105 protein-coding genes, 2 pseudogenes and 1 riboswitch (2 of these 108 running past the window's edge) are annotated in these 111,594 nt (G+C 75.6%); of the genes and pseudogenes, 57 read left to right on the top strand and 50 right to left on the bottom strand.

Annotation, left to right across the window (positions count from 1 at the left end):
- The 5 genes from hflX to ACZ6PY_RS17455 all read left to right on the top strand — a co-directional run.
- Nucleotides 1-61: the 3' portion of a GTPase HflX gene (gene hflX / locus ACZ6PY_RS17475; RefSeq protein ID WP_466073314.1), read on the top strand. 1,088 nt of this gene lie to the left of the window's left edge; 61 of the gene's 1,149 nt are visible here — the last part of the coding sequence; its start codon lies off the left edge, out of view; the stop codon is at nt 59-61.
- A 49-nt stretch (nt 62-110) separates the two neighbouring features.
- Nucleotides 111-686, top strand: coding sequence for a PadR family transcriptional regulator (locus ACZ6PY_RS17470; protein WP_466073312.1), 576 nt, complete (start codon nt 111-113; stop codon nt 684-686).
- Nucleotides 683-2,404: an acyl-CoA dehydrogenase family protein gene (locus ACZ6PY_RS17465; protein WP_466073310.1), complete on the top strand. Its 1,722-nt coding sequence runs from the start codon at nt 683-685 to the stop codon at nt 2,402-2,404. Before ACZ6PY_RS17470 ends, ACZ6PY_RS17465 begins: the two co-directional genes overlap by 4 nt.
- A gap of 50 nt (nt 2,405-2,454) precedes the next feature.
- Nucleotides 2,455-3,003 carry a GNAT family N-acetyltransferase gene (locus ACZ6PY_RS17460; protein ID WP_466073308.1) on the top strand — a complete coding sequence of 183 codons (549 nt, stop codon included), beginning with the start codon at nt 2,455-2,457 and terminating at the stop codon, nt 3,001-3,003.
- An 82-nt stretch (nt 3,004-3,085) separates the two neighbouring features.
- Nucleotides 3,086-3,496, top strand: a complete 411-nt coding sequence (locus ACZ6PY_RS17455) for a type II toxin-antitoxin system Phd/YefM family antitoxin (RefSeq protein ID WP_466073306.1) — start codon at nt 3,086-3,088, stop codon at nt 3,494-3,496.
- Between the two features lie 42 nt (nt 3,497-3,538).
- Here the strand turns inward: ACZ6PY_RS17455 and pgi are convergent, their stop codons facing one another.
- On the bottom strand, nt 3,539-5,173 hold the full coding sequence (gene pgi, locus ACZ6PY_RS17450) for a glucose-6-phosphate isomerase (RefSeq protein WP_466073305.1): 1,635 nt from the start codon (nt 5,171-5,173) through the stop codon (nt 3,539-3,541).
- Nucleotides 5,174-5,422: 249 nt separating this feature from the next.
- Here pgi and ACZ6PY_RS17445 point away from each other — a divergent pair, with 249 nt between their 5' ends.
- The 4 genes from ACZ6PY_RS17445 (at nt 5,423) to ACZ6PY_RS17430 (ending at nt 10,340) form a co-directional block, all read left to right on the top strand.
- On the top strand, nt 5,423-7,360 hold the full coding sequence (locus ACZ6PY_RS17445; RefSeq protein WP_466073303.1) for an ABC transporter ATP-binding protein: 1,938 nt from the start codon (nt 5,423-5,425) through the stop codon (nt 7,358-7,360).
- Between the two features lie 88 nt (nt 7,361-7,448).
- Nucleotides 7,449-8,498, top strand: coding sequence for an aldo/keto reductase (locus ACZ6PY_RS17440; RefSeq protein WP_466073302.1), 1,050 nt, complete (start codon nt 7,449-7,451; stop codon nt 8,496-8,498).
- Between the two features lie 184 nt (nt 8,499-8,682).
- Nucleotides 8,683-9,750, top strand: a complete 1,068-nt coding sequence (locus tag ACZ6PY_RS17435) for a hypothetical protein (RefSeq protein WP_466073300.1) — start codon at nt 8,683-8,685, stop codon at nt 9,748-9,750.
- A gap of 41 nt (nt 9,751-9,791) precedes the next feature.
- Entirely contained in the window at nt 9,792-10,340 is a 549-nt protein-coding gene (locus ACZ6PY_RS17430; protein WP_466073298.1) for an RNA 2'-phosphotransferase, read from the top strand.
- 75 nt (nt 10,341-10,415) lie between these two features.
- On the opposite strand, the gene ACZ6PY_RS17425 is transcribed toward ACZ6PY_RS17430, so the two are convergent.
- The 4 genes from ACZ6PY_RS17425 to ACZ6PY_RS17410 form a co-directional block, all read right to left on the bottom strand.
- A complete protein-coding gene (locus tag ACZ6PY_RS17425) occupies nt 10,416-11,687 on the bottom strand; it encodes a sulfite oxidase (protein ID WP_466073297.1) in 1,272 nt (423 codons plus the stop codon).
- Nucleotides 11,688-11,767: 80 nt separating this feature from the next.
- The gene (locus ACZ6PY_RS17420; protein ID WP_466073296.1) at nt 11,768-12,493 is read right to left on the bottom strand and encodes an ABC transporter ATP-binding protein; all 726 of its coding nucleotides are present in this window, start codon (nt 12,491-12,493) and stop codon (nt 11,768-11,770) included.
- Entirely contained in the window at nt 12,466-13,302 is an 837-nt protein-coding gene (locus ACZ6PY_RS17415) for an ABC transporter permease (RefSeq protein ID WP_466073295.1), read from the bottom strand. Before ACZ6PY_RS17415 ends, ACZ6PY_RS17420 begins: the two co-directional genes overlap by 28 nt.
- Complete coding sequence (locus tag ACZ6PY_RS17410) at nt 13,299-14,282, bottom strand: aliphatic sulfonate ABC transporter substrate-binding protein (RefSeq protein ID WP_466073293.1); 984 nt, start codon at nt 14,280-14,282, stop codon at nt 13,299-13,301. The genes ACZ6PY_RS17415 and ACZ6PY_RS17410 overlap by 4 nt, the downstream gene beginning before the upstream one ends.
- Before the next feature lie 118 nt (nt 14,283-14,400).
- Between ACZ6PY_RS17410 and ACZ6PY_RS17405 the strand changes: the two genes are divergently transcribed.
- Entirely contained in the window at nt 14,401-15,573 is a 1,173-nt protein-coding gene (locus tag ACZ6PY_RS17405; protein ID WP_466073291.1) for an LLM class flavin-dependent oxidoreductase, read from the top strand.
- 64 nt (nt 15,574-15,637) lie between these two features.
- On the opposite strand, the gene ACZ6PY_RS17400 is transcribed toward ACZ6PY_RS17405, so the two are convergent.
- The 9 genes from ACZ6PY_RS17400 to ACZ6PY_RS17360 form a co-directional block, all read right to left on the bottom strand.
- On the bottom strand, nt 15,638-16,153 hold the full coding sequence (locus tag ACZ6PY_RS17400) for an NUDIX domain-containing protein (protein ID WP_466073289.1): 516 nt from the start codon (nt 16,151-16,153) through the stop codon (nt 15,638-15,640).
- 40 nt (nt 16,154-16,193) lie between these two features.
- Nucleotides 16,194-16,790, bottom strand: a complete 597-nt coding sequence (locus ACZ6PY_RS17395; RefSeq protein WP_466073287.1) for an NADAR family protein — start codon at nt 16,788-16,790, stop codon at nt 16,194-16,196.
- A gap of 268 nt (nt 16,791-17,058) precedes the next feature.
- Nucleotides 17,059-17,700, bottom strand: a complete 642-nt coding sequence (locus ACZ6PY_RS17390) for an SRPBCC family protein (RefSeq protein ID WP_466073285.1) — start codon at nt 17,698-17,700, stop codon at nt 17,059-17,061.
- Complete coding sequence (locus ACZ6PY_RS17385) at nt 17,697-18,059, bottom strand: ArsR/SmtB family transcription factor (protein WP_466073283.1); 363 nt, start codon at nt 18,057-18,059, stop codon at nt 17,697-17,699. Before ACZ6PY_RS17385 ends, ACZ6PY_RS17390 begins: the two co-directional genes overlap by 4 nt.
- A 210-nt stretch (nt 18,060-18,269) precedes the next feature.
- A complete protein-coding gene (locus ACZ6PY_RS17380; RefSeq protein ID WP_466073281.1) occupies nt 18,270-18,944 on the bottom strand; it encodes a peptidoglycan recognition protein family protein in 675 nt (224 codons plus the stop codon).
- Nucleotides 18,945-19,042: 98 nt separating this feature from the next.
- On the bottom strand, nt 19,043-19,789 hold the full coding sequence (locus ACZ6PY_RS17375) for a lysozyme (protein ID WP_466073280.1): 747 nt from the start codon (nt 19,787-19,789) through the stop codon (nt 19,043-19,045).
- A gap of 263 nt (nt 19,790-20,052) precedes the next feature.
- Nucleotides 20,053-21,081 (bottom strand): aldo/keto reductase, encoded by a 1,029-nt coding sequence (locus tag ACZ6PY_RS17370; RefSeq protein ID WP_466073278.1) that lies wholly within the window; start codon nt 21,079-21,081, stop codon nt 20,053-20,055.
- 137 nt (nt 21,082-21,218) lie between these two features.
- On the bottom strand, nt 21,219-21,668 hold the full coding sequence (locus tag ACZ6PY_RS17365; protein WP_466073276.1) for a nitroreductase/quinone reductase family protein: 450 nt from the start codon (nt 21,666-21,668) through the stop codon (nt 21,219-21,221).
- A gap of 260 nt (nt 21,669-21,928) precedes the next feature.
- On the bottom strand, nt 21,929-22,840 hold the full coding sequence (locus tag ACZ6PY_RS17360; protein WP_466073274.1) for an AraC family transcriptional regulator: 912 nt from the start codon (nt 22,838-22,840) through the stop codon (nt 21,929-21,931).
- Nucleotides 22,841-23,049: 209 nt separating this feature from the next.
- On the opposite strand from ACZ6PY_RS17360, the gene ACZ6PY_RS17355 reads away from it, so the two are divergent.
- The 10 genes from ACZ6PY_RS17355 to ACZ6PY_RS17310 all read left to right on the top strand — a co-directional run bounded on the left by ACZ6PY_RS17355 (nt 23,050) and on the right by ACZ6PY_RS17310 (nt 32,207).
- Entirely contained in the window at nt 23,050-23,400 is a 351-nt protein-coding gene (locus ACZ6PY_RS17355) for a YciI family protein (protein ID WP_466073272.1), read from the top strand.
- Nucleotides 23,397-24,617, top strand: a complete 1,221-nt coding sequence (locus ACZ6PY_RS17350; protein WP_466073271.1) for an RNA polymerase sigma factor — start codon at nt 23,397-23,399, stop codon at nt 24,615-24,617. The genes ACZ6PY_RS17355 and ACZ6PY_RS17350 overlap by 4 nt, the downstream gene beginning before the upstream one ends.
- Nucleotides 24,614-25,450, top strand: a complete 837-nt coding sequence (locus ACZ6PY_RS17345) for an SMP-30/gluconolactonase/LRE family protein (RefSeq protein ID WP_466073269.1) — start codon at nt 24,614-24,616, stop codon at nt 25,448-25,450. The genes ACZ6PY_RS17350 and ACZ6PY_RS17345 overlap by 4 nt, the downstream gene beginning before the upstream one ends.
- 189 nt (nt 25,451-25,639) lie before the next feature.
- Nucleotides 25,640-26,461: an ABC transporter ATP-binding protein gene (locus ACZ6PY_RS17340; protein WP_466073267.1), complete on the top strand. Its 822-nt coding sequence runs from the start codon at nt 25,640-25,642 to the stop codon at nt 26,459-26,461.
- Nucleotides 26,458-27,174 (top strand): ABC transporter ATP-binding protein, encoded by a 717-nt coding sequence (locus tag ACZ6PY_RS17335; protein WP_466073266.1) that lies wholly within the window; start codon nt 26,458-26,460, stop codon nt 27,172-27,174. The genes ACZ6PY_RS17340 and ACZ6PY_RS17335 overlap by 4 nt, the downstream gene beginning before the upstream one ends.
- A gap of 27 nt (nt 27,175-27,201) precedes the next feature.
- Entirely contained in the window at nt 27,202-28,080 is an 879-nt protein-coding gene (locus ACZ6PY_RS17330) for a branched-chain amino acid ABC transporter permease (protein ID WP_466073265.1), read from the top strand.
- A complete protein-coding gene (locus tag ACZ6PY_RS17325) occupies nt 28,077-29,213 on the top strand; it encodes a branched-chain amino acid ABC transporter permease (RefSeq protein ID WP_466073263.1) in 1,137 nt (378 codons plus the stop codon). Before ACZ6PY_RS17330 ends, ACZ6PY_RS17325 begins: the two co-directional genes overlap by 4 nt.
- A gap of 52 nt (nt 29,214-29,265) precedes the next feature.
- Entirely contained in the window at nt 29,266-30,537 is a 1,272-nt protein-coding gene (locus ACZ6PY_RS17320; RefSeq protein WP_466073262.1) for an ABC transporter substrate-binding protein, read from the top strand.
- Nucleotides 30,538-30,672: 135 nt separating this feature from the next.
- The gene (locus ACZ6PY_RS17315) at nt 30,673-31,299 is read left to right on the top strand and encodes a TetR/AcrR family transcriptional regulator (RefSeq protein WP_466073260.1); all 627 of its coding nucleotides are present in this window, start codon (nt 30,673-30,675) and stop codon (nt 31,297-31,299) included.
- 239 nt (nt 31,300-31,538) lie between these two features.
- Nucleotides 31,539-32,207 carry a VanZ family protein gene (locus tag ACZ6PY_RS17310; protein WP_466073258.1) on the top strand — a complete coding sequence of 223 codons (669 nt, stop codon included), beginning with the start codon at nt 31,539-31,541 and terminating at the stop codon, nt 32,205-32,207.
- A 225-nt stretch (nt 32,208-32,432) separates the two neighbouring features.
- On the opposite strand, the gene ACZ6PY_RS17305 is transcribed toward ACZ6PY_RS17310, so the two are convergent.
- Nucleotides 32,433-32,849, bottom strand: coding sequence for a MarR family winged helix-turn-helix transcriptional regulator (locus tag ACZ6PY_RS17305; protein ID WP_466073256.1), 417 nt, complete (start codon nt 32,847-32,849; stop codon nt 32,433-32,435).
- Between the two features lie 82 nt (nt 32,850-32,931).
- On the opposite strand from ACZ6PY_RS17305, the gene ACZ6PY_RS17300 reads away from it, so the two are divergent.
- Nucleotides 32,932-34,725, top strand: a complete 1,794-nt coding sequence (locus ACZ6PY_RS17300) for an ABC transporter ATP-binding protein (protein WP_466073255.1) — start codon at nt 32,932-32,934, stop codon at nt 34,723-34,725.
- Nucleotides 34,726-34,783: 58 nt separating this feature from the next.
- Here ACZ6PY_RS17300 and ACZ6PY_RS17295 read toward each other — a convergent pair whose 3' ends face one another.
- On the bottom strand, nt 34,784-37,558 hold the full coding sequence (locus ACZ6PY_RS17295; RefSeq protein WP_466073253.1) for an AAA domain-containing protein: 2,775 nt from the start codon (nt 37,556-37,558) through the stop codon (nt 34,784-34,786).
- A 168-nt stretch (nt 37,559-37,726) separates the two neighbouring features.
- On the opposite strand from ACZ6PY_RS17295, the gene ACZ6PY_RS17290 reads away from it, so the two are divergent.
- Nucleotides 37,727-38,284 carry a M23 family metallopeptidase gene (locus tag ACZ6PY_RS17290; protein WP_466073251.1) on the top strand — a complete coding sequence of 186 codons (558 nt, stop codon included), beginning with the start codon at nt 37,727-37,729 and terminating at the stop codon, nt 38,282-38,284.
- A gap of 4 nt (nt 38,285-38,288) precedes the next feature.
- Here the strand turns inward: ACZ6PY_RS17290 and ACZ6PY_RS17285 are convergent, their stop codons facing one another.
- Nucleotides 38,289-39,350 (bottom strand): hypothetical protein, encoded by a 1,062-nt coding sequence (locus ACZ6PY_RS17285; RefSeq protein WP_466073249.1) that lies wholly within the window; start codon nt 39,348-39,350, stop codon nt 38,289-38,291.
- A 378-nt stretch (nt 39,351-39,728) separates the two neighbouring features.
- On the opposite strand from ACZ6PY_RS17285, the gene ACZ6PY_RS17280 reads away from it, so the two are divergent.
- The 5 genes from ACZ6PY_RS17280 (at nt 39,729) to ACZ6PY_RS17260 (ending at nt 46,301) form a co-directional block, all read left to right on the top strand.
- Nucleotides 39,729-40,682 (top strand): endonuclease domain-containing protein, encoded by a 954-nt coding sequence (locus tag ACZ6PY_RS17280; RefSeq protein ID WP_466073247.1) that lies wholly within the window; start codon nt 39,729-39,731, stop codon nt 40,680-40,682.
- 122 nt (nt 40,683-40,804) lie between these two features.
- The gene (locus ACZ6PY_RS17275; protein WP_466073245.1) at nt 40,805-43,735 is read left to right on the top strand and encodes a M36 family metallopeptidase; all 2,931 of its coding nucleotides are present in this window, start codon (nt 40,805-40,807) and stop codon (nt 43,733-43,735) included.
- Nucleotides 43,736-43,950: 215 nt separating this feature from the next.
- Entirely contained in the window at nt 43,951-45,177 is a 1,227-nt protein-coding gene (locus tag ACZ6PY_RS17270) for a cellulose-binding domain-containing protein (protein ID WP_466073243.1), read from the top strand.
- A 178-nt stretch (nt 45,178-45,355) separates the two neighbouring features.
- Nucleotides 45,356-45,808, top strand: coding sequence for a ribonuclease domain-containing protein (locus ACZ6PY_RS17265; protein ID WP_466073241.1), 453 nt, complete (start codon nt 45,356-45,358; stop codon nt 45,806-45,808).
- Nucleotides 45,809-45,869: 61 nt separating this feature from the next.
- Nucleotides 45,870-46,301, top strand: coding sequence for a barstar family protein (locus ACZ6PY_RS17260; RefSeq protein ID WP_466073239.1), 432 nt, complete (start codon nt 45,870-45,872; stop codon nt 46,299-46,301).
- Nucleotides 46,302-46,524: 223 nt separating this feature from the next.
- On the opposite strand, the gene ACZ6PY_RS17255 is transcribed toward ACZ6PY_RS17260, so the two are convergent.
- Nucleotides 46,525-47,250 carry an HD domain-containing protein gene (locus ACZ6PY_RS17255; protein ID WP_466073237.1) on the bottom strand — a complete coding sequence of 242 codons (726 nt, stop codon included), beginning with the start codon at nt 47,248-47,250 and terminating at the stop codon, nt 46,525-46,527.
- Between the two features lie 64 nt (nt 47,251-47,314).
- Nucleotides 47,315-47,758, bottom strand: a complete 444-nt coding sequence (locus tag ACZ6PY_RS17250) for an ATP-binding protein (RefSeq protein ID WP_466073235.1) — start codon at nt 47,756-47,758, stop codon at nt 47,315-47,317.
- A 181-nt stretch (nt 47,759-47,939) separates the two neighbouring features.
- Between ACZ6PY_RS17250 and ACZ6PY_RS17245 the strand changes: the two genes are divergently transcribed.
- Entirely contained in the window at nt 47,940-48,569 is a 630-nt protein-coding gene (locus ACZ6PY_RS17245; protein ID WP_466073233.1) for a DedA family protein, read from the top strand.
- 61 nt (nt 48,570-48,630) lie between these two features.
- On the opposite strand, the gene ACZ6PY_RS17240 is transcribed toward ACZ6PY_RS17245, so the two are convergent.
- From ACZ6PY_RS17240 to ACZ6PY_RS17210, 7 genes are all read right to left on the bottom strand, one after another.
- Nucleotides 48,631-50,238 carry a pectate lyase family protein gene (locus tag ACZ6PY_RS17240; RefSeq protein ID WP_466073231.1) on the bottom strand — a complete coding sequence of 536 codons (1,608 nt, stop codon included), beginning with the start codon at nt 50,236-50,238 and terminating at the stop codon, nt 48,631-48,633.
- A gap of 72 nt (nt 50,239-50,310) precedes the next feature.
- On the bottom strand, nt 50,311-51,648 hold the full coding sequence (locus ACZ6PY_RS17235; RefSeq protein WP_466073229.1) for a pectate lyase family protein: 1,338 nt from the start codon (nt 51,646-51,648) through the stop codon (nt 50,311-50,313).
- A gap of 183 nt (nt 51,649-51,831) precedes the next feature.
- Nucleotides 51,832-53,052, bottom strand: coding sequence for a Gfo/Idh/MocA family oxidoreductase (locus tag ACZ6PY_RS17230; protein ID WP_466073227.1), 1,221 nt, complete (start codon nt 53,050-53,052; stop codon nt 51,832-51,834).
- Nucleotides 53,049-54,533, bottom strand: coding sequence for a mannitol dehydrogenase family protein (locus ACZ6PY_RS17225; RefSeq protein WP_466073225.1), 1,485 nt, complete (start codon nt 54,531-54,533; stop codon nt 53,049-53,051). The genes ACZ6PY_RS17230 and ACZ6PY_RS17225 overlap by 4 nt, the downstream gene beginning before the upstream one ends.
- Complete coding sequence (locus ACZ6PY_RS17220; RefSeq protein WP_466073223.1) at nt 54,524-55,825, bottom strand: enolase C-terminal domain-like protein; 1,302 nt, start codon at nt 55,823-55,825, stop codon at nt 54,524-54,526. Before ACZ6PY_RS17220 ends, ACZ6PY_RS17225 begins: the two co-directional genes overlap by 10 nt.
- Nucleotides 55,822-57,252, bottom strand: a complete 1,431-nt coding sequence (gene uxaC, locus ACZ6PY_RS17215) for a glucuronate isomerase (protein WP_466073221.1) — start codon at nt 57,250-57,252, stop codon at nt 55,822-55,824. Before uxaC ends, ACZ6PY_RS17220 begins: the two co-directional genes overlap by 4 nt.
- A gap of 15 nt (nt 57,253-57,267) precedes the next feature.
- Nucleotides 57,268-58,596 (bottom strand): Gfo/Idh/MocA family protein, encoded by a 1,329-nt coding sequence (locus tag ACZ6PY_RS17210; RefSeq protein ID WP_466073219.1) that lies wholly within the window; start codon nt 58,594-58,596, stop codon nt 57,268-57,270.
- A gap of 239 nt (nt 58,597-58,835) precedes the next feature.
- On the opposite strand from ACZ6PY_RS17210, the gene ACZ6PY_RS17205 reads away from it, so the two are divergent.
- From ACZ6PY_RS17205 to ACZ6PY_RS17170, 8 genes are all read left to right on the top strand, one after another.
- Nucleotides 58,836-59,882 carry a LacI family DNA-binding transcriptional regulator gene (locus ACZ6PY_RS17205; RefSeq protein ID WP_466073217.1) on the top strand — a complete coding sequence of 349 codons (1,047 nt, stop codon included), beginning with the start codon at nt 58,836-58,838 and terminating at the stop codon, nt 59,880-59,882.
- Between the two features lie 97 nt (nt 59,883-59,979).
- On the top strand, nt 59,980-61,320 hold the full coding sequence (locus tag ACZ6PY_RS17200) for an ABC transporter substrate-binding protein (RefSeq protein WP_466073215.1): 1,341 nt from the start codon (nt 59,980-59,982) through the stop codon (nt 61,318-61,320).
- Between the two features lie 24 nt (nt 61,321-61,344).
- On the top strand, nt 61,345-62,325 hold the full coding sequence (locus ACZ6PY_RS17195) for a carbohydrate ABC transporter permease (protein ID WP_466073213.1): 981 nt from the start codon (nt 61,345-61,347) through the stop codon (nt 62,323-62,325).
- Nucleotides 62,326-62,380: 55 nt separating this feature from the next.
- Complete coding sequence (locus ACZ6PY_RS17190; RefSeq protein ID WP_466073211.1) at nt 62,381-63,247, top strand: carbohydrate ABC transporter permease; 867 nt, start codon at nt 62,381-62,383, stop codon at nt 63,245-63,247.
- Nucleotides 63,244-63,852, top strand: coding sequence for a hypothetical protein (locus tag ACZ6PY_RS17185; RefSeq protein WP_466073209.1), 609 nt, complete (start codon nt 63,244-63,246; stop codon nt 63,850-63,852). The genes ACZ6PY_RS17190 and ACZ6PY_RS17185 overlap by 4 nt, the downstream gene beginning before the upstream one ends.
- Nucleotides 63,849-64,694: a DUF6807 domain-containing protein gene (locus ACZ6PY_RS17180; RefSeq protein ID WP_466073207.1), complete on the top strand. Its 846-nt coding sequence runs from the start codon at nt 63,849-63,851 to the stop codon at nt 64,692-64,694. Before ACZ6PY_RS17185 ends, ACZ6PY_RS17180 begins: the two co-directional genes overlap by 4 nt.
- A complete protein-coding gene (locus ACZ6PY_RS17175; RefSeq protein WP_466073205.1) occupies nt 64,691-65,737 on the top strand; it encodes a sugar kinase in 1,047 nt (348 codons plus the stop codon). Before ACZ6PY_RS17180 ends, ACZ6PY_RS17175 begins: the two co-directional genes overlap by 4 nt.
- Nucleotides 65,734-66,342: a bifunctional 4-hydroxy-2-oxoglutarate aldolase/2-dehydro-3-deoxy-phosphogluconate aldolase gene (locus ACZ6PY_RS17170; protein ID WP_466073203.1), complete on the top strand. Its 609-nt coding sequence runs from the start codon at nt 65,734-65,736 to the stop codon at nt 66,340-66,342. Before ACZ6PY_RS17175 ends, ACZ6PY_RS17170 begins: the two co-directional genes overlap by 4 nt.
- A 63-nt stretch (nt 66,343-66,405) precedes the next feature.
- Here the strand turns inward: ACZ6PY_RS17170 and ACZ6PY_RS17165 are convergent, their stop codons facing one another.
- The 18 genes from ACZ6PY_RS17165 to ACZ6PY_RS17080 form a co-directional block, all read right to left on the bottom strand.
- Complete coding sequence (locus tag ACZ6PY_RS17165) at nt 66,406-67,413, bottom strand: LacI family DNA-binding transcriptional regulator (protein WP_466073201.1); 1,008 nt, start codon at nt 67,411-67,413, stop codon at nt 66,406-66,408.
- Nucleotides 67,414-67,496: 83 nt separating this feature from the next.
- On the bottom strand, nt 67,497-68,267 hold the full coding sequence (locus ACZ6PY_RS17160) for a hypothetical protein (protein WP_466073199.1): 771 nt from the start codon (nt 68,265-68,267) through the stop codon (nt 67,497-67,499).
- Nucleotides 68,268-68,315: 48 nt separating this feature from the next.
- Nucleotides 68,316-68,792: a hypothetical protein gene (locus ACZ6PY_RS17155; RefSeq protein WP_466073197.1), complete on the bottom strand. Its 477-nt coding sequence runs from the start codon at nt 68,790-68,792 to the stop codon at nt 68,316-68,318.
- Nucleotides 68,789-69,709 (bottom strand): carbohydrate-binding protein, encoded by a 921-nt coding sequence (locus ACZ6PY_RS17150; RefSeq protein WP_466073195.1) that lies wholly within the window; start codon nt 69,707-69,709, stop codon nt 68,789-68,791. Before ACZ6PY_RS17150 ends, ACZ6PY_RS17155 begins: the two co-directional genes overlap by 4 nt.
- Complete coding sequence (locus ACZ6PY_RS17145) at nt 69,706-70,407, bottom strand: phage tail protein (protein ID WP_466073193.1); 702 nt, start codon at nt 70,405-70,407, stop codon at nt 69,706-69,708. The genes ACZ6PY_RS17150 and ACZ6PY_RS17145 overlap by 4 nt, the downstream gene beginning before the upstream one ends.
- Complete coding sequence (locus tag ACZ6PY_RS17140) at nt 70,388-73,006, bottom strand: putative baseplate assembly protein (protein WP_466073191.1); 2,619 nt, start codon at nt 73,004-73,006, stop codon at nt 70,388-70,390. The genes ACZ6PY_RS17145 and ACZ6PY_RS17140 overlap by 20 nt, the downstream gene beginning before the upstream one ends.
- Complete coding sequence (locus ACZ6PY_RS17135; RefSeq protein ID WP_466073189.1) at nt 73,003-73,440, bottom strand: GPW/gp25 family protein; 438 nt, start codon at nt 73,438-73,440, stop codon at nt 73,003-73,005. Before ACZ6PY_RS17135 ends, ACZ6PY_RS17140 begins: the two co-directional genes overlap by 4 nt.
- Entirely contained in the window at nt 73,437-73,775 is a 339-nt protein-coding gene (locus ACZ6PY_RS17130; protein WP_466073187.1) for a hypothetical protein, read from the bottom strand. Before ACZ6PY_RS17130 ends, ACZ6PY_RS17135 begins: the two co-directional genes overlap by 4 nt.
- Entirely contained in the window at nt 73,775-75,343 is a 1,569-nt protein-coding gene (locus ACZ6PY_RS17125) for a phage baseplate assembly protein V (RefSeq protein ID WP_466073185.1), read from the bottom strand. Before ACZ6PY_RS17125 ends, ACZ6PY_RS17130 begins: the two co-directional genes overlap by 1 nt.
- A complete protein-coding gene (locus ACZ6PY_RS17120) occupies nt 75,340-76,095 on the bottom strand; it encodes a CIS tube protein (RefSeq protein ID WP_466073183.1) in 756 nt (251 codons plus the stop codon). The genes ACZ6PY_RS17125 and ACZ6PY_RS17120 overlap by 4 nt, the downstream gene beginning before the upstream one ends.
- Nucleotides 76,095-76,718 (bottom strand): hypothetical protein, encoded by a 624-nt coding sequence (locus ACZ6PY_RS17115; protein ID WP_466073181.1) that lies wholly within the window; start codon nt 76,716-76,718, stop codon nt 76,095-76,097. The genes ACZ6PY_RS17120 and ACZ6PY_RS17115 overlap by 1 nt, the downstream gene beginning before the upstream one ends.
- A 1,090-nt stretch (nt 76,719-77,808) precedes the next feature.
- Nucleotides 77,809-78,291, bottom strand: a complete 483-nt coding sequence (locus ACZ6PY_RS17110; protein ID WP_262285647.1) for a phage tail protein — start codon at nt 78,289-78,291, stop codon at nt 77,809-77,811.
- 1 nt (nt 78,292) lies between these two features.
- On the bottom strand, nt 78,293-79,510 hold the full coding sequence (locus tag ACZ6PY_RS17105) for a phage tail sheath family protein (RefSeq protein WP_466073179.1): 1,218 nt from the start codon (nt 79,508-79,510) through the stop codon (nt 78,293-78,295).
- Nucleotides 79,511-79,527: 17 nt separating this feature from the next.
- Entirely contained in the window at nt 79,528-80,208 is a 681-nt protein-coding gene (locus ACZ6PY_RS17100; protein ID WP_466073177.1) for a carboxypeptidase-like regulatory domain-containing protein, read from the bottom strand.
- The gene (locus ACZ6PY_RS17095) at nt 80,205-80,813 is read right to left on the bottom strand and encodes a glycine zipper family protein (protein WP_466073175.1); all 609 of its coding nucleotides are present in this window, start codon (nt 80,811-80,813) and stop codon (nt 80,205-80,207) included. The genes ACZ6PY_RS17100 and ACZ6PY_RS17095 overlap by 4 nt, the downstream gene beginning before the upstream one ends.
- Before the next feature lie 14 nt (nt 80,814-80,827).
- A complete protein-coding gene (locus ACZ6PY_RS17090) occupies nt 80,828-81,172 on the bottom strand; it encodes a hypothetical protein (RefSeq protein ID WP_091258907.1) in 345 nt (114 codons plus the stop codon).
- A 111-nt stretch (nt 81,173-81,283) separates the two neighbouring features.
- On the bottom strand, nt 81,284-82,093 hold the full coding sequence (locus ACZ6PY_RS17085; protein ID WP_466073173.1) for an LppM family (lipo)protein: 810 nt from the start codon (nt 82,091-82,093) through the stop codon (nt 81,284-81,286).
- Between the two features lie 123 nt (nt 82,094-82,216).
- Nucleotides 82,217-83,371 carry an FAD-dependent oxidoreductase gene (locus ACZ6PY_RS17080; protein WP_466073171.1) on the bottom strand — a complete coding sequence of 385 codons (1,155 nt, stop codon included), beginning with the start codon at nt 83,369-83,371 and terminating at the stop codon, nt 82,217-82,219.
- 72 nt (nt 83,372-83,443) lie between these two features.
- Here ACZ6PY_RS17080 and ACZ6PY_RS17075 point away from each other — a divergent pair, with 72 nt between their 5' ends.
- The gene (locus ACZ6PY_RS17075; protein ID WP_466073169.1) at nt 83,444-84,067 is read left to right on the top strand and encodes a TetR/AcrR family transcriptional regulator; all 624 of its coding nucleotides are present in this window, start codon (nt 83,444-83,446) and stop codon (nt 84,065-84,067) included.
- Between the two features lie 118 nt (nt 84,068-84,185).
- Nucleotides 84,186-85,361, top strand: coding sequence for an FUSC family protein (locus ACZ6PY_RS17070; protein ID WP_466073167.1), 1,176 nt, complete (start codon nt 84,186-84,188; stop codon nt 85,359-85,361).
- A gap of 7 nt (nt 85,362-85,368) precedes the next feature.
- Here the strand turns inward: ACZ6PY_RS17070 and ACZ6PY_RS17065 are convergent, their stop codons facing one another.
- Complete coding sequence (locus ACZ6PY_RS17065; RefSeq protein ID WP_466073165.1) at nt 85,369-86,064, bottom strand: alpha/beta hydrolase; 696 nt, start codon at nt 86,062-86,064, stop codon at nt 85,369-85,371.
- Nucleotides 86,065-86,132: 68 nt separating this feature from the next.
- On the bottom strand, nt 86,133-87,122 hold the full coding sequence (locus ACZ6PY_RS17060) for a LacI family DNA-binding transcriptional regulator (RefSeq protein ID WP_466073163.1): 990 nt from the start codon (nt 87,120-87,122) through the stop codon (nt 86,133-86,135).
- Between the two features lie 145 nt (nt 87,123-87,267).
- Here ACZ6PY_RS17060 and ACZ6PY_RS17055 point away from each other — a divergent pair, with 145 nt between their 5' ends.
- Together ACZ6PY_RS17055 and ACZ6PY_RS17050 are read left to right on the top strand one after the other, a co-directional pair.
- Nucleotides 87,268-88,485 (top strand): MFS transporter, encoded by a 1,218-nt coding sequence (locus ACZ6PY_RS17055; RefSeq protein WP_466073161.1) that lies wholly within the window; start codon nt 87,268-87,270, stop codon nt 88,483-88,485.
- Nucleotides 88,486-88,592: 107 nt separating this feature from the next.
- A complete protein-coding gene (locus tag ACZ6PY_RS17050; protein WP_262285659.1) occupies nt 88,593-88,925 on the top strand; it encodes a hypothetical protein in 333 nt (110 codons plus the stop codon).
- A gap of 12 nt (nt 88,926-88,937) precedes the next feature.
- Here ACZ6PY_RS17050 and ACZ6PY_RS17045 read toward each other — a convergent pair whose 3' ends face one another.
- Nucleotides 88,938-89,648 (bottom strand): MBL fold metallo-hydrolase, encoded by a 711-nt coding sequence (locus ACZ6PY_RS17045; protein WP_466073159.1) that lies wholly within the window; start codon nt 89,646-89,648, stop codon nt 88,938-88,940.
- A 297-nt stretch (nt 89,649-89,945) separates the two neighbouring features.
- Nucleotides 89,946-90,075: riboswitch (cobalamin riboswitch) on the top strand.
- 45 nt (nt 90,076-90,120) lie between these two features.
- Here ACZ6PY_RS17045 and ACZ6PY_RS17040 point away from each other — a divergent pair.
- The 14 genes and pseudogenes from ACZ6PY_RS17040 (at nt 90,121) to cobA (ending at nt 107,814) form a co-directional block, all read left to right on the top strand.
- On the top strand, nt 90,121-90,255 hold the full coding sequence (locus ACZ6PY_RS17040) for a hypothetical protein (protein ID WP_466073157.1): 135 nt from the start codon (nt 90,121-90,123) through the stop codon (nt 90,253-90,255).
- Between the two features lie 152 nt (nt 90,256-90,407).
- Nucleotides 90,408-94,076 (top strand): cobaltochelatase subunit CobN, encoded by a 3,669-nt coding sequence (cobN, locus tag ACZ6PY_RS17035; RefSeq protein ID WP_466073155.1) that lies wholly within the window; start codon nt 90,408-90,410, stop codon nt 94,074-94,076.
- Nucleotides 94,077-94,131: 55 nt separating this feature from the next.
- Nucleotides 94,132-96,545 (top strand): annotated as a pseudogene (locus ACZ6PY_RS17030) (VWA domain-containing protein).
- Nucleotides 96,545-97,156, top strand: coding sequence for a cob(I)yrinic acid a,c-diamide adenosyltransferase (gene cobO / locus ACZ6PY_RS17025; RefSeq protein WP_466073153.1), 612 nt, complete (start codon nt 96,545-96,547; stop codon nt 97,154-97,156). The pseudogene ACZ6PY_RS17030 and the gene cobO overlap by 1 nt, the downstream one beginning before the upstream one ends.
- Nucleotides 97,150-98,505, top strand: a complete 1,356-nt coding sequence (locus tag ACZ6PY_RS17020) for a cobyrinate a,c-diamide synthase (protein ID WP_466073151.1) — start codon at nt 97,150-97,152, stop codon at nt 98,503-98,505. The genes cobO and ACZ6PY_RS17020 overlap by 7 nt, the downstream gene beginning before the upstream one ends.
- A complete protein-coding gene (gene cobI / locus ACZ6PY_RS17015) occupies nt 98,502-99,260 on the top strand; it encodes a precorrin-2 C(20)-methyltransferase (RefSeq protein ID WP_466073149.1) in 759 nt (252 codons plus the stop codon). Before ACZ6PY_RS17020 ends, cobI begins: the two co-directional genes overlap by 4 nt.
- Complete coding sequence (gene cobM, locus ACZ6PY_RS17010) at nt 99,257-100,096, top strand: precorrin-4 C(11)-methyltransferase (protein WP_466073147.1); 840 nt, start codon at nt 99,257-99,259, stop codon at nt 100,094-100,096. Before cobI ends, cobM begins: the two co-directional genes overlap by 4 nt.
- On the top strand, nt 100,093-101,238 hold the full coding sequence (locus ACZ6PY_RS17005; RefSeq protein ID WP_466073145.1) for a cobalt-precorrin-5B (C(1))-methyltransferase: 1,146 nt from the start codon (nt 100,093-100,095) through the stop codon (nt 101,236-101,238). The genes cobM and ACZ6PY_RS17005 overlap by 4 nt, the downstream gene beginning before the upstream one ends.
- Nucleotides 101,226-102,440: a precorrin-6y C5,15-methyltransferase (decarboxylating) subunit CbiE gene (gene cbiE, locus ACZ6PY_RS17000; protein ID WP_466073143.1), complete on the top strand. Its 1,215-nt coding sequence runs from the start codon at nt 101,226-101,228 to the stop codon at nt 102,438-102,440. Before ACZ6PY_RS17005 ends, cbiE begins: the two co-directional genes overlap by 13 nt.
- A gap of 38 nt (nt 102,441-102,478) precedes the next feature.
- Nucleotides 102,479-104,287 (top strand): precorrin-3B C(17)-methyltransferase, encoded by a 1,809-nt coding sequence (gene cobJ / locus ACZ6PY_RS16995; protein WP_466073569.1) that lies wholly within the window; start codon nt 102,479-102,481, stop codon nt 104,285-104,287.
- Nucleotides 104,275-104,433, top strand: a pseudogene (locus ACZ6PY_RS16990) (4Fe-4S binding protein); the annotation flags it as partial. The gene cobJ and the pseudogene ACZ6PY_RS16990, both read left to right, overlap by 13 nt.
- Before the next feature lie 26 nt (nt 104,434-104,459).
- Nucleotides 104,460-105,536, top strand: a complete 1,077-nt coding sequence (locus ACZ6PY_RS16985) for a HoxN/HupN/NixA family nickel/cobalt transporter (protein ID WP_466073141.1) — start codon at nt 104,460-104,462, stop codon at nt 105,534-105,536.
- Nucleotides 105,533-106,126 carry a precorrin-8X methylmutase gene (locus tag ACZ6PY_RS16980; RefSeq protein ID WP_466073139.1) on the top strand — a complete coding sequence of 198 codons (594 nt, stop codon included), beginning with the start codon at nt 105,533-105,535 and terminating at the stop codon, nt 106,124-106,126. The genes ACZ6PY_RS16985 and ACZ6PY_RS16980 overlap by 4 nt, the downstream gene beginning before the upstream one ends.
- The gene (gene cobA / locus ACZ6PY_RS16975; RefSeq protein ID WP_466073137.1) at nt 106,123-107,814 is read left to right on the top strand and encodes a uroporphyrinogen-III C-methyltransferase; all 1,692 of its coding nucleotides are present in this window, start codon (nt 106,123-106,125) and stop codon (nt 107,812-107,814) included. Before ACZ6PY_RS16980 ends, cobA begins: the two co-directional genes overlap by 4 nt.
- Nucleotides 107,815-107,911: 97 nt before the next feature.
- On the opposite strand, the gene crcB is transcribed toward cobA, so the two are convergent.
- From crcB to ACZ6PY_RS16960, 3 genes are all read right to left on the bottom strand, one after another.
- The gene (crcB, locus tag ACZ6PY_RS16970) at nt 107,912-108,274 is read right to left on the bottom strand and encodes a fluoride efflux transporter CrcB (RefSeq protein WP_466073135.1); all 363 of its coding nucleotides are present in this window, start codon (nt 108,272-108,274) and stop codon (nt 107,912-107,914) included.
- Complete coding sequence (locus ACZ6PY_RS16965; RefSeq protein ID WP_466073567.1) at nt 108,271-108,765, bottom strand: FluC/FEX family fluoride channel; 495 nt, start codon at nt 108,763-108,765, stop codon at nt 108,271-108,273. Before ACZ6PY_RS16965 ends, crcB begins: the two co-directional genes overlap by 4 nt.
- A 288-nt stretch (nt 108,766-109,053) precedes the next feature.
- Entirely contained in the window at nt 109,054-110,280 is a 1,227-nt protein-coding gene (locus ACZ6PY_RS16960) for an MFS transporter (RefSeq protein WP_466073133.1), read from the bottom strand.
- 138 nt (nt 110,281-110,418) lie between these two features.
- Here ACZ6PY_RS16960 and ACZ6PY_RS16955 point away from each other — a divergent pair, with 138 nt between their 5' ends.
- From ACZ6PY_RS16955 to paaK, 3 genes are all read left to right on the top strand, one after another.
- On the top strand, nt 110,419-110,868 hold the full coding sequence (locus tag ACZ6PY_RS16955; RefSeq protein ID WP_466073131.1) for a MarR family winged helix-turn-helix transcriptional regulator: 450 nt from the start codon (nt 110,419-110,421) through the stop codon (nt 110,866-110,868).
- Between the two features lie 128 nt (nt 110,869-110,996).
- A complete protein-coding gene (locus ACZ6PY_RS16950) occupies nt 110,997-111,434 on the top strand; it encodes a DUF6766 family protein (RefSeq protein WP_466073129.1) in 438 nt (145 codons plus the stop codon).
- Between the two features lie 108 nt (nt 111,435-111,542).
- Nucleotides 111,543-111,594, top strand: the 5' end (the start) of a protein-coding gene (gene paaK / locus ACZ6PY_RS16945) for a phenylacetate--CoA ligase PaaK (protein WP_466073127.1). The gene runs 1,256 nt beyond the window's last position; 52 of the gene's 1,308 nt are visible here — the first part of the coding sequence; the start codon lies at nt 111,543-111,545; the stop codon falls past the right edge of the window.

Here is a 111,594-nt window from a genome sequence, read left to right as displayed (position 1 = left end):
GACCGGCGAGGGCGTGGACCGGCTGCGCGCCGCGCTGGCCGCGCGACTGGGCCGCCACTGAGCGGAGCCGGGGCTTGCTATGCAACTCGTTGCATAGCAAGATGGCCGGCATGTCGCTGGAGCACGCCATCCTCGTCTCGCTCCTGGAGCACCCCGCCTCCGGTTACGAGCTGGCCCGGCGCTTCGACCGCTCGATCGGCCGCTTCTGGACCGCCACCCACCAGCAGATCTACCGGGTCCTCAGGCGGATGGAACACGACGACTGGCTCACCGCCGAGGAGGTCGGCCAGGAGGGGCTGCCGGACAAGAAGGTCTGGTCGGTCACCCCCGCCGGACGGTCCGCCCTGGTCACCTGGCTGCGCGCCCCGGTGCAGCCGGAGGCCGTCCGGCACGAGCTGGCCGTCAAGATCCGCGGCGCCGCGTTCGACGACGCGGCCGGCCGCGCCGCCCTGGTCGCCGAGGTCGAGCGCTACCGCGCCGACCACGAGGCCACGCTCGCGGGCTACCTGGCCGGCGAGCGCCGCGACTTCCCCGACCCCGCCGCCCCGGACGCCCGCGCGGCCCTCCAGCACGTCGTGCTGCGCGGCGGCATCGCGTACGAGCGGATGGTGCTGGCCTGGCTCGACGACGTCCTCGACACCCTGCGCCACCTCGACCCCGCCACCCCCAGGAAGGCGACCCCGTGACCGACCCGCTGCTGTTCCACCCGCACCGCTACGACCCCACCCACCTCGACGAGACCTCCCGGCGGCTGCTGCGCGCCACCGTCGACTGGTTCGAGTCCCGCGGCAAGCGGGCCCTGGTGGACAGCTACAACCACCACGAGTGGTACGCCGACTTCCTCGACTTCGCCGCCAAGGAGGGGCTCTTCGCCACCTTCCTCACCCCGGCCGCCGACGCCGGCGGCGACCCGGACAAGCGCTGGGACACCGCCCGCAACGCGGCGCTCAGCGAGATCCTCGGCTTCTACGGGCTCGGCTACTGGTACACCTGGCAGGTCACCGTGCTCGGCCTCGGGCCGGTCTGGCAGAGCGGCAACGCCGCCGCACGGGCCCGCGCCGCCGCGCTGCTCGACGAGGGGCACGTCATGGCGTTCGGCCTCTCCGAGCGGCCGCACGGCGCCGACATCTACTCCACCGACCTGCTGCTCACCCCGGACGGCGACGGCGGCTTCCGGGCCACCGGCGGCAAGTACTACATCGGCAACGGCAACGTCGCCGGGCTGGTCTCCGTCTTCGGCCGCCGCGCCGACGTCGAGGGCCCCCAGGGGTACGTCTTCTTCGCCGCCGACAGCCGGCACCCCGCGTACCGGCTGGTCCGCAACGTGGTCAACGCGCAGATGTACGTCAGCGAGTTCCGCCTGGAGGACTACCCGGTGCGCGCCGAGGACGTGCTGCACACCGGCCCGGCCGCCTTCGACGCCGCGCTCAACACCGTCAACGTCGGCAAGTTCAACCTCTGCACCGCCTCCATCGGCATCTGCGAACACGCCATGTACGAGGCGGTCACCCACGCCCACCAGCGGATCCTCTACGGGCGGCGGGTCACCGACTTCCCGCACGTGCGCCGCGAGCTGACCGACGCGTACGCCCGCCTGGTGGCCATGAAGCTGTTCAGCGATCGCGCGGTCGACTACTTCCGCTCGGCCGGCCCGGACGACCGGCGGTACCTGCTGTTCAACCCGATGACCAAGATGAAGGTCACCACCGAGGGAGAGAAGGTCGTCGACCTGCTCTGGGACGTGATCGCCGCCAAGGGCTTCGAGGCCGACACCTACTTCGACAAGGCCGCCAAGGACATCCGCGGCCTGCCGAAGCTGGAGGGCACGGTGCACGTCAACCTGGCGCTGATCCTCAAGTTCATGCCGAACTACCTGTTCCGGCCCGCCGAGCACCCGCCCGTGCCGACCCGGCAGGACCCGGCCGACGACGAGTTCCTCTTCCGGCAGGGCCCGGCCCGCGGCCTCGGCGCGATCCGCTTCCACGACTGGCGCGCCGCCTACGACGCGCACGCCCACGTGCCCAACGTGGCCCGCTTCCGCGAGCAGGCCGACGGGCTGACCGCCCTGCTCGCCGCACACGCCCCGGACGAGGCCCAGCAACGGGACCTGGACTTCCTGCTCACCGTCGGCCAGCTCTTCGCGCTCGTCGTCTACGGCCAGCTGATTCTGGAGCAGGCCGAGCTGACCGCCCTCGACGCCGACCTGCTGGACGAGATCTTCGACCTGCTGGTCCGGGACTTCTCCGGCTACGCCACCGAGCTGCACGGCAAGGCGGCCACCACCGAGGCGCAGGCCGCCTGGGCGCTCGCCCACCTGCGCCGCCCGGTCACCGACGCCGACCGCACGGCCCGGGTGTGGCAGCGGGTGGTCGCGCTGGCCGGCGCGTACGAGATGCACCCCTGACCGGCGGAAAGGGGGCGCGCCCCGGCGCCCCCGGCCGGTAGGTTGCTCGGATGTTCGCCCTCGCCCTGACCGACGACGCCGAGCTGCGGCCGCTCATGCCGTGGCACGCCGACGAGTTCCTCGCCAACCTCGACCGCTGCCGGGAGCACATCACCCCCTGGGTCGGCGCGTCCTTCGTGGCCACCGACGCCGAGTCGGCCCGCCGGGTCCTGCAGAACTACGCCGACCGGTGGGCCCGCGACGACGGCGGGATCTGGGGCATCTGGCGGCACGGCACGCTGGTCGGCGGGGTGATGTTCGTGTCGCTCAGCACCACCACGGGCGTCGCCGAGGCCGGCTGCTGGCTGGAGCCCGGCGCCGAGGGGCAGGGCCTGGTCACCCGCGCCGCCCGGGTGATCATCGGCTGGGCGATCCGGGACCGCGGCATCCACCGGGTGGAGTGGGTCACCAAGGCCGGCAACGCGCGCAGCATCGCCGTTGCCCGGCGGCTGGGGATGAGCCGTGACGGTGTGCTCCGGGAAGCCGCACCGGGGCCGGACGGCCGGGCCGACCTGGAGGTCTGGTCCGTGCTGGCCCCGGAATGGAAGCCGGAGGGCTAGCCGGGCGGGCCCTGGCGCCGGAGCGACCCCGGCGATCGGCACGCGGCGGAGTTCTGTCGTACCCGGACGTCAACATGTGTCCATGGCTGTCCCCGCACTGGCCGACCGGTCCCCCCAGCCGCGCGCCCTGCCGCTGCGCGAGGTCCGCACCCGGCTCACCCAGCTCGTCTCCCTCGCCGAGCTGACCGACACCGTCACCGTCGTCACCCGCGACGGCGACCCGCGCCCGGTCGCCGCGATCGTGCCCGCCGCGGCGGCGCGCACGGCGGCGCAGGCCCGCGCCGACGCCGACCGGATCGCCGCGATCAGCGCCGGCTGGTCCCGGCGGCTGGAGGAGCTGCACGGGCAGAGCAGCCGGCGCCACGCCGCCGAGCTGCGCACGCTCACCGACGCCCTCGCCGAGGTCTGGGCCGAGCTGGACCGGCGCGCCCCGGCCGGCGACCCGGCGCTCGCCCGGCTCCGCGCCGCCCACGCCGACCTGCTGCGCGGCTGACCGCGGCCTCCGGCCACCCGGGCCGGAGGCCGCCGGCGTCCGTCAGTCCCGGCCGCGCTGGGCGCGGTAGCGCCGGATCAGCGCGGCGGTGGACGAGTCCACGTCGCCGAGGTCCGCTCCGGCCCCGGTGAGCTTCGGGGCGAGCTGGTTGGCCATCACCTTGCCCAGTTCCACGCCCCACTGGTCGAAGGCGTTGATGTCCCAGACCGCGGCCTCGGTGAAGACGATGTGCTCGTAGAGGGCGATGAGCTGGCCCAGCGTCGCCGGGGTCAGCTTCGGCGCGATGATCGACGTGGTCGGGTGGTTGCCCGGCATCACCCGGTGCGGCACCACCTCGGGCGCGGTGCCCTCGGCCTCGACCTGCTCCTTCGTGCGGCCGAACGCCAGCGCGGCGGTCTGCGCGAAGAAGTTCGACATGAACAGGTCGTGCATGTCGCCCAGGTCGTGGTTGGGCTGGCTGAACGCGATGAAGTCGGCCGGGATCAGCCGGGTGCCCTGGTGGATGAGCTGGTAGAAGGCGTGCTGACCGTTGGTGCCCGGCTCGCCCCAGAAGATCTCCCCGGTCGGGCAGGTGACCGGCCGGCCGTCCCGGGTCACCGACTTGCCGTTGCTCTCCATGGTGAGCTGCTGCAGGTAGGCCGGGAACCGGTGCAGGTACTGGGCGTACGGCAGCACCGCGTGGGTCTCCGCGCCGAGGAAGTCGGTGTACCAGACGTTGAGCAGGCCGAGCAGCGCCGGCACGTTCCGCGCCACCGGCGTGGTCCGGAAGTGCTCGTCCACGGCGTGGTAGCCGGCCAGCAACTCCCGGAACCGCTGCGGCCCGACCGACAGCATCACCGACAGCCCGACCGCGGAGGGCAGCGAGTAGCGCCCGCCCACCCAGTCCCAGAAGCCGAACATGTTCTCCGGGTCGATGCCGAAGTCGCGGACCCGCTGCTCGTTGGTGCTGACCGCGACGAAGTGCCGGGCCACCGCGCTGTCGTCGGCGTCCAGCCCGGCCAGCAGCCAGCGCCGGGCCTGGTCGGCGTTGGCCAGGGTCTCCTGCGTGGAGAAGGTCTTCGACACCACCACGAACAGCGTGCTGGCCGGGTCCAGGTCGGTGGTCTTGTCGTGGATGTCGGTCGGGTCGATGTTGGACACGAACCGGCAGCTGATCCCCGCGTCCCGGTACGCCTTCAGCGCCTCGTACGCCATCACCGGCCCGAGGTCCGAGCCGCCGATGCCGATGTTGACCACGGTGCTGATCCGCTCGCCGGTGTGGCCCCGCCAGGCGCCGGAGCGGACCCGCTCGGCGAACGCCGACATCCGGTCCAGCACGGCGTGCACGTCGGCGACGACGTCCTGACCGTCCACGGTGAGCGACGCGTCGCGGGGCAGGCGCAGGGCGGTGTGCAGTACGGCCCGGTCCTCGGTGGAGTTGATGTGCTGCCCGGCGAACATGGCGGCGATCCGGTCGGCCAGCCCGACCCGCTCGGCGAGCGCGGTCAGCAGGCCCAGCGTCTCGTCGGTGATCAGGTTCTTGCTGTAGTCGACGTGCAGGTCGGCGACCTCGCCGGTGAGCCGCTCACCCCGTTGCCCGTCCGCGTCGAACAGCTCCCGCAGGTGCGTGCCGCGCATCGCCTCGGCGTGCTTGCGCAGGGCCTGCCATTCGTCCGTGGTGGTGACGTCCACAGCCATCGGGTCGATCTTCTCCTTCACGACGGGTCTGCCGGGCGGGCCGGCGTCGCCCCGCTGTCGGCGACCCCACCAGCCTGCCACCCGGAGCGGGCACGCGCGACGCGACCCGACATCGCCCACCCCTCGGAAGCCGGGATCCGGGGGCGCGACACGCCTTTGGGACGGGTGTTCGACACGCCGGTCACGAGCAGACAGCAGTTGACTGCGGAAAGTAAGCTCCGGTGCTGCCCGTCCCGGCGAGGAGGTGCCATGACCACGGTGATCGGCCCGCGTCCCCCGTCCGAGCAGGACGAGCCGGCGGAGGAACCGTCGCTGCCGGAGCTGGAGGACCCGCACTGGATGCACCGGGCCACGGAGCTGGCCCACACCAGCTTCTGGTCGGTGGCCCGCCGGCTGCCCGCCCTGGTCCGGGAGGCCATCACCCTGGCCTGGGCGACCAGCCGGCGGGACACGCTCGCCTCGATCGGGCTCAACGTCGCTGCCGGCGTGCTCACCACGTTGGGCCTGCTCGCCACGACGGGGGTGCTGCACCAGCTCTTCGCCGCCGGTCCCACGCCGGACCGGATCCGCGCGGCGCTGCCCGCCCTGACGCTGGCGGCCGCGGCGGTCACCGTCCGAGGCGCCCTGACCGTCGCGGCGGGGTGGGCGCAGGCGCGGCTCATCCCGCAGATCAACTACGCGGTGGAGCTGCGGCTCTTCGAGACCACCTCGGCGGTCGAACTGGCCGCCTTCGACGACGCCGGGTTCGCCGAGGAGATGGTGCGGGCCCGCGACCGGGGCCTGGCCGAGGCCGGGTCCATCGTGAACGACACCGTCAATCTGGTCACCGGCGTGGTCGGCGTGGCGGCCACCGCCGCCGCGGTGACGGTGATCCATCCGTTGCTGCTGCCCTGTCTGTTGGTGGCCGCCGCGCCGGAGGCCGTGACCGCCGTCCGGATGGCCCGCCGCCAGCACTTCGACTGGCTGGCCCGGATCACCCGCCGGCGTCGTAAGTTCATGCTCGGCGATCTGATGGCCGACCGGCACACCGCCGCGGAGATCCGCGCGTACCAGATGCGGGAGTTCCTGCTGGCGGAGTACCACCGCATGGTGAGCCTGGAGACCCGCGCGGAGCTGCGCCTGGCCCGCTCGCAGACGGCGACGCGCGCGGTCGGCCTGTCGGCCACCGGCGTCGCCGCCTTCGGGCTCTACGCGGTCCTCGGCGGTCTGCTGCTGAACGGCGTGGTCGCCCTCGCCGCCGCGGCCACCGCCCTGCTGGCGTTGCAGTCCGCCCGGGCCGGCCTGCGGACCGCCGTCTTCGCCACCAACTCGCTCTACGAGGACGCGCTCTACTACCAGGACTACCGCGACTTCCTGGACCGCGCCCGGCACCGCGTGCCCGCCGGCGGCACCCGGCCGGTGGACGGCTTCGACCGGATCGACCTCGACCGGGTCAGCCTCCGCTACCCGGACACCGAGACCGCCGCCGTCGACGAGGTCACCCTGACCGTCCGGCGCGGCGAGGTGATCGCGCTGGTGGGGGAGAACGGCTCCGGCAAGACCACCCTGGCCAAGCTCGTCGCCGGCCTCTACCGGCCCACCGCCGGCGTGATCCGCTGGGACGGGGTGGACACCGCCGAACTGGACCCGCGGCAGACCGCCGCGCAGGTGGCGGTGATGAGCCAGGACTGGTGGAGGTTCCCGTTCACCGCCCGGCAGAACATCCGGATCGGCCGGCACGACCGGCCCGGCGACCGGCCTGGCCCGGACGTCGAGGCCGCGGCCCGGGACGCCGCCGCGCACGACATGATCACCGAGCTGCCGTTCGGGTACGACACGCTGCTGGACCGGCAGTTCAAGGACGGCCAGGACCTCTCCGGCGGGCAGTGGCAGCGGCTCGTGGCCGCCCGCGGCCTCTACCGCGACGCCCGCCTGCTGATCTGCGACGAGCCCTCGGCGGCCCTCGACGCGCGGGCCGAGCACGCGCTCTTCCAGCACCTGCGGCGGCACCCCGACCGGGCCGTCGTGCTCATCACCCACCGGCTGGCCAACGTCCGGCACGCCGACCGGATCTTCGTGATGGACCACGGCCGGCTCGTCCAGCAGGGCAACCACGACGAGCTGATGGCCCAGGAGGGCATCTACCGGGAGCTGTTCGAGCTGCAGGCGGCCGGCTACCTGGCGCAGGCCGGGGAGGCCGGCGGCTGAGGGTTTGACCTCGAGCGCGCTCGAACTCCTACGGTGACCGCACCGGCCGCCGCCCGGTCAGCGCGGCGTCACTCCCAGGGAGCCCCCAATGCGTCACCGCGTCCTCGGCGGCACCGGCATCCAGGTCAGCGTCCACTGCCTCGGCACCATGATGTTCGGCGCGGTCGGCAACCCCGACCACGACGACTGTGCCCGGATCATCCACACCGCCCTCGACCGGGGGATCAACGTCGTGGACACCGCCGACATGTACTCGGCGGGCGAGTCGGAGGTGATCGTCGGCAAGGCGCTACGGGGCCGGCGCGACGACGTGGTCCTGGCCACCAAGGTGCACTTCCCGATGGGGGAGGGGCCCAACCGGGGCGGGAACTCGCGGCGCTGGATCGTCCGCGCGGTCGAGGACAGCCTGCGCCGCCTCGGCACCGACTGGATCGACCTCTACCAGGTGCACCGGCCCGACCACACCACGGACGTCGAGGAGACCCTCGGGGTGCTCACCGACCTGGTCCGGGCCGGCAAGATCCGGGCGTTCGGCTGCTCGACCTTCCCGGCCGAGGAGATCGTCGAGGCGCAGCACGTGGCGGAGCGGCGGGCGCTCGGCCGGTTCCGCACCGAGCAGCCGCCGTACTCGATCCTGGCCCGCGGGATCGAGAGCGCGGTCCTGCCGGTCTGCCGGCGGTACGGCATGGGCGTGCTGGTGTGGAGCCCGCTGGCCTCCGGTTTCCTCACCGGCCGGTACCGGCAGGGGGCGGCCGTCGACCTCACCGCCGGCCGGCCGGCGCGCACCCCGGCCCGGTTCGACCCGGCACTGCCCGGCAACGCCGCCAAGTACGCCGCCGTCGAGGAACTGGTCGCCCTGGCCGAGGAGGTCGGCTGCTCGCTGCCCGAGCTGGCCGTCGCGTTCACCGCGGCGCACCCGGCCGTCACCTCGACGATCATCGGGCCGCGGACCCTGGAGCAGTTGGAAGGGCTGCTCAAGGGGGCGGCGCTCACGCTGGACGACGCGGTGCTGGACCGGATCGACGAGATCGTCCCGCCCGGCACGAACCTCTACCAGCCGGACGGCGTCTGGTCCCCGCCCGCGCTCACCGACCCGGCACTGCGGCGGCGTCCGCTGGCCGAGCGCGCCGCCGCCTGACCCGACCGGGACAGGCGGCGTCCCCGGCCCGGCGCGCCGCCGCCCGGAACGGGTGCCGACACGCGCGGCCGAGCGCGCCGCCGCCTGACCGGACCGGGACCGCCGGACCGACGGGCGCGCCGGCGGTGGCCGGTGGGCCGGTGCGGCGTTGCCGCCGCCGCCGTCCTCGGGCAGGATGCGCGGAATGGCCCGCCCGTCCGTCCGCCACGCCACCGCCGTCGCGGCCGTGCTCGCCCTGCTCGCCGCCGGCTGCGCCGAACCGGCAGACCCGCCGGCCGCCGCGCCGACGCCCGCCGGCGGGGGCGCCGCGACGCCGGCCCCGCCGGCCGCCCCGTCACCCGTCCCGGCGGCCCGCGCCGGGCTCGGCGGCCGGCCGAGCCCGAGCGTCCGGCCGTGCGGGGTCTTCCCGGCGGACAACGTCTGGCACGCGGACGTCTCCCGGCTGCCCGTGCACCCGCGCTCGGCCGCGATGGTCGGCGCGATCGGCGGCGGCGCCACGGTGCACGCCGACTTCGGCTCCGGCCGCTGGGAGGGCGCGCCGATCGGCATCCCGGTCACCGTCGTCCCCGCCGGCCAGCGGCGTGTTCCGGTCAGCTTCGCGTACGCCGGTGAGAGCGACCCGGGGCCGTACCCGGTCCCGCCGGACGCGGCGGTCGAGGGTGGACCTTCAGGCACCGGCGACCGGCACGTGATCGTCTGGGACCGGGCGGCGTGCCGGGCGTACGAGCTGTTCGACGCGCACCGGTCCGGCGCCGGCTGGCGGGCCGGCTCGGGAGCCGTCTTCGACCTGCGGTCGAACAGGCTGCGCCGGGCCGGCTGGACCTCCGCCGACGCGGCCGGACTGTCCATCCTGGCCGGGCTGGTCCGCTACGACGAGGTGGCCGCCGGCCGCATCGACCACGCGCTGCGGGTGACCGTGCCGCGCACCCGCACCGGCTGGACCTGGCCGGCCACCCACTCCGCCTCGTCGGCGACCGACCCGGCGCTGCCGCAGCTCGGCCAGCGGCTGCGCCTCAAGCGTTCGGTGGACCTGTCCGGGCTGCCCCGGCAGGCCCGGATCGTCGCCGAGGCGATGCAGCGTCACGGGCTGATCGTCGCCGACCACGGCTCGGCCTGGTTCGTCTCCGGCGCCCCCGACCCGCGCTGGGACAACGACGCCCTGCACGCCCTCGGCGGCCTGCGCGGCAGCGACTTCGAGGTGGTGGACGCCGCGGGGCTGATGGTGAGCTCGGGGTCGGGCGCCACCCGCTGATATCCCTCGCCGGTCCCGGCCGGTTGGGTCACACTGTCCGCGTGGATCATCGTGACCTGGTGCGGGTCAGCAAGCGGATGTCGCTGGCGCTGCGCCACCGCCCCGACCGGTTCCACCTGACGCTCGACGGGGCCGGCTGGGTGCCGGTCGCCGACCTGCTCGCCGCGCTGCGGATCACCCGGGCCGACCTGGACGCGGTGGTGGCCGGCAACGACAAGCAGCGCTTCGCCGTCGAGCGCGGCCCGGACGGGGTCGACCGGATCCGGGCCAGTCAGGGCCACTCCGTCCCGGTCGACCTGGGCCTGGCGCCGGCGACCCCGCCGGACCGGCTGTTCCACGGCACCAGCGAGGCGGTCCTGCCCGCGATCCGCGCCGAGGGGCTGCGCCGGGGCCGCCGCCATCACGTGCACCTGTCTCCCGACGAGGAGACCGCCCGCCGGGTCGGTGCCCGCCGTAGCGACGCCGTGGTGATCCTGACGATCGACGCCGCCGCCATGTCCGCCAACGGCTACCCCTTCTACCGCAGCGCCAACGGCGTCTGGCTGACGGACACCGTCCCACCCGCCTACCTCACGTCCCCGGCCAGTTGATCATGAAGTTATGACCACCGACAGCAGCGCGTCGGGGCGACAACTTCATGATCAACGCGCTGAGGGCGGGGTGGGTCAGTGCGCCGTGACCGGGTGGTGGACGACGGCGTCGAAAAGGTAGGCGAGGGTGTTCGGGGCGGCCCGGTCGGGTTGGGTCGCGCCCGTGGTGTCGGTGGCGCGGGCGCGGAGGGTGAACCGGCCCGGCGCCGGGGGGCGCCAGCGGACCGTCCAGCGCTGCCAGGCCCCGCCCCGGTCGGCCGGCACCAGGTCGGCCGGGCGCCAGCCGTCGCCGGTGTCCACCTCGACCCGCTCGATCGGGCCGTTGCCGGACCAGGACCGGCCGTGCAGCAGCACCTCGGCGCCGACCGGTACGCGGGCGTCCCAGGCCAGCTCGAACGCGCTCTTCACCGGCTGCGCGCCCAGCACCGTGCCCCCGGCCGGGTGCCCCGGGCCGAACATCCGGTAGAACCGGGTGTTCCACGGGGAGAACAGGGGAGTGGTGGAGACCTCGACGGGACCCACCCACTTGATCGAGGCGATGCCGATCCAGCCGGGCACGACGAGGCGGACCGGGAAACCGTGGTCGGGCGGGAGCGGCTCGCCGTTCATCTCGTACGCCAGCAGCACGTCGTCGAGGGCCTTGGCGATCGGCAGCGGGCGGCGTACGCGGCCCAGGTTGATCCCGCCGGTCACGTAGTCCGGGTCCAGCCCCTCGGGCATCACGTCGACCGCGTCGTCCCGCAGGCCGGCCAGGCGCAGCACGGTGCCGAGCCGGACGCCGCGCCAGCGGGCCACCCCGACCCCGCCCAGCCCCCAGGCCACCCCGGGGGCCGGCTCGCCCTGCTGCTCGGCGAAGTAGCGCCGCCCGTTGCCGGCGCACTCCAGGAGCGCGTCGCTCTCCTCGGCGGGCAGCCGGCGCAGCTCGTCGAGGCTGAACTCGACCGGGGCGTCCCGGGTGGGCGCGTCCCGCAGCCCGGTGCCGAACAGGCGCAGCCGCCAGGTGTCGGCGTCCAGCCGGGGCGTCTCGGTGTGGTTGCGGACGAAGAACCGGTCGTTCGACACCACATACCCCTGCCCGGCGAGCGCCGTCCAGCGCATCTCGGCGTTGGTGTCCAGCGGGCGCAGCAGCTCCGGCGGCAGCGGCTTGGCGATCGGCGTACCGGGGTCGACGCCGACCGGCGCGGACGCCATGGCGACCGGCTCCCGCTCGGCCGCGGCGGCGGTCAGGGCGGCCATGGCCGCCCCCAGCTCCAGCAGCCGGTCGCGGTCGACGCCCGCGCCGCGGGCCTCCCCGGCGAGCCACTGCCGGCTCCGGCGGGTGTCGTGGTCGGCTTCGGCGTGGGACACGGGTGACCTCCGGAGGCTCGGCGACGCTGCCATTCCTATTCAATCAGTGGGACTTTTCGTCGATACCTCGCAGGTCGGGGTCAGGTGGCGGGCACGCCGAGGCGGTCGAGCAGCCGCCGCCGCAGCGCACCGAGGGCGGGGTCGTCGGGGCGGGGCGCGGGGCCGAGGCCGACGCGGATCTCCTCGGCGATGACGCCCCCGTCGAGGAGCAGGACGCGGTCGGCGAGCAGCAGGGCCTCCTCCACGTCGTGGGTGACCAGCAGCGCGGCGAAGCCGTGCTCGGCGCGCAGCCGGCGCAGCAGGCCCTGCATGCGCAGCCGGGTCAGCGCGTCCAGCGCGCCGAACGGCTCGTCGAGCAGGAGCAGGTCGGGTTCGCGGACCAGGGCCCGGGCGACCGCGACCCGCTGTGCCTGCCCGCCGGAGAGCTCGGCCGGCCAGGCCCGGCCCCGGTCGGCCAGGCCGACCTCGGCCAGCGCGCGGCCGACCCGGGCCGCGGCGTCCGGCCCGGTGAGCCCGAGGGCGACGTTGTCGGCCACCCGCTTCCAGGGCAGCAGCCGGTGCTCCTGGAACACCACGGCCGCGGTGCCGTGCAGGACGTGCCGGCCGGTCGCCTCGTCGTCCAGGCCGGCGAGGATGCGCAGCAGGGTGCTCTTGCCGGAGCCGCTGCTCCCGAGCAGCGCCACCGTCTCCCCGGCGGCGACGGCCAGGTCGACGCCGGCCAGCACCACCGTGGGACCGAACGCGCGGCCCACCGCGTGGGCGGTGAGCACCGGCCGGGTCAGGTCGCCCGCAGGCCGCGCCGCCATGTGAGCGTCCTCCTCTCCGCGTACCGGAGGGCGAGGTCGGAGAGCAGGCCCAGCAGGGCGTAGATGACCAGGCCGAGCACCACCACGTCGGTCTGGCTGAACTCGCGGGCCTCCATCATGAGGAAGCCGACGCCGGTCTGGGCGTTGACCTGCTCGCCGACGACCAGGCTGAGCCAGGCCGCCCCGATGGCCAGCCGCAGCCCGAGGAACAGAGCGGGCAGCGCGCCGGGGAGGACCACGTGCCGCAGCCGGGCCGCCGGGCCGAGCCCGCAGGTGCGCGCCGCCTCCACGAGCCGTTCGTCGATGTCCCGGATGCCGGCGTACGTGTTGAAGTAGATCGGGAAGAACGCGCCGAGCGCGACCAGGGTGATCTTCAGCGACTCGCCGATACCCACCCAGATGATCAGCAGGGGAACGAGGCCCAGGTGGGGCAGCATGCGGGCCATCTGCACGGGCGGGTCGACCAGGTCGTCGCCGAGGCGGAGCAGCCCGGCGGCCGCCCCGAGGACCAGGGCCAGGCCGCCGCCGATGAGCAGGCCGAGCGCGGCGCGGGTGAGCGAGTCGACCAGGTGGACGGCCAGGGTGCCGTCCCGGGCCAGGCGCCAGCCGGTGGCGAGGACGGCGCTCGGGGCGGGGAGCTTCTCCGGGGCGAGCACGCCGGCCCGGGCGGCGGCCTCCCAGCCGAGCACCAGCACGAGCGGGCTGAGGACGCGGCGCCACCGCCGGGCCGTGCCGCCCCGCGGCCGGGTCGGCGCCGGCCCGGCCGGTACGACGGGGGCCGGCGCCTCGGCGAGCGCCGGGCTGGTCATCCGAGCGCCTCGTTGAACCGCCCGTCCACCCGTCCGGCGATGTCCACCGGGCCGGGCACCAGCTCCAGCTCGACGAAGCTGTCCGCGATGGCCTGGAGTTCGGCGCCGATCTCGGGGGTGACCGGGGCGAGCGGCCGGGCGCTGCGGGCCAGCGCGCGGCTGGTCACGTCGAGCGGGATCTTCAGCTCGGGAGCGAGGGTCGCGGCGCGCTCCGTCGGGTGGGCGATGCCCCAGTCGGTCACCTGCCGGTACGTGCTCAGGAAGGCGCGGACGTCGTCGGTCCGGTTCTTCACCGCCTCCGGCGCGGCCAGCACGTACTCCCGGTTGCCGGCCAGGCCGGTGGCGTCGGCGAGCACCCGCACGCCGGGCTGCTCGGCCAGCGCGAAGTACGGGTCCCAGATGATCCAGGCGTCGACCTGTCCGTTGTCGAACGCGGGCCGTCCCTCGGCGGGCTTCAGATACCTGACGTTGACGTCCTTGAGCGTCATCCTGTTCGCCTCCAGCAGCTTCACCAGCAGCCAGTGCACGTTGGAGCCCTTGTTCAGCGCCACGGTCTTCCCCCGCAGGTCGGCGAAGCTGTGGTAAGGGCTTCCGGCCTTGACCAGCACCGCCTCGCCCTGCGGGATCGGGGCCGACGTGCCGATGACGGCGAACGGGATCTTCCCGGCGGCGGCGAACACCGGCGGCGCCTCGCCGACCTGGCCAATGTCGATCGAGCCGGCCTTGAGCGCCTCGGTCAACGCGGGGCCGCTCTCGAACAGCGACCAGGTCACGTTCGGCGCGGCGGCCCGGGCCTTGACCAGGCTGAGGCCGCCGAACCGCTGGTAGCCGATCCGTAGCTTGCCGGTGCCGCCGTCGTCGGCGTCGGCCGCGTCGCCGCCGCAGGCCGCCAGGGCCGTGGTGGCCAGCAGCGCCAGGGTGGTGAGCAGCGCGGTCACGGTGCGGCGCCGCCGGGGGCGGGTTCTCGACGGGGTACGCATGGCAGCTCCTCGGGGAAGGGGATGTCCCGGCCGTCGGCGGACGCGAGCAACCTACCAACCCGATAGGATTTATGGGTAGGGTGTGGACGCCGTCGTCCCACCCCTCAGGAGGTTTCCCATGCCGCTCACCTTCCACTGGTTCCTGCCGACCTACGGCGACAGCCGGGACATCGTGGGCGGCGGGCACGGCGTACCGGTCGGCACCGCCGGCGGCGCGCGGCCCGCGAGCGTCGCCTACCTCGGGCAGATCGCCCGCAGCGCCGAGCAGCTCGGCTTCGCCGGCGCGCTCACCCCGACCGGCGCGTGGTGCGAGGACGCCTGGCTGAGCACCGCCATGCTGACCGAGGTGACCGAGCGGCTGAAGTTCCTCGTCGCGTTCCGCCCCGGGCTGCTCTCGCCCACCCTGGCCGCCCAGATGGCCTCGACGTTCCAGCGGCTCTCCGGCGGCCGGCTGCTGCTCAACGTGGTCACCGGCGGCGAGTCCACCGAGCAGCGGGCGTACGGCGACTTCCTCGACAAGGACGCCCGCTACGCGCGCACCGACGAGTTCCTGCACGTGGTCCGCGCGCTGTGGCGCGGCGAGACGGTGGACCACGCGGGGGAGCACCTGCGGGTCGAGGGCGCCCGGCTGAGCCGGCTGCCCGACCCGCTGCCGCAGGTCTACTTCGGCGGGTCGTCCGCCGCCGCCGGCCCGGTGGCCGTCCGGCACAGCGACGTCTACCTGACCTGGGGCGAGCCGCCGGCGCAGGTGGCCGGCAAGCTCGACTGGATCCGGGGGCTGGCCGCCGAGGCGGGCCGGGAGCTGCGGTTCGGCATCCGGCTGCACGTCATCACCCGGGACACCGCCGACGAGGCGTGGGCGCAGGCGCGCCGGCTGCTCGACGGCATCGCCGAGGCCGACATCCGGGCCGTCCAGGAGGGGCTGCGGCGCAGCGAGTCGGAGGGGCAGCGGCGGATGCTGGACCTGCACGGCGGCTCGCGCGACGGCCTGGAGGTCGCACCGAACCTGTGGGCCGGGGTGGGCCTCGTCCGCGGCGGCGCCGGCACCGCGCTGGTCGGCAGCCACACCGAGGTCGCCGACCGGATCGCCGAGTACCACGCGCTCGGCATCGACGAGTTCATCCTCTCCGGTCACCCGCACCTGGAGGAGGCGTACTGGTTCGGCGAGGGCGTGCTGCCGATCCTCCGCGGGCGCGGCCTGTGGCGGCACCCGGCCGGCGCGCCGGCCGCCGACGTGCCGGCGAGCGTGCCGTTCACGCCGCAACCCGTGCCGGCCGCCGCCCGGGGCTGAGCGGGGCCGCCTCAGCGGGCGTGCCGGCCAGGGCCAGCGGGCGTGCTGGCCGGTTCAGCCGGGGTCAGCCGGCGTGCTGGCCGGCGAGGAAATCGGCAAGCACCCGGGTGTGCGTGGAGAACGCCAGCTCGACCGGCTCGGTGAGGACCAGCCACTCGGTGGCCTCCTCGGTCGGCGCCGACGGGGGCAGGTCACCGACCGGCCGCTCGGGCAGCACGCCGAAGACCATCATGGTGCCGCCGGCCGGCGCCCCGTGCACCGCGAACAGCCGCGCCTCCTCGGCCTCGGCGAGCAGGCCGGTCTCCTCCCGCAGCTCGCGGACCAGCGCCTCGGACCACTCCTCGCCGTACTCGATGAAGCCGCCCGGCAGGGCGAGCTGGCCGCGGGCCGGCTCGATGTCCCGGCGGACCACCACCACGCCGAGGCCGTCCGGGGTGCGGACCGGCAGCACGGCGACCGCGACGGGCAGCGGGTTGCGCCACACCGTCTCCCCGCAGGCCGGGCAGACGCGCGGCCACCCGGCCTCCGCCGGGTAGGCCGCGCCGCAGAACGAGCAGTGCGAGTACGCGGCGGAGGTCACGCCGCTGCACGTTACCCGCCCGGCCGCCCGGGTGCGCCCGTCACCCGCTCGCGGGCCCGCCCCGGGCCTGGCCGAGCGCTTCGGCGTCGGCGCGGAGGGCGGCGCGGGCCTCCATGAGGGCGAAGCCGAGCAGGTTGTCGCCCCGCCACCGCGCCGGGTCCGCGGCGCGCGGGTCGTCGGCCGCCAGCCCGATGCCCCAGACGCGGTCCACCGGGCTCGCCTCGACCAGCACCCGCTCGCCGGTGCCGAGCAGGAACCGGCCCAGCTGCTCGTGCTGGCCGAACTTGGCCACGCTGCCGGCCACCACGACGTCGTAGCGGCGGGCCGCCCAGACCGCCTCGTCGAAGCCGCGGACCTGCCGGCCGAGCGCCTTGGCCCGCTGCGAGTGCGTGGCGGTCAGCACCCGCTCGGCCATCCCGTCGTCGCCGAACAGGGTGGCCTTGTGCCACATCATCCAGTGCTCGGCGGTGGCGTACGTGCGGCCGTCGACCGTGAACGGCGCGGGCCACCACTGGCTCAGGCAGCCGGCGCCGACGCTGCCGTCGCGCTGCGGGCGGTGCCCCCAGAAGTGCAGGTATCTCACCCGGGCTCCGGAGTGGACGGCGGCGGTCAGCTCGGCGACGGATCGGATCGGCACGACCGCCAGTCTGCCCGAGGGCACCGACAGATCGCCGCCGCATTTTCCCGGCGCCTGAATCCGTTCGCGGCGCGACGTCGCCGACCGCTACCCGGTCCGCCAGGTCGGTGGCCGGGAGATCCGGGAACTCTGGATCCCCGCCGAGGACGTGCCGCTGCTCAACGCGAACCTCGTCGGGCGCATCGAGGTCGTGCACGAGTTCCATCCCGCCTGATCCCCTGATCGTGCCCGTGCCGGATCGGCCGGCACGGGCACGATCGATGCACGATCAGGCGGCCGGGGTGCCCGTGTAGGCGGCGGTGGTCCGGTCGCCGGCGGCGCGGGCCTCGTCGGCCGGGGTGCCGGCGGCGATGCTCGCCTCGGTCCAGCGGGCGCTGGCCTCGGTCGTGAAACGGCGGCCCTCGTCCGAGCCCATCCAGGCGACGGCCTCCTCCGGGGTGATCCCCGAGCCGTCGGCCGCGAGGTGGGAGGCCAGCCCGAGCAGCGCCCCGTCCCAGCCGACGCCGACCGCGCCGGGCCCGAACTGGGCCCACCGCTCGTCGTCCACGTGCGCCACGTGCTCCAGCTCGAACCGGGTACGCCCGGCGCCGGCCTCGGTGAGCCGCACCTCGATCCAGCTCACCTCCCCGCCGAACTCCCAGGTCGCGGCGAAGCTGTGCGGCGGGTCGCAGCGCTCGACCGTGCCCCCGGCGTTGCCCTCCAGCTGGTAGCGCCCGCCGAGCTTCAGCTCGCCGGAGACCGGCAGGAACCAGCGGGGGATCCGCTCGGCGCTGGTGCAGGCGTCCCAGACGTCCTCCACCGGCGCGTCGTACGTCTGGCTGATGGTCAGCACCCGGGCCTCGCCGGCGGGGAGCGTGCGGCTGCCCAGCCGGCGCTCCACGTCGCTGATCTGCCCCATTACGTCGATCATGATGTGGTCCTCTCGTCGGAGTCGCTTGCGCGCAGCCGCCGTTCGCGCCGGCCCCGGGCCAGTTCGGTGGCGAGCGCCGCCAGCGGCGGCGTCCAGAACCGGCGGAAGCCCGCCAGCCACTCGTCCATCTCGCGCAGCGGGCGTGGGTCCACCGCGTAGAGGCGGCGGGTGCCCTGGGCGCGCACGGTCGCGAAGCCGTGCTCCCGCAGCACCTTGAGGTGCTGCGACACGGCCGGCTGGCTGATGCCGAACTCCCGCTGGACGGTGGCGCCGAGCGCGCCGGCCGGCTGCTCGCCCTCGGCGAGCAGCTCCAGGATCCGGCGTCGGACCGGATCCCCGAGGACGTCGAAGGCGTGCACGACCCCTTTCTATCAGACCGGGCTTATATAAGCGAGCGCTGTAACAGCGACGTCGCCCGATCGGCGACGGCCGACGGGCGAGGGGAGCGCCGTGATCTTGGACAGTTTCCGTCCGAGAGGAACGCCACGTGTCCAAGATCCGAGGCGAGCGTCGAGCGGCGAGCGGCGAGCGGAGGGGCGGGACGCCGCTCGGGCGTCCCGCCCCTCCGGTCAGGCGCCGAGGCGGGCGGCGACGGTGCTGCGCAGCTCCGGGAGCCGGTCGTGCAGCAGGCCGGGGCACTGGGTGCTGTTGAAGTCCTTGTGCCCGTAGATCTCGGTCGGCGGGATGCCGTACTGCTGGCAGGTGAAGGCGCAGAACCACACCAGGCTGTTCCAGAGCGCCTGCGGGGGCTGCACATCGAGGTAGATGCCGTCGTTCTCGATGCCGATGGCCTGGCTGTTCTGGCCGACGCAGTGCGCGCCCTGCACCATGGTCTGCCCGTGCAGCAGCCCGTACAGGCTGCCGTGCCGGCCCTCGGTGAGGTAGCCGCCGCGGCTGTTGGTGAAGTGCTGGCCGGAGTCGAGCCAGCCGTTGCTGTCCATGTGCAGGTTCTGAATGTCGCGCGAGTTCCGGTAGGCCTGCGCGAGGCTGTAGTCGGTGGTGTTCGGGAACGCCGTGTGGTGAATGATGATCTTGTTGGGTCGGCTCTGCACCACGCTCACCGCGGAGGACGGCGGGCGGGCGCCCCAGGTCGCACAGTTGGCGATGGTCGGCTGGTCGATCCGGGCGGCGACGGCCCGGGCCTCGTGGTCGGCGCCGAACTGGGTCAGCGCGGTGGCGCCGGCGGCGGCGCCGAGCAGGACCGCGCCGCGCAGCACGGCCCGCCGGGGAACGGGAACGGACATCGGGGCCTCCTCGTCGGGGACGGACGCCAGGTGGCGGGCGGTTCCGGTGCCGGCGCGCAGGCGCCGGCGGGACGGGACCGCCCGCCACCCCGGGCGGATCAGCAGGGTCCGTTGCAGGCCAGCACCTTGAGCCGGTCCAGGGTGCCGTTCCAGACGTTCTGGTCACCCGGGAAGACGCCCGAGGAGGACCACTGCCAGAAGGAGTACGTCCCCCAGCCGGCCGGCAGCGTGCCGACGCTGCTGGAGTACCGGGCGATCCACAGCGGGTTGTTCGCCGCGAACTGCGAGGTGTTGCCGGTGCAGGTGCTCCACCAGTCGGTGGTGGTGTAGATGGTGGCCCACCGGCCGGTGCGCGCGTAGTACTGGTTGACGAACGAGGCGATCCAGCTGCGCATCGAGGCCTGGCTCAACCCGTAGCAGGTGGCGCCGTACGGGTTGTACTCGATGTCGAGCGCGCCGGGCAGCGTCTTGCCGTCCTTGGACCAGCCGCCGCCGTGGTCGACGAAGTAGTTGGCCTGGGTGGCGCCGCTCGAGTTGCCGGGCAGCGCGAAGTGGTACGAGCCACGGATCATCCCGACGTTGTAGGAGCCGTTGTACTGCTGGGCGAAGTACGGGTTGATGTAGCCGGTGCCCTCGGTCGCCTTCACGTACGCGAACCGGGCGCCGTTGTTCCAGGCACCGGACCAGTTCACGTTGCCCTGGTGGCTGGAGACGTCCATGCCGGGCAGGCCGGCCGGTGCGGCGCTGGCGGGTGTCGCGCCGACGAGGGCCGAGGCGGCCAGGGTGACGGTGGCGAGCAGGGCCGTGGCGGCCGTACGCAGCGCCGATCGGAGGGGACGGTTCATCTTTCCTCCCTGGGGGTTGGGGGAGTGTGACGAAAGGAACTGTCAACATTAGGTCACAGGGTGGAGAAACTTTTCAATAGAGACATGGAAGATTTTCTTTGTCCTCTGAGAGGCCGGCGGAGGTCGGCCAGCACCGTGTCGCTGCTGTCGTACGAGGGCGGTGAGTGCGGGTCGAAGACGGACGCGGAGACCGCCGACGTGCGGACCGGGATGGTCGAGGGCCGCCCAACGTTCTTCGGGCGGCTGTCGCCGGAGCCGTCGTCTCAGGCCGCGGAACGCTCGTCGATCGGCCGGCGGCGCAGGCTCACGTCCGAGACGGCCGGCGGGGTGTAGGCCACGTCGTTGGGAGCGACGTCCGTACCGGGCGGAGCGATCTCGTCGATCCGGTCGAGGATCTCGTCGTCCAGGGTGACACCGGCGCCGGCGAGCAGGCCGTCGAGCTGTTCCATGGTGCGTGGCCCGAGGATCGCCGAGGTCACGCCCGGGTGGGCGATCGCGAACGCCATCGCGAGGTGGGTCAGCGGCAGGCCGGCCCCTTCGGCGAGCGGGATGAGCCGTTCGACCACGTCGAGCTTGCGCTCGTCCCTGAAGTGCTGCGGCATGGCGCCGGACCGATGGGTGTCGGCCTGCTGGCCCTTGCGGTACCGCCCGGTCAGCAGGCCCTGGCCCAGCGGGCTCCAGACCAGCGCGCCCATCCCGTAGCGCAGACAGATCGGCAGGACCTCGCGTTCGATGCTCCGGTTGACGATCGAGTACGGCGGCTGCTCGGTGCGGAAGCGCTCCAGGCCACGCCGCTCGGCGACCCACTGCGCCTCGACGATCTCCGAGGCCGGAAAACCCGACGCACCGACCGCTCGGACCTTGCCGCTGTGGATCAGGTCGGACAGCGCCGACAGCGTCTCCTCCACGTCGACCGCCGGGTCGGGGCGGTGGATCTGGTAGAGGTCGAGGTGGTCGGTCTGCAGTCGGCGCAGGGAGTTCTCGACCGCGGTCATGATCCAGCGTCGTGAGTTGCCCCGGTGGTTCGGGTCGTCGCCCATCGGGTAGTGCACCTTGCTGGCGAGCACGACGCCGTCGCGGCGGCCCTTGAGTGCCTTGCCGACGATCTCCTCGGATTCGCCCTGGGAGTACACATCGGCGGTGTCGATGATGTTGATCCCCGCGTCCAGCGCCCGGTGGATGATCCGGATCGAGTCGTCGTGGTCGGGGTTTCCCATGGCGCCGAACATCATGGTGCCGAGAGCGTAGGGGCTGACCTGGATTCCGGTCCGGCCCAGCGAGCGGTATTTCATGGTGTGATCTCCTGTGGAGGCGTGCGTTTGAGCGGCCGGCGCCAACGAACGGCGCGCGGCGCGAAAGAAACCGCCGCGGCGAGGCCGGGAACCCGACCAGGCGGCGGACGAGAGAATGACCGTCCCTGAGCCTCCGACTACGCGGATCGTGCCGAGGACGCCGTCCGCAGTTCCTCGTCGTCGAACACGATCTCGACCAGCGGGCTGCGCGCGAACCAGTCGTCGAACTCCTGGCGCCGGGCGACCCGCGCGGCGATCTCGGGCCGGTTCTGGAGGTCGAGGATTGCGGTGATCACTCGCCGTCGGGTCGGCTCGTCGACCGGCACCGCGGTCGCGGGCAGGTCGGCTTCGACCCCGTGCTTGAGATGCACCATGAACCGCGGGTTGGCGCGCAGGTTCGCGTACCAACTGCGGGGTCCGGGCATGCCGCTGAGGTACCAGCGGCCGTCGACGCGGTGGAACCAGATCTCGATGCGGCGCGGGATTCCGGTGCGGGCGCCCAGCGTGGTGATGTCGATGGTGCGCTCAGCCGGGGAGGAGTCCGGTCCGATGGCGAGTGCTCGCGCGACGGCGTCATCCACGGTCACGGTCTCACCGGCCGTTCGTCGTCGACGGACATTATCGCCCCGTCGTTTCCGGTCCGGCCCAGGGTGTGGTAATCCATGCTTCTCCCCCTGGAGGCGGTAATGGAGTGTCCACCGACCTTCATTCCTTGCCTCCTGTTCTGCCAGCACTAGTCCGGAATCCCGTGTCCGTTCCGGTGGTACTTCCAGCAAAACAAAGCCGCAATCCCCGTGCTAGCAGAATCGTCTTGGGTAATTGCACGATCCTCTTCGCTCCGGCGATCTCAGGGCAACGCCGGCGAGCCGGCGGCGGGGCCGGCTCCGCCACGGATGCGTGCCGCGTCGATGCTGGGCGGAACGCCGAACAGGCGCCGGTACTCCCGGCTGAACTGGGACGGATTGTCGTATCCGACGCGACTGCCCACGCCGGTGATGTCGTGGGGGTTGTTCGCCAGCAGCAGTCTCGCCGCCTGCAGGCGGAGGTGTTTCTGGTACTGGATCGGGCCCATCGCCGTCACCGCCTGGAAGTTCCGGTGGAAAGCGGACACACTCATCCCCGAGAGCTGCGCCAGCTCCTCGACGCGGAACGGCCGGGCATAGTTCTCCCGGATCCACCGCACCGCCCGGGTGATGTGGCTGAGGCTGCTGTCCACGAGGCCGAGCTGGCGGACGAGGTCACCCTGTTCGCCGGTCATCAACCGCCAGAGGATCTCGCGCTTGTACAACGGGGCCAGTGCCTTCCGGTCCCCGGGCCGGTCGAGCAGGCGCAGCAGCCGCACGACAGCGTCGAGCAACTCGTCCGGGGCGTCACTGACCGCGATCCCCGGCCGTGCGGTACCGGGGGAACCCGGCAGATCCCCCGGCCCGGCCTCCAGCAGCAGTTCGGCGACGGCGGCCGGTTCCAGGGTCATTCCGAAACCGAGTGCGGGCTCGCCCGGGCCCGCGTCGACGACGTGCCCCGTCACCGGGAGATCGACCGAGGCGACGAGGTACTGACCGACGCCGTACTCATACACCCGGTCCGCCAGCGCGAGGCGCTTGCCGCCCCGGGCGATGATCGCCAGAACGGTGCCCGACATCGAGGTCACCGGCGGAGCGCCGGGGTCGATCTTGCAGATCCGGACGCCGTCGACCGCAGTCGTCAGATCGGGACGTGCGTGCCGTTCCAGCAGGTCGCGTAGCTCGGGCAGGGACATGTCAGGAGTGGAACACAGAACTCGCGGTGGTCGCCCGGCAGGGAGAGGATCGTGCCTGCGCGACCGCGACCGCCCGGTTGCCGTGCACGGCGCGGGATACCCGGAGACGGTGGAATTCTCTCCGCCGGTGTGTCGATACCGGGGTCCGCCGTTCGTGTGGAGGGTGGAGGGGCGGCACCGGGCCGCCGCCGCGGGGTGAGGAGACGCGCGTGAAGCAGTACCTGATCAGCGTGTACCAGCCGGCCGGCGCCGGCCGGCCGGACCCGGAGTTCCTGGCCGGGGTGATGCGCGAGGTCGACGCCGTCGGCCGGGAGCTGAGGGAGGCCGGCTGCTGGGTGTTCGGCAACGGCCTGCACGCCCCGGAGACGGCCACCGTGCTGCGCGCGCAGGGCGACGAGGTGCTCGTCACCGACGGCCCGTACGTCGAGGGCAAGGAGTACCTGGGCGGGTTCACCATCATCACCGCCCCCGACCTCGACGCCGCGCTCGACTGGGGCCGCCGGTACGCCCTGGCCACCACCCTGCCGATCGAGGTGCGCCCGTTCCAGGGCGAGGGATGAGCGGCCCCAGCGACGTCGAACGGGTCTTCCGCGCCGAGTACGGCCGCGCGGTCGCCGTCCTGGTCCGCCTGCTCGGCGACATCGACCTCGCCGAGGAGGCGGTCCAGGAGGCGTTCGCCGCCGCGGTCGACAGGTGGGCCGTCGACGGCCCGCCGCCGAGCCCGGCCGGCTGGATCATCACCACCGCCCGGAACCGGGCGATCGACCGGCGGCGCCGCGAGGCGTCCCGCGCCGACCGGCACGCCGAGGCGGCCCTCCTGCACGCCCCCGAGCCGCCCGCCGAGGAGGGTCCCGTGCGCGACGACCGGCTGCGACTGATCTTCACGTGCTGCCACCCTGCGCTCGGCCCGGCGGCACGCGTGGCGCTGACCCTGCGCCTGCTCGGCGGGCTCGGCACCGCCGAGATCGCGAGGGCGTTCCTCGTGCCGGAGCCCACCATGGCGCAGCGCCTGGTCCGGGCCAAGGCGAAGATCCGGGACGCCGGCATCCCGTACCGGGTGCCCCGGGACGCCGACCTGCCCGACCGGCTGCGGGCCGTGCTGGCCGTGGTCTACCTGATCTTCACGGAGGGGCACACCGCCAGCGCGGGGGAGCGGCTGGTCCGCGGCGAGCTGTGCGACGAGGCGATCCGGCTGGGGCGGCTGCTCGCCGCGCTCATGCCGGACGAGCCGGAGGTGCTCGGGCTGCTCGCCCTCATGCTGCTCACCGACGCCCGGCGGGGCGCGCGGACCGGGCCGGACGGCACGCTCGTGCCGCTGGGCGCGCAGGACCGGAGCCGGTGGGACGGGGCGCTGATCGCCGAGGGGCAGGCCCTCGTGCGGCGCTGCCTGCGGCGGGACCGCCCCGGCCCGTACCAGATCCAGGCCGCGATCAACGCGGTGCACAGCGACGCGCCGACCGCCGCGGACACCGACTGGCGGCAGGTCCTCGCCCTCTACGACCAGCTCCGGGCGCACGCCCCCGGGCCGGTGGTGGCGCTGCACCGGGCCGTCGCGCTGGCCGAGGTGGCCGGCCCGGCCGCCGCGCTGGCCGAGGTCGACCGGCTGGACCTGGCCGGCTACCACGTGCTGCACGCCGTCCGCGCCGACCTGCTGCGCCGCCTCGACCGGCCCGCCGAGGCGGCGGCCGCGTACGACGCGGCGATCGCGCGCACCGGCAACGCCGCCGAACGGGAGTTCCTCGGCCGCTCCCGCGACCTGCTGAGGAGTCACCCGTGAGCGCACCGCAGATCCTGGTCGACGGGCTCGCCTTCGGCGAGTCGCCCCGCTGGCACGACGGGCGGCTCTGGCTGGCCGACTGGGGCGCCGGGGAGGTGCTGACCGTCGACGCGGCGGGCCGGACCGAGGTGGTCGCCCGGGTCGACGGGCTGCCGATCTGTTTCGACTGGCTGCCGGACGGCCGGCTGCTGGTGGTCGCCGGCGGCGCCGGGCGGCTGCTGCGCCGGGAGCCCGACGGCGTGCTGCGGACCCACGCCGACCTGGCCGCGCTCGTCCCGCACCCGTGGAACGAGGTGGTCACCGACGCCCGGGGCAACGCCTACGTGAACACCATCGGCTTCGACTTCCCCGCCGGGGACTACCGGCCCGGGGCGGTGGCCGTGGTCGCGCCGGACGGCGGCACCCGGCTGGTCGCCGGCGACCTGGCCTTCCCCAACGGGATGGTGCTCACCCCCGACGGGCGCACCCTGATCGTCGCCGAGTCGTACGCCGGCCGGCTCACCGCGTACGACGTGGGAGCCGACGGGACGCTCGGTGGACGGCGGGTCTGGGCGGCGGTGCCGGACTCCGCGCCGGACGGCATCTGCCTCGACGCCGCCGGTGCCGTCTGGTACGGCGACGTGCCGAACCGGTGTGCCGTGCGGGTCGCCGAGGGCGGCCGGGTGCTCGACCGGGTCGACCTGGACCGGGGCTGCTTCGCCTGCGCGCTCGGCGGCCCGGACGGGCGCACCCTCCACCTCGTCACCACACAGTGGAGCCCCGAGGCGCTCGCCGGCGGCGCGCGGACCGGCCAGGTCCGGACCCTGCGGGTGCCCGCCCCGGCCGCCGGCTGACCCGGCGCACCCCGCACGGCGGGTGCACCTCCGGTACCCGCCGGAATCGTGATCGCGTCGATATCCCCGCCGCCGCCGGGAGGCATTGACGAACCCTCGCCGAAAAGTACACTCCCGGTGTAATAAGTTTCCCGCTTCGCCCGAGCCGCACCGCGCACCCCCGACGCCGCGTCCTCTCCCGAGGTGAAGATGCCCCCACCCCCCACTCCCGCGGACGGAACCGACCTGGCGCTGCACGGTGTCGGCGTCCGGTTCGGCGGGCTCGTCGCCCTCGACGACGTCTCGCTGCGGGTCCCGCCCGGCCGGATCGTCGGCGTGATCGGCCCCAACGGCGCCGGCAAGACCACCCTGTTCAACGTGGTCTGCGGCTTCGTCCCGCCGACCAGCGGATCGCTCACCCTGGACGGTCGCCCGTTCCGGCCCCGCCCGCACCGGCTGACCCGGCTCGGCATCGCCCGCACGCTCCAGGGCGTCGGCCTGTTCCCCGGGCTCACCGTGCTGGAGAACGTGGTGGCCGGCGCCAGCCACGCGGCCCGCGCCGGCTTCGCCACCGCCCTGTTCGGCCTGCCCCGCAGCGACCGCGACGAGCGGCGGCTGCGCCAGGAGGCCCTCGACCTGCTCGCCGAGCTGGGCGTCGCCGCGCACGCCGGCGCGGCCCCGGCCACCCTGCCCTACGCGGTGCGCAAGCGGGTCGCCCTGGCCCGCGCCCTGATCGCCCGGCCCCGCCTGCTCCTGCTCGACGAGCCGGCGGGCGGGCTGGGCGCCGACGACGTCAACGAGCTGGCCGAGCTGATCCGCACCCTGCCCGAACGGGCCGGCGGCGCCTGCTCCGTGATGCTCGTCGAGCACCACATGGACCTGGTCATGGCCGTCTGCCAGGAGCTGGTGGTGCTCGACTTCGGCCGGGTCATCGCCGCCGGCACCCCCGACGAGGTCCGCGACGACCCGCTGGTCACCGAGGCCTACCTCGGCGCCGACGTGCCGGCCGGGGCCGCGGGGGCCGGGTCGTGACCGCGGTGCTGGAGGTCGAGGCGGTCAGCGCCGGCTACGGGCCGGTGCCGGTGCTGCGGGACGTGACCTTCGCGGTGCCCGCCGGGACCATCGCCGCCGTGCTAGGCGCCAACGGCGCCGGCAAGACGACCCTGCTGCGTACCCTGTCGGGTCTGCTCCGGCCCACCGGCGGCCGGGTCCGCTTCGACGGCGCCGACCTGCGCGGCGTCCGCGTCGAACGGCTGGTCCGGCGCGGCCTGGCGCACGTCCCCGAGGGGCGGGGCGTGGTGGCCGAGCTGACCGTGGAGGAGAACCTGCGCCTCGGCGGCCTCTGGTGCAGCGACCGGGCCGACGCCCGCCGGGCCCAGGACGAGGTGTACGAGCTGTTCCCGGCCCTGGCCCGTCGGCGCCGGCACGCCGGGCACCAGCTCTCCGGCGGGGAACGGCAGATGCTCGCCCTCGGCCGGGCGCTGATCGCCCGCCCCCGGCTGCTGCTGCTCGACGAGCCGTCGCTCGGCCTGGCCCCCAAGGTGACCGCGCAGATCATGGCGCTGCTGCGCCGGCTCTGCGACGAGCGGGGGCTGACGGTGCTGCTGGTCGAGCAGAACGTGCGCAGCGCCCTCTCGGTCGCCGACCAGGGCGTGGTGATGTCGCTCGGCCGGGTGGTGACCGCCGCGCCGGCGGGTCGGCTGCGCGACGACGACCAGCTCCGGCACGCGTACCTCGGGTTCTGACGGCCCGGCGAGCAGGAAGGATCCGCATTGGACCGGTTCTTGTTCCTCACCTTCGGGGGGCTCTCCACCGGCGCGGTCTACGCCGCGTTCGCCCTGGCCCTGGTGCTCATCTGGCGGGCCGCCCGGCTGGTCAACTTCGCCCAGGGCGCGATGGCCGTGGCCACCGCGTACGTCGGCTACGCGGTGGCGTCCGCGACCGGCTCCTACTGGCTGGGCCTGGGCGCGGCCGTGGTCGCCGGACTGCTGCTGGGCGCGCTTGTCGAGCGGGTGCTCATGCGCTTCGTCGGGCACGTCAACCCGCTCAACGAGGTGATCGTCGCGCTCGGCCTGGTGCTGGTCATCCAGGCGGTGCTCGGCATGGTCTTCGGCAACGGCTACCGGCCGGCCCCCGCCCCGTTCGACACCGACGCGCTCACCCTCGGCGGGGTCGCCGCGCTGTCCCCGTACGACCTGTGGGTGCTCGGCGCCGTGCTGGTGGTCGTGGTGCTGCTCGCGCTGCTGTTCACCCGCACGCCGATCGGCCTGCGGATGCGGGCCGCCGCGTTCGCCCCCGAGGTGTCCCGGCTGCTCGGCGTCGACGTCACCCGGATGCTCACCCTCGGCTGGGCCCTCGCCGCCGCGGTCGGCGCGCTCGCCGGCATGCTGGTCGTCCCCACCGGGCTGGGCCTGCACCCGCACGCCATGGACCTGGTCTTCGTCGTCGCGTTCACCGCCGCCGTGGTCGGCGGCCTGGACAGCCCGGCCGGTGCGGTGGTCGGCGGCCTGCTGGTCGGCCTGATCCTGTCGTACGTCACCGGCTACCTGGGCCCGGACACCACCCCGCTGGCCGTCCTGGTCCTGCTGCTGGCCGTCCTCCTGGTCCGCCCCGGCGGGCTCTTCTCCAGCGCGAAGGCGAGGCACGTGTGACCGCCACCCGCCCCTCCACCCGGTCCGACGTGGACCGGTCCGCCCGGCCGTCCCCGCTGCGGCGGCTGCTGCCCGGCGCGCCCGCCACGACCGGCCCGCGCGGGTCCACCCTGCTGCGCCACCTGGCCGGGGCGGTGCTCGCCGGCGCCCTGGTCGTGCTGCTCACCAACCAGCTCCCGCCGTACCAGAACCTTCAGGTGGCCCGGGTCTGCGCGTTCCTCTGCGTCACCGCCGGCTACACGGTGCTGGTCGGGCTCAACGGCCAGCTCTCCCTCGGGCACGGGGCGCTCATGGCCACCGGCGCCTACACGGTGGCGCTCGTGCAGCGGGGGTTCGACGAGCGAGGCGTGCAGGGGCGGTGGATCCTGCCGCTGTCGCTGCTGGCCGCCGTGGCGGCCACCGCGCTGGCCGGCCTGGTCATCGGTCTGGCGGCCGCCCGGCTGCGCGGGCCGTACCTGGCCGGCGTGACCCTCGCGGTGGCGACGCTCGTGCCGGCCGTCAGCACGATCTTCACCGGGGTCTTCAACGGCGAGCAGGGCCTGCGCTTCCCGGCGGAGACCCCGCCGGCGTTCCTGGGCGCCTACTTCCAGCCGGAACGCTGGCTGGCCTGGGTCGCGCTGCTCGCCGCGCTGCTCACCGTCCTGCTCCTGGCCAACCTGGTGCGCAGCCGCTTCGGCCGGTCGCTGCGCGCCGTGCGCGACGACGAGGTGGCCGCCCGGCTCGCGGGCATCCACGTCGCCCGGACCCAGGTGCTCGCCTTCGTGGTCAGCGCCGGCTGCGCCGGCCTCGGCGGCGGCGTGTACGCGGTGCTCACCGCCACCGTCGCGCCGGGCAAGTTCCCCCTGGAGCTGTCGCTGTTCCTGCTCATGGCCATCGTGATCGGCGGCCTGGGCAGCCTCGCCGGCGCGGTCTGGGGCGCGGTGCTGCTGGTCGCGCTCCAGGACCTGCCGAGCCTGCTCACCGAGACGTTCAGCCTGTCGGGCGGCCTGGCCCAGCGGCTGGAGGGCAACCTCGCGCTGGCCGTGTTCGGCCTGATCCTCATCGTCGTCATGCTCGCCGCGCCGGGCGGCCTGCACGGCGCCGTCCGCACCGTCGCCGCCCGGCTGCGCGCCCGCCGCGCGCCGGACCGCTGAGCCACCCCGGTTCCACCCACCCGTTCGCACCGCCGCACCGGAATGGAGAACCATGCGTCCCACCACCCGCCGCATACTCGCGGCCGCCACCGGCCTCGCTCTGCTGGCCGCCGTGCCGGCCTGCGCCGACGACGAGAAGCAGGCCGCCGAGAACGTCCCCGGCGTCACCGACACCGAGGTCGTCATCGGCACCCACCAACCGCTCACCGGCCCGGCCGCGCCCGGCTACTCGAAGATCTCCGCCGCCACGAAGGCGTACTTCGAGCACATCAACAGCAAGGGCGGGGTGAACGGCCGGAAGATCGTCTACAAGGTCATGGACGACGGCTACAACCCCGCCAACACCGAGAACGTGGTCCGCAAGCTGGTGCTCGACGACAAGGTCTTCGCGCTCCTCGGCGGGCTGGGCACCCCGACCCACACCAACGTGCTGGAGTTCGTCAAGACCCAGAAGGTGCCCGACCTGTTCGTCTCCTCCGGCAGCCGGAACTGGAACCAGCCCGACAAGTACCCGACCACCTTCGGCTGGCAGCCCGACTACACCGTCGAGGGCAAGATCCTGGCCACCTGGGTGAAGCAGCAGTTCCCCGGCGCCAAGGTCTGCCACTTCGGGCAGAACGACGACTTCGGGCGGGACTCGCTGGCCGGCGTCGAGAAGGTCCTCGGCCCGGTGGCGGCCAAGCAGACCTACACCACGACCAACCAGCAGGTCGGCCCGGCCATCGGGGCGCTCAAGGCGGCCGGCTGCCAGGTGGTGATCTCGGCGAGCATCCCGGGCTTCACGGCGCTGGCCATGGGGCAGGCCGCCGGGCAGGGTTTCCGCGCGCAGTGGGTGGTGTCCAACGTGGGCGCCGACTACACGACGCTGTCGAACCAGCTCGGCGACAAGAAGGTGATCCTGGAGGGCATGGTCGCCGACAACTACCTGCCGATGGTGGGTGACACGGCGAACCCGTGGATCCAGGAGTTCACCAAGATCCACCAGAAGTACAACTCGGCCAACCCGATCGACGGCAACGCGATCTACGGCTACTCGATGGCGTACACCTTCGTGCAGGCGCTGCTCGCCGCCGGCAAGGACCCGACCCGGGAGAAGCTGGTGGAGGCCGTGCAGAAGGGCGGCTTCCGGGGTCCCGGGCTCACCCCGTTCCGGTACAGCGGCGACGTGCACGCCGGGTACAGCGGCGTGCGGCTGAGCAAGGTCCAGAACGGCGCGCAGACGTACTTCGGCCCGACGTACACCACCGACGACGGCGACGCCGCGGTCACCGAGTTCACCGAGCCGCCGACCACCCCGCCGGCGGACGCCATCCCGACGACCTGACCACCGCCGCGGGCCGGGCGGCCGTCACCGCGGTGACGGCCGCCCGGCGACGCGCACGTAGAGTGCACCATTCCGGCGTGACGCCACCGGGGCGGCGGCGACGCCGGCCAGGAGCTACGCACAGGGGGCGCACGCATGATCGAGGTGGACGCCGACGCGCCGGCGCGGGTGGACGGCCGGTCGGCGCGGGCCGAGCGGACCCGGGCCGCCATCGTCGAGGCGCACCTGGCGCTCATCGACGAGGGCGACCTGCGGCCCACCGGGGAGCGGATCGCCGAGCGCGCCGGGGTGTCCCTGCGCACCCTGTGGACCAACTTCAAGGACATGGAGACCCTGTTCGCCGCGACCGGGCGGCTGGTCGAGGAGCGGCTGGACGCGCTCTGGCGGCCGATCCCGCCCGAGCTGCCGCTCACCCGGCGGATCGCCGAGTTCTGCGACCAGCGGGCCGAGATGCTGGAGGTGCTGGCGCCCTCGGCGCGCGCCTCGGCGCTGCGGGAGCCGTTCTCCCCGCAGCTGCGGCGCAACCGCGAGGCGGCCATCGCCCGGGTCCGCCACGAGGTCGAGCTGGTCTTCGACCCGGAGCTGGCGCACGCGGGGGAGGGGCGCGAGCAGTTGCTGGACGCGCTGACGGTGGCCTGCACCTGGGCGGCCTGGGCCATGATGCGCGACGCCATGGGCCTGGACGTGGCGGCGGCCCGCGCCACGCTGGCCCGCACCATCGGCGCGCTGCTGGTCGACGCCATCGCCGCCGGCCTGCGCTGACCTCACACTTCGGGCAGGCTGACGTAGGTCGCCGCGAGGCCGGTCGCGTACGCGCGGGATCTGGCCCCGAGGCTGCGGGCCCAGGTCGGAACCGAGGTGCTCGGCTACGACACCGGGCATTCGGAATATCGAGGACGTCTCCACAGGCGCTTACGCCGGCCCTACAGTCCTCCCTCTTGGATGAGGGCATGAATCAGAGTGCACTCCGCTCACGTCCGGCCCGCCGTACGCGCCGGACCGTGATCGTCGGCCTGGCGATCCTTGGCCTGGCGATCGTGGCGTTCGCCGTACGGCGGCCGCTCCTGATGGCCGCTCCGCGGTGCATGGCCGGCCGTTGGCATGGCTGCTACGACACGGTGAACGGTGTGCTGCTCATGATGCTGGTGGGGCTGCCGTTGGCCACGATGGTGGCGTTGGCTCTGGCGCACCGTCGGCGCGCCGCCGGCGTCACACCGGCGTGGCGGATGTCGCTGGCCGAGGTGGGCATGGTCTATGGAACGGTGCCGTTCGTATGGATGACCATGATGCCGGGACCGGGGGCCGGCTTCGTTCCCGGTCGGGTGAGCCTGGTTCCGCTGAGGGATCTCGTCACGATGGGGCCCGTCGGGATCGGCGGCAACCTGCTGATCTTCGCAGCGCTGGGTTTCTTCGCCCCGATACGGTTCGCGACGCTGGCGTCCGTGCCGCGGATCCTGGCGCTCGCGGCAGGCTGCTCGGTCCTGGTCGAAACCGCACAGTACGTGCTGTGGCTGGATCGGGTGTCCTCCGTCGATGACGTGCTGGTCAACGCCGCCGGAGCCATGCTGGCCGGGCTGGCGTCGCGCCGATGGTGGCGCACACCGGCGCAGGTGCCGTCGGACCAGCCTCTCCCCGCGCCGGCACGGCGGACTGAGCCGCCTGTCCGGTAGGCACGCTCGCTGGCCGCCCCGATCCACGGTGCCAAGGTCTCGGTCATTGCCGCGGTGAACGTGTCGGCGCATGCCAGCTCGACCAGCCGGCCGACCAGCTCGCCGTGCCGCCGCTGGCCAGCTCCAGCCGCGGCCCGTCCGACGTGATCCGCCGGGAGCCGCCGCGCTGCTCGAGACGGCCACGCGGATCGAGGAAGATCCCCGCGGCGGCCAGACCGCCCGTGATCAGTCGCGCAGCGTCCGCAGGATGCGGGCCAGGTCGGCCCGGTCGCTGTCGCTGAGGTCCCCGAAAAAGCGTTCTGCCTCGGCGGTCCGGGCGGCGCGGATCGCCGCGCTGATCCGAGTGCCCTCGTCGGTGAGCCCGACCAGCGTGGCCCGCCGGTCGGCGGGATCGGGCTGACGCGCCACGAGCCCGCGCTCCTCGAGGTCGTCAACCACCTCAGTGGCGGAGCGGGGCGCGATGCGCAGGTGCTCGGCGAGCGCGCTGAGCCGGACCGCGCCGTGGCGCATGAGCACGGCGAGCGCCCGGGCGTGCCCCGGGTTGATCTCCCAGGGTTCGAGGGTGCGCTTGGACTGGTGGCGCAGCCGCCGGGCCACCGCCCAGAACGTCTCGGCCAGGCTCTCCTCGTCGCTGCCGGTCACCGGAATACGGTAGCAGCACATACTGTTGTTACCTCATGATGAGGTAACCTCAGCATATCGCCCGACGAAAGAGAGCACCCCCTTGGACGGATTCCGAGACGGCCGCGGCGGCGGCCGGACCACCGTGACAGCCGCCGAGAAGACGCAGGCCCGCCAGGTGTCGCTGCGCCGGATCGGCGGCCTCTTCACCGCTCACCGCGGCCCCCTCGCCGCCGTGGTCGCGATCATCGTGGCGTCGTCCGTGATCGCGATGGCGTCGCCCTTCCTGCTGCGTACCGTGATCGACCGCGCCCTCCCGGAGCGCGACCTGACCCTGCTGGCCTGGCTCGTCGCGGGCATGGTCGGCGTCGCCGCGGTGACCGCCGTGCTCGGCGTCGCGCAGACCTGGATCTCCACCCGCGTCGGGCAGGAGGTCATGCACCGGCTGCGCACCGACGTCTTCACGCACCTCCAGCGCCAGTCCATCGGCTTCTTCGTCCGCACCCGCACCGGCGAGGTGCAGTCGCGGATCACCAACGACATCGGCGGCATGCAGGCGGTGGTCACCTCCACCGCCACCTCGATCGCCGCCAACCTCACCACCGTCATCGCCACCGTGATCGCCATGGTCGCGCTGAGCTGGCGGCTCACCCTCGTCTCGGTGGTCGTGCTGCCGCCCGCCATCTGGCTGACCCGGCGGGTCGCCCGGCTGCGCCGGGAGATCACCGCCCACCGCCAGCGCGAACTGGCCGACCTCAACGTCACCATCGAGGAGGGGCTGTCGATCAGCGGCGTGCAGCTCGCCAAGACCCTCGGGGCCGGCGCGACCCTGGTCGACCGGTTCACCGCCTCCTCCGCCCGCCTCGTCGACCTGGAACTCCGCTCGGAGCTGGCCGGCCGCTGGCGGATGGCCACCATGACGGTGATCTTCGCGGCCATCCCGGCCGTCATCTACCTCGGCGCCGGCCTGCCCGGCACCGCCGGCACGCTGACCATCGGCACCCTGGTCGCCTTCACCGCCCTCCAGGGCAACCTGTTCCGGCCGCTCATGGGTCTGCTCAACGTCGGCGTCTCGCTGACCGCCTCGATGGCGCTGTTCGCCCGGATCTTCGAATACCTCGACCTGCCCGTCGAGGTGGCCGACCCGGCGCGGCCGGTGGCCCTCGACCCGGCCCGGGTGCGCGGGCACCTGCGCTTTCACGACGTCACCTTCAGCTACCCGGGCAGCGACACCGCCGCCGTGGCCGGCGTGAGCCTCGACGTCCCGGCCGGCACCAGCCTGGCCCTCGTGGGCGAGACCGGCTCCGGCAAGAGCACCCTCGCCGGGCTGATCAGCCGGCTGCACGACCCCGACGCCGGGCGGATCACCGTCGACGGCGTCGACCTCCGCGACCTGCGCCTGGCCGACCTGGCCGCCGTCGTGGGCGTGGTCAGCCAGGAGACCTACCTGCTGCACGCCACCGTGCGGGAGAACCTCCGGTACGCCCGCCCCGACGCCACCGACGCCGACATCGAGGCCGCCGCCCGCGCCGCGCAGATCCACGACCTGATCGCCGCGCTGCCCGACGGGTACGACACGGTGGTCGGCTCCCGCGGCCACCGGTTCTCCGGCGGCGAGAAGCAGCGCCTGGCCATCGCCCGGACCCTGCTGCGCGACCCGCGGATCCTCGTGCTGGACGAGGCGACCAGCGCGCTGGACACCGAGACCGAGCGCGCCGTGCAGCGGGCCTTCGACCAGCTGGCCCGCGGTCGCACCGTGATCACCATCGCGCACCGACTCTCCACCGTCCGCGACGCCGACCAGATCGCCGTGCTCGACCACGGCCGGATCGTCGAGTCCGGCACCCACGACACCCTGCTCGACCGCGCCGGCCGGTACGCGGCGCTCGCCGCCTGAGCGCCGCCCGTGCCGGCCGGTGGGCCGTCACCCGCCGCCCGTGCCGGCCGGTGGGGTGTCACCTCCTGAGGCGGGACGCCAGATCCAGGGCGGCCCGGATCGGGTCGTCCGCCCAGCGGCTGGCGAACACGTCGTGCAGCCGCCAACCGGCCCGGGCCAGTGTGCGCTGCCGCTCCAGGTGCGCCGCGACCCCCTCCGGGTGCACCGCGCAGACCACGCCGACCGCGTCCGCGTCCGTGCCCACGCAGAGGTCGACCCGCCAGCGGCCCACCGGATACCCGGGCCGCACCGGCAGCCCGAGCCGGCGCAGCTCCTCCGCCAGGTCGGCGGTCCAGCCCGTCACCGGTTCCGCGTCGGGCGCGACCGGCGGGCGGCCCGCGTAGGCCAGGTAGTCAGCCACCAGGCCCTCGGGCGACCGCAGGGAGGTGACCACGGCCAGCCGCGCGCGGGCCCGGGTGACCAGCACGTTGAACAGGTTGGGCTCGGCCACGAACCGGTGCCGCGACGGCGGGTCACCGTCGACCAGCCCCAGCGACGCGACCACCACGTCCGCCTCGCTGCCCTGGAACGCGTGCACGGTGCCCGACCGCAGGCCGAGACGCTCGATCTCGTCGACGTCGAACGCGGCCAGCAGCGCCGCCTCCAGCGCGTCCGCCTGGGCGCGGAACGGGCTGACCACCGCGATCCCGCCCGCCGGTGGGTCGCCGGCGAGCCGCCGTACGAGGTCGAGGGCGGCGGTGACCTCGGCCCGGTTGACACCGTCGACCACGCTCGCCCCGGCGACGGTCAGCACGTCGATGACATCGGCACGCTCGTTGCGCGGATGCCGGGTGACCAGCTCCAGCCGGTCACCGTAGAACCGGCGCGCGGAGAACTGGATCAGGTGCGGGACGGACCGGTGGTGCTCGCCCAGCCAGGTGACCGGGGCGGCGCCGGCCGCCACGTCGAAGGCGCTCGACCGGCGCACGTCGAGCCGGTCGCCGAACCGGTCCAGACCGTGCCGGCGCAGGGTGGCGGCCACGTCCACGTCGGCCACGAACGACACGAACCGGAGCTGCCGGGGATCGCCGGCCACCAGCGCGCGCCGCGCCCGGGCCAGCGCCGGCGCGGCCCGCAGCTGGTCGATGTGCGCGGCCTCGTCGAGCACCACCAGGTCGAACATCCCGGGCACCGGTGGCAGCAGGTCCTCGACGTCGGTGACCGTACCCACCCAGAGCGGCAGGGCCCGCACCAGCGCCTCCGCGTTCAGCCCGGCGAGCAGCTCGCGGCGGCGGTTCCGGCCGGCCCGCAGCGCGGCGCCGAGCCCGCTGGTGGCGCGGCGCGCCGCGCCGGTCCACCGCCGGGCGCTGGCCGCCCGGTGGCGCATCGCCGTGCCGACGGCGTCGGCCAGCGCGGCGTCCGCCTCCGTCAGGCTGTGCCACGCGGCCGCCAGGTCGGTGCCACCGGTGGCGGCCAGCCGCGCCGCCGCCCGTACCGCGCTCGCCGCCTCCACGGCGGCCCGCACCCGCTCCGCCGGCACGTCGCCGCCCGCGAGCCGGCGCAGCCGCCGCCCGGCGCGGGCCCGCCGCCAGCGCCGCCACCAGCCGTCGCCGGCCGACGTGGCGTCGGCCAGCGCCGACCGGACCGCGACCAGGTCGGTGTCCGGCTCGAACAGGCCCGGGGCGTCCCGGCTCAGGGCGGGCAGCAGCGGCTGCCAGCCCGGCAGCGCGGCGGCCCGGCGTTCCTCGTCGAGGGCGGCGGCGATGCCGGCCGACACGGCCGCCACCCGGTCCCGGGCGGACGCCACGGCCGCTTCGTCGGCCCGCAGCGTGGCGTCGTCCACCCCCGCCGCCGCGCCGCCGGCCAGGTCCGCGGCGATGGTCTCGCGGCGCTCCGCGTCGCCGAACAGCACCGGCGTCGGACCGGGGTGCCGGCGCAGCAGCTCGCCCAGCACCTCCGCGGCGTGCACCGACTGGGTGGCCACCAGCACCGATCCGCCCCGGTCGACCGTGTCCAGCGCGGCGGCGACCAGGGCGTGGCTCTTGCCGTTGCCGGGCGCGCCCGTCACGACCACCACCGGCTCGGTCCTGGTCCGCCGCACCACGTCGCGCTGGGCGTCGTTCAACGGCAGCGGCGACAGCACCTCGGTGTCGTCAGCCGGGACGTTCCCGGTCCGGTCGCCGGTGTCACCGGCCTGGACGTTCCCGGTCCGGTCGGCGTAGAGGCGGCTCAGCGCCGTGTCCGCCAGCCCGGGGCGGCCCGCCCAGCCGAGCAGGGTGTCGCGCAGCCGGCCGGCGAGCACGTCGCGGGTGGTGAAGAGCGCGGCGGCGGCGACCCCGGTCAGCGTCTCCTCGTCGATGCGACGGGGCGGCCGGGCCAGCACCGCCTCCAGCTTCAGCCCGGCGGCCTCGGCCGCGGCGGTGATCCACGCCGTGGTGCCGGGCGCGCCGAGCCAGCCCGGCCCGGCGAGGCCCGGCGCGGCCTCCAGCCGGGCGGCCAGGTCCCGGTCCTCGATCAGCGAGGTCAGCTCCAGGTCCCCGGCGGGCACGATCCGGTAGCCGCGGCGGGTGCGGTCCAGGCGTACCGGCTGGGCCAGCAACGGCACGCGGACCCGCCGCCGGCCCCCGTCGAGGTCGGCCCCGCCGACGACGAAGGCCAGGCCCCGGCGCAGGATCCGCTCGTCGCGGTGCAGCGCGTCCAGGGCCGCCAGCCGGTCCAGCCTGGTGCCGCGCGGCCCCCGGTCGGGCTCGGGCAGCCAGATCAGCGGGCGGCCGGCGCCGGACACGTCGAAGGTCCGCTCGGCGCCGGCCGGGGCCAGCTCGGCGAGCGCGGTGAGGATCCTCGCCGCCTCCATCGCCCGCCGATTCTGCCGTACGCGGGCACGGCCGACCTGCCGCCCGTCACGCCGCCCGCGGCGGGCTGGCGGAAAGTTTTGGTCAGGCATTCATTCCTGTAGGTATGTACCTCGCCGGTGGCCGCCCATAGCATCGATCCACATCGCTGATCGTGGGAGAGGGGACCGATGTCCTTGACGTTCACCGCCGCCCGGTGGCGCGCCCTCGCGCTGCTCACCGTTGCCGCCGTCGCCGGGGCGCTGACCGGGGTGCAGCCCGCGCAGGCCGCCCGGCCGGGCTTCCGGATGCCGTTCCTGTGCGGCCAGACCTGGCAGGGCAACAACTGGAACGGGCACAGCCCGGCACACGCCATCGACTGGAACCACTACGACGCCAACGGCAGCCCCGACGACCTGGGCCGTCGGGTGGTCGCCAGTGCCGGCGGCACCGTGCTGGAGTCGTACTACTCGACCACGACCGGCTACGGGAACACCATCGTCATCGGGCACGGTGACGGCTGGCGCACCCGGTACGCCCACCTCAGCGAGCGGCTGGTCGCCGCAGGCGACACCGTGAACCAGGGCACCGTCATCGGCAAGGTCGGCGCCACGTCGGCGAAGTACGACCTCAGCCCGCACCTGCACTACGAGCAGATCCACGACGGCAGCGTCGTCGTCTCGGTGGTGCAGGGCGTCACCTGGTCCGACTACCTGAAGCGCAACCAGACCAGCACCAACAACTGCTGAGCGCTCAGGCGTCGGGCGGCCCGGAGCTGTCCGGGTCGCCCGACGGGGCCTCGCCCGGCTGCGGGGGCGCCGGTCGCGGCGCTGGAGCGGGATGCGCGGTCGGCGGCAGGAGAGGTTCCAGCGGGCTGAACTGCTCCACCGGGGAGTCCGGCGGCCGGGGCCCCCGCGGCGCGCCCTTCGGGCGGGCCTCCCGCCGGCCCTGGTCGGCCGGTCGCCGCCCCGTGCCGCCCACCCCGGCCTCCCGCTGGCGCGGCGGGTGCTCCTCCCGGAGCGCCTCCGGCATGCCGGCCGCCGGCGCGGAGCCGTCCCCCGGTGTCTCCGCGGGACGGCGCGCGCGCTGTTCTTCGGCGTACTCCGCCCGGCGGCGTTCGAGGTCGCGCTTCCACTCCAGGGCGATGCGCTTGTCCCAGTACGGCCGGAGCAGTTCGCGGACCGGTTCGTCCAGGTGGACCGACACGTCCGGCTCGCAGGTGAACGTGACGTCGCCGCGCTCGTAACTCCAGGGGAGGGCGTCGTCGTTGGTCATCGCGTCGTCCAGCGCGAGTGCGAACGCCCGGGAGCGGTCCGGCGGGATCTCCGCGGCGCACCGGACCGCGAGGCGCCGCAGCCGCTGCATGGCCTGCGGCTGGAACTGGTCGACGTACCAGCCGAACAGCTCCGGCCGCGCGGTGTCCGAGGTCCAGGTGAAGGTGGTCCGGACCACGAAGTGGTAGACCTGACCCTGCGCCGGCACCAGCAGGGTCGGTGCCGCCCGCCGGTCGACGAGCGTCACGGATGAGGCCTCCGCCTCGGCCCACCGCAACTGGTCCAGCACGGGCCGCGCCGCCGCCCACACCCGCTTCGCGACGCGCCACGTGGCCGCCCCGAGTTCCCGGGCACGGGCGAGCCACGGCTCCCACCGGTCCCGTGCGGGCACCGGGCCGCCCTCGACGCTCCGGCCGTAGCCGGACCCGGGACTGCCGCCGTCCGTCCCGCCGTCGCGGGAGCCGGCGTCCGTCTCGCCGTCGCGGGAGCCGCCGTTCTTGCCGTCGTGGGAGCCGCCGTCGTCGCCGGGCGTTCCGGTCATCGCACCCCTCTCCGTCGAGCAGCCGTGCGTCGCCCGGCCGCGCCGGTGCGGGGTCGGTGCGGCCGTTGGAGGGGTGTGCGGAGGCGTCAGGCCGGCCCTCCGCCGTCCCACGCTAACAACCCGGCGCGGCGGCGCACGGCAGCCGCGCGGGCCGGGACGGGTGTGCGCCGTCGCGGCGCTGGTGGACGTCACGATCGCTGACGGACAGGTGACCGGACACGCCGACGAACCGGCACAGCAGCCGTCAACGATCGGGGGCCTCTAGCAGGCGACGCGGGGATGGTGGGGGCTGTCCACAGCGTGGTGGTTCTGCACAGGTGAGGGTTCGGGTTGTTGGGGGAGGCGGGGTGGGGGCGTCAGGGTCGGGGTGTGGATGCGGTGCTTCGGGAAATGGTGGAGCGGGGCGGCGGCCTGGTGACCCGCGTGCTGGCCGAGCAGGTGGTGCCGGAGTGGACGCTGCGGCGGGCGTGCGGACGCGCCGACCTGGTGCGGGTGCTGCCCGAGGTGTTCGCGGCGGCGCACCTGCTGACCGATCGACCGGAACAGCGCGACGACGGTGCGACCATCGGCCGACTCGACACCGCCGTGGGCTTTCGCGCGGCCCACCTGTGGGCCGACGGCCGCGGTGCGCTCAGCCACCTCAGCGCCCTCGCGATCTGGGGGATGCGCCGGCCGCGGGCGGGTGATCTGGTGCACCTGAGCGCCCCGGCCGACGCGGGCCTCCGCAGCCGGCCCGGGGTGGCCGTGCACCGGCGCCGGGGCCTCCTCCTCGAGCCGCCGCACGTGGTGGTCCGGCGGGGCCTCACCGTGACCCGACTCGAACAGGCCCTCGTCGACTCGTGGCCGATGCTGCCGTCCGGCGAGCGGCGGGCGCCGGTGATCCGGGCGGTCAACGACCGGCTCACCACACCCGATCGGCTGGTGGAGACCCTGCGGATCGCGCCCAAGCTGCCGGATCGGGCAGCGCTCCGCACGCTGCTGGCGCGGCTCGGCGAGGGCTGCCGCAGCCCGCTGGAGATCTGGGGACACGAGCAGGTGTTCACCGGCCCGGGGATGCCGGCCTTCCGCCGCCAGGCGCGGGTACGCGTCGGGCGCCGCACCATGTACCTGGACCTGTTCGCCGAGCGGGAGCGCGTCGACATCGAACTCGACGGCGCCACCACGCACGGCGACCCGCGGCAGCGGGAGGTCGACCTGCGCCGGGACGCGCTGCTGGCGACCGTGGGCATCCTGGTGGTCCGTTTCGCCCATCGTCGCCTGGTGCACGAGCCCGACGAGGTACGCCGGGAGACCCGGGCCATCCTCGCCCGCCGGGGCGGCCCGACCGGCTGAGACGGGAGCCGGGACGCCGCATCGACACATCATGATTTGTGGATGTTCGGCTGGTGTTGACGGTCCACTCGGGCTGGTCGGATGGCAGGACGGACATTGCCGTTCGACACACAGGAGGGACCGTGCGCACACCATCGCGTGCGACGACGGGGGCCACCGCGCTGCTACTCGCGGCCGGAATGGTCCTGACCGCGGGAGCCGGCGGTCAGGCCGCACCCCGGGACGAGACCCCGACCCAGGCGCAGCCCGGCCACCTGCCGGGCGACCGCCACGACAGCAAGACCAGGGACAACCGGAAGGGGCGGACCGCTCCCGACGCGCGGCAGCGGGACCGGGCCGCCGCGCTCGGGGCGCGTGCCCGCTGGACCGCCTTCGGCACCCCCGCCACCCTGACCTCGACCGATCGGCCGCTCGCCGCCGGCCTGCCCACCGACCCGGCCGCCGCCGCTCGCGCGTACGTGGCCGCGAACCGGGACGTGCTCGGGCTGACCGAGGCAGGCGCCGCCGCGCTGGAGCAGTTGACCGTCGCGCCGATGGGGGACGGCGCCACCGTGCTGTTCCGGCAGCGCTTCGGGGACCTGCCCGCCGCGGTCGACGGCATGCTGGCGGTCGGCGTCCGGGACGGGCAGGTGTGGCACGTCAGCTCGTCCCTGGCCCGGGACGGCGGGGCGCCGGCTCCGGCCACGATCAGCGCCGACGAGGCGCGGCGGGCCGCGGCGGCCGACGCCGGCCTGACCGGGCCGACGGTGCTGCGTACCTCGCTGGTCGCGGTGCCGACGGCGGACCGGGGGCCGCGGGCGGCGTACGAGGTGGTTCTCGGCGCGGACGTCACCGGCGCGGACCCGGCGGCCTTCGCCACCTACGTGGACGCCCGCGACGGCAGCGTGCTGGTCCGCGAGGACCTGGTGGACCACGACGTGGACAACCCGTCGTGGGAGGTCTTCCCGAACTCCCCGTCGGTCGACAAGTCCTCCACCGACACCCGCGTGCGCTGGTGCGCCGAGCCGGCCGCGGGCTGCGCCGAGGTGGTCGGCGTGCCCGGGCACCCGGCGTGGGACGTGGACCCGGCCACCGGGGCGTCCACCGCCACGACAAACGGCAACAACGCGATCGCCGTGCAGAACTGGTTCAGCAACGACCCGTTCAGCGTGGGCACCGAGACGGCCACCCCGCGCCCCGACCGGAACTACAAGTACCCGTGGACCAACCAGTGGTACGAGCAGAAGTGCAGCCCGGACACCTTCACCTCACCGCAGGCCAACGACATCGACGCGGCCCGGGCGAACCTGTTCGCGATGCACAACCGGATGCACGACTGGTCGTACCATCTGGGCTTCACCGAGGCGACCTGGAACATGCAGCGGGACAACCTCGGCCGTGGCGGGCTGGGCAGCGACCCGGAGCAGGGCAACGCCCAGGCCGGCGGCGTCAGCGGCGGCCCGCCGACCTTCGCCGCCCGCAACAACGCCAACCAGATCACCCCGCCGGACGGCATCGCGCCGACCACCAACATGTACCTGTGGCAGCCGAGCGCCGGCTCGTTCTACCCGCCCTGCGTGGACGGCGACTTCGACATGTCGGTCATCGCCCACGAGTACGGCCACGCGATCAGCGGCCGCATGATCGCCGGACCGAGCGCCGGGGTCAGCTCACCGCAGGGGATGAGCGAGAGCTGGTCGGACCAGCTCGCCATGGAGTACCTCTACGAGCACGGGTACGCGGCGCCGGGCCAGCGCGGCTTCACCATCGGTGAATACACCACCGGCGACCCGCGGGCCGGCATCCGCAACTACAACATGAGCGCCAGCCCGCTCAACTACAGCGCGATCGACTACGACTTCGTCGGTCTCCAGGTGCACGCGTCCGGCGAGGTGTGGAGCGCCACCAACGTGGACATCCGCGCCGCCATGATGCGCCGCTACGGCGCCGGGAACGCGGCCCTGCAGAAGTCCTGCGCCACGGGCGCGACGCCGGTGACGGCGTGCCCGGGCAACCGGCGGTGGATCCAGCTCGTCTTCGACTCGTTCCTGCTCATGGCGGTCAGCCAGGTCAGCATGGTCGACGCCCGGGACGCCATGCTCGCGGCCGACCGGATCCGCTTCGGCGGGGCCAACCAGGACCTGCTCTGGAACGCCTTCGCCGGCCGGGGTCTCGGTGAGGCGGCGGCCAGCGTGGGCAACGCCGACGCCGACCCGACGCCCGGCTTCACCTCCCCGTACGCCAGGGAGGGGACCCTGCGGTTCACGCCGGTGGGCGACCACGGGGTCGTGCCGGGAGCCCAGCTGTTCGTCGGCCGCTACCAGGCCCGGGCCGTGCCGGTCGCGGACACCGACGCGGCCACCCCGCTGACCGACCGGGTGAGCCTGGTTCCCGGCACGTACGAGTTCGTCGTGCGGGCGCCGGGTTACGGGCACCGCCGGATCGGTCCGGTCACCGTCCGGGCCGGGCAGGTCCGGGGGCTGCCGGTGCAGCTGCGCCGGAACCTGGCCTCCACCAGCGCCGGCGCGGCGGTCAGCGGTGACGGGATCAACCTCGCCAGGATCGCCGACGACGACGAGGCCACCAACTGGGCCTCGCTCGGCGCGCCGGTGGCCGGGCGGCAGGTCACCGTCGACCTGGCCGGCGGCACCCAGCAGGTGCGCCGGGTGCAGGTCAGCGCCATGCTGCGGCCGCCGGTCGCCGACGACCCGGACGCCGGCACGCAGAGCCGGTTCTCCGCGGTGCGGCAGTTCCGGGTGCTGGCGTGCGAGGCGAAGAAGGCGGTGACCTGTGCCGACGCCGCCGACTTCCGGGTGGTGTACACGAGCCCGGCGGACGCCTTCCCGTCGGTGGCGCCCCGGCCCCGGGCGCCCGAGCTGATCATGCGGTCGTTCGACATCCCGCGGACGAAGGCGACGCACCTGCGCGTCGAGGTGCTGACCAACCAGTGCACCGGCGCGCCGGCGTACGCCGGTGAGCAGGACGCCGACCCCCGGGCGGCGACCGACTGCGCCACCGCCAGCCCGCAGGCGCAGAACGTGCGGATCGCCGAGTTCCAGGCGTTCGCCCAGTAGGCGAGGTGGGTGCGGGCGGGTCGTGCCCGCCCGCACCCCTTGCCATCCATCGTCAGGCATCACTACATTGACCGGCGGGCGCCGCCGTACGGCGGCTGAACGTCCCGCCCGAGCCGGGCAGGTCCGGTACGCGCCGTCGCGCGCGTCGGCACGCGAGGTCCCCGCAACTCCCGCACCGCCGGTCGATCGGCCGGCGGTCCGCCGAGAGGACCCCGATGAGGATCTCCCGCACCCGTCTCGCCCCGGTCGTGGCGGCCGTCACCACCCTGGTCGCCGCCGCCGTCGTCACCCCGCTGGTGGCCGGCCCGGCCGCCGCCGCGCAGGGCTGCCAGGTCGACTACCGCCCCACCGTGTGGCCGGGCGGGTTCACCGCCACCGTCCGGGTCAGCCCCGGCGACACCGCCCTCAACGGCTGGACGGTCAGCTGGACCTACCCCGGCGATCAACGGATCACCGGCGCCTGGAACGCCGTGGTCAGCCAGTCCGGTGCCACCGTCACCGCCCGCAACGCCACCTGGAACGGCAGCGTGCCGGCCGGTGGCGCGACCGAGTTCGGTGTCCAGGGCACCGTCGGTCCGGCCGCTCCGGCGCCGACCGGCTTCGCGCTCAACGGCGTGCCCTGCAACGGCGCGCCGCCCGGCCCGACCACCGCGCCGCCCTCGCCGACCAGCTCACCGACGATCTCGCCGAGTCCGACACCGACCACCTCCCCGAGTCCGACGGTCTCGCCGAGTCCGACCGGGCCCCCGCCGGCCGGCTGCGCCGGCGCGGCGGTCTGCGACGGCTTCGAGAACCAGACCGGGTCCACGCCTTCGGGCGACTGGACCGTGGTGCATCCGGACTGCGCCGGCAGCGGCGCCGCCGCCGTGGACACCGCCGCCGCCCACGGGGGGAGCCGGTCCGTCCGGATCGACGGCGGGGGCGGCTACTGCAACCACGTCTTCGTCCGGGCCAACCGCGACCTGTCCGGGGTGGGGCCGGTCCGCTACGGCCGGCTCTGGGTCCGGCACACCACCGCGCTCCCCGCCGACCACGTCACGTTCGTGGCCATGGCCGACGCCGCCGACGGCAACCGTGACCTGCGGATGGGCGGGCAGAACGGGGCGCTGCAGTGGAACCGGGCCTCCGACGACGCGACCCTGCCCGAGCAGAGCCCGGCCGGGGTGGCGCTGAGCGTGCCGCTGCCCACCGGCCGCTGGTCCTGCGTGGAGTTCCTCGTGGACGGGAGCGCCGGGGTGTTGCGCACCTGGCTCGACGGCGTGGCGGTCGCCGGGCTGACCGCCGACGGCGTGCCGACTCACGACGTCGACGGGCAGTGGTACGGCCGTACCTGGCGTCCGCAGCTCACCGACCTCAAGCTCGGCTGGGAGAGCTACGGCGGCGCGGCCGACACCCTCTGGTTCGACGACGTGGCGCTGGGCGCCACCCGGATCGGCTGCTGACCGGCCGGGCCGGGCGGTCCCGAGGGGCCGCCCGGCCACGGTCGATCATCGAGCGTTCACCCGGCATTCGCGGCACGGTCGCCGCGCGGGACTGTACGCCGGAGAGGATCACCGCCAGACTGGGCGCGATCGGACAACGACGCCGATCGATATCGTCGCCCAGTTCAGGGAGGATCCCTTGACCACGCTCGCGACCCCGCTCCGCGCCACCCGCGCCCGCGTACGCCGGGCTCTCGGCGCGGGCGCCCTGCTCACCGCCCTGGTCGCCGCCGCGCTCGTCGGCCCGCCGGCCGCCTCCACCCGGCTCGCCGAGCCGGCGCAGGCCGCCGTCTACAGCTCGTGCACGATGACCCGCTGCGCGGACGCCCGCACGGCGCGCTCCGGCTGGTCCGCGAAGAGCTTCCCGACGAGCCGCGGCTGGTATTCCTGGAGCGGCGGCCTGTGCAACTTCGCCGGCGGCCGGTTCTACAACTACGAGGGTCAGCTGCCCACCAACGCCACCTACTACGAGTACGACGTCTACCCGCGCGCCTGCAATGCCGCGCGGGACGCGTACCGGATCGTGGTCAACAAGAGCACCGGGGCGACCTGGTTCTCACCCGACCACTACGCCAACTTCTACCGGGTCTGAGCGATGTCGGGGCGGGTCGGGCCGGCGGGCCCGGCCCGGCCCGACCGGGAAGGATGGATCGATGGGCGCAGCGTCCCCGCAGCCGCCGGCGTGGCTCGCGTTCGACGCCGGGGCGGAGGCCGAGCCGGCCGGGGTGGCCCTGGCCGGAGCGGACGCCCGGACCCGGGCCGGCCTGCACGAGGCGCTGGCCGCGGCCCTGCCCCTGCCCGCCTGGTTCGGGCGCAACTGGGACGCGCTCGCCGACGCGCTGGCCGACCGGCTCGACGCCGGCCCGCTGACCCTCGTCGTGCGGGACGCGGCGGGCCTGCTCGCCGACGAGCCACCCGCCCAGCTCGGCACCCTCCTCGACGTGCTCGGTGGGGTGGCGGCCGGCGGCCACCACTCGCTGTGCGTCGTGCTGCGCGACCACCCCGACCGGCTGGCCGCCCTGCGGACCCGCATCGCCGCCGCCCTCGGCGGCCGGGTCGGCGCCCCACCAGCGGACGCCGGCTGACCGGGCGCCGCGCGGACCGGGCGCCGCGCGGACCGGACGCCAGCTGACCGGGCGCCGCGCGGACCGGGCGCCGAGCGGACCGGACGCCAGCTGACCGGGCGCCGCGCGAACCCGGCGCCGAGCGGACCGGGCGCCGCGCGGACCGGGCGCCGAGCGGACCGGGCGCCGCGCGGACCGGGCGCCGGCCGAACCCGGCGCCGGCTGAACCGGGCCGGACCGTCGGTCAGTTCGGCTGGTCGAGAATCGCGCTGAACCGTTCCTCGGCCAGGTCGAGCTGGGCGAAGATGTGCCGCTTCACCGGCGCCGACAGCGGCGTGTCGGGCCGGGCGATGAGGTCACGGAAGACCGGCACGAGCGGCCGGTACTTGGCCGCCGAGCGGGCCACCTTCGGGCCGACCGTGTGGATCACGCCGACCCCGTTGTCGGTGAAGTCCGACACCTTGATCACCCGGGCCCAGGGCTCCCGGTCGAGGCTCGCCGCCACGTGCTCCCGGTACTGGACGTGGGGGTCGCGCCCCGGGTCGTACACCGGGTTGGTGACCGCACCGACCAGCCGGGCGACGCGCGGGCCGAACCGCGCGGCCAGGGCGGCCAGCGCGGCCGGCGTGGGGTCGGCGATCGAGGTCGCGCCGGGGCCGGCCAGCTCCGCCGGGTGGTCCTCCACGGCGTCGTGCAGCAGGCCCGCCACGATCACGTCCACGTCGCGCACCTGGTAGTGGTGCATCATCCGGATCGCCACCCGGAGCAGGTGGTTCAGGTACGGCTCGCGCACCCGCCGGTCCTCCCGGTGCAGTTCGGCGGCGAGGTCGAGGGCGGCGGTGAGCCGCTCCCGGGCGGGCTCGTCGAACGCCTCGACCTCCAGCCGGAAGCGGGCCAGCAGGCCCGGCTCGCCGTGGATCTCGGTGATCGCGTGCATCGGCATGGTCGCCAGGTACGCCGGGAACTCCATGCGTCCCTTATAGCTGATCTTCGCCAGGTAGGGTCGCCCCGGTCGGCCTCCCGACCGTGACCGGTCAGCTGCCGGTGAGGCGCTTGACCAGGCGGACCGTGGTGCCCTCCGGGGTGCCGACGATGCTCGCCTCGTCCATCACCCGGTTCATGATCAACTGTCCCCGGCCCCGGTCGGCGCCGTTCCCGCCGGCGTCCGCCCGCCAGCCGCCGCGATCGCGGACCTCGATGACCAGGTGGTCGTCGCGCAGCTCGGCGCGGAGCGTGGTGATCCCCTCCGGGGCGAAGCGGTAGCCGTGCTCGATGGCGTTGGCGCACGCCTCGCCGGTGGCCATGAGCACCGTCTCGACGTCGAGTTCGCCGGCCCCGTGGGCGCGCAACCAGCCGCGCAGCCGTTCCCGGGTGGGGGCGAGCCGCCCCGGGTCGGCGGGCAGGTCGGCGGTGAACACCGGCGCCGTCCCGGCCGGGTCGTCGCCCGGCACCAGCCCGGCGGCAGTCCCACCCTCCACGTCCGGCCCCCCGTCCCGCGCACCTCCCGGGCCTGGGCGCCCGTCGTCACCGTCCCGTCCTGTCCGTCATTGTCCCCGGTACGGGCCGGCGGTATTCCTCGACCCGGCCGTTGGTTCCGCCCGGATGTCCGATCCCCCCGCGCGGGCACCCCGGCGGTGGGCCGCGGGTCACAATCGGCGGGTGGACCGGGTGCTGGACCTGCTGGTGGCGCTGCCGCCCGTGGTCGTGCTGGCCCTGGTGTTCCTGCTGCCGGCGCTGGAGGCGTCGACCTTCCTCGGGCTGGTCGTGCCGGGGGAGATCGCCGTACTGGTCGGCGGGGTGCTCGCCCACGAGGGACGCCTGCCGCTCTGGGCGGTGATCCTCGCGGCGGTCGCCGGCGCGGCGGTCGGCGACCAGGTGGGCTACCTCGTGGGCCGCCGCTACGGGCGGCGGCTGCTGGCCCGGGTGCCGCGGCGGTTCGTCCGCTCGGGGGAGCTGTCGCGGGCGTTGGCGCTGGTCCGCCGCCGGGGCGCCGCCGCGGTGGTGCTCGGCCGGTGGGCGGCGGCGCTGCGCGCCCTGGTGCCCGGGCTGGCCGGGATGAGCGGCATCCCGCACCGCGCGTTCACCGTGGCGAACCTGGCCGGCGGCGCGCTGTGGGCGGTGACCGTGGCACTGCTCGGCTACCTGGCCGGTGCGTCGTTCCGGCTGCTGGAGCGGCGGCTCGGCTGGGGCGGCGAGGCGCTGCTCGCCCTCGTGGTGCTGGTGGTGGCGGTGCGGCTGGTCCGGGCCCGGCGGGCCGCCCGGCACGAACGGGACGCCGCGCCCCGCTGACCGCCGGCCGGGCCGGCGCCCCGGGAGTGGGAGGCGCCGGCCCGGTGCGGGTGGTGGGCGGTCAGCCGCTGATCTTTCCGGTGCCGGCCCCCGCGGTGACCGTCCCCTTCACCGTGCTCGCCGCGTCGAGCGTGTACGCGTACGGGATGGCGGCCACGCTGCCGGCGGTCTGCGGCGTGCCCGAGTTGACGTAGAGGTTGTTCCGCTCGACCAGGTTGCCGGCCGGCGAGGAGCCCTCGCCGACGTGCGTCGGGTCGGTCATGTTCTCGAAGGAGTTGCCCTCGACCAGCACCCCGGCCCCGCAGGTCGTGGCGATGCCGTAGCTGTAGGACGGGTTGGCGGTGTTCACGTAGTAGTTGTTGAACACGTGCACGGGGTTGCCGAAGCGGACCCGCGGGTTGCGCTGGAAGCAGTTGCTGAACACGTTGTGGTGGTAGGTCACCTTCAACTTGCCGCTGTCCTCGCCGGAGTTGTTGTCGCTGTGCCCGACCAGCGAGCACTTCACGTGGTCGTGCAGCCGGTTCCAGGAGACGGTGACGAAGTTCGACCCGTGGGTGACGTCGAGCAACCCGTCGTAGTAGTCGGTGCCGCTCGTGGTGTCGCTGGACAGGTCGTTGTGGTCGATCCAGACGTTCGTGGAGTTGTCCAGGTGGATGGCGTCGCCGTTGCCGACGCCGGCCCGTACCTTGGCGATCCGCAGGTTGCGGACGACGATGTTGCGGGCGTCGCGCAGGTTGAGGCCGCAGCCGGTCAGCCCGGAGTTCGCGCCGACCCCGATGACGGTCTTGTTCGAGCCGACCCGGATCTCGGTCGAGCAGGTGAAGGTCCCGTTCACCCGGACGGTGGTCGCCGCGTCGCCCTCGACCGCGTCGGCCAGGGCCGCCGCGTCGCTCACGGTCACCGTGCCGCCGCCGGCCCCGCCGGTGGTGCCGCCGTTCTGCGTGGCCCAGCCGACCAGCCCGGTGGTGGGCGGCGGGTCGGTGGGCGGCGGCGGGGTGGTCGGCGACGCCGTGGGGGAGGAGGAGGTCGGCGGCGTGGTCGGGGTGCCGCCGGCGCCGTCCACCGCGACGTCGTCGAAGACCGCGCTCGCGTACGCGGTAACCAGCGCGATCCGGCCGGCCGCGTACGCGGTGTCGGTGCCGGCGGCGATCTGGGCGCCGTTGACGAAGCCCCGGATGGTGCTGCCGGTGGCCTCGATCCGCAGGGTGTACCAGGTGCCGGTGGCGACGGTCAGCGCGGCGGAGCCGAGCACGGCGACCTGGCTGCCGTTGACCACCTGGAGTTCGGCCCGGTTCGCATTGGTCAGTGCCAGCCGGTACATCTTCGTCGAGCTGGTGGAGCGGGACGCCAGGCCGACCAGCCGGTTGGCGCCGGTGAACGACAGCGGCTTGACCCGGGCCTGCACCCGGTAGTCGGTCCAGCCGGTCTGGCCGGCGAAGGCGCGGGCCAGCTCGCTGGCGGTGTTGCCCTGCCGGTACGCCGGTGAGCCGTCGGTGACCACGGACCAGTCGCCGCCGGACTTGGACCAGCCGTCGGCGGTGCCGTCGTCGAAGGTGTCGCCGAACAGGGTGGCCGCCGCGGCGTTGCCGGTCAGGCCGACGGCGAGCAGCAGGGCGGTGAGGCCGGCGCCGGCCGCGGCCGCCGCTCCTCGGTGGTGTCGGAGTCGCACGGTGCTTCCTCCAAGGTGGTGGGGTGGGGGTGGTGGTCCGGGCGCCGCGCGGGGGACGACGCGGCCCGGGGCTCAGAGGGGCAGCCGGCCGGCGCCCGCGAACGCGCCCACGACCAGCGGCACGAGCGGCGTGGGCAGCACGGGTGCGGCGCGCAGGGTCGGTGTCCAGCCGGCGTCGCCGCCGAGGTCGGGGTCGTGCGCCGCGTTGTACGCGCCGAGCAGGTCGACCGGGCGCGCCGGGCCGCCGCCCTGGCGCAGCCAGCTGCCCCGCTCGGTGAGCGCGGTGCCGCCCCAGTCGTGGATGAGGTCGGCCGGGTCGACGTCGTCGGCCAGGGTGAAGAAGTTGTTCTCGGCGTGGATGGCGGACTGCACGCCGACGCCGAGGGCGTACTCGAAGCGGGGGCCGCCGAGCCGGTAGTGGTTGTCGTAGACGTCGACCTGGCCGAACCGGACCCGGGGCAGCCGCTGGAGGTCGCCGTCGAAGAGGTTGTGGTGCACGGTGACCTTGAGCCGGCCGACGTCCGGGCCGACGGTGTTGGACGAGCCGATCAGCATGAGCTTGTCCCGCCCGACGAACCGGTTCCAGGAGGCGGTGACCAGGCTGGCCGTGTGCGTGACGTCCAGCGACCCGTCGTGCACCTGGTAGGGGCGGCCGAAGTAGGTCGGCTGGCCGCTGTCCGGGTTGTCGCCGTCGGTGAACGTGTTGTGGTCGACCCAGACGTGCTCGCTGCGCCGGACGGAGATCTGGTCGTACTGGGAGTTCCAGTTGCCGGCGTCGCCGTCGGTGGGGGACCAGGCCGGGAAGCAGTCCCGCGCGTCGGCGAGGGTGAGGTTGCGGACGATCACGTTGCTGACCCGGTCGATCATCAGGGTCAGCCCGGTGAGGCGGGCGCCGCGCAGCCCGATGATCGTGGTGTTGGCGCCCACGTTGATCTGGGTCTGCCGGGTCTGGTTGGCCACCGAGCGCACCCGGGCCGCCTCCAGCGGCCCGCTCGGGTCGACCCGCCCCCAGACCGCCGGGTCGTACGCGGCCAGGTAGCCGTCGAGCGAGTATTCCGGGTCGGCCAGGTCGGGGCAGCCGAGCAGGCTGCCGTCGGGGCCCTCGAAGCCGTCGACGGCGCCCGCCACGTACACGATCTTCGGGGTGGCGTCGGCGGCGTTGGTGGCGTTGTCCCCGCCGAGCGCGTCGACCAGCTCGGCCCGGGTGCGCACGACCCGGACGCGGTCGGGGGCGGCGGCCGCGCCGCCGGTGGTGCCGGCGCCCTCGGCGGCCCAGCCGTCGTTCGCGGGCAGCGCCTGGCGGCCGATCTCCTGGGCGAGCCGGGACAGCGCCGGGGCGGCCGGCGCGGGGGCGCCGGTGACGGCGAGCGCGGCGGCGACGAGCGCCGCGCCGACTGCTGTTCTACGCATGACTCCTACCGTCCTGTCAGCTTCTGGTGGCCGATATCTGTGACGGTAGAGTCATTGTTTTATATGGGTCAATGCGTACTGTGTGCAGCTTTGTTGCAATGGTGAGAGCCGTGCGGTATTGCCCCGATGGGGTGCGACGGGATAGGCGGGCATGTGTCCGGATCGTCCGGACCGGGGTTTGCACTACCGTTGCGGCGCCTCCCCGTCGGGCAGCTCGATCCGGTACGGCGGGACCGCCCACGGCACGCCCGACTCCGACGGCAGCGCGCCGGACCCGGCGGCCCGGCGCAGCACCGCGTCGACGCCGCGGATCACCCGCACCCGCCGCGGTCCGTCACCCTCGGAGCGCACCAGCGCGCCGTCGAGCAGGGTCGGCTCCGGCGCGTCCCGCAGCGCCGCCACGATCGCCGTGAACGGCGCGGTACGCGCCAGCGGCGCGATCAGCGGGGTGCCGGCGGCCCGGTGGTCGAGCAGGTTCTCCAGCAGCCCGCGCCGGCCGGGCACCTCGCGCGGCGCCGGGTCGCCGGGCAGCCGGAGCCGGTCGGTCGGGTACTCCAGGACGGCCCGGTCCCGGTCGCCGGTGACGTGCACCTCGCCGGCGAGGTACTCCTCGCCGGCCAGGGTGACCGCGGCCAGCACCGGCGGTCCGGTCCGCGGCGTCACCCGCAGCACGGCGGTGTCGTCCACCTCGATGGGCCGCACCCGGTAGCGCTCCACCTCGATCCGGGCCGGCCGGACCGGCGCGCCGGTCACCGCCTCGGCGACGGCGAGGCACTGCATCACCGCGTGCGCCAGGGGGTTGGCCAGCGCACCGTCGAGCGCGGGCCGCCCGTCGAGGCTCCGCCGGCCGGCCCAGGGGGAGCGGGCGTAGTAGGCGTCGGGCCGCTGCCAGGTGGCCACGGTGGCGACGGCGGTGACCGTGCCGAGCCGCCCGGCCGCGAGGGCGGCGGTCAGTTCGGCCAGGGCCGCCGAGCCGAGCGCCTGGAAGCCGACCTGTACGGCCCGGCCGGCGTCCCGCGCCGCCGCGGCGAGCCGCCGGTGTTCGGCCAGGTCGAGCACCGGCGGCTTCTCCAGCAGCAGGTCCGCCCCGGCGGCGAGGGCGTCCAGGGCGATCGGCAGGTGGGTGTGCGGCGGGGTGCAGACCACCACCACGTCGGGCCGGACGGCGGCCAGCATGGCCCGGTGGTCGGTGAAGATTCCCGCCTCCGGCGGGACGGGGGCCGCCGGCTCGTCCTCCAGCGGGTGGATGTCGACCAGGCCGACCAGGCGCACCCGGCCGGCGGCGTGCAGCGGGGCGATGGCCCGCCGGTGCCAGCGGCCGTGCCCGTTCGCCCCGACGAGCGCGACCGTCGGCGGCGCAGCCGCCCCGGCCGCGCCGCGCCGCGCGGCGCCCGGGCCCGTCATGCCGCACCGGCCAGCGTGGCTCGGACGCCGTGCCGTTCGAGCGCGGTCAGCCAGCCGGTCACGTCGGCCCGGACCTCCTCGTCCGCGGCCAGGTCGGCGGGGAAGACCTCGCGCAGCGCGAACAGCGCGTCGACCGTGCCGGCGGGGGTTCCCGGCGCGGCGGCGAGGGCGGCCCGGATCCGGTCGGCGAGCGGGTCGTCCAGCGGCAGCGGCCGGCCGTCGTCGGCGTACCCGAGCACGAAGCGCAGCCACGCCGCGACCACCAGGGCGCCCCAGCGGGCCGGGCGGCCGGCGGCGCGCAGGTCGGCGATGGTGTGCAGCACCCGCTGCGGCAGCTTCTGCGAGCCGTCCATGGCGATCTGCAGCGTGCGGTGCCGGATCGCCGGGTTGGCGAACCGGGCCAGCACCTCCTCCCCGTACGCCGGCACGGAGACGCCGGGCGGCGGGGCGAAGCTGGCTGCCACGTCCTCGGCGACAAGCCGGCGCAGCACGGTGTCCAGCCGCGGCAGTGTCAGGGTCTCGGCGACGGTCTCCGCGCCGGCCAGGGCACCCAGGTACGCCGTCGCCGAGTGCACCCCGTTGAGGGTGCGCAGCTTCAGCCGCTCCCAGGGGCCGGCGTCGCCGGTGAGCACCGCCCCGGCCCGCTCCCAGGCCGGCCGCCCGCCGGGGAAGTCGTCCTCGACCACCCACCGGGAGTACGGCTCGGCGGCCACCGCCGCCAGGTCGGTCACCCCGAGCGCCCGCCGGGCCGTGTCCAGGGTGTCCGGGGTGGGCGCCGGCACGATCCGGTCGACCATGGTGCCGGGGAAGGTGACCTGCCGCCCGATCCAGCCGGCCGGCCCGTCGGGCACCCGGGCCAGCGCGAGCGCCTGGGTGACCAGGCCGCGCAGCCGGCGGCCGTTCGCCGGCAGGTTGTCGCAGCTGACCAGCGCGACCGGGCCGGCGTCGGCGGCGGCCCGGGCGAGCAGCCCGCGGACCAGCAGCCCCGGCACGGTACGCGGGGGCCGGTCGGTGGTGAGGTCGGCGAGGAGGTCCGGGTCGGCGCGCAGCGCGCCGGTGGCCGGGTCGAGCTGGTACGCCTTCTCGGTCACGGTCAGCGTCACCACCCGGATCGCCGGGTCCGCGAGCAGGCGCACCACGGCATCCGGGTCGGCGGGCGCGTGGCGTACGGCGGCCAGCGCGCCGACCACCCGGGTGGCCGAGCCCTCCGGGGCGAGGGTGGTGACGCTGAACAGGGCGTCCTGCTCGGCGAGCGCGTCGACCACGGCGGTGCTGCGCGGGGCGACCCCGACGATGCCCCAGTCCCCGCCGGCGGCGCCGACCGCCGCCTCGGTGTGCACGGCCTGGTGCGCGCGGTGGAACGCGCCCAGCCCGAGGTGGACGATCCCCGCCGGGACGGCGCCGGGGCGCAGCAGCGGCCGGCACTCGACGGGCAACCGGCGCAGGGTGGCCAGGCCGAGGCGGTCGGTGGTCACCGCCACGCCGGGCCGTCCGGGAAGCGGAACTCGGCGATCGACCCGGGTCTCATGGTGCTGCTGTAGCCGGGGGCGGTGGGCAGCAGGTAGCGGCCGCCGCGGGTGCGCACCGGGTCGACGAAGTGCTCGTGCAGGTGGTCCACGTACTCCACCATCCGCCCGTCCAGGCTGGCGCCGACCCGGAGGTAGTCGAAGATCGCCAGGTGCTGGACGTACTCGCAGAGGCCGACACCGCCGGCGTGCGGGCAGACCGGCACGCCGAACTTCGCCGCCATGAGCAGCTCAGCCAGGACCTCGTCGACCCCGCCGACCCGGCAGGCGTCGACCTGCATGACGCCGATCGCCTCGGCCTGGAGCAGCTGCTTGAAGATCACCCGGTTGGCGGCCACCTCGCCGGTGGCGACCCGGCACCGTCCGCCGGTCAGCTCGGTGACGGCACGGGCGATCCGGGCGTGGCCGAGCACGTCGTCGGCGTGCGTCGGCTCCTCGATCCAGTACGGGTCGACCTCGGCCAGCGCGGTCATCGCGGTGATCGCCTGGTCGACGTCCCAGACCTGGTTGGCGTCCATCATGAGCAGCGCGTCCGGGCCGATCTCGGCGCGGATGACGCGGGCCCGGCGGACGTCGTCGTCGAGCGGGCCGCCGACCTTCATCTTCATGGCCCGCCAGCCGTCGGCGTACGCGGCGCGGGTCAGCGCCCGCACCTTGTCGTCGGGGTAGCCGAGCCAGCCGACCGAGGTGGTGTACGAGGGGAAACCGTCCCGCTCCAGCACGGCGAGCCGGTCGGCCAGCCCGTCGCGCCCCTTGTCCAGGATGGCCGCGGCCTCGTCGGGGGTGAGCGCGTCGGTGATGTGGTGGAAGTCGACGGTGGCCACCAGGGCGTCGGTGGGCAGCTCGGCGAGGTACCGCCACAGCGGCTTGCCGGCCAGCTTGGCGCGCAGGTCCCAGACGGCGTTGACCAGCGCGCCGGTCGCCATGTGGATGACGCCCTTCTCCGGGCCGAGCCAGCGCAGCTGCGCGTCGGCGGTGAGCGAGCGCCAGAACGCCACCGGCTCGGCGGCGATCTCCGCGACGGTCCGGCCGCGCACGTGGTGGGCCAGGGCCCGCACGGCCGCGCAGGTGATCTCGTTGCCCCGGCCGTTGGTGAAGGTGAACCCGGCGCCGGTGGGGCCACCGTCGGTGGCCAGCTCGACGTAGGTGGCCGAGTAGTCGCCCCGGTTGATCGCGTCCGAGCCGTCACCGCTGGCGGCCGTGGGGAACCGGACGTCGTGCACGGTGACATCGGTGATGGTGGTCATGAGTCCTCCCCGAACTTGAACACCCGCTTGGGCAGCCGGTACGCCAGGTCCACGATGGTCTCGGCGGCCTCGTCGGCGGGCAGCCGCTGCTCGGCGACGAGGCGGGCCAGGAAGCCGGCGTCGACCCGGCGGGCCACGTCGTGGCGGACCGGGATGGAACAGAACGCGCGGGTGTCGTCGACGAACCCGGCGGTGTTGTAGAAGCCGGCGGTCTCGGTGACCGCCTCCCGGAACCGGCGCAACACCTCCGGCGAGTCGAGGAACCACCAGGGCGCGCCCAGGTACAGGGCCGCGTAACCGCCGGCCAGCGGGGCCAGCTCCCGGGTGAAGGTGTCCTCGTCCAGGGTGTAGAGCACCACCCGCAGCCGCGGGTCGTTGCCGTGCGCGTCGAGCAGCGGGGCGAGGCCGTGCACGTAGTCGGTGGCCTGCGGCACGTCACCGCCGACGTCCCGGCCGTGGCGGGCGTACAGCCAGCGGTTGTGGTTGCGCACGGCGCCCGGGTGCAGCTGCAGCACCAGACCGTCGTCCAGCGACATCCGGGCGAACTCCAGCAGCATGTGCGCCCGGAAGGCCTCGACGTCGGCGGCGTCGGCCCGCCCGCGCCGGCCCCGGTCGTAGAGCGCCGCCGCCTCGGCCGGGTCGAGGGCGAGGGTACGGGCGGTGGGGTGCCCGTGGTCCGACGAGGTGGCGCCGGCCGCGACGAACGCCTCCCGCCGCCGCCGCAGCGCGGCCAGGTAACCGGCGTAGGTGCCGGTGTCCTCGCCGGACACCTCGGCGAGCCGGTCCACGTTGGCCGACCAGTTGTCGAACTCCATGTCCACCACGTCGTCCGGGCGGAACGTGGTGACCACCCGCCCGCCCGGCCCGCCCCAGCCGTCGGCGGCGAGTTTGGCGTGCCGGCCGAGGTCGTCCAGCGGCGACTCGGTGGTGGCGAGCACCTCGATGCCGAAGCGCTCGAACAGCGCCCGGGGCCGGAACTCCGGCTCGGCGAGGCGCGCGGCCAGCTCGTCGTACACCGCGTCGGCGGTCGCCGGGGAGAGCGCGGTGGTCACCCCGAACACGTCGCGGAAGGTCTGCTCCAGCCAGAGCCGGGACGGGGTGCCACGGAACAGGTGCCAGTGCGCGGCGAAGCGCCGCCAGATGGTCCGCCCGTCGGTCTCCACCGGGCTGCCGTCGACGCTGGGCACGCCGAGGTCGGCGGGCGGCACCCCCTGGCTGAGCAGCATCCGGGTGAGGTAGTGGTCGGGCACGATGAGCAGCCGGGCCGGGTCGGGGAACGGGCGGTCCTCGGCCAGCAGGCCCGGGTCGACGTGGCCGTGGGGAGAGATGATCGGCTGCTCGGCGGCCAGGGCGTACAGCTCGCGGGCCAGGGCCCGCTGGCCGGGTTCGGCGGGCAGCAGCAGGTCGCTGCGGGGGACGGTCGGCACGGCGTGACTCCTCGGTCAGGGGAGGGTGAGCAGGTCGGCGACGCGGACGGGGGCGCCGGTGTCCAGCGAGCGGTTGGCGGCCAGCCCGGTGAGCAGGGCGAGCGCCCCGTCGTACGCGGTGGCCGCCCGGCCGAGCGGGTCGGGCTCGCCGCCGAGCAGCACCCGGGTCATCCGGGCGTCCGCGCCGCCGTGGCCCTGCCGGGTCCAGCCGTCGACGGGGACGTCCACCGGCGGCGCCCAGAACGGCCGCAGGGTGAGCCGGGCCGCGCCACGCTCGGCCGCCGCCTCGTCGCCGTGCAGGGCGGCGCCCTTGAGCGCGCCGGCCACGGCGGGGGACACGTGGTCGCTCTCGGTGACCTCCAGTTCGAGCCGGCCCCGGCTGCCGTTGACCATGACCCGGTAGCCCTCCCAGGGGGCGTACGCGGTCAGGTGGTAGGTCATCGTGGCCCCGGTGGAGTAGCGGGCCAGCACGGCGAGGTCGTCCTCGATGGTGACGCCGGGGCCGAAGACGTTGCGGTCGCGCTGGTAGCCGTCCTCGGCCTCCGCGTCGAGGTACAGCTCCCGCAGCCGGGGATGCTCGGCCAGCCGCAGCGCGAACGGGTCGTCGGCGGCGGCCGGGGAGCCGTGCGCCCGGTCGTAGTCGCGGGCGTAGCCGTGCCGGCGGCCGGACTCGCCGTAGAAGAACAGCCGGCCGGCCGCGTGCACCTCGACCGGGCGGGCGTCCAGCCACCAGTTGACCAGGTCGAAGTGGTGGCTGGCCTTGTGCACGAGCAGGCCGCCGGAGACGGCCTTGTCCCGGTGCCAGCGGCGGAAGTAGTCGGCGCCGTGGCGGACGTCGAGCAGCCACTCGAAGTGCACCGAGCCGATCTCGCCGACCGCACCGTCGGCGAGCAGCCGGCGGACCTGCTCGTGCAGCGGGTTGTAGCGGTAGTTGAAGGCGACGGTGACCGATCGGCCGGTCTCGGCCACGGCGTCGAGGATCCGGCGGCAGCGGGGGGCGTCGACGGTCATCGGCTTCTCGGTGACCACGTCGCAGCCGGCACGCAGGGCGGCGGTCACGTACTCGTCGTGGGTGACGTCCACACTGGTCACCAGCACCACGTCGACCCGCTCCTTGGCCAGCATGGCCGTGAAGTCGGCGGCCCGGTAGGTGGGCACCGGCGGGTGGCCCAGCTCGGCCAGCCAGCGGTTGTGCGCGTCCATCCGCGCCTGGTTGACGTCGGCGAGGGCGACCAGCTCGGCGGTGTCGGCGTGGTCGAGGGCGAGCGCGCGGACGAACATCTCGGCCCGCGCCCCGGCGCCGACAAGGGCGTGCCGGACCCGTTCCCGGGCGGGTGGTGACATGGCGTCGGCCTCTCCGGAGAGTGCAAAGGTTTGCAGCCGAAGAAACCACGCCGGCGAAGACCGCGTCAACGATCGATGCCAAACCCGCCACTTAGATCCGCTTTGGTGGTGAAAAGGGTGCGTGCTGGGAGCGGTACCGCAATCGATCCGTGACGAAGTTCCGTTGACACGGGAGCAACCGTTTGCATTAATTGGCGGCACCCGAGTGACCGCCACCACACTGGACGAGGGAGCCCGCCGTGCCAGCCACCATCCGGGACGTCGCGCGGGCCTCGGGCGTGCACATCTCCACCGTGTCCCGCACGTTCTCGGCCCCGCACCTGGTCAACCCGGAGACCCGGGTCCGGGTGCTGGCCTGCGCGGAGGACCTCGGCTACCGGCCGAACCGGGCCGCCCGCGCCCTCATCACCGGCCGTACGCACAACATCGGCCTGATCGTCGCCGACATCGCCAACCCGTTCTTCCCGCCCCTGATCAAGGCGGCCGAGGGGCAGGCGCGGCACCGCGACTACCACGTCTTCGTGGCCGACACCAACGAGGACCAGGCCGCCGAGGAGGAACTGGTCCACGCCCTGGCCAAGCAGGTCGACGGGGTGCTGCTGTGCAGCCCCCGGATGAGCAACAGCCTCATCGAACAGGTCAGCCGGGAGGTCCCGGTGGTGGTGATAAACCGCCAGGTCGCCGGCCTGCCCTGCGTGATGATGGACGTCGGCCAGGGAGCGCGGCTGGCCGTCGAGCACCTGCTCGGCCTGGGCCACCGGCGGATCGCGCTGCTCGGCGGCCCGCGCGGCTCGTGGACCAACCGGGAGATCCGCCGGGCGGCCGGGACCGCCGCCCGGACCGGGGGCGCCGAGCTGACCGTGCTGGGCCCCAACCACCCCACCGAGACCGGCGGCGGCGCCGTGGCCGACCAGGTACGCCGCAGCGGCGTCACCGCCGTGCTCGCCTACAACGACCTCATGGCGATCGGCCTGATCGAAGGGCTCGACGCGCTCGGCCTGCGGGTCCCGGCCGACGTCAGCGTCGTCGGTGTCGACGACATCGCGCTGAGCCGGCTGACCCGGCCCAAGTTGACGACGGTGGCCACGCCGACCGCGGCCGCCGGCCGGACGGCCGTCGACATGCTGCTGCAACTCGACTCCGACGCGCCGCGCGGCGCCCGGGGCCGGGGCGCGGCGGCCGGCGACCGTCGCACCACCGCACAGGTAATGCTCCAGACCGAACTGGTCGTCCGCGACTCGACCGGGCCCGTCCCACCGCCCGGCCGGGACAACACCGGGGCCTGACGTGGTGGCCCGGGCCCGCATCGCCGTGCGGACCCGGGCGACCCGTGGACGGCCGCCGGTGACGTCGTCGCCTCCCACAGCCGAGGAGTGAGCGCAGATGCACCCCGCAACGTCCCCCACCGCCGGCATACCCGCCGGGCGGGATCACCGTACCCCCCGGACCCGACCTCGATTCCTGCGCGGCCTGGCCGCCGTCGCGCTGGCCGTGCCGCTCGCCCTGGGCGCGGCGGCCTGCGGCGGCGACGAGGCCGCCGACGACGGCCCGGTGAAGCTGTCCGTCTTCTGGTGGGGCGGCGACGCCCGCGCCAAGCTCACCGAGGACGCCCTGGCCCTCTACACGAAGAAGCACCCCGAGGTCACCTTCGAGAAGACCTGGCAGGCCAACCAGGGCTACTTCGACAAGCTGGCCACCCTGACCGCGGGTGGCAACCCGCCCGACCTGTTCCAGATCGACGACAACTACCTCGCCGAGTACGCCGGCCGCAGCACCACGCTGGACCTGACCAGCTACAAGGACTCCGGCAAGCTCGACGTGTCGAAGTTCCCCAAGAGCCTCCTGCAGTACGGCGTGGTCGACGGCAAGCTCGCCGGCGTGGCCGCCGGGGAGAACACCCAGGGCCTCGTCTACAACAAGACGCTCCTGCAGAAGCACGGCCTGCCCGAGCCGACCACCGGGATGACCTGGGAGCAGCACATCGCCTGGGCCGAGCAGGTGGCGAAAAAGACCAAGGTGCCCGGCACCCAGGATCCGAGCGCCGACTACAAGGCGTTCTGGGTCTGGCTGCGCCAGCAGGGCAAGGACCTCTACGACGGCAAGGAACTCGGCTTCACGGCCGACGACGTGACGACGTGGTTCGACCTGTGGAAGGGTGCCCGCGACCGGGGCGCCACCCCCACGCCGGACGTGATCCACGAGGGCAACGCCACCGACATCACCAAGCAGCTCGTGGTCACCGGCAAGGCGGCGACCTCCTGGGTCTGGGCCAACCAGATGCCGGACCTGAAGAAGAACACCAAGGACGAGCTGGGCGTGGTGGCGTACCCGGGTGACCCGAGCGCCCAGTGGGCCCGGGCCTCCATGTACTGGTCGGTGTTCAAGGGCAGCAAGCATCGGGACGTCGCCGTCGACGTGATCAACTTTCTGAACAACGACCCGGAGGCGGTCACCCTGCTCGGCACCGACCGCGGTCTGCCGTCCAACCTCGACCTGCGCGCCAAGGTCAGCGAGACCGCCACCGACCCGGCCATGAAGCAGTCCATCCAGGTCGAGTCCGAGCTGGCGCAGAAGTTCGGCGAGTCGCCGCAGGTGCCGATCAAGGGGCACAGCAAGGTGAAGTCCGAGCTGACCAAGGCCGCCGAGAACGCCCAGTACGGCCGGGCCACCCCGGCCCAGGCGGCCGAGCAGTTCCTGGCCGCCTGCAAGTCCGCGATCGGCTGACCGCGCCGACGGAAAGGAGCGTCCGTGGCCCTCACCACGGCGCCCGGCCGGACCGCACGCACCGGCCCGGCCGGCCCCCGCCGCACGCGGCGCGGGGCCGGCCGGGCCCGGCTCGGCGAAGGTCTGGCGGGGTACGTCTTCCTCTCGCCCTGGCTCATCGGACTGATGGGCGTCACGGCGATCCCCATGCTGCTCTCGCTCTGGCTGAGCTTCACCGACTACGACATCCTCACCCCGCTGACCGAGGTGCGCTGGGTGGGGCTGGCCAACTACGAGCGGATGTTCACCGGCGACCCGTCGTACTGGCACGCCGTGCGGGTGACCCTGACCTTCGCGCTGGTGGCCGTGCCGCTCAAGCTGGCCGCCGCGCTCGGCGTGGCGCTGCTGCTCAACCGCGCCTGGCGGGGCGTCGGGCTGTTCCGCGGCCTGTTCTACCTGCCGTCGCTGCTCGGCGGCAGCGTGGCCCTGGCCATTGTCTGGGTGAACATGTTCAACCGGGACGGAGCGTTCAACTCCTTCCTCGCCCTGTTCGGCATCGAGGGGCTGCCCTGGGTCAGCGACCCCGACTGGGCCCTCGAAACGCTCATGGTGCTGGCGATCTGGCAGTTCGGCGCGCCCATGGTGATCTTCCTGGCCGGGCTCAAGCAGGTCCCCACCGAGCTGTACGAGGCGGCGGCCGTCGACGGCGCCGGCGCCTGGCGGCGGTTCCGGGCGGTCACCCTGCCGATGCTCTCCCCGGTGATCTTCTTCAACCTGGTGCTGGAGACCATCCACGGCTTCCAGGGCTTCACCGCGGCCTTCGTGCTCAGCAACGGCACCGGCGGCCCGGTCGACTCCACCCTCATGTACACGCTCAAGCTCTACATCTCCGGCTTCACCGACCTGGAGATGGGCTACGCCTCGGCGATGGCCTGGGTGTTCCTGGTCGCCATCGCGCTCATCACGGCCGTCTTCTTCGGCACCGGCCGGTTCTGGGTGCACTACTCCGACGGAGACGACTCGTGAGCGCGAGGAGTGTGCCGGGTTTGCGAGCCCCGCAGTCGCGAACGGAGGAGGCACAGTGACCGCCCTCGCCCCCACCCGCCGTCCCGGCGGCGGCCGGCAGGCCGTGCGCCTGCTGGTGCTCGTCGTGATCGTCGCGGTGGTGCTCTACCCGCTCGTCTGGATGGTCGGCACCTCGGTGAAGAGCCAGGCGGAGATCGTCAACAACGTCGGGCTGCTGCCCGAGCGGTTCACCCCCGGCAACTACGCCGACGGGTGGACCAACTTCGACGTCGGGTTCGGCCGATTCTTCCTCAACAGCGCGATGGTCAGCCTGCTCACCGTGGTGGGCAACGCGCTGTCCTGCCTGCTCGCCGCGTACGCCCTGGGGCGGCTGCGGTTCCGGCTGCGCAGGGTCTGGTTCACCGTCATGGTCGGCACCCTGCTGCTGCCCGGGCACGTGCTGATCGTGCCGCAGTACATCCTGTTCCGCAGCCTCGGCCTGGTCGGCGGGGACTGGCCGTACCTGCCGCTGCTCATCCCGCACTTCCTGGCCACCGAGGCGTTCTTCGTCTTCCTCATGGTGCAGTTCATGCGGGGCATCCCGCGCGAGCTGGACGAGGCCGCCAAGATCGACGGTGCCTCCCCGTACGGCGTCTTCCGGCACGTCATCCTGCCGCTGAGCCGCCCCGCGCTGGTCACCACCGCGATCTTCTCGTTCATCTGGACGTGGAACGACTTCTTCCGGCAACTGGTGTTCCTGTCCAACCTGGACGACTACACGGTGCCGGTGGCGCTGACCCTGTTCATCGACTCCACCAGCCAGAGCGCGGTCGGTCCGATGTTCGCCATGTCGGTGCTGTCCCTGCTGCCGGTGTTCCTGTTCTTCCTCGCCTTCCAGCGGATGCTGGTCGAGGGCATCAACACCAGCGGGCTGAAGGGATGAGCGCCGAGCCGGCCCGCCGCGACTGGCGGGACACCGCGCGCGAGGCGAGCGACCTGGCGCTGCTCGGCTTCGCCGTGGCCCTGGCCGCGCTGCCGCTGCTCACCCTGGCCCCGGCGGTCGCCACGGCCAGCGCCGCGCTGCACGACCGGGGCGTCACCGGCAGTTGGCCACCGGTGCGGACCACGCTCGCCCGGTTCGGCCGGGCGCTCCCCGCCGGGCTGGCGGCCAGCGCCGTCGGGCTCGCCGTGGCCGGCGCGCTCGGCGCCGACCTGCTCGCCCTGGCCGGCGGTCGGGTCCCCGGCGGCGGGCCCGCCACGGCACTCACCGCGGGGGTCGCCGCCGCCCTGCTCGGGTACGCCGGCCTGGTCGCCGTCGCCGTCGGGCGCACCGGCGGCCGGGGCTGGCGGGCCGCGGCCCGGGCGGCGGCCGGCACCTGCGCGCGGCGGCCCGGCACGTGGGCCGCCGCCACCGGGGTGTGCTGCCTGGCCGGGCTGCTCGCCGTGCTGGTCACCCCGGTCGCCGTGCCGATCCTCGCGGGCTACGCCCTGGCCGCCCTGCACGCCGTCGCCGCCCGCCACCCGGTCACCCGCCCGGAGACGCCGTGACCGGGGAACCGTGCCTGGTCGTGGCCGGCGCCGAGGTCGCCCGGTACGTGGTCCACCCGGAACTGGACGCGCGGCACGGCCCTCGGCCGTACCTGCACCCGGTGCGCACCCGGGCCGGCACCCCGGTCACCGACGCGCTGCCCGCCGACCACGTCTGGCACCTCGGCGCGTCCCTCGCCGTGCAGGACGTCGACGGCGCCAACCTCTGGGGCGGGCGCACCTACATCCGGGACGCCGGCTACACCTGGCGGAACGACCACGGGGTGATCGCCCACACCGGCTGGCGCGCCCGTGCCGCCGACCGGCTCGACCACGACCTGGAGTGGCGGGACCGGGCCGGCCGGCCGCTGCTGCGCGAGCGGCGACGGCTCACCGCGACCCCGGCCGGTCCCGACGCCTGGTGGCTCGACGTCGACGCGACCCTCACGGCCGCCACCGGGCGGGACGTGCACCTGGGCAGCCCGGCCACCAACGGCCGGCCCGGCGGCGCCGGCTACGGCGGCTTCTTCTGGCGGGCCGTCGCCGACGGCGAGCCCGAGGTGTTCACCGGGGACGCCGAGGGGGAGGAGGCGGTCAACGGCTCGACCGCGCCGTGGCTGGCGTTCACCGGGACCGGGCCGGGCGGTGGGGCGTACACGCTGGTCTTCACCGGGCTGGGGCCGGGCGACCGGTGGTTCGTGCGGACCGGGATGTATCCGGGCGTCTGCGTGGCGTACGCCTTCGAGCGGCCGGCCGTGGTCGCGGCCGGGCGGCCCCGGCGCAACCGGCACCGGGTGCTGGTGGCCGACGGCCGGCTCGACCGCGCCGCGGTGGCCGACCGGCTCGCGAAGGACGCGGCGTGACCGGCCCCGAGGTGGCCTGCGTGGGCGAGACCATGGTGGTGCTCGCCCCGGCCGAGCCCACCCCGCTGGAGGACGCCGACCGGCTCGCCGTCGGGGTGGGCGGCGCGGAGTCCAACGTGGCCATGGCGCTGGCCCGGCTCGGCCACCGGGCCGCCTGGGTGAGCCGGGTCGGCGACGACCCGTTCGGCCGCCGGGTGCTCCGCGAGGTCACCGCCGCCGGGGTGGACACCAGCCTGGTCGCCGTCGACCCGACCGCGCCGACCGGCGTCTACCTCAAGGATCCCGGCCCGGACGGCACCCGGGTGCACTACCACCGGGCCGGCTCGGCCGCGTCCCGGCTGACCGCCCGCGCCCTCGACGACCCCCGGCTGGCCGGGGTGCGGCTGGTGCACCTCACCGGGATCACCCCGGCGCTCTCCCGGAGCTGCCGCGACCTGGTGGCGCACGCGCTCACCGCCCGCCCGCTGCCCGGCGCGCGGATCAGCTTCGACGTCAACCACCGGCCGCGGCTCTGGCCGGCGCGTCGGGCCGCCCCGGTGCTGCGCGACCTGGCCGACCGCGCCGACGTGGTGCTGGTCGGGCTGGACGAGGCGGCCACCCTCTGGGGCGTCACCGCGCCGGCCGCCGTCCGCGCGCTGCTGCCCGGCCCGGACCTCGTGGTGGTCAAGGACGGCGGGGTCGGCGCGACGGCGCTCCCGCGTACCGGGGCGGCGGTGTTCGTGCCGGCGCTGCCGGCGCCGGTGCGCGAACCGGTCGGCGCGGGGGACGCCTTCGCCGCCGGTTTCCTGGCCGGCCTGCTGCGCGGCCTCGACCCGGTGGCCTGCCTGCGGCTCGGGCACCTCACCGCGGTCCCGGCGCTGGCCGCCGCCGGGGACACCGCGCCGCCGCCCGATCCGGACTGGACGGCCCGGGCGCTGGCGCTGCCCGACGCGCGGTGGGCCACCCTCGTGCCACCGGAGCCCGCCGGTCCGCCGGGGTGGGCGCCGGATCCGGCCGGCAGGGTGCAGAATGCGGGCGGCCACGGTGGAGGGAGCGGGCGATGAGCGGACACGACTTCGAGCCGATCTTCGGGCCCGCGCGGGTCATGGTGATCCTGCGCGACCTGCCGCCCGACGAGACCGTCCGGCTCGCGGAACAGGCCTGGGACCTCGACATCGACGTGGTGGAGGTGCCGATCCGCACCGCCGACGCGGTCCCGGCGCTGCGCGCCGCGGTGGCGGCGGGCCGGCGGCGGGACCGCCTGGTCGGCGCCGGCACGGTCCGGACCCCCGCCCAGGTCCGGCAGGCCGCCGGGGCGGGGGCCGCGTTCACCGTGGCCCCCGGGCTGGACCTCGCCATCGCCGACGCGGCGGTCAGCTACGGCATCCCGCACCTGCCCGGGGTGGCCACCCCCACCGAGGCCCAGCGGGCGCTCGACCACGGCCTGGTCTGGTTGAAGGCGTTCCCCGCGGCCAGCCTCGGGCCGGCCTGGTTCCGGGCCGTCGCCGGGCCGCTGCCCGAGGTGAGGTTCGTGGCCACCGGCGGGATCGACGCCGGCAACGCGGGCGACTTCCTGGCCGCCGGGGCGCGGCTGGTGGCCGTCGGGTCGGCGCTGTCCGACCCGCGGCAGATCCCCCGGCTCGCCGCCCTGGCGGCCGGTACGGGCTGAGCCCGCCGGGCGCGTACCGGCCGTCGAGCCGGCGTGAGCTTGGTCGGGCCGGGTCGGGGCCGGTCAGTCCGGAGCCGGGCCGAGGCTGTCCCGCTGGATCAGTTCGGCGGGAAGGGTCTCCACCCGGTCGCGGCCGTCGGGGGCGTCCAGGGCCAGGGTCATGGCGCGGGCGCCCAGCTCGGCCAGCGGCAGCCGGACCGTGGTCAGCGCCGGGGTCACGTCGGCGGCGATCGGCATGTCGTCGAAGCCGACCACGGAGACCTCCGCGGGCACCCGCACCCCGCGGGCGCGCAGCAGGTTCAGCGCGCCGACGGCCATCGAGTCGTTCATCGCCACGATCGCGGTCAGCCCCGGCGCGGCGTCCAGCAGGTCGGCCGCGACCCGGGACCCGCCGTCGCGGGTGAAGTCCGCGTACCGGATCCGCGCCTCCGGCAGCGGCCCGCCCAGGCCGGCGGCGAGCCCCGCGAGCCGGTCGCTCGTGGTGGTCAGCGAGCGGGGGCCGGCGAGCACGCCCACCGCCCGGTGACCGAGCCGGCGCAGCTCCGCGCCGAGCAGGCGGCCGCCCTCCTCGTTGGCCGGCAGCACGGCGTCGCCCCGGTGCCGGTGCCGGCCGATCACCGCGACCCGCCCGCCGGTGGCCGCGTACGCGGCGAGCCGCTCGTCGAGCAGGGCGTTGACCGTGGCGTCGTGGTAGCCGGAGCCGGCCAGCACGATGGCGGCGACCTGCTGGGCGCGGAGCAGGTCGACGTACTCCACCTCCCGCTCCGGGTCGCGGTAGCTGTTGCAGATGATGACCAGCCGCCCCCGCTCGGTGGCGACCCGCTGCAGCCCCCGGGTCACCTCGGCGAAGTACGGGTCGGACACGTCGTGCACCAGCACACCGACCACGCTGCGCTGCGGCCGGGCGAGGAGCTGGGCGTGCGCGTTCGGCACGTACCGCAGCTCGGCGACGGCCTTGAGCACCCGCTCGCGCAGCTCGTCGGCGACCGGCTTGCTGCTGCCGTTGATGACCCGCGACGCGGTCGCGGGGGAGACGCCCGCCCGGCGGGCGACATCGGCCAGCGTCGCCATGCGCACCCCCTCGCACACCCCGGTGGCGGAGAGGCTACCGCAGCACCGCCGGGAAAGCCCTGCCCGAACGGCGGAGGCGGCGCTCACCGGGCGCGCGCGGTCGGGCGGGAGGTGGTGGCGGTGCTGCGGACGGCCTTGACGATGGCGGGGATCGAGCCGATCAGCAGGACCAGCGCCCAGATGAGCGCCACCAGGGCGAACACCACCGCGCCCAGGTCGTCGGTGATGCTGACCAGGATCCCCGGCACGAACTGGTGCAGGAACTCCAGCACCACCGTGCACAGCAGGGTGGTCAGCGCCAGCAGCACGAGGCCCTTGTTCTGCAGGAAGCGCGGCTGGGCGAGCAGCAGCAGCGCCGCCCAGACCAGCTTGAGCAGCAGCACCAGGCCGAGCAGCACGGCCGCGTCGCCCACCGGGAAGAACCCCCACACCGCCAGGTACGCGAGCGTGCCGAACGGGGCGGCCAGGAACAGCGAGACCATCACGGTCAGCTCGACGAAGGCGACGATCAGCAGGACCAGCGACGCGAGCAGCAGCAGGATCGAGAAGACCAGGGTGGCCACCCCCTGCACCCGGCCCTGGATCCGGTCCGGCACCACCAGGCTCAGGGCGAACAGCCCGGTGGTCCACAGCGCCACCACGTCGACGAGCGCCAGGTGGCCGGTGCCACGACCGGACGGCTCGGTCACCGAACCCACGTCGCCCAGCTCGACCCCGAGCCGCCCGGCGCTGTCCCGCAGCGCGCCGCCGGCGTCCCCGCCGCCGGTGAGCGCCGCCGCCCCCAGCTCCAGCCCCACGACCAGCGCGATGGCGAGCAGCGCCAGCAGCAGGAACGGTTTCCGCAGCTCACCCACGGCACGCCTCCCCACCGGCCGGCGCCGGCCGGCCCGGCCCGCGTCCGGTCAGGACCGGGCGACGGTGACCACGCATCCGCCACCTCCCGGGCATCGCAGGGCGACCTCGGTCGCCCCGTCCACCGCCACCTTCGCCACCGCCGTGCCGTCGTCGCCGGGCGCCACCTCGTCGGTGACCGTGACGTCGGCGTCGCCCGGCGCCGGGGCGCTCACCACGAACGGCGCCCCGCTGCGCAGCACCAGGCTGCGCAGGCCGCCCGGGTCGGCCACCCGCAGCCGGCAGGCGGTGCCGAAGCCGACCACCAGACCGTCGGCGGACGGGCTCGGCTCGCCGGCCGGCGGCACGCAGGCCACGGTCACCGTCGCCGGGTCCACCGTGCCGGCGGTCCCGCCGAAGCGGGCCAGCCAGCCGGGCCCGGCGGCCGGGTCGCCCCGGTCGTGCCGGCCGCCGCCCACCGCGACCAGGTAGAGCACCACGAGCAGCCCGGCGAGGGCCGCCAGCAGCACCTTCTGCCGCCCGCTCACGGCGCGAGGAGCTGGGTGAACCGGATCTGGTCGACCCCGGCGAAGTACCTGTCGGTGCCCTGCGTCCGGCTCACCGCCACCAGGGTCAGCTTGTGCGGGCCCCGGGCCAGCTCCACGGTGCCCACGTCCACGAAGTCGGTGCGGACCACGGTCGGGGTGAAGCCGAAGAAGGTGTCGCCGACCTGCCGGCCGTCCACCAGCCAGATGGTGTTCGCGTAGTCGAACGAGGTGGTGCGCACGGTGGCGAGGCGCCAGGTGCCGTCGGCGGGCAGGTCCACCGAGACGGTCACCCGGTCACCCACGGCCCGACCCTGGAAGAACAGTTGGGCGTCGCCGGACCAGACCACCTCGCAGCAGTTCGGCTGGGACACCACCTGCGCGGCCGCCGCGGTGGTCGACTGCACCGTCGCGCCGGGGACCAGGCTCTCCGCCTCCACGGTCACCACCTGGGCCCGGGGCGGGGGCGGCGGATCACCGCCGCGGGTCACCAGCCAGGCGACCACCCCGCCCACCACCAGCAGCAGCGCCGCCGCGGCCGCGAGCCACGGCCACGGCGCGCGCTTCGGGGGTACGACGGCCCGTACGTCGTACGTCACCCGGCCGCTGGACCGGGAACTCTCCTCGGGCGCGGTGTTCGCCGAGTACGCGAAGCCGGTCATGTCGTAGCGCCGGGGCGGGGTGCCGGGCGGCACGGCGAGCCGGACCAGGAACGACACCGAGCCCTGCCCGGGCACCACCCGCTGCGGCTCGGCCACGGTGAACCAGCCGCGCTGGCTGCCCTCGCCGGGCGCGACGTCGAAGACCACGGTGTCCGGCGCCTCGCCCGGGTTGGAGACGGTGAAGGTCAGCTCGCCGCAGTTGCGGGCGTCCAGGGTGAACTGCTCGGCGGCGGCGACGACGGCCCATTCGGTGGTCATGACGGCTCCTCTGACGGCTGCTCGTGGGGTGCGGGGGACGGCACGCGGGCCCGGCCGACCGCGGGGACGGACGCCACACCGGTGGCCGTACCGTCGCCGTCGCCGTCGCCGTCGCCGTCGCCGTCGCCGTCGCCGTCGGCGTCGGCGGCTTCGGCGTCCGCGGCGGGCGGTTCCGGGTCGGCGGGGTCGGGGGCCGGGTCGGTGGTGACCTCGACGGTGACCGCGGCGGGCTTCTCCGCCTCGACGATGCGGGTGACCAGGGCGAGCCGGTCGGCGGCGGCCGGCGGCACCCGGACCACCACGTGGAACGGCCGCTCGGCCGGCTCCTCCAGCACGAACCCGGTCACCCCGGTGGCCAGCTCCAGCGCGGTGCGCATCCCGTACGGGGTGCCCCGCCACCGGGCCAGCAGCGCGCCGTGCGCCACCAGGTCCCGCAGCCGGCCCACCGGCAGCGGCAGCGGCGCGTCCGCCCGGGGCGCGGCGACCACGTGGTCCATGGCCACCCACCGGGTCAGGTACGCCACGAACCCGTCCGGCGTGCGGTACGCCGCGAACAGCGCGTCGACGTCGGCGAGCACCGCCTCGTCCGGGGCGTGCAGCGCCTCCATGACGTCCAGCAGCGCGCCCAGCACGCTGCCCGGGCCGGCGGCCCGCTGGTACGCGGCCGGCAGCAGCCGCTCAATCGCCGCTCGGCGCATCCTGCCGCACCACCTCGATGTCGTGCTCGCCGGAGCAGAGCAGCCAGGTGCCGGGGACGGTGACCACGTCGGCGGTGGCCTGGTTGGCGCTGGCCGTCCAGTCCTCCGCGTCGCCGCTGCGGTACACACCGCGCTCGCCGCCGGCCAGGACCAGCCGGGTTGCCCCGCCCGGGCCGGAGGGCGCGGTGGCGGCGATCGCGTCGACCGGGACGAACCGGGTGCGGTCGCGCAGCGGCAGCCCGCAGTTGACCATCACGGGCTGCCACTGCGGCTGCGCGGCCAGGGTGTCCAGCCGGACCACCCCGCCGCTCTGGGTGGCGGCCAGCGCCAGGGTGCCGCTGAACGCCAGGTCCCGGCAGGTGCCGCCGATCCAGCCGGCCGCCACCGACTGCCACTTCACGTCGGACTCGAACAGCCGGGTGCGGTGGCAGCCCTGCCCGGGCTTCTTCGGGTCCGGCTCGCCGGCGCCGCTCCACAGCAGGGTGGCCGGGCCGTCGTACTGCACGGCGAGCACCCGGTTGTCCACGTTGGCCAGGCCGACGTGCGCGAACGTGCCGGGGCGGCCGGCCGCGGTGGACAGGTAGACACCGAAGCCGGCCTGGGCGGCCACCGCCACCCCGGGCGCGCCGCGCTCGGAGACGAACGACCGGACCGCGTAGAAGCCGCGGTCGGCGTCGGCCGGGTCGACCAGGATCTGCAACGGCACCGCGCCCGGCAGCAGGGACACCTCGTAGAGGCCGGCGTCGGTGGCCAGCAGCAGCGCCCCGGCGCCGTCCCGGTCGATCCAGGCCAGGTCCCGCACGCCGGAGTCCAGGTCGGTGAGCAGCGTCCAGGTCTCGCCCAGGTCGGTGCTCAACCGGACCCGGGAGCCGCCCGCGTCACGCGCCGTCACCACGGCCACCGACCCGGCCCGCGGCACCACGCCGGGGCGGACCGGGGCGGGGGCGGGCACCACCCGGACGACGCTCTCGCCGTCGAACCGGCCGGCCGGCTCCCACCCCGCGCCCGCGTCGGTGGAGCGGAACAGCACCGGGCCTCGCCCGGCGTACCAGGTGCCCGGCTGGTACTGGTCGACGGCCACGGTCCGCACCTGCGCGTCCGGCGCCTCGTCGACCACGAACCGGACCGACTCGACGTAGCGCACGCCCGGCTCGGCGTGCTCCAGCATCCGGTACACGTTGGAGGCCCGCAGCGGCTCGCCGAACGCCCAGCCGGCCGGGTTGAGCGGGGTGGGCAGCGGGCTGAGCGTCTGGTGCAGCCGGTCGTGGACGCGCCGCCGGACCGCGTCGACGTCCTCCTCGCGGCGGACCACCACCCGGGCCCGGATGGAGACCGCCTTGTAGCGCGCCCAGCCGGCCCGCACCGCCGTGCCGAGCGCCCGCCGCCGCTCCAGGTCGGCCTCCACCCGGCGGCGCGCCTCCTCGACCTCGTGCTCCCGCAGCACCGCCACCGGCAGCCGGCCGCCCGGGCGGGCCTGCTCCGGCACGTACGGCACCAGGACCACCTCGACCTCGCCGGGGCGGGCGAAGCTGTAGACCGAGGCCCGGGTGAACGCCCGGGCCCGGGCCACCGCGCCGGAACCGGCCGCCAGGATCTCGTAGTCCCGGGCGGTCACCGCGCGCTGCTGGGCGAAGAACTCGTACGGGCCGCGCGCCAGGGCCGACTCCATCGACTCCAGGTCCCGGCCGCCGGCGGCCGGCGCCGGGTTGTCCACCCGCAGCCCGGGCAGCGGGTCGCGCAGGCTGGTCAGCGTCCCGGCCGCCACGTTCCCGGCCGGCCCGCCGCCGCACCGGTACCACAGCCGGACCTGCCGCCCGGCCGGCGGCACCGCCGCCACCGGGCCGGGCGCCCCCTCGACACCCGGCCCGGCCCCGTCCGCCGGCCGCAGGTCCAGCGCGGGGGCGAAGGTGACCACGCCGGAGGCGCGGTCGACCAGGTAGACCTTGGCCTGCGGGCCGACACCGGCGAAGCTGTCCACCGGCCGCCAGACCTCGTACGTGCGGCCCTCGTGCTCCCGGGCGGCCGCGCCCAGCTCCACCGACCCGGCGGGCACCTCCACCCCGAGCAGCAGGTCCAGCGCCTCGGTGGTCCGGGTCAGCGGCGCCCGGGCCGCCCGGAACACCTGCCCGGCCTGCCCGGTGCCGGTGCCCAGCAGCTCCGCCTCGACCGGCTCGCAGTGGTGCACGCGTACCGTCACCTCGGTCTCGCCCGCGGGCAGCACGGCCGGCTCGGTGGTCACGAAGACGACCGGCCGGGGGTCCGCGCCCCGGGCGGCGGCGACCCGGGTGCCGGCCGGGACGCGGACCGCGCCCCGGTCCGCGCCGGTCCGGGTGAAGCGGACGTCCGCCCAGGCAGCGGCCGGCGGGTGCCGGGTCACCCCGAGCAGGTTGAGGAACGAGACGTACGCCTTCTCCGGCAACTGGTTCAGCCGGTAGATCATCACCTCGGTGAGGTAGGCGAACGCCTCCAGCAGCGCCATCCCCGGGTCGTGCGCGGAGAGGTCCGTCCAGTCCGGACAGGACCGGCGGATCCGTTCCCGGGCCTCGGTGACCAGGTCGAGGAAGGCGCGGTCGTCCAGGTGCGGCACCGGCAGCGTCATGCGGGACCCTCCTCGCCGGGTTCGTCGTCGACGGGCAGCAGGTCGACGGAGAAGACCAGCTGGCCGGGGGAGAGGCTGGCCCGGACCCGGTAGTCCAGCCGGATCACCAGCCGCCACGGGTCGTCCGGGTCCGGCCCGGCGTCCACGTCGAGCACCTCGACCCGCGGCTCCCAGCGCCGGATCGCCTGCCGCACGTAGTGGATGGCCAGCCCGGCCGTGGTGTCGTCGTTGGGCGCGAAGACCAGCCGGTGCAGCCGGGAGCCGTACCCGGGACGCATCAGCCGCTCGCCCGGCGTGGTGGACAGCAGCAGGAACAGCGCCTGGCGTACGGTCTCGTCGCCGTCGGTCATGGCCAGGCCGCCGGCGGCGGTCAGCGCGAGACCGCCGGTGCGCCCCGCGTCGAAGCCGGCGCCGACGAACCGGAAGGCCCTCATGCGTCCGCCCCCAGGAACGTCTGCCGCGGGTCGCGGACGGTGTGGTGGACCAGCCCGGGTGGGGTGCCGTCGGTCAGCCCGTCCAGGTGCGACAGCACCACCCGGTGACCGTCCACCCGCAGCCAGGCGCTGTAGCCGACGGTCACCCTCAGCGTCTTCGCGCAGGGCTTGATGGTGGGGCCGTAGTTGGGGCAGGCGGTGATGTCGCGCCCCTCCGGGTCGGCCTCGACAAGCACCGGCACGCCCCGCACCGTCACCCACCCCTGGGAGGGGCGGTTGGCCACCCGCCCGTCGTGGTCGCAGGTGATCAGCGAGTCGCGGTGGATCCAGCGCATCAGCCACCTCCGTGGGCGCGGGCGAGGGTACGGGCCTGGGCGGCGGCGGTCTCCGCGTCCTCGGCCGCCTCCGCCTGCAGGAAGTCGACGGTGCGGGCGCGCACCACCATGGCCCGGCCCGGCGCGGAGAGCACCAGGTCGCCGGCCGCGTGCACGGTGGTCAGCTCGGGACGCAGCTCGACGAAGCTGCCGCCGTCGGTGGCCAGGCGCAGGGTGCGCCCGTCGTCGTCGATGACGATCGACTGCCCGGTGCCGGTCCGCATCGACCAGCGCCGGGACCGGCCGGACACGATCCCCGCGTCGTACGGCTCGACCGCGCCGAACAGCGAGCCGAGCACGACGCCCGAGGCGGGCTCGCCGCCGGGCAGCGCCACGAGCACGGTGTCCTCGGGGTCGGGCAGCGCCACGATGCCCTTGCCCCGGCCCGCGCCCGGGCAGACCACGGCGAGCCAGCCGGCGTCCAGGTCCCCGTACGTGGGCAGGGTGACCCGGGCCCGGCCCAGCCCGTCCGGGTCGTCCACGTCGGTGACCGTGCCGAGGGTGACCGTGGCCGCGGCGGGCGCGGCCGGCGGTGGCCCGGGCGGGACGGTGGAGAAGCGGGTCAGGTGCCCGTTCGCGTCGAGGGTGTGCACCACCTCGGTGAGCACGTACACGCCCGCGACCGGCTCGGGGACGCCGGCCAGGGCGACCCGCCGGCCGGGGCGCAACGCCGGATCCCCCTCGGCCGTGCCCTCGGCCGTCACCAGCGCCGCCATCCGGGCGTCCAGCCCGGCCTGGGCCAGGGCGGCCAGCTCGTCGTCGCTGCGGCCCGGCTGGTCGACGGCCGTGCGGACCCCGTCCGCGCCCACCCCGCCCGGGTCCGGACGCAGCGGGATGCGCCGCCCGGAGCGGGCCTCGCCGGCCTCCTGGCGCAGCGGCTCGGCGCGCTGCGGGTGCCAGCCCAGCGCGGCGCACCCGCCGCCGGCCCGGTCCAGGTTCTCCGCGATCCGCAGCGTGTGCACGGTGCCGCCGAGGGTGAGCGGGACCGGGTCGCCGTGACCGTCGAGGGTCAGCAGGCGCAGCCGGTCGCCGTCGACGGTCAGGTGCAGGCCGGCCCGGCCGGCCACCTCGCACAGCAGCTCCAGGTCGGTGTGCCGGTGCTGGAGCAGCCGGTCCAGGCGCGGCCCGTCGGTGTCGGCGTCGACGGTGAGCCTCACGTCGGCGCACAGCTCCCCGGCCAGCTCCGCCGCGGTCACCGACTCGAACACCCGCAGCTCCTGCCGCTTGCGCAGCCGGTGCAGCGGGTCGTACGCCCGCACCCGCAGCAGCGCCGCGCCGTCGCCGGCGTACTCCACCTCGACGCCGGTCACCTCGCCGGTGAACAGGGCGTCGGGCTGGCCGTCCAGCCGCAGGTCGAGGGCGGCGCCGGGGCGTACCGGGGGGTCGAGGGCGGCGGCGCCCGGCGCGGTGGCCAGGGTGAGCTCGCACTGGGCCGGCTGGTCCAGGCGGGCGGCGACCCGGACGCCGCGCAGCCGCCCGGGGTCGGCCAGCGGGATGCCGTCGATCGTGACGGCGGCGGCCCGGATCACGGCGCACCTCCAGTGGCGGCGTCGGCGGGGAGCGGCGCGGTGGCGGCGGCCGGCACGGCCAGGGCGGTGCCGGCCGGCACGGTCAGCGGGTCGGTGATCCGGTTGTGCTCGGCGAGCAGCCGCCAGCGCAGCGGCGAACCGAGCGCGTCGTGGGCGAGCAGGTCGAAGCGGACCCCCGACCAGCCCGGCTCGGCCGCCCCGTCGGCCGCGGCGACCACCGCCGACCCGGGCGGCACCGTCGGCGTGCTCGCCGCGGCCAACTCCTCCTCGAAGCCCGCCCGGGCCGCCTCGGCGGTCTCGGCCACCCGGACCAGCTTGAGCCGCAGCCAGGAGCGGCGCGGGGTGCCGGTGAGGGTGAACGCGTCGAAGCGCTCCGCGATGGCCACGATGACACCGGGCACGTTCCAGGTCTTGCCCCAGACCAGCCGGACCAGCGGGGGCCGCAGCCAGCCGTGCTCGGTCGCGGAGTTCTCGGCCAGCATCCACAGCGGACGGGTGAGCGCGCGGACGTCCTCGGGGCGTACCGGGGACTCCACGAAGTCGGTGTCGAAGAGCAGGTCCAGCACCAGCTCGGTCCGCCCGCCGCCGGTGAAGACCAGAGGGTCGTCGGCGCGGCCGGCCCCGGTGAGCGGCCCGTCCGGCGCGCCCCGGGGCCGTACGCCGGCCAGCCGGGTCACCTGCACGGTCTCCGGGTTGAGCAGGCAGTCCACCCGGGTGCCGGACTCGTCCACGAGGAAGGCGACGCGCTCCATCAGTCACCCGCCTGTTCCCGGTCGAGCCGGGCCAGCCGGTCGCCGTCGGGTGCCGGGACCGCCGGCGCCCACAGCTCCCGGTCGTCGGGCAGCGCCGGCCACGGATCCTGCCGGGCCGGTCCCGGCGCGCCCGGGGCACGGTCGCCGGCCGCGTGCGGCGGCGCCGGCCACCGACCGGCGTCACCGGCCTCGGGCGGCAGCGCGGGCCACGGCCCGGTGGCCGCGGCCGTCCAGTCCGGACGGCCCGGCGCCGGCCGTCCGGCGGTGCCGTCTCCGTTCGGGTTCGGGTGCGTCTGTTGTCGTCCCAGCGACAACAGGTGCACCCGACGGTCGTGGGCCCGGGACGCCGCCCCGGCGGTGCCGATCCCGGATGTCGCCGGCCCGGCGCCGCCGTCGAACGGTGACGCGTCGGCCGACCGGCCGGGTCGGCGAGGGCCCGGGGCCGGGCCGGGGAACGGGACGGTCGGCACGGGCGGGCCGGCGTCGGGTGCCGGGAACACCCGGGCGGTGTGGCCGACCGGGCCCCGGTCGGGGCGGCCGCCGGCGACGCTGCCCGTCCCCGACCGGGCGCGCCCCAGCGGCGCACCGGTCGCACCGGCCGCCGGCCCCGATGGCGTGGTCATTCCGGGAAACGCCGATCCCGGTGGGGTACCGGTCCGGCCGGGCGACGACGCCGACGGGTGGCCGAGTGAGGATCCCGGCGGGCCGCCGGTCTCGCGGGATGACGATCCCGGTGGGCCGCCCGGCTTGCCGGGCGACGATCCCGTCCAGGCGGCCCGGTGGGACGACCACCCGGCCGAGACGGCGGCGTCGCCGGAAGACGAGGCATCCGGCAGGCCGGCGTGGGGTGCGTGCGCCCCGGCGCCGGGTGCGACCGGTCCCCGTCGGAGGCCGAGCGGCCGGGCGTCCCCGCCGCCGGGCGTGGATCCGCCTCCGGCGGCGACGCCGCTCCGCGACGGTGCGTGCCCCGCGTTCCCGTCACCCGAGGTCAACGAGTACCGGTACGGGTCGCCGCCCGTCGTGTCGGCATCCGCAGGCCAGCCCGGCTCGGCAGGCCAGCCCGGCTCGGCAGGCCAGCCCGGCTCGGCAGGCCAGCCCGGCCCGGCAGGTCCACTCCGCCCGGCACGCCCGCCCGGACGTCCGGCCCGGCCGGCGAGCCCGTTCGGACGCCCGCCCGGGCCGGCGAGCCCTCCCGCACGCCCGTCCGGTCCGGCGAGCCTGCCGAGGTCGGCATGCCCGGCCCGGCCGGCTGCCCCGGCCCGGCCGGAGCCGCCCCCGAGGCGGAAGCGTCCCGGCAACCAGGCGAAGCCCTCCGCTTGCGCGCCGGAGGCCCTGGTCGCCTCATCGCCCGCCCCCCACGCGAACGGCCTCGGAACCGCGGGCCGCAGCGGCAGCGCCGGAACGCCCCGCTCCCCACCCCGTGCCTCCGCCCCGCCGGCGCCCGGTCCGGCCTCGTCGATCACGAAGTTCGGGTCGGATCCGACGAGAACATCCCGGTCGACGGGAGCGGGCCGGTCGGCGGCGGTGGGTGCGGAGCGGGGGAGGTCGTGGAGGAGGCCGGGGGCGTGGGTGGCGACCAGGCGGAGCCAGTGCTCGGGGGGTTCGCCGGGGCGGCGCGGTGCGCGCGTCTCGGCGGACGCGGTGGTGAGGCGGTTGGCGCTGGGCCCGGTGGTGAGGCGGTCGGCGGTGGCCCGGAGCAGGCGGGCCAGCCGGTCACGCGGGCGCCGGGGCGGCGGCACCGCCGGACTCCAGTTCCAGCCCCTCGTACGCGAGGGTCAGCGCCTCGATGGCGATCTCCTGGGACAGGGTGTTCAAGTGGGCGCCCCGCCACCGGGTGGGCCACGCGTTGATCATGTTCCAGCGCAGCACCTCGGCGGTGCCGGCCGGATCGAGCAGCACCACCGAGACGTTGCGCCGGTTCACCGTGCCCTTCGCGGCCGCGTTCACCCAGTCCCACAGCTCGCGCGACGCGGTCAGGCCGAAGTGGAGGGTGACCGGGGCGTACTCGACCTGGCCGGGGACCGCGCGGATCCGCTCGTTGCCGGCCTCCCGGTACGCGAGCGACGGTATGGCCACCTCGAAGCCGCTGACCTCGGTGAAGTGTCCGTTGGTGATGCCGTTGATGAGCAGCTTGAAGTGGTAGGCACGGTAGGGGTCGACGGGCGCGCCCGGCTGCGGGGTGGCCGTGGTGGGCATGTCAGCCTCCGATCGTCTCGGTCTCGGTGCCGCCGGCCCACTGGCTCAGCTTGAACACCACGAACTCCGCGGGCTTGACCACCGCGATGCCGATGTGCGCCACCACCATCCCGGCGTCGCGCACGTCGGCCGGGTTGGTCTCCTCGTCGCACTTGACGAAGAACGCCTCCTCGGGCGTGCGGCCGAGCAGCGCGCCGTCGCGCCACACCCGGGTGAGGAACGCGCCGATGTCCCGCCGGATCGAGCGCCACAGGGTGTAGTCGTTCGGCTCGAACACCATCCACCGCGTGCCGCCCGCGATGGCCAGCTCGATGGCGATGGAGAGCCGACGCACGTTCAGGTAGCGCCACTCGCTGGCCTCGGCGGCGAGCGTCCGGGCGCCCCAAAGGCGGATGCCCTCGCCGGAGAAGAAGCGGATCACGTTGACGCCCTTGGGGTTGAGCACGTCGTGCTCCGGGCGGGTGACCCGGTACGCCAGGTCGACCGCGCCGCGGACCGGCTCGTTGGCCGGCGCCTTGTGCACGCCGCGCAGCGCGTCGGTGCGGGCCCAGATGCCGGCCACGTGCCCGCTCGGCGGGGTGAGGACCAGGTCGCCGCTGAGCGGGTCGCGGACCCGGATCCAGGGGAAGTAGTAGGTGGCGAAGTCCGACTGCCGGGGTCGGTCGCCGTCGGGCGGGTCGTCGTCGGGCTTCGGCGTGCCCTCGGCGGGCTTGCCGGACGACGGCTTGCCGGGCGTGGCGACCCGGGTGAGCCGGGAGATGTCGGCCACCTCGGGCGGCGGGTCGCAGATGGCGACCATGGTGCGCAGCCGCTCGGCCATGCTGATGAGCGCCTCGTGCGAGACCGGGTCGTGGTAGCCGGGCGCGGCCAGGATGGAGATCTCGTCGATGGCCTCCAGCAGTTGCAGGCCGCTGCGCCGCCCGCCGGTGCCGGTGAGCTGGCCGCCCTCGCCGACGTTGACCACCCAGCAGCGGGTGCCGCCGTTGTCGAGGAAGCCGAAGACCGCGCGCGCCAGGGGCGTGCTCTCCAGGTGCTCGCCGTCGGCGTAGAGCCGGAGGAACTCCGACCAGCTGTTCACGGCGAGGGCCTCGTCGACGTGGGCGGCGCGGTTCGGCGCGACGCCGACGAAGGCGGCGGTGCTCGTGCCGACCGGGCCGATCGGGCGGGCCCCGCTGGGCACCTCCTCGACATAGATGCCGGGGGAGAAGTAGGTGGGCATCGGTCCTCCTCGAGGAGTCAGTCGGGGGTGCAGACGACGACGTGGTCTCCGTCGGCGGGGTCCAGCTCGGCGGTGTGGGTGCGGCCCCGGCCGATCAGCCGGATCCGCACCGGCCGGTCCGGGGCGTCGGGGTCGTGCGGGACGCCGACCAGCCGGAACCGGCCGGCCGCGTCGGTCTCGGTGGCCTGGGCGGTGCCGACCAGCTCGACCCGCATGGCGGCCAGCGGCTGGTGCTCCGGCCCGACCACCCGGCCGTCGAGGGTGCGCATGTCGAGCTGCCGCAGCCGCAGCGGCTGCCGCACGAGCGGCGCGGACGGCGCCGGCCGGTCGATCCGCGCCGGCACGTCGAGCAGCAGCGCGGGCCGGGGCGGCACACCGAGGGCCCGCCAGAGCGCCGGGTCCCCGGCGGCCAGCACTACCTCGGGCTGGCCGGCCGCGGTGGCGGCGGCCAGCACCCGGTCCAGCGCCGGCAGCGCCGCCGGCCCGCCGCCGCTGACCAGCAGCCGGACCACGAACCGGTACGGCTCGCGGGCCCCGCCGCTGGCCGCGGTCTGCCGGGCGGGCCGCAGCTCCAGCGGCCAGACGGTGAGACCGCCGTCGGGGGCGTCGCGGGGCGGGCCGACCGGGACGGGGTCACCCGCCGCCCCGGTCAGCCAGGCCGCGAGGTCCGCCACGGCCGCCTCGATGGCTCCGGTCATCGCGGCGGCGTCCCCTGGATCCGGTACGCGATGGCCTCGTTCCAGACGTGCGGGTAGACGCCGATCTCGAAGTAGCGGGTGAACCGGTTGATCGGCGCGTTGCTGTGGTCGTGCCAGAGCAGCCACACCGGGGCGATGGTGAACAGCACGTAGTTGAGCGCGACCAGCGGCAGGTAGAGCGGGCCGAGCAGGCGCGCCTGGAGGACGTGGACGTCCTCGTGCCGCTGGATGCCGGGGCTGGAGCCGGCGCAGACGGTGCCGATGGTGGTGGCGTAGCGGGGCGAGACGCCCTCGACCACGTTGACCCGCCCGCTGCCCTGCGAGATTACCCGGTCGAGCTGGTGCCCGAAGACCAGGTGCAGGGTCAGGTAGAGCGCGCCGGCGACGGTGTTGAGCAGGCTCCAGGTGTGGTCGACCACGAAGAGGAAGATGCCCTTCGGGTCGGCGCCGTAGGTGCCGGCGGAGGCGACCGCCCAGCCGAACGGCGCGCCGACGAGCAGCCCGACGACCGCGCCGACCAGCAGGCCGATGGTGCCGCCCGCCGCCCCGCCGAGCACGGCGCCCAGGACGATGTGGACGGCGGCGCTGATGATGCCGAGGACCATGGGGGTCACCTCTCTCAGACCCAGGAGCGGATGTAGCGGGGCTCGCGACCCTGCGCGAGCTGGGTCGGCGACGCGTTCGTCGCCTGCCGGTTGCCGGGCGGCAGCTGGTTGATGCCGAGGGCGGCGGAGAAGATGACCAGCCCGTTGAAGAACGCGATGATCCACTTTTCCGGTCCCGCGTCGTCGGCGAAGGCGGCCGTCAGGTACGACAGGACGAGCGCGAAGCCCAGGGCGATCCACTTGCGCGCCTTGTCGCCGCTCGGCCCGATGAGGCCGCCGATGACGTTGGTGGCGAGCAGGGTGGCGGCGCTGGCGCCGGTGAGGCTGCCCAGGGCGGCCCAGGTGAAGAGATCGTTCACGGCGATCCCCCTCTTCGGTTGGTGCGGTGGTGCGGTCGGGGTGGGTGGTGCGGCGGCCCCCGGCTGGTGCGGATCCGGGTGCCGCCCGGGTGGTGGCGGCGCCGCGCCCGCTCAGGCCGGCCGGTCGGCCGGGGGAGTGGGCGCGGGGGTGGGTGCGGCCGGCGCGGCGGCGACCGGGCCGCGCGGGCGGCGGAGCAGGAGGACGACGACCACGGCGACCAGCAGCAGCACGACCACCCCGCCGACGACCAGCAGCCAGGGGAACCCGCCGCCGGCGGCCGCGGCGGCGGCCGAGGTGACCGGGGCGGAGGGTCGTGCCGGGGCCTCGGCCACGGCACGCAGTTCGGCCGGCTTGGTTTGGTTGGCGACCACCTTCCAGCTCACCGACCGGCCGTTGATCGTGCCGTTGGTGTCCAGCACCCGGCCGGGGAAGGTCACCGAGATCTCGAAGGACATCAAGGTCATGAAAGCCTGCTGGTTCCGCGGATCCTGTTCGGCGACCTTTCCGCCGTATTTCTTGGGATCGAGCGGGAGCGAGAAGCGATAGAGATCGCCGTCCCGGGCGAGATTCAGACTCTCGCTGGTGAATTGCGACAACGGCGTTTTCCGGTATGCGATCTGAATGCCGTAGTAGTTGGCGTCCTCATATCGCGTCTCGGCGCCGGCGGGGAGGGTGGGAATGTTCTGCCGCAGCTCGGCGAAGGCCGCCGCGACGTCGGGGTTCCGCCGCTTGAGCACGGACTTCTCGGCGGTGAGCAGGAGTTGGCCGGTGACCGTGTCGTCGGGGTCGACGGTCAGCCCCAGATTGAGCTGCATGCAGCCGCTCAGTGCCGCCACGAGGGCGAGACACACCGCGAGGCGGAATGCCCTGCTGCGGCCGAGTCCCGTATTCATGGGCACAGTGTGTGTGACCGCCGTCACGTCTCGCAGTCAGCGATCAGTCACCGGTTTGTCGCCGATCTTACCGGTCCGCTCTCCCATTCGGACGACCCGGAAAACGCGCCCGATCGATATTCTGGAGGATTGCGCTGCGCGCAATTTCGTTCATCCCGGCGGCCGCCAGTCGGCGTACCGGGCCGCGGCGCGCAGTGCCGCCCTCGCCGGGGTCAGCCGGAGCACGCCGTCGCGCAGGGCGACGGCCGCGGGGTGGCGCAACTGCTGGCCGTACCGCGCGGCGCGGGCGGAGGCCCGGGCGATCGCCTGGCTGCGGGGCCGCCGCTGCCGGTCGTACGCGGCCAGCGCGCCGGCCAGGTCGTCCGTTCTGCCGGCGCAGGCCGCGCCGAGCACCACGGCGTCCTCGATCGCCTGCCCCGCGCCCTGCCCCAGGTGCGGCGTCATGGCGTGCGCCGCGTCACCGAGCAGCGCCACCCGGCCCCGGACGTACGACGGCAGCGGGGTCGCCAGGTGGAACAGGTCGGTCCGGAGCACCGCCTCGGGCGGCGTGGCCGCCAGCAGCTCCGGGATCGGCTCGTGCCAGCCGCCGAAGCGGTCCCGGACGGCCGCCAGCTCGTCCGGCTCGTGACCGCCCCGCGGGGCCGTCTCCGCCGCGTACCAGTAGAGCCCTCCGTCGCCGAGCGGGACGGTGCCGAACTCCCGGCCCGGCCCCCAGGTGACGGCCGTCGCCACCGGCGCGGTCCAGCGGATCGCCGCCCGCCAGGCCGTCGAACCGGAGTACGCCGGGGCCGGCAGGTCCGGCCAGAGCCGCTGGCGCAGCACGCTGTGCAGCCCGTCGGCCCCGACCACGAGGTCTGCCCGCAGCGTGGTCGGCGTGCCGTTCCGCCGGTACGTCACGGCGGGCAGGTCGGCGTCGACGTCGACCACCTCGGCCCCGGTGACCAGTGTGGAGGCCGGCAGGGCCGCGCGGAGCAGCCGATGCAGCGCGGTCCGGTGGATCCCGAGCGCCGCGGTGCCGAGCGTCCGTTCCAGCGCGGCCCCGTCGATCCGGGACAGCCACCGGCCGTCGCTGGTCCGCAGGCCGCCCGGCGAGTCCGGCACGCCCTGCCGGCGGATCGTGTCGCCCACGCCGAGCGCGTCCAGCCCGCGCAGCGCGTTGGCCATGAGGGTCAGGCCGGTGCCCAGTTCGCGTGGCGCGGCGGCGCGTTCCAGCACCGTCACCCGCCAGCCCCGGCGGTGCAGGGCCAGCGCCGCGGCGAGCCCGCCGATGCCGGCGCCGACGACTGTCGCGTGCGGCTCGCCCATGGCCGACCACCCCTTCTACGCCTGTAGAAGGTCATACTACATCCGTAGAACGTCGGTGTGGAGGGGGCGACAGTGAGTGGACGGGCGGCCCGGGTGGCCCGGCTGGCCGACGCGGCGGTGGAACTGCTGGCCGAGGGCGGCATGCGGGGCCTGACCCACCGGGCCGTCGACGCGCGCGCCGGGATGCCGCCGGGCACCACCTCGGCGTACCTGCGGACCCGGCAGGCGCTGATCGAGGCCGTGGTCCAGCGCCTGGCCGACCTCGACCGGGCCGACCTGGCGGCCCGCGAGCTGCCCACCGCACCACCACCCGCCGCCGCGCCGCTCGGGCCGGACGCGCTCGACCAGCTCGCCGCCGGGGTGGCCGACGTGCTCGACCGCTGGCTGACCACCGGGCGCAGCCGGACCCTCGCCCGGTACGCCTGCCTCCTGGAGGCGGTGCACCGGCCCGAGCTGCGCCGGATCCTGGAGCACGGCACAGCGCTCCGCGTCCAGGCCCGGGACCTGCTGGCCCGCGCCGGCGCGCCGGATCCGCGCCGGCAGGGCGACCAGCTCGTCGCGTTCATCGACGGGCTGCTCTTCGACCGCCTGGTCGGCGCCGGGGCGCTCAGCGCGCCGCCGCCCGGCACCCCGGCCAGCCGGGAGGACCTCCGGGCCGGCGTGCGGACCCTGCTGCGGGCGTTCACCGGGGCCTGACCGGCCGGGTCGGGCCCCGGCCGTGACCGCGGCCACCGGTTCGGGGTGGCGCCCACCGCTGCCGACCGGGGCGACCAGGCCGCAGGATGGGTGGGCGGGCGCGACAGGAAGGCAGGCCATGGCGGGGTGGAGCGCGGTCCGGCTACGACGGCGCGGCGGGCCGGACGCCCCGCCGCGGCCCGCAGCGGCCGTCCGGGAGGCGGCCGGGCGGCTGCGGCGCGGCTGGCTGCCGGTGGTCGAGGCCACCCTGGCGGCCACCGTGGCGTGGATCCTCGCCACCCGGCTGGTCGGCCACACGCAGCCGTTCTTCGCCCCGGCCGCCGCGCTGATCGTGCTCGGCCAGGCGCGCGGCCAGCGGATGCGCCGGGCCGTCGAGGTGGTGCTCGGCGTCGCGGCCGGCGTGCTCGTCGCCGACCTGGTGGTGCAGGCCCTCGGCCCCCGGAGCACCTGGACGGTGCTCACCGTCATCCTGCTCACCGTGGCCCTGGCGGTGGCCGTCGGGGCCAGCTCGGTCACCGTGGTCCAGGCGGCCGTCTCGGCGCTCTACCTGGTGGTGGTCTCCCCGCCGACCGAGTCGCTCGTGCCGTTCCGGTTCGTCGACGCGCTGATCGGCGGCGCGGTGGCCGTGGTGGCCAGCCAGCTCGTCGACGCCCGCCGGCCGCTCGCCCCGCTGGTCAGCGAGTTCCGGCACACGTTCGCCGAGCTGGCCGGGGTGCTCGACGAGATCGCCGACGCGCTCGACCGGGGTGACGACGCGGCGGCGCTTGCCGCGCTGGAGCGGGCCCGGCACGCCGACGCCGGGGTGGAGCGGCTGCGCGGCGCCGTGCGGGCCGCCGGCGAGGCGCTGCGGCTCAACGTGCGCCGCCGCCGGCACCTGGGCCGGCTGCGCTCGGTGGAGGGCTCCATCCGGCAGATCGACTACGCGGTCCGCAACGTCCGGGTGCTCGCCCGCGCCGCGGTCACCCTGACCCGGGGGTCGGCGCCGGTCCCGGCGGAGCTGGGCGGCGCCGTGCGGACCCTCGCCGAGGCGGTGCGCTCGGCCGGTGACGCGCTCGCCGCCGACCTGACCGGGCAGGACGGCGTCGCCGACGCCCACGCCGAGCGGGTCGAGGTCGCCGCGCTGGAGGCGGTCCGGGCCGCCGGCCGGCTCTTCACCCCCGGCGAGACGCTGCCGCTCGCCATGATCATCGGGCAGGTCCGGGCCACCGCGATCGACCTGCTGCGGGGCGTGGGCGACGACGACGCGACGGTGCTCGCCCGGGTCGACGCGGCGGTCACCGGGCCGGGGCACTGACGCCGGCTCACCCCACCAGCCAGTCCACCGCCCGCCGCCGGATCTCCGCCGGCACCTCGTGCCCGCCCGCGAACTCGGCGTACTCGGCCGGGTAGCCGAGGCTGTGCAGGCGGGGCACCAGCCGCCGGCTGCACACGTCGACCGGCAGGACCCGGTCGTCGGTGCCGTGCGAGACGAACAACCGGGGCCGGCCGTGGGTGACCAGCGGCGCGGCGAAGCCGGGGGAGAAGGCCACCACGGCGTCGACCAGGTCGCCGTTGGTCAGGCCCAGGGAGAGGGCGTACGAGGCGCCGTCGGAGAAGCCGCCCGCGGTCACCCCGGCCACCGGATACGCGCGGAACGTCGCGGCCAGCAGCGCGTCGATCCGGGCCACGTCCGGGCCGTACCCGGCGGCGATCAAATCCCAGGTGCTGGCGAGCGCCTGCGGGGCGAGCAGCAGCAGCCGGTGCGCGTCGGCCAGCGGCAGCAGCAGGTCGAGGCCCTGCCGGGCCGAACCGCCCGCGCCGTGCAGCAGCAGCACCAGCCGGTACGGCCCCTCGCCGCCGGCCGGCACGTGGCGCAGCGCGGGCGGCCCGCCGGCCGGATCGGTGACCTCGGCCGGACCCGTCGGGCCGGGCGCGGCCACGGTGGTGGGGCGGGCGGTCAGCCGGCCGTGCCGGTACCCCTCCTCGGGCTGCCGGTGCGGCGGCGCTGGTTCGGTCACCTCGCCCCCCTGTCGTCGGTCGGGTCGCGCGGCGGATACCCGGCTGCCGGCGGCTCAACCACCGACGCTCAGGCGCTCTCGCGCGCCACCAGCGTCGAGGGGAACGCGGTCACCGGCGGCACCGGACGGCCGTCCAGGACCGCGGTCGCGGCCGCGGTGGCGATCCGCGCCACCGGGTGGGTGGCGGTGGTCAGCGCCGGGCTGCTCACCGCCGCGTACGGGATGTCGTCGAACCCGGCCACCGCCACGTCGTGCGGCACCCCGATCCCGCGCCCGCGCAGCGCGGCGATCGCGCCCAGCGCGGTGGCGTCGCTGGCCGCGTAGATCGCGTCGGTGTCCGGCCAGCGGGTCAGCGCCTCCAGCGCCGCCCGGCCGCCCCGCGCCGCGGTGAAGTCGCCGGTGACCAGGCGCACCGGAAGCCCGGCCGCCCGCATGAGCCGCTGGTACGCGGTCACCGAGCGCTCGGCGCAGCTCAGCCAGCGCGGGCCGGTGATCATGGCGATCCGGCGGCGCCCCCCGGCGTGCAGGTGGCGCAGCACGGCGTCGGCGCCGCCCGCGTTGTCCACGTCGAAGGAGGGGACCGCCGGGGAGCCCGTGCCGATCGAGACGACCCGCCCGCGCAGGCCGGCGGGCACCGCGTCGAGCACCGGCGCGGTGGTGTTGACCAGCAGCACCCCGCAGACGCTCCGGTCGTCGCCGAGCCGGCGCAGCCCGGCCGGAGCGTCCAGCGGCAGCCACTCCAGGGCGACGCCCACCCCGTGCGGGGCGCACACCCGGGCGGCCGCGCCCACCAGCCGGTCCACGTACGGGTCGTCCAGCACGGTGGCGTCGGTGCCGGAGACCGCCACGACGAGACGCACGCCGGCGCCCCGGACCAGGGCCCGGGCCGTGGTGTTGGGCACGTAGCCGAGCCGGTCGGCGGCGGCGCGGACCCGCTCCCGGGCGTCCACCGAGGCGAACCCGTAGCCGCCGAGCACCCGGGACGCGGTGGCCCGGGAGACCCCGGCCGCACGGGCCACGTCGTCGAGGGTCGCCGGGCGGGTGGTCGGCGTCTGCATGTCTGGTCCTCCCCGTGCTGGCCGTTCTGTCGGCATCATGCCCCGCCGGGGCCGGCCGGGGTAAGGGGTGGGAGCGTTTGTGGTGGTAGCGCTCTCAGGTGTGCGATGGTCGTCGGACCAACCTGGGGGAGAGGACGACACCACGGTGAGCAGCACCATCGACGCGCCGGCCGACGCCGGCGCCACGACACCGCGGGCGGTCCTGGCCGCCCGCAACGGCGTGGCGGTCGTGTTCGCCCTCAACGGGCTGGCGGTGGCGACCTGGTTCGCCCGGGTGCCCGCGATCCGCGAGTCGCTCGGCCTCAGCGCCGGGCGGCTCGGCCTGCTGCTGCTGGCCATGTCGGCCGGCGCGCTGGTCGCCATGTCCACCGCCGGCCTGGTCACCCTGCGGCTCGGCCCGGCCCGCACTGTGGCGGGCTCGACCGTGCTGGTCGCGCTCGGCCTGACGGCCGCCGGCCTCTCCGCCAGCCTCGCCGGCTCGCTGGTCGGCGTGGTGGTCGGGCTCTTCGCCGTGGGGTACGGCTCCGGCGCCTGCGACGTGGCCATGAACGTCGAGGGCGCGGCCGTGGAGAAGCGGCTCGGCCGGACGATCATGCCCCGGTTCCACGCCGCCTGGAGTCTCGGCTCGGTCGCCGGGGCCGGGCTGGGCGCCGGGGCGGCCCGGCTGGGCGTACCGGTCGGCTGGCACCTGCCCGTGATCGCGGTGGTGGTCCTGGCCGGCACGCTGCTCGCCGCCCGGGCCTTCCTGCCGGCGCCGGCCGAGACGACCGGCCCGGCCGAGCCGGCCGCGCACCGGCGCGCGCTGCTCGCCACCTGGCGGGAGCCGCGCACCCTGCTCATCGGCCTGTTCGTGCTGGTGATGGCGTTCACCGAGGGCAGCGCGAACGACTGGCTGGCGGTGGCCTTCGTCGACGGGTACGGGGTGAGCGAGGCGGCCGGCGCCGCCGTCTTCGGGGTCTTCGTGGTCGGCATGACCCTCGGCCGGACCGCTGGCACCGTGGCGATCGACCGGTGGGGTCGGGTGCCGGTGCTGTTCGGCACCATCGCGCTGGCCGCCGCCGGGGCCACCTGCGCCGTGCTGGCCGGCTCCGGGCCGCTCGCCGTGGCCGGTGTGGCGCTGTGGGGCGTGGGGGCGTCGCTGGGCTTCCCGGTCGGGATGAGCGCCGCCGCCGACGACGAGGACCGGGCGCCGACCCGGGTCAGCGTGGTCGCCATGATCGGCTACACCGCGTTCCTCGCCGGCCCGCCGCTGCTCGGCTTCCTCGGCGACCATCTGGGCATCCTCGACGCCCTCGGCCTGGTCCCGCTGCTCCTGCTGCCCACCCTCGCCCTGGTCCCGGTCCTGCGCCCGCCGGCCCGCTGACCGGCGGCCCGGCACGCCCACCGGCTCAGCGGACTTCCACCCGGCTTCCAGCCCGTTGCCAGGTACGGGTGCTGCACTGGGTGGGACGCCGAGGAGAGGAGGCGGGCATGGGCTGGTTCACCCGACGGGCCGCCGACCCGACGACCCCGACGAAGCTCGACCGCGAGGCGAACCGGGACGACCTGGCCGCGCTGGAGGCGTTCGTGACCAGCCGGCGCGGGGTGGAGTTCTACCTGGAGCCGGAGACCACCGCCACGGACACGACGGTGGTGGCCGTCGCCCACGACGGTGAGTGGATCCGGCGTCGCACCGGCACGCCCCGGGCCGCCGGGAAGATCGCCCAGAAGCACGCGGTGCCGCTCTACGAGGCCGCCCGCACCGGCTACCCGGAACGGATGCGCGCCTGGAACCGGGCCCACCCGGAGCGGCGCGCCCGCTGACCCCGGCGTGGCTCAGCCGGCGCCGGCCAGCGCGGCCCGCGCCTCGGCCGGCCGCAGCGGTTCCTCGTGGGCCGAGACGTACCAGGCGAGGTCGTCGTCGAGCAGGCTTGCCGCGAGGGCCAGGTCCGGCCCGTCCTCGGGCGTCCGCAGGTGCGCGGGCGGCGGGTACCAGCAGTCGCCCACCAGCAGCACCCTGGAGTCCGGCACCCGCACCACCGCGGAGTCCGGGGCGTGCCGGCCCCCGACGTGCCGGACCCGGACCCCGGTGGGCAGCGTCACCTCGTCGGTGAAGGTGCGGGTCGGTGGCAGGATGGCGAAGCCGTCCCAGGACTCGACCGCCCGGGCCCGGGCCTGGAAGCTGGGGCCGAGCCGGGGGTTCGCCCGGACCTGCTCGTCCAGGTAGTCGTGGCTCCACGGCCGGGCCGCCTCGGCGCGCAGCAGGGCCACCGCCGACTCGTGCCCGACGATCTCCACCTCCGGCCAGGCGCAGGCGCCCCAGACGTGGTCCCAGTGGTGGTGGGTGTAGACCAGCCAGCGCGCCTCCGGCAGCCCGGCCGCCGCCAGCGCGGCCCGGATCTCCCGGGCGTGGGCGGGGCTCTGCCCCGCGTCGACGATCACACTTCCGCGGTCGTCGGCGACCACCGCCACGGTCGGCCGGACCGCGCGCGGGTCGGGATCGCCGGGGAACAACCAGACCCGACCGTCGAGGTGTCGCAGGTCCACCGGCAATTCCTCCCCGCTCATCCACTGTCGACCGGGATGCTATCCGCCGGTTGCGGCCCCGGGCCGCCCCGGCTGCGGCGACGCGACCGGACGGGGGTGGACGACGACCGCCCGGGAATGCCGGCCACGGGCCGGGGAAATGGCGCCGCCGCCATTGATGCACGTCATTTAACTCGGGCCGCAGGATGCCGCCGCGTGATCGACCGTCCCGGATGCCGGGGGCCGGGTGGAGGCCGGGAGACCCGGCGTTGACCCGCGTCGGGAGGCTGTGGCAGCATTCGCGGCCTGACGGCAGTGAAGGAAGCCGGTGCGATTCCGGCGCGGTCCCGCCACTGTCACCGGGGAGCGATCCCCCCTCGCGAGTCACGGCCGTGCGTGCACGGTTGGAAGGCCGGGGGTGAGCGTCGATCCGGAAGCCAGGATACTTCGGCCGTCGGAGAGCCCCAGGGCGTGGACACCCGAGGAGGACCCGATGCACGGCATTTCCGCCATCGACGACGATCGTCGTTTCCGGCCGGCGCGCACCGACGCGCCGCTGACCGCTCACCCCGCCGCCCCGCAGGCCGCCGTGCCGCGCGCCGGGCGGGCCCGCGCCGTCCGCCGCTGACCGTCCCGCCGGGTACCGCACCCGGCCGGGCGCCCCTGCCGACCCGTCGTCGGTGAGCCGTCCGCCGGACCCGCGTACCCGCCGAACCCGCACCCACCCCCGCCCGCCGCCGGCCCCGCCGTGCCGCCGGGCGTCACGCTCCGGAGCTGTCCGTGCGCATCCTGCTGCTCTCCACCGCCGACACCGACCTGCTCGCCGCCCGCGCGAGCCGCGCCGACTACCGGCTGGCCAACCCCGCCCGGGTCGCCGCCGACGCCGTGCCCGCGCTGCTCGACGGCGTCGACCTGGCCGTCGTACGCCTGCTCGGTGGCCGGCAGGCGTGGCCGGACGGCCTCGCCGCGGTGCTCGGCTCCGGCGTGCCCACGGTCGTGCTGGGCGGCGAGGCGGTGCCCGACGCGGAGCTCATGGCGGCGTCCACCGTGGCCGCCGGGGTGGCCGCCGAGGCGCTCGCCTACCTGGTCGAGGGCGGCCCCGAGAACCTCGCCGAGCTGGCCCGGTTCCTCTCCGACACGGTGCTGCTGACCGGTGAGGGTTTCGCCCCGCCCGCGCCCACCCCGCCACACGGGATCCTCGGCGCCGACCCGGCGCCCGACGGCCGGCCGGTCGTCGGCATCGTCTTCTACCGGGCGCACGCCCTCGCCGGGAACACCGCCTTTGTCGAGACCCTCGCCGACGCGGTCACCGCGGCCGGCGGGCAGCCGCTGCCGGTGTTCTGCGGCTCGCTGCGCGGGCTCGCGCCGGGCGCGGGTCCGCTCGACCTCTTCGCGCGGTGCGACGCCCTGGTGGTGACGGTGCTCGCGGCCGGCGGGACGGTCGCCGCGGACGCCTCCGGGGGCGGTGACGAGGACGCCTGGGACGTCGGCGCGCTCGCCGCCCTGGACGTGCCGATCGTCCAGGCGCTCTGCCTGACCAGCGACCGCGACCGGTGGGCGGCCAGCGACGCCGGACTGTCCCCGCTGGACGCCGCCATGCAGGTGGCCATCCCCGAGTTCGACGGCCGGATCGTCACGGTGCCGTTCTCGTTCAAGCGGATCGACGCCGACGGCCTCTCGGTCTACGAACCCGACCCGGAGCGGGCCGCCCGGGTCGCGGGCATCGCCGTCCGGCAGGCGCGGCTGCGGCACGTGCCCCACGCCGACAAGCGCCTGGCCGTCGTGCTCAGCTCGTACCCGACGAAGCACTCCCGGGTCGGCAACGCCGTCGGCCTGGACACCCCGGCCTCCGCGGTCCGGCTGCTCGCCGCCCTGGCCGAGGCCGGCTACCACCTGGGCGACGCTCCCGTGCCGGACGACGGGGACGCGCTGATCCACGCCCTCATCGCCGCCGGCGGGCACGACGTCGAGTGGCTCACCCCCGAACAGCTCGCCGCCGCGCAGGCGCGGGTGCCGGGGGAGACCTACCGGCGCTGGTTCGCCGCGGTCCCCGCCCCGCTGCGCGAGCGGATGCGCGAGCACTGGGGCGAGCCGCCCGGCCGGCTCTACACCGATAGCGGCGACCTCGTCCTCGCCGGGCTGCGCTTCGGCAACGTGGCGCTGCTCATCCAGCCGCCCCGCGGCTTCGGCGAGAACCCCGTGGCCATCTACCACGACCCGGACCTGCCGCCCAGCCACCACTACCTGGCCGCGTACCGGTGGCTGGCCGCGCCGGTCGCCGACGGCGGCTTCGGCGCGGACGCCGTGGTCCACCTCGGCAAGCACGGCACCCTGGAATGGCTGCCCGGCAAGGGCCTCGGGCTGGCCGCCGACTGCGCCCCCGACGCGGTCCTCGGTGACCTGCCGCTGGTCTACCCGTTCATCGTCAACGACCCCGGCGAGGGCACCCAGGCCAAGCGCCGCGCGCACGCCGTGGTGGTCGACCACCTGGTGCCGCCGATGGCCCGCGCCGAGACGTACGGCGACCTGGCGAAACTCGAACAGCTCCTCGACGAGTACGCCACCGTGCAGGCCCTCGACCCGGCCAAGGCGCCCACCGTGCAGCGGCAGATCTGGGACCTCGTCCGCGCCGCCGAGCTGCACCACGACCTGCACCAGGCGGAGATGCCCGGCGCGGACGACTTCGACGACTTCGTGCTGCACCTCGACGGCTACCTCTGCGAGGTCAAGGACGTGCAGATCCGCGACGGCCTGCACATCCTCGCCGAGGCGCCCGCCGGGGAGGCCCGGGTCAACCTGGTCCTCGCCGTGCTGCGCGCCCCGCAGGTCTGGGGCGGCGCCCGCGTGCTGCCCGGGCTGCGCCAGGCCCTCGCCGCGCACGCCGGCCTGGACGAGGCGGAGCTGCTCGCCGCGCCCGGCGCGCGGATCGCCGTGCCGGCGGCGCTCACCGAGGCCGTCGACGGGCCGGCCGCCACCGCCGCCGACGCGGTCGACCTCATCGAGGCCCTGGCCCGCCGGCTCGTGCTCGGCATGGAGACCCTCGGCTGGGACGCCACCAAGGCCGGCGCGGTGGTCGAGGAGGTGGTCGGCGGGCCGGTGCCCGAGGCCGCCGAGGTGCTCGACTTCGCCGCCCGCGAGGTGGTGCCCCGGCTGGACCGGACCACCGACGAGATCGGCCGGGTGCTCGGCGCGCTCGACGGCCGGTTCGTGCCGCCCGGCCCCTCCGGCTCGCCCACCCGGGGGCTGGTCAACGTGCTCCCCACCGGCCGCAACTTCTACTCCGTCGACCCGAAGGCCATCCCCAGCCGCAACGCCTGGGACGTCGGGGTCGCCCTCGCCGACTCGCTCCTGGCCCGGCACCTCGCCGACACCGGGGCGTACCCGCGCTCGGTCGGGCTCACCGTCTGGGGCACCAGCGCCATGCGCACGCAGGGCGACGACATCGCCGAGGTGCTGGCGCTGCTCGGCGTCCGTCCGGTGTGGGACGACCGGTCCCGCCGCGTCACCGGCGTCGAGGTGGTGCCGCTGCCCGAACTGGGCCGCCCCCGGGTCGACGTCACGGTCCGCATCTCCGGCTTCTTCCGCGACGCCTTCCCGCACGTGGTGACCCTCATCGACGACGCCGTCCGGCAGGTCGCCGCGCTCGACGAGCCGGCCGCCGGGAACTACGTGAAGGCGCACGTCGACGCGGACGTCGCCGAGCACGGCGACGCGCGCCGGGCCACCGCCCGCATCTTCGGCTCCAAGCCGGGGGCGTACGGGGCGGGCCTGCTGCCCCTCATCGACGCCCGGAACTGGCGCACCGACGCCGACCTGGCCGAGGTGTACGCCGTCTGGGGCGGCTACGCGTACGGGCCGGGGCTGGACGGGAGGGAGGCGCGCGCCGACATGGAACGCTCCTTCGCCCGGATCGCCGTCGCCGTGAAGAACCAGGACACCCGCGAGCACGACATCGTCGACTCCGACGACTACTTCCAGTACCACGGCGGGATGGTGGCCATGGTCCGCCACCTCACCGGCGGCTCCCCGGCCGCGTACGTGGGCGACTCGGCCATGCCGCACGACGTCCGCACCCGCACCCTCGGCGAGGAGACCCGCCGGGTGTTCCGGGCGCGGGTGGTCAACCCGCGGTGGATCGCCGCCATGCGCCGGCACGGCTACAAGGGCGCCTTCGAGCTGGCCGCCACCGTGGACTACCTGTTCGGCTACGACGCCACCGCCGGGGTCGTCGACGACTGGATGTACGAGCGGCTCGCCGAGGCGTACCTGTTCGACCCGGAGACCCGGGAGTTCCTGGAGCGGTCCAACCCGTGGGCGCTGCGCGGCATCGCCGAACGGCTGCTGGAGGCCGCCGACCGCGGACTGTGGGCCGCCCCCGAGCCGGTCACCCTCGACCGGCTGCACGAGACGTACCTGGCCAGCGAGGGCGACCTGGAGGACCGGCAGTGAGCGCGAGGAGTGAGCCGGGTCTGCGAGCCCCGCAGTCGCGAACGAAGGAGTCGCAGTGAGCGCGAGGAGTGAGCCGGGTCTGCGAGCCCCGCAGTCGCGAACGAAGGAGTCGCAATGACGAGTTATCCGTTCAGTGCGGTGCTCGGGATGGACGAGATGCGGCTCGCGCTGCTGCTGAACGCGGTCAGCCCGGCCATCGGCGGGGTGTTGGTCCGGGGCGAGAAGGGCACCGCCAAGTCCACGGCCGTGCGCGCGCTCGCCGGGCTGCTGCCCCCGGTCGACCGGGTCGCCGCCTGCCGTTTCGCCTGCGACCCGGCCGCCCCCGATCCGGGCTGCCCGGACGGGCCGCATCCGGCCGGGTCGGCCGCCGAGCGCCGCCCCGCCCGCCTGGTCGAGCTGCCGGTGGGCGCCGCCGAGGACCGGGTGGTCGGCTCGCTCGACCTGGAGAAGGCCCTCGCCGAGGGGGTACGCGCCTACGAGCCCGGCCTGCTCGCCGCCGCCCACCGCGGGGTGCTCTACGTCGACGAGGTCAACCTGCTCCACGACCACCTGGTCGACCTGCTCCTGGACGCCGCGGCGATGGGCCGCTGCCACGTCGAGCGGGAGGGCGTGTCGGTCAGCCACGCCGCCCGGTTCCTGCTGGTCGGCACCATGAACCCGGAGGAGGGGGAGCTGCGCCCGCAGCTGCTCGACCGGTTCGGGCTCACCGTCGAGGTGGCCGCCAGCCGCGACCCCGCCGTACGCGCCGAGGTGGTCCGCCGCCGCCTCGCCGCCGACGCCGACCCGGCCGGTTTCGCCGCCGGCTGGGCCGGGGCGGACGCCGAGGTGGCCCGCCGGGTGGCCGCCGCCCGGCGCCGGCTGCCCGGGGTGGCGCTGCCCGACGCGGCGCTGCGGCAGATCGCCGAGGTCTGCGCCGCGTTCGACGTGGACGGCATGCGCGCCGACATCGTCACGGCCCGCACCGCCGTGGCGCACGCCGCCTGGCAGGGCCGGGAGCGGGTGGCCGCCGAGGACGTCCGGGTCGCCGCCCGCCTGGCCCTGCCGCACCGCCGCCGCCGGGACCCGTTCGACACCCCGGGGCTGGACGAGCAGCGCCTGGACGAGGCGCTGCGCCGCGCCCGCGAGCAGCATCCCGACGACGACCCCGACGGCGGCCCGGACGGTGGGCCCGGCGGTGGACCCGGGCCGAACGGCGGTCCCGGGGACCCGGCCGGCGGGCCGGGCGGCACGGGGGCGGACCCCGACGGTCCCGGCCGGCCGGCCCGCGGGACGGGCGGCGCCGGTGGCCGGGACCGGTCCGGGGCGTCCGACGACGCCGGGCGGCCCGGGCCGCCGGACGACGGGCGCGGTGGGGCCGGCCGCGACGGCCGCTGGCCGGCCAACGGCCGCGCCGACGGAACGGGCCGGGACGACCGGTCGGGCGACGCCGACGGGCCGGGCCGGGACGACCGGTTCGCCGGCGACCGCGCCGACGGGACGGGCCACGACGGCCCTGCGGCCGGCTCGGATCCGTCCGGGCACCCGGACGTCGACGGCAGCGGCGGCGACGACGCCGACGGCGCGCCGCCCGGTGGCGGCCACCGGGGGCGGCCGCACGCCCGACGGTTCCGCCCCGGCGGCCGGCCGGGGGACCCGGACCACGCGGAGGGAGGGACCGTGGCCGTACCCGACGGGGGGCTGCGCGCCCGGCTGCTCACCGCGCCCGGCGTGGGCGAGGGCGTGCCCGGCCGGCGTTCCCGGGCCCGCACCGGGCGGGGCCGCACCACCGGCGCCCGGGTGCCCACCGGTCGGGCCGCGGCGCTGCACCTCCCGGCCACCGTCCGGGCCGCCGCCCCGCACCAGGCCGCCCGCGGCCGGGCCGGCGGGCCGCTGCGGCTGCGCCCGTCCGACGTGCGCGAGGCGGTCCGCGAGGGACGCGAGGGCAACCTCGTCCTCTTCGTGGTCGACGCCAGCGGGTCGATGGGGGCCCACCGCCGGATGTCCGCCGTCAAGGGCGCCGTGCTGGCCCTGCTCGCCGACGCGTACCAGCGGCGGGACAAGGTGGCCGTGGTCGCCTTCCGGGGCGCCGGGGCGCAGACTCTCCTGCCGGCCACCTCCTCGGTGCTCGCCGCCTCGGTCCGGCTGGCCGAGCTGCCCACCGGCGGGCGTACCCCCCTCGCGGAGGGGCTGCTGGCCGCGGCCGACCTGCTCCGGGTGGAGCGGCTGCGCGACCCGAGGCGCCGCCCCCTGGTGCTGGTGGTCACCGACGGCCGTGCCACCGCCGGGCCCCGCCCGCTCGACCGGGCCGCCCGCGCCGCCGCCGTGCTCGCCGCGACCGGCGCGCCCTGTGTCGTCGTCGACTGCGAGTCCGGCCCGGTCCGCCTGCAGCTGGCCCGCCGGCTCGCCGCCCAACTGCACGCCCCGCACCACCACCTCGCCGACGTGGCCAGTGACCCGCTCGTCGGCCTCACCACGAGGAGCGCCGCCTGATGCCGCAGGGGAAGCCGACGCACGTGCCCGCCGACGGGCTGACCACCCGGCAGCGGCGCCACCGGCCGCTGCTGATCGTTCACACCGGACAGATGAAGGGGAAGTCGACAGCCGCGTTCGGGCTGGCGCTGCGCGCCTGGACGGCCGGGCTGCCGATCGGCGTCTTCCAGTTCGTCAAGAGCGCCAAGTGGCGGGTGGGGGAGGAGAACGCCTTCCGGGCCCTCGGCGAGGTGCACGGGAGCACCGGGCAGGGCGCCCCGGTGACCTGGCACAAGATGGGCGAGGGCTGGTCCTGGATCCAGCGCGGCGGGGCGGCCGACCACGCCGAGGACGCCCGCGAGGGCTGGCGGCAGATCCAGCGCGACCTGGCCGCCGAGCGCTACGGGCTCTACGTGCTCGACGAGTTCACGTACCCGATGAAGTGGGGCTGGGTCGACGTGGACGAGGTGGTCGCCACCCTGCGCGACCGGCCCGGCTTCCAGCACGTGGTGATCACCGGACGGGACGCGGACCCGCGGCTGGTCGAGGCGGCCGACCTGGTCGCCGAGCTGACCAAGGTCAAGCACCCGATGGACGCCGGTCAGAAGGGCCAGAAGGGCATCGAATGGTGACGCCCTGGGCGCTGCCCCGGCTGGTCGTCGCCGCCCCGGCCAGCGGGCACGGCAAGACCACCGTGGCCACCGGGCTGCTCGCCGCGCTGCGCCGCCGCGGCCTGGCGGTCAGCCCGCACAAGGTCGGCCCCGACTACATCGACCCCGGCTACCACGCGCTCGCCGCCGGCCGCCCCGGCCGCAACCTCGACCCGTGGCTGGTCGGCCCGGAGCGGATCGCCCCGCTGCTGCGCCACGGCGCCGGCGTGCCCACCCCGGCCGACGTGGCCGTGGTGGAGGGGGTGATGGGGCTGCACGACGGCGCGGTCGGCCACGGCGGGTACGCCTCCACGGCGCACGTGGCCCGGCTCATCGAGGCGCCGGTGCTGCTGGTGCTCGACACCACGGCGCAGGGCCGGTCCGCCGCCGCGCTGGTGCTCGGCATGCGCGCGTTCGACCCGGTCGTCCGCATCGGCGGGGTGGTCCTCAACCGGGTCGGCTCGCCCCGGCACGAGACGCTGCTGCGCGACGCGCTCGCCGAGATCGACGTGCCGGTGCTCGGCGCGGTGACCCGGGCCGGCGAGGTGGCCGCGCCGTCCCGCCACCTCGGGCTGGTGCCGGTCGCCGAACGCGCGCCCGAGTCGGTCGCCGTGGTGGCCGCCCTCGCCGACCTGGTCGAGTCCACCGTGGACCTCGACGCCGTGCTGGCGCTGGCCCGCACCGCGCCGCCGCTCACCGCGCCCGCCTGGGACCCGGCCGCCGCGGTCGGCGGTCCCGCCGGCACCGCCCGCCCGGTCGTCGCGGTGGCCGGCGGGGCGGCGTTCACCTTCTCGTACGCGGAGACCGCCGAGCTGCTCACCGCGGCCGGCGCGGAGGTGGTGACCCTCGACCCGCTGCGCGACGAGGCCCTGCCGCCCGGCACCCGGGCCGTGGTGATCGGCGGCGGCTTCCCCGAGCTGCACGCCGACGCCCTGGCCGGCAACACCGCGCTCCGCGCCGAGCTGGCCGGTTTCGACGGCCCGGTGGTCGCCGAGTGCGCGGGGCTGCTCTACCTCGGCCGGTCCCTCGACGGGGTGCCGATGTGCGGGCGGCTCGACCTCACCGCCCGGATGACCGGCCGGCTCGCCCTCGGCTACCGCGACGCGGTGGCCGCCGCCGACTCCCCGGCGCACCGCGCCGGCGACCCGGTACGCGGGCACGAGTTCCACCGCACCGTCACCGACCCCGGGCACGGCGACCGCCCCGCCTGGCACTGGGACGGCGCCCCGCACGGCTTCGTGGCCGGCCGGGTGCACGCGTCCTACCTGCACACCCACTGGGCCGGGCACCCGGCGGCGGCCCGCCGGCTGGTCGAGGCGGCGAGCCGGTGACCCCGCCCGCCGCCGTGCTGACCGGGATCGGGGTCGGACCCGGCGACCCGGAACTGCTGACGCTCAGGGCGGCGCGGCTGCTGGGCGAGGCCGACCTGGTGTTCGTACCCGTGCTGGACCGGCTCGCCGCGGACCCGGACGCGCCCGCCGGGCGGGCCGAGACCACCGTGCGGGCGCACGTGCCCGCGGACCGGCTGCGCCGGCTGCCGTTCGCCCTGGACGACCGGGGCGGGGTGACCGCCCGCCGGGAGCGGGCCTGGGACGCCGCGGCGGCGGCCGTCGTGGCCGCCGTCGACGCCGGCGCCCGGTCGGTCGCCTTCGCCACCATCGGCGACCCCAACGTCTACTCGACCTTCGGCTACCTGGCCGAGGGTGTCCGGGCCCGGCGACCGGGGGTCGCGGTGCGGACCGTGCCCGGCATCACCGCCATGCAGGACCTGGCCGCCCGCGCCGGGGTGGCCCTCTGCGAGGGCCGGGAACCGCTCACCCTGCTGCCCGCCACGGCCGGCCTCACGCCGGTCGCCGACGCGCTCGCCGGCCCCGGGACCGTCGTCGTCTACAAGGGCTGGCGCCGCCACCCCGACCTGGTCGACGAGCTGCGCCGGCAGGGCCGCCTGGCCGACGCCGTGCTGGGCCGGTCGCTGGGCCTGCCCGGCGAGCGGATCGGGCCGGTGGATCCCACCGCCGGCGACCTGCCCTACCTGTCGACGCTGCTGGTCCCGGCCCGCCGGGACGGCCGGGGAGGAAAACTGTGACCACCACCGGCAAGGTCTGGTTCGTCGGGGCCGGCCCCGGCGCGGCCGACCTGCTCACCCTGCGTGCCGCCCGGGTCATCGCCGAGGCCGACGTGGTGATCTGGGCGGCCAGCCTCGTGCACGCCGACGTGCTGGCCCACGCCCGCCCGGACGCCGAGATCGTCGACTCCTCCCAGCTGTCCATCGAGGGCGTCCGGCCACTGTACGAGCGGGCCGCCGCCGACGGGCTGACCGTGGCCCGGATCCACTCCGGCGACCCGGCCCTGTGGGGCGCCGTGCAGGAACAGCTCGACAGGTGCCGCGACCTCGGCCTGGCCGTCGAGGTGGTGCCCGGGGTGTCCTCGTTCACCGCGGTCGCCGCGCTGGTCGGCCGGGAGCTGACCATCCCCGAGGTGGCCCAGTCGGTGATCCTCACCCGCCTGGAGGGCGGCAAGACCCCGATGCCACCCGGCGAGCGGGTCCGCGAGTTCGCCCGGCACGGCACCACCATGGCGCTGTTCCTCTCCGCCGCCCGCTCCGGGCAGGCCCAGGCGGAACTGCTGGCCGGTGGCTACCCGCCGGAGACGCCGGTGGTGGTCGCGTACCAGGCGACCTGGCCGGACGAGCTGGTCGTCCGGTGCACGCTGGGCGAGCTGGAGGCCACCGTGAAGGCGCACCGGCTGTGGAAGCACACCCTGTTCCTCGTCGGGCCGGCGCTCGCCGCCACCGGTACCCGCTCGCACCTCTACCACCCGGGGCACTTCCACACCTACCGGCGGGCCGAGCCGGGCGCCCGCGCCGCGCTGCGCCGTGCCCGCGCCGAGCGGCCCGGCGATCCGGCCGGGGACGGCCGGTGACGTACGCCGAGCCGCCGCTGCGCGAGCCGGACCTGCCGCGCACGGCGAAGGTCCGGCCCACCGCGCTGCGTACCGGCTGGACCACCGGCGCGTGCGCCACGGCGGCGACCAAGGCGGCGCTGACCGCGCTGGTCACCGGCGAGCCGCAGCGCCAGGTGGAGATCGGCCTGCCGGCCGGCCGGCGGGTCACCTTCGCGGTGGCCCGCTGCGACCTCGACCCGTCCCGCCGGGCCGAGGCCGTCGTGGTCAAGGACGCCGGCGACGACCCCGACGTCACCCACGGCGCCGAGCTGACCGCCACGGTCACCTGGCGGGACGAGCCGGGGCTGCGCCTCGACGGCGGGCCGGGCGTCGGCACGGTCACCCGGCCGGGGCTCGGCCTGGCGGTGGGCGGCCCGGCCATCAACGAGACCCCGCGCCGCATGATCGGCCAGGCCGTCGCCGAGGTGGTCGACCTCGGCGAGACCGGCGTCCGCGTGGTGATCAGCGTGCCGCGCGGCGAGATCATGGCCCGCAAGACCACCAACCGGCGGCTCGGCATCCTCGGCGGCATCTCCATCCTCGGCACCACCGGAATCGTCCGGCCGTTCTCCACCGCCTCCTGGCGGGCCAGCGTGGTGCAGGCCGTGCACGTGATGGCCGCCCAGGGGGAGCGGACCGTCGTGCTCTGCACCGGCGGGCGGACCGAGCGGGCGGCCCGGGCGCTGCTGCCGGAGCTGCCCGAGGTGTGCTTCGTCGAGGTCGGCGACTTCACCGGCGCGGCCGTCACGGCCGCCGTCGGCGACGGGATGACCGGGGTGGTCTTCGTCGGCATGGCCGGGAAGCTGGCCAAGCTCGCCGCCGGCATCCTCATGACCCACTACACCCGGTCCAAGGTGGACCTGTCGCTGCTCGGCGCGGTCACCGCCGAGGCCGGCGGCGACCCGGACCTGGTCGCCGCCGTCACCGCGGCCAACACCGGCCGGCACGCCTACGAGCTGTGGGCGGCCGCCGGGCTGCTCGGCCCGGCCGGGGACCTGCTCTGCCACCGGGTCCGGCAGGTGCTGCGCCGGTTCGCCGGTCACGCGGTCGGCGTCGACGTGGCCATGGTGGACTTCGCCGGCGAGCGGGTGGTCGCCTCCTCCGGGCGGTGGGCCGCGTGACCACGACCGTGCTCGTGGCGGGGATCGACGTCGCCGGCCGTCCGGCGCACCCCGCGCTCGTCGAGGCGCTGGCCGGCGCCGGGCTGGTCGTCGGCGCGGCCCGGCACCTGGCCGCGGTGCCCGTGCCGCCCGGCTGCCCCACCGTCGTCCTCGGCCCGCTCGCACCCGCCCTGGACCGGCTCGCCGCCGCCGTCGCCGCCGGCACGCCCGCGGTGGTGCTGGCCAGCGGCGACCCCGGCCTGTTCGGCATCGTCCGCCGGCTCCGGGCCGCCGGGCTGCCGCTGCGGGTGTTGCCGGCCGTCTCCAGCGTGGCCGCCGCGTTCGCCCGCGCCGGGCTGCCCTGGGACGGCGCCGCCGTGGTCACCGCGCACGGCCGGGACCCGCGCCCCGCGCTCAACGCCTGCCGGGCGCTGCCCGCCGTCGCGGTGCTCACCGCCCCCGGCGCGGGCGCGGCCGAGCTGGGCGCCGGCCTGGCCGGCTGGAACCGCCGCCTGGTCGTCGCCGAGCACCTCGGCACCCCCGACGAGCGGGTCACCTGGACCACCCCGGCCGGCGCCGCCGCGACGGCCTGGGCCGACCCGCACGTCGTGCTCAGCCTCGCCCCGGAGACCGCGCCGGCCGCGATGCGCGTCGACGACCAGCCCGCCGCCGCGCCGGCCGGGGGGTGGGCGCTGCCCGAGTCCGCGTACGCCCACCGGGACTCGATGATCACCAAGCCCGAGGTCCGGGCCCTCGTGGTGGCCCGGCTGCGGCCCCGCCTGGGCCGGCTCGTCTGGGACGTCGGCGCGGGCAGCGGCTCGGTCGGCATCGAGTGCGCGCTGCTCGGCGCGGCGGTGCTCGCCGTCGAACGCGACCCGGACGCGCCGATCCGGGCCAACGCCGCCCGGCACGGTGTCGACGTCCGGGTGGTGACCGGCACGGCCCCGGCGGCCCTGGCCGGGCTGCCCGACCCGGACGCGGTCTTCGTGGGCGGGGGCGGCGTGGACGTGCTCGCCGCGGTGGCCGACCGCCGCCCGCCCCGGGTGGTGGTCACCCTGGCCGCCCTCGACCGGGTCGCGCCCGCCGTGCACCTGCTGCGCGCCGCCGGCTACGCGGTCGACGGCTGCCAGCTCGCCGCCGCCCGCCTCGCCGACCTGCCCGGCGGCTCGCTGCGCCTGGCCGCCACCAACCCGGTCGTCGTCCTCACCGCGGACCACCGATGACCGTCCACCCGGAGGAACCCGTGACCACACCCTCGGACCTGCCCACAGGGGACACCCGCGCCACCGGAGGCGTCGACACCGAGCCGCTCCCTGTCGGGCTCGTGGCGGCGACCGCCGCCGGGCGGCGGCACGCGCGTACCGTCGCCGCGGCGTGGCCGCACGCCCGGCTCGTGGAGGCGGACAGCGTCGCCGACGCGCTGCGGGCCGCCTGGCGGGAGTGCGACGCGGTGGTCGCCTTCCTGGCCACCGGCGCGGTGGTCCGCATCCTCGCCCCGCTGCTCGGTGACAAGCACACCGACCCGGCCGTGGTGGTCGTGGACGAGGCCGCCCGGCACGCCGTGGCCCTGCTCGGCGGGCACGCCGGCGGCGCCAACGACCTCGCCGGCGAGGTGGGCGCGCTGCTCGACGCCCGGCCGGTGGTCACCACCGCCACAGACGCGGTCGACCTCCCCGGGCTGGACACCCTCGGCTGGCCGGTGGAGGGCGCGGTGGCCGCGGTGTCCCGGGCGCTCCTCGACGGCGAGCCGGTCCGGCTGGTCGCCGACGCCACCTGGCCGCTGCCGGCCCTGCCGGAGCACGTGCACGTCGAGGTCACACCCCCGCCGGCGGGCGGAGGCACGCCGGACACCACCGGGACGCCGACCGTGCGAGCGGCCGCCGCCGGGAGCGGCGCGAGCACGGGCGGCTGGCGGATCCTGATCACCGACCGGGTCGTGCCGCTCGACGGGCGGACCGTGGTGCTCCGGCCGCCGTCCCTGGTCGCCGGGGTCGGATCCAGCCGGGGTGTGCCCGCCGCCGAGGTGACCGACCTGCTGCGCCGGGCGCTCGCCGACGCCGGCCTCAGCCCGGCCAGCCTGCGCTGCCTGGCCAGTGTGGACCTCAAGGCCGACGAGGCGGGCATCCGGGCGGCCGCCGAGGCGTACGGCGTACCCCTGGAGACGTGGCCCGCCGCGGACCTGGCGGCGGTCGACGTGCCGCACCCCAGCGAGGTGGTCCGCGCCGCGGTCGGCACGCCGAGCGTCGCGGAGGCCGCGGCGCTGCGCGGCGGCGGCACGCTGCTGGTGCCGAAGACCGCCTCGGCGATGGCCACCGTCGCGGTGGCCCGGCACGCCCCGCGCGGCCGGCTCGCGCTTGTCGGCCTCGGCCCGGGCGCGGCCGACCTGCGCACCCCGCGGGCGGCGGCCGAGCTGCGCCGGGCCGCCGTGGTGGTGGGCCTGGACCAGTACGTCGACCAGGTCCGTGACCTGCTCCGCCCCGGCACCCGGGTGCTGGCCAGCGGGCTCGGCGCGGAGGAGGCGCGGGCCCGGGCCGCGGTCGCCGAGGCCACCGCCGGCCACGCGGTCGCCCTGGTCGGCTCCGGCGACGCCGGGGTGTACGCGATGGCCAGCCCCGCCCTGGAGTACGCCGACGACCGCATCGACGTGGTCGGCGTGCCCGGGGTGACCGCCGGGCTCGCCGCGTCCGCGCTGCTCGGCGCGCCGCTGGGACACGACCACGTCTACCTGAGCCTGTCCGACCTGCACACCCCGTGGGAGGTGATCGCGGGCCGGGTCGCCGCCGCGGCCGGGGCCGACCTGGTGGCGCTGCTCTACAACCCGCGCAGCCGCACCCGTGACTGGCAGCTCGGCGCGGCACTGGACGCCTTCGCGGCGCACCGCCCGCCGGACACCCCGGTCGGCGTGGTGCGCAACGCCAGCCGCCCCGGCGAGCGGGTGCACCTGGCCACCCTGGCCACCCTCGACCCGGCCCTTGTCGACATGTACAGCGTGGTGGTGGTCGGCAGCTCGCAGACGCGGGTGGTCGCCGGCCGGATGGTGACGCCCCGGGGGTACCGGTGGCGGTCGTGACCATCGGCGCCTGCCAGGGCTGCGGCGCCTGCCTGCTCACCTGCCCGACGCACGCCATCCGCCCCACCCCCGCCGGCCTGCGCGTCACCGACCGCTGCACCGGCTGCCTCGAATGCCTGGAGATCTGCCCCGTGGACGCGATCCGCGTCGACCCCGAACCCCGAGGAGAGCAATGACCTCGACCCCGACCGCCGTCCCCGCCGTCGGCCGCTGGAGCCGCGCCGAACGGGCCCGCCTCGGCGGCATCCTCTGCGCGGTCGCCGCGCTGCACGTCGCCGGCGTGACCCTCTACCTCTACTGGAACCACCAGCCGGTCGCGGCCGGCGGGCTGGCCGGCGCCGGCACCCTCGCCTACGTGCTGGGGGTGCGGCACGCCTTCGACGCCGACCACATCGCCGCCATCGACGACACCACCCGGCTCATGCTGCTGCGCGGCCGCCGGCCGGTCGGCGTCGGCTTCTTCTTCGCCCTGGGGCACAGCGCCGTGGTGCTGCTGCTCGCCCTGGTGGTCGGGCTCGCCTCCACCCGGCTGACCGGCGACCGGATGGCCGGCGTCCGCGAGGTCGGCGCCACCGTCGCGATCGTCACGGCCACCGGCTTCCTGCTGCTCGTGGCGGCCCTCAACGCGGTGGTGCTGGCCGGGCTGGCCCGGCTCTGGCGGCGGCTGCGCGCCGGCGCGCTGGACGAGACCGAGCTGGACCTCCTGCTGCTCAACCGGGGGCTCATGCACCGGATCCTCGGGGCCCGGGCCCGCACCCTGGTCCGCTCCTCCTGGCACATGGCCCCGGTCGGCTTCCTCTTCGGGCTCGGCCTGGAGACGGCCAGCGAGGTGACCCTGCTGGCGCTGTCCGCGAGCACCGCCGCCGCCGGCGGGCTGCCCGTGCTGGCGCTGCTCACCCTGCCGCTGCTCTTCGCCGCCGGGATGTCCGCCATGGACACCGCCGACAGCCTGCTGATGAGCCGCGCCTACTCGTGGGCGTACCGGCAGCCCGCCCGGCGGCTCTGGTACAACCTGGCCACCACCACGATGACCGTGCTGGTCGGCGGCCTGGTCGCCAGCGTCTACCTGGCCGGGCTGCTGGTCGACCACCTGGGGGCCACCGCCCTGGCCGGGTACGCCTCGATCGCCGACCACTTCGAGCAGCTCGGCTACGCCGTGGTGGGCCTCTTCGCCCTCGCCTGGGGCGGTGCAGTGCTGCTCTGGCGAATGCGCGGCCACGACCGCCGCTACGGGCAGGCCGGCTCGTGAGCCGGACCGTGCACCCCATCGAGGCGGAGTCCTACCGGATCCTGCGCGGGCGGGTCGACCTGTCGCACCTGCCGCCGCTGACCCGGGCGGTCACCGAGCGGGTGGTGCACGCCAGCGCCGACCTCGACTACGTCGCCGACCTGGTCTGCGACGAGGACGGCCTGGCCGCCGGGCTGGCCGCGCTGCGCGCCGGCGCGCCGATCGTCACCGACGTGTGGATGGTCGCCGCCGGCATCACCCGGGCCGGGCGGGAGATCGTCTGCCCGGTCGCCGAGCCGGCCGCCGCCGAGCTGGGCCGCGCCGCCGGCATCACCCGCTCGGCCGCCGCCGTGCGGATCGCGTCCGAGCGAGTCGGCCCGGGCGCGGTCTGGGTCGTCGGCTGCGCCCCCACCGCGCTGGTCGAGCTGATCGCGCTCGACGCGGCCCCGGCGCTGGTGGTCGGCCTGCCGGTCGGGTTCGTGGGCGCGGCCGAGTCCAAGGCGGCGCTGCGGGCCAGCGGCCTGCCCGCCGTGTCCAACGTGGGCGAGAAGGGCGGCTCCGCGGTGGCCGCCGCCGCCCTCAACGCCCTGCTGTACCTGGAGGAGAAGTGAAGGACCGGACCCCGCTGCTGATCGTCGGGCACGGCACCCGCAGCGCCGCAGGCGTCGCCCAGTTCGCCGCGCTGGTGGAGCGGATCCGCCGCCGGGGCGCGGTCGCCGACGTCGAGGGCGGCTTCATCGAGCTGTCCCGCCCGCCGCTGACCGACGCCGTCGGCGCGCTCGTCGGCCGGGGCCACCGGTCCGTCGTGGCGCTGCCACTGGTGCTGGCCGCCGCCGGGCACGGCAAGGGGGACATCCCCGCCGCCCTCGCCCGGGAGAGGCAGCGCCACCCCGGCCTCCGGTACGCCTACGGGCGGCCGCTCGGGCCGCATCCGCTGCTCCACGAGACGCTCGCGCGGCGGATCGACGCGGCGCTCGACGGGGCCGACCGGGCCGGCACGTGGGTGGCCCTAATCGGGCGCGGCTCCACCGACCCGGACGCCAACGCCGAGGTGACCAAGGTGGCCCGGCTGCTGTGGGAGGGGCGCGGCTACGCCGGCGTGGAACCCGGCTTCATCTCGCTCGCCGAGCCGTCCGTGCCGGCCGTGCTGGAGCGGTTGCGGCGGCTCGGCGCCCGGCGGATCGTGGTCGCCCCGTACTTCCTCTTCGCCGGGGTGCTGCCGGACCGGATCGTGGCGCAGAGCCGGGAGTTCGCCGCCGACAATCCCGGCCTGGACGTCCGGGTGGCCGAGGTGATCGGCGACTGCGATCCCCTCGCCGACCTGGTCCTGGAGCGGCACGCCGAGGCGCTGCGCGGGGACATCCGGATGAACTGCGACACCTGCGCGTACCGGGTGGCGCTGCCCGGGTTCGCCGACAAGGTGGGCCGGCCGCAGACCCCGCACCACCACCCGGACGACCCGGCCGACGGGCACGGCCACCACCATCACCACCACCACGCCGGCCACCACGACGAGCCGGCGCTGCGTCCCGGACAGGTGGCCGTCGTGGGCGGCGGGCCCGGCCCGGACGACCTGATCACCGTACGCGGCCGGGCGCTGCTCGACGCCGCGGACGTGGTGGTGGCCGACCGGCTCGCCCCGGCCGGGCTGCTGCGCCGGCTGCGCCCCGGCGTGCTGGTGGTGGACGCCGCCAAGGTGCCCCGGGGCCCGTCGATGACCCAGGACGCCATCAACGACACGCTGATCGCGCACGCCCGCGCCGGGCGCCGGGTGGTCCGGCTCAAGGGCGGCGACCCGTACGTCTTCGGCCGTGGCCACGAGGAGGTCCTCGCCTGCGCGGCGGCCGGGGTGGAGACGGTGCTCGTGCCCGGGGTGAGCAGCGCGGTGGCCGCGCCGGCCCTGGCCGGGGTGCCGGTGACCCACCGGGGCGTGGCGCACGAGGTCACCGTGGTGTCCGGGCACCTGCCGCCCGGACATCCCGACTCCCTGGTGGACTGGGCCGTGCTGGCCCGCGCCCGGGGCACGCTGGTGCTGCTCATGGCGGTGGACACCGTCGGGCGGATCGCCGCCGAGCTGCTCGCCCGGGGGCGGGCGCCGGAGACGCCGGTGCTGGTGGTCCGCGACGCCGGGCACCCGGAGCAGTGGACGGCCCGGTGCCGGCTGGACGAGGTGGGCGCGCTCGCCGCGCGGGACGAGGTCCGGCCTCCGGCGGTCTTCGTGATCGGGCCGGTGGTGGCGCTCGCCGCCGATCCCGCCGGGCAGGCGCCGGCGCCCGCCGCCGTTGCGGCGTGGGGGTGAGCGTGCCGGCCGGCGCCACCCGGTGCCGGCGTGCGGGTGAGCCTTGCCCGCCCCGGCCGGGCAGCCGGCGTCGGGGGTGACGCCGTGGCCGGGCGGGTCAGGCGGTGGCGGCGCCGGCCAGGGCGTACCCCACGGTGGCCGCGGTGAGCCCGGCCGCGACGCTGCCGAGCGCGTTGGCCAGCGCCGGCCCGCGGTGACCCGAGCGGTGCAGCCGCACCGTCTCGTAGCCGAGGGTGGACCAGGTGGTCAGCGCGCCGCAGAAGCCGGTCCCGACCAGGGCGGTCACCGCGGGGGAGGCGGGCACGGCGGCCACCGCACCGAGCACCAGCGACCCGGCCACGTTGACGGTCAGCGTGCCCCACGGGAACGGGGAGCCGTGCCGGGCCTGCACGGCCCGGTCGGTCAGGTAGCGCAGCGGCGCGCCCACCGCCGCCCCGAGCGCGATCAGCAGGACGGTCACCGGGCCGCCCCGCCGCGGGCGCGGGCCAGCAGCCGGGCGGCCGCCGCGTCGCCGGCCCAGACGGCCAGCAGCGCGCCGGCCAGTGTCGCCGCCAGATACGCCAGCGCCGTGCCCGGCGCCCCGGCGGCGATCGCCCGCTGGGCGTCCACGGCGTAGGTGGAGAAGGTGGTGAAGCCACCGAGCACGCCGACGCCGAGGAACGGCCGGACCAGCGGCCCGGCCGGGCGGGCCGTGAGCACCGCCATGAGCGCGCCGATCAGCAGGCAGCCGGTGACGTTGATGCCGAAGGTGGCCCACGGGAATCCGGTGGGCGGGTGCGGGAACGCGGCCTGCAGCCCGGCGCGGGCCAGCGCGCCGAGCACCCCGCCGGCGGCGACGGCCCCGAGCACCGCCGCCGGGTGGGCGGGCAGCTCCCGCCGGTCGGCGGGGATGCGCAGGTCGACGTCGGGGTCGACGCGGAACTCGGACGGTCCGGTCACGGTGCCTCCCACCAGGACGCGCAGCACTGGCAGGGACCGTTGGCGAGCGGGTCGCGGTGCTCCCGGCCGGCACCGGGACGGCGGGCCCCACCGCCGGTTTCCGCCCGAGCATAACGCCGCCCCCGGCCGGCCCGGCCTGCGGCGCGTTCCGCGGCCGGGCACGACCGACTGGCCGGTCCGGCGGTCAGGACCGCCCGGGGCCGGACACCACCGGCCGGCCGGTCCGGCCGTCGGGACCGCCCGGGGCCGGACACCACCGGTGGGCCGGTCCGGCCGTCGGGACCGACCGGGGCGGGCCGGTCAGGCCGCGACGTCGGCCAGCTCGGGAGTGGCCGCGGCGTCGCCCGGGGTGCGCCGGGCACGCCGCTCGGCCACCAGCAGCACCGCGAGGCCGAGCAGGGTGAGCCCGGCGCCGGCCCAGATCGGGGCGGTGAAGCCGAGGCCGGCGTCGATGGTCAGCCCACCGAGCCACGCGCCGAGCGCGTTGCCGACGTTGAACGCGGCGATGTTCGCCCCGGAGGCAAGGGTCGGGGCCTGGCGGGCGTACTTCATGATCCGCATCTGGAGCGGCGGCACGGTGGCGAAGCCGAAAGCGCCCATCAGCACCAGCGCGAGCACGGTCAGGGCCGGGCTCGCGGCGGTCAGCGCGAAGCCGACCAGCACCAGGGTGAGCACGGCGAGGACCGTGACCAGGGTCCGGGACAGCGACACGTCGGCGGCGCGGCCGCCGGCCAGGTTGCCGGCGAACAGCCCGACGCCGAAGAGCACCAGCAGCCACGGGACGGTGCCGGTGGCGAAGCCGCTCACCTCGGTGAGCGTGTACGCGATGTAGGTGAAGGCGCCGAACATGCCGCCGAAGCCGAGCACCGTGACCACCAGCGAGAACCAGACCTGGGCGTGGGTGAACGCCCGCAGTTCGCCGCGCAGGCCGCCGGTGGGAGCGGCGGCGTCGCGCGCCGGACCGCGGCCGGGCACCAGCACGGCGAGACCGGCCAGTGCGACCAGCCCGATGCCGGTGATCGCCCAGAACGTGGCGCGCCAGCCGAGGTGCTGGCCGAGGAGGGTGCCGAACGGCACGCCGAGGACGTTGGCGGCGGTCAGGCCGGTGAACATGAGCGCGACGGCGCCCGCCCGCCGGGCCGGCGGGACCAGTCCGGTCGCCACCACGGCGCCGATGCCGAAGAACGCGCCGTGGCAGAGCGCCGCCACGATCCGGCCGGCCAGCATGGTGCCGTAGTCGCCGGCCAGCGCCGAGAGCAGGTTGCCGGCGATGAAGAGGACCATCAGGCCGAGCAGCACCGGCTTGCGGCGCAGCCGGGTGACGGCGGCGGTGAGCGCCACCCCGCCGACGGCGACGCTGAGGGCGTAGCCCGAGATCAACCAGCCGGCCACCGACTCGCTGACCGCGAAGTCGGCGGCGACCTGGGGGAGCAGCCCCATGATCACGAACTCGGTCAGCCCGATGCCGAACGCCCCGATCGCCAGGGCGATCAGGCCGCCGGGGAGGGCGGAGGTGCGCTGTGCCATGCCGTACCCAATCCATGCGCTCGAAACAAAGAGGCGCGTGCAACTACCCGCGCCCCCAACGAAGATAGTTGCACGCGCCGTATATCGGCGCAAGGGTGGTAGCCTGGGGGCCGTCCACGTCACACCGGAGGGGGCGTCATGGGGATCGCCGACGACGCGGTCGAGATCCGCGCGCAGGGCTGGCGCACCCTCGCCGCGCTGCACGGCCTCATCGAGACCGCGCTGGAGCGCGCCCTCCAGGGCGAGCACGACCTTTCCGTCGTGGAGTACACGGTGCTCGACGCGCTCTCCCGGCAGGACGGCTGGCACATGCGGATGCGGCAGCTCGCCCGCGCCGCCGCGCTCTCCGACAGCGCCACCACCCGCCTGGTCACCCGGCTGGAGGAGCGCGGCCTGCTCACCCGCGTGCTCTGCGCGGACGACCGCCGCGGCATCTACACCGAGCTGACCCCGGCCGGCTCGGAGCTGCTCGGCCGGGCCCGGCCCACCCACGACCGGGTGCTCGCCGACGCGCTCGCCGAGGCCGAGCGCACCCCCGAGCTGGCCCCGCTGGTCGACGCGCTGCACCGACTCCCCGCCGCCCGCTGAGGCGCGGACGCCCCGCAGGACGCGGTTGCGTCGATTCCGTGCTCCGTGCCCCTGCCGCGGGATGCGTCGTTTCGACCGCGCCGGTCCGGGGCACTTCCCGTCCGACCTGCGACGGAAGGGGGTTCGTGATGGCCGGAGGGAGCAGCACGGCCGGCACACGGTCGGCGCGGTCCCGCGCCGCGAGCAACGGAGGTGGCGGCGGCAGGCGGCCCGACGGCCCGCCGTTCCGCAAGCCGGGGTGGCCGAAGGCGTACTCCTTCGCCCTGGTCACCGGGGCGCTCTTCCTCTTCTCCTGGCTCGGCCAGTTCCTCTTCCAGATGGCCGTGGAGAGCAACGAGGCCAGCCAGCACGGCCAGAGCTTCGCGTGGAGCGAGTTCCTGCCACAGTTCTTGGCCAGCACCTTCGAGAACTGGCAGTCGGAGTTCCTCCAGCTCGTCTGGCAGGCCGCCGGCCTGGCCCTCTTCTACTACTGGGGCTCCTCGCAGTCGCGGGAGTCCGACGACCGGATGGAGGCCAAGCTGGACGCGCTGCTGCGCGAGCGGGGACTCGACCCGGACCACCCCTGATCGCCGCAGCGGGGACCTGACCTGGCAGGACGGGCCGTACGGGCGTACGGTGATCGCACCCGCCCGGCGTGACGCGGCGCCGGCGCACCCGTCGCGCAGGAGGCCACCGTGCAGGACCGCACCCCTCGTCCGGACGAGCTGGAACCCGTCGAGCGGGCCG

This window comes from Micromonospora sp. NPDC048907, assembly GCF_055586885.1.
This window is presented reverse-complemented; position numbering and strand designations above follow the sequence as displayed.

What these genes read in the sequence shown, in the direction of transcription:
- ACZ6PY_RS17290 (WP_466073251.1), top strand. Translation starts at nt 37,727, where the DNA reads ATGTCCTTGACGTTCACCGCCGCCCGGTGGCGCGCCCTCGCGCTGCTC.
- ACZ6PY_RS17105 (WP_466073179.1), bottom strand. Translation starts at nt 79,510, where the DNA reads ATGCCCACCTACTTCTCCCCCGGCATCTATGTCGAGGAGGTGCCCAGC.
- ACZ6PY_RS17115 (WP_466073181.1), bottom strand. Translation starts at nt 76,718, where the DNA reads ATGACCACGCCATCGGGGCCGGCGGCCGGTGCGACCGGTGCGCCGCTG.
- ACZ6PY_RS17060 (WP_466073163.1), bottom strand. Translation starts at nt 87,122, where the DNA reads ATGCAGACGCCGACCACCCGCCCGGCGACCCTCGACGACGTGGCCCGT.
- ACZ6PY_RS17410 (WP_466073293.1), bottom strand. Translation starts at nt 14,282, where the DNA reads ATGCGTACCCCGTCGAGAACCCGCCCCCGGCGGCGCCGCACCGTGACC.
- ACZ6PY_RS17455 (WP_466073306.1), top strand. Translation starts at nt 3,086, where the DNA reads ATGGCTGTCCCCGCACTGGCCGACCGGTCCCCCCAGCCGCGCGCCCTG.
- ACZ6PY_RS17270 (WP_466073243.1), top strand. Translation starts at nt 43,951, where the DNA reads ATGAGGATCTCCCGCACCCGTCTCGCCCCGGTCGTGGCGGCCGTCACC.
- ACZ6PY_RS17135 (WP_466073189.1), bottom strand. Translation starts at nt 73,440, where the DNA reads ATGAGGGCCTTCCGGTTCGTCGGCGCCGGCTTCGACGCGGGGCGCACC.
- ACZ6PY_RS17420 (WP_466073296.1), bottom strand. Translation starts at nt 12,493, where the DNA reads ATGGCGGCGCGGCCTGCGGGCGACCTGACCCGGCCGGTGCTCACCGCC.
- ACZ6PY_RS17260 (WP_466073239.1), top strand. Translation starts at nt 45,870, where the DNA reads ATGGGCGCAGCGTCCCCGCAGCCGCCGGCGTGGCTCGCGTTCGACGCC.
- ACZ6PY_RS17360 (WP_466073274.1), bottom strand. Translation starts at nt 22,840, where the DNA reads ATGTCCCTGCCCGAGCTACGCGACCTGCTGGAACGGCACGCACGTCCC.
- ACZ6PY_RS17140 (WP_466073191.1), bottom strand. Translation starts at nt 73,006, where the DNA reads ATGACGCTGCCGGTGCCGCACCTGGACGACCGCGCCTTCCTCGACCTG.
- ACZ6PY_RS17340 (WP_466073267.1), top strand. Translation starts at nt 25,640, where the DNA reads ATGCCCCCACCCCCCACTCCCGCGGACGGAACCGACCTGGCGCTGCAC.
- ACZ6PY_RS17440 (WP_466073302.1), top strand. Translation starts at nt 7,449, where the DNA reads ATGCGTCACCGCGTCCTCGGCGGCACCGGCATCCAGGTCAGCGTCCAC.
- ACZ6PY_RS17110 (WP_262285647.1), bottom strand. Translation starts at nt 78,291, where the DNA reads ATGCCCACCACGGCCACCCCGCAGCCGGGCGCGCCCGTCGACCCCTAC.
- ACZ6PY_RS17200 (WP_466073215.1), top strand. Translation starts at nt 59,980, where the DNA reads ATGCACCCCGCAACGTCCCCCACCGCCGGCATACCCGCCGGGCGGGAT.
- ACZ6PY_RS17210 (WP_466073219.1), bottom strand. Translation starts at nt 58,596, where the DNA reads ATGTCACCACCCGCCCGGGAACGGGTCCGGCACGCCCTTGTCGGCGCC.
- ACZ6PY_RS17235 (WP_466073229.1), bottom strand. Translation starts at nt 51,648, where the DNA reads ATGCGTAGAACAGCAGTCGGCGCGGCGCTCGTCGCCGCCGCGCTCGCC.
- ACZ6PY_RS17285 (WP_466073249.1), bottom strand. Translation starts at nt 39,350, where the DNA reads ATGACCGGAACGCCCGGCGACGACGGCGGCTCCCACGACGGCAAGAAC.
- ACZ6PY_RS17100 (WP_466073177.1), bottom strand. Translation starts at nt 80,208, where the DNA reads ATGACCGGAGCCATCGAGGCGGCCGTGGCGGACCTCGCGGCCTGGCTG.
- ACZ6PY_RS17380 (WP_466073281.1), bottom strand. Translation starts at nt 18,944, where the DNA reads ATGTCCGTTCCCGTTCCCCGGCGGGCCGTGCTGCGCGGCGCGGTCCTG.
- ACZ6PY_RS17070 (WP_466073167.1), top strand. Translation starts at nt 84,186, where the DNA reads ATGGCGGGGTGGAGCGCGGTCCGGCTACGACGGCGCGGCGGGCCGGAC.
- ACZ6PY_RS17040 (WP_466073157.1), top strand. Translation starts at nt 90,121, where the DNA reads ATGCACGGCATTTCCGCCATCGACGACGATCGTCGTTTCCGGCCGGCG.
- ACZ6PY_RS17350 (WP_466073271.1), top strand. Translation starts at nt 23,397, where the DNA reads ATGAGCGGCCCCAGCGACGTCGAACGGGTCTTCCGCGCCGAGTACGGC.
- ACZ6PY_RS17405 (WP_466073291.1), top strand. Translation starts at nt 14,401, where the DNA reads ATGCCGCTCACCTTCCACTGGTTCCTGCCGACCTACGGCGACAGCCGG.
- ACZ6PY_RS17080 (WP_466073171.1), bottom strand. Translation starts at nt 83,371, where the DNA reads ATGGGCGAGCCGCACGCGACAGTCGTCGGCGCCGGCATCGGCGGGCTC.
- ACZ6PY_RS17435 (WP_466073300.1), top strand. Translation starts at nt 8,683, where the DNA reads ATGGCCCGCCCGTCCGTCCGCCACGCCACCGCCGTCGCGGCCGTGCTC.
- ACZ6PY_RS17165 (WP_466073201.1), bottom strand. Translation starts at nt 67,413, where the DNA reads ATGGCGACGCTGGCCGATGTCGCCCGCCGGGCGGGCGTCTCCCCCGCG.
- ACZ6PY_RS16950 (WP_466073129.1), top strand. Translation starts at nt 110,997, where the DNA reads ATGGCCGGAGGGAGCAGCACGGCCGGCACACGGTCGGCGCGGTCCCGC.
- ACZ6PY_RS17460 (WP_466073308.1), top strand. Translation starts at nt 2,455, where the DNA reads ATGTTCGCCCTCGCCCTGACCGACGACGCCGAGCTGCGGCCGCTCATG.
- ACZ6PY_RS17445 (WP_466073303.1), top strand. Translation starts at nt 5,423, where the DNA reads ATGACCACGGTGATCGGCCCGCGTCCCCCGTCCGAGCAGGACGAGCCG.
- ACZ6PY_RS17145 (WP_466073193.1), bottom strand. Translation starts at nt 70,407, where the DNA reads ATGCGCCGAGCGGCGATTGAGCGGCTGCTGCCGGCCGCGTACCAGCGG.
- ACZ6PY_RS17185 (WP_466073209.1), top strand. Translation starts at nt 63,244, where the DNA reads ATGAGCGCCGAGCCGGCCCGCCGCGACTGGCGGGACACCGCGCGCGAG.
- cobO (WP_466073153.1), top strand. Translation starts at nt 96,545, where the DNA reads ATGCCGCAGGGGAAGCCGACGCACGTGCCCGCCGACGGGCTGACCACC.
- ACZ6PY_RS17320 (WP_466073262.1), top strand. Translation starts at nt 29,266, where the DNA reads ATGCGTCCCACCACCCGCCGCATACTCGCGGCCGCCACCGGCCTCGCT.
- ACZ6PY_RS17220 (WP_466073223.1), bottom strand. Translation starts at nt 55,825, where the DNA reads ATGACCACCATCACCGATGTCACCGTGCACGACGTCCGGTTCCCCACG.
- ACZ6PY_RS17390 (WP_466073285.1), bottom strand. Translation starts at nt 17,700, where the DNA reads ATGATCGACGTAATGGGGCAGATCAGCGACGTGGAGCGCCGGCTGGGC.
- ACZ6PY_RS17130 (WP_466073187.1), bottom strand. Translation starts at nt 73,775, where the DNA reads ATGCGCTGGATCCACCGCGACTCGCTGATCACCTGCGACCACGACGGG.
- ACZ6PY_RS17020 (WP_466073151.1), top strand. Translation starts at nt 97,150, where the DNA reads ATGGTGACGCCCTGGGCGCTGCCCCGGCTGGTCGTCGCCGCCCCGGCC.
- ACZ6PY_RS17470 (WP_466073312.1), top strand. Translation starts at nt 111, where the DNA reads ATGTCGCTGGAGCACGCCATCCTCGTCTCGCTCCTGGAGCACCCCGCC.
- ACZ6PY_RS16985 (WP_466073141.1), top strand. Translation starts at nt 104,460, where the DNA reads ATGACCTCGACCCCGACCGCCGTCCCCGCCGTCGGCCGCTGGAGCCGC.
- ACZ6PY_RS17370 (WP_466073278.1), bottom strand. Translation starts at nt 21,081, where the DNA reads ATGAAATACCGCTCGCTGGGCCGGACCGGAATCCAGGTCAGCCCCTAC.
- ACZ6PY_RS17295 (WP_466073253.1), bottom strand. Translation starts at nt 37,558, where the DNA reads ATGGAGGCGGCGAGGATCCTCACCGCGCTCGCCGAGCTGGCCCCGGCC.
- ACZ6PY_RS17375 (WP_466073280.1), bottom strand. Translation starts at nt 19,789, where the DNA reads ATGAACCGTCCCCTCCGATCGGCGCTGCGTACGGCCGCCACGGCCCTG.
- ACZ6PY_RS17315 (WP_466073260.1), top strand. Translation starts at nt 30,673, where the DNA reads ATGATCGAGGTGGACGCCGACGCGCCGGCGCGGGTGGACGGCCGGTCG.
- ACZ6PY_RS17120 (WP_466073183.1), bottom strand. Translation starts at nt 76,095, where the DNA reads ATGGAGCGCGTCGCCTTCCTCGTGGACGAGTCCGGCACCCGGGTGGAC.
- ACZ6PY_RS17050 (WP_262285659.1), top strand. Translation starts at nt 88,593, where the DNA reads ATGGGCTGGTTCACCCGACGGGCCGCCGACCCGACGACCCCGACGAAG.
- ACZ6PY_RS17230 (WP_466073227.1), bottom strand. Translation starts at nt 53,052, where the DNA reads ATGACGGGCCCGGGCGCCGCGCGGCGCGGCGCGGCCGGGGCGGCTGCG.
- ACZ6PY_RS17255 (WP_466073237.1), bottom strand. Translation starts at nt 47,250, where the DNA reads ATGGAGTTCCCGGCGTACCTGGCGACCATGCCGATGCACGCGATCACC.
- ACZ6PY_RS17150 (WP_466073195.1), bottom strand. Translation starts at nt 69,709, where the DNA reads ATGACCACCGAATGGGCCGTCGTCGCCGCCGCCGAGCAGTTCACCCTG.
- ACZ6PY_RS16960 (WP_466073133.1), bottom strand. Translation starts at nt 110,280, where the DNA reads ATGGCACAGCGCACCTCCGCCCTCCCCGGCGGCCTGATCGCCCTGGCG.
- ACZ6PY_RS16955 (WP_466073131.1), top strand. Translation starts at nt 110,419, where the DNA reads ATGGGGATCGCCGACGACGCGGTCGAGATCCGCGCGCAGGGCTGGCGC.
- ACZ6PY_RS17170 (WP_466073203.1), top strand. Translation starts at nt 65,734, where the DNA reads ATGAGCGGACACGACTTCGAGCCGATCTTCGGGCCCGCGCGGGTCATG.
- pgi (WP_466073305.1), bottom strand. Translation starts at nt 5,173, where the DNA reads ATGGCTGTGGACGTCACCACCACGGACGAATGGCAGGCCCTGCGCAAG.
- ACZ6PY_RS17415 (WP_466073295.1), bottom strand. Translation starts at nt 13,302, where the DNA reads ATGACCAGCCCGGCGCTCGCCGAGGCGCCGGCCCCCGTCGTACCGGCC.
- ACZ6PY_RS17095 (WP_466073175.1), bottom strand. Translation starts at nt 80,813, where the DNA reads ATGGTCCTCGGCATCATCAGCGCCGCCGTCCACATCGTCCTGGGCGCC.